At 72.8% G+C, this 115,343-nt stretch carries 96 protein-coding genes, 1 tRNA gene and 1 pseudogene; 68 read left to right on the top strand and 30 right to left on the bottom strand.

The window, feature by feature from the left end; all coding sequences use genetic code 11:
* Window positions 1–17 precede the first annotated feature (17 nt).
* Both RM540_RS00005 and RM540_RS00010 read right to left on the bottom strand, forming a co-directional pair.
* Complete coding sequence (locus tag RM540_RS00005) at window positions 18–425, bottom strand: hypothetical protein (protein WP_311661030.1); 408 nt, start codon at window positions 423–425, stop codon at window positions 18–20.
* 130 nt (window positions 426–555) lie between these two features.
* A complete protein-coding gene (locus RM540_RS00010; RefSeq protein WP_311661032.1) occupies window positions 556–3,003 on the bottom strand; it encodes a CehA/McbA family metallohydrolase in 2,448 nt (815 codons plus the stop codon).
* A 186-nt stretch (window positions 3,004–3,189) separates the two neighbouring features.
* Between RM540_RS00010 and RM540_RS00015 the strand changes: the two genes are divergently transcribed.
* Entirely contained in the window at window positions 3,190–4,758 is a 1,569-nt protein-coding gene (locus RM540_RS00015; RefSeq protein ID WP_311661034.1) for a 4-coumarate--CoA ligase family protein, read from the top strand.
* A gap of 92 nt (window positions 4,759–4,850) precedes the next feature.
* A complete protein-coding gene (locus RM540_RS00020) occupies window positions 4,851–5,486 on the top strand; it encodes a CIA30 family protein (protein WP_311661035.1) in 636 nt (211 codons plus the stop codon).
* Between the two features lie 157 nt (window positions 5,487–5,643).
* Here RM540_RS00020 and cysK read toward each other — a convergent pair whose 3' ends face one another.
* Window positions 5,644–6,588, bottom strand: coding sequence for a cysteine synthase A (gene cysK / locus RM540_RS00025; protein WP_311661037.1), 945 nt, complete (start codon window positions 6,586–6,588; stop codon window positions 5,644–5,646).
* A gap of 83 nt (window positions 6,589–6,671) precedes the next feature.
* A complete protein-coding gene (epsC, locus tag RM540_RS00030) occupies window positions 6,672–7,511 on the bottom strand; it encodes a serine O-acetyltransferase EpsC (RefSeq protein ID WP_311661038.1) in 840 nt (279 codons plus the stop codon).
* 260 nt (window positions 7,512–7,771) lie between these two features.
* On the opposite strand from epsC, the gene RM540_RS00035 reads away from it, so the two are divergent.
* Window positions 7,772–8,761: a hypothetical protein gene (locus RM540_RS00035; RefSeq protein ID WP_311661039.1), complete on the top strand. Its 990-nt coding sequence runs from the start codon at window positions 7,772–7,774 to the stop codon at window positions 8,759–8,761.
* Window positions 8,762–8,782: 21 nt separating this feature from the next.
* Here the strand turns inward: RM540_RS00035 and RM540_RS00040 are convergent, their stop codons facing one another.
* Both RM540_RS00040 and RM540_RS00045 read right to left on the bottom strand, forming a co-directional pair.
* Window positions 8,783–9,595: an SDR family oxidoreductase gene (locus RM540_RS00040; RefSeq protein WP_311661041.1), complete on the bottom strand. Its 813-nt coding sequence runs from the start codon at window positions 9,593–9,595 to the stop codon at window positions 8,783–8,785.
* 161 nt (window positions 9,596–9,756) lie between these two features.
* Window positions 9,757–10,293 (bottom strand): DUF1440 domain-containing protein, encoded by a 537-nt coding sequence (locus RM540_RS00045; protein WP_311661044.1) that lies wholly within the window; start codon window positions 10,291–10,293, stop codon window positions 9,757–9,759.
* Between the two features lie 274 nt (window positions 10,294–10,567).
* On the opposite strand from RM540_RS00045, the gene RM540_RS00050 reads away from it, so the two are divergent.
* The 21 genes and pseudogenes from RM540_RS00050 (at window position 10,568) to RM540_RS00140 (ending at window position 34,330) form a co-directional block, all read left to right on the top strand.
* Window positions 10,568–10,870: a nucleotidyltransferase family protein gene (locus tag RM540_RS00050; protein ID WP_311661046.1), complete on the top strand. Its 303-nt coding sequence runs from the start codon at window positions 10,568–10,570 to the stop codon at window positions 10,868–10,870.
* 41 nt (window positions 10,871–10,911) lie between these two features.
* Window positions 10,912–11,094: pseudogene (locus RM540_RS16455) on the top strand (HepT-like ribonuclease domain-containing protein); the annotation flags it as partial.
* 271 nt (window positions 11,095–11,365) lie between these two features.
* The gene (locus tag RM540_RS00055) at window positions 11,366–12,922 is read left to right on the top strand and encodes a catalase (RefSeq protein WP_311661047.1); all 1,557 of its coding nucleotides are present in this window, start codon (window positions 11,366–11,368) and stop codon (window positions 12,920–12,922) included.
* A gap of 255 nt (window positions 12,923–13,177) precedes the next feature.
* On the top strand, window positions 13,178–13,720 hold the full coding sequence (locus RM540_RS00060; protein WP_311661048.1) for an ankyrin repeat domain-containing protein: 543 nt from the start codon (window positions 13,178–13,180) through the stop codon (window positions 13,718–13,720).
* Window positions 13,721–13,900: 180 nt separating this feature from the next.
* Window positions 13,901–14,389: a GbsR/MarR family transcriptional regulator gene (locus tag RM540_RS00065; RefSeq protein ID WP_311661050.1), complete on the top strand. Its 489-nt coding sequence runs from the start codon at window positions 13,901–13,903 to the stop codon at window positions 14,387–14,389.
* A 52-nt stretch (window positions 14,390–14,441) separates the two neighbouring features.
* Window positions 14,442–16,886, top strand: coding sequence for a TonB-dependent receptor (locus RM540_RS00070; protein ID WP_311661052.1), 2,445 nt, complete (start codon window positions 14,442–14,444; stop codon window positions 16,884–16,886).
* Between the two features lie 106 nt (window positions 16,887–16,992).
* Window positions 16,993–17,724, top strand: coding sequence for a 3-oxoacyl-ACP reductase FabG (gene fabG / locus RM540_RS00075; RefSeq protein WP_311661054.1), 732 nt, complete (start codon window positions 16,993–16,995; stop codon window positions 17,722–17,724).
* 239 nt (window positions 17,725–17,963) lie between these two features.
* Window positions 17,964–19,001 (top strand): 3-oxoacyl-ACP synthase III family protein, encoded by a 1,038-nt coding sequence (locus RM540_RS00080; RefSeq protein ID WP_311661056.1) that lies wholly within the window; start codon window positions 17,964–17,966, stop codon window positions 18,999–19,001.
* A 69-nt stretch (window positions 19,002–19,070) separates the two neighbouring features.
* A complete protein-coding gene (locus RM540_RS00085) occupies window positions 19,071–20,585 on the top strand; it encodes a sodium:solute symporter family transporter (protein ID WP_311661057.1) in 1,515 nt (504 codons plus the stop codon).
* A gap of 23 nt (window positions 20,586–20,608) precedes the next feature.
* Window positions 20,609–22,117 (top strand): AMP-binding protein, encoded by a 1,509-nt coding sequence (locus RM540_RS00090; RefSeq protein ID WP_311661059.1) that lies wholly within the window; start codon window positions 20,609–20,611, stop codon window positions 22,115–22,117.
* 123 nt (window positions 22,118–22,240) lie between these two features.
* On the top strand, window positions 22,241–23,164 hold the full coding sequence (locus tag RM540_RS00095; RefSeq protein WP_311661060.1) for an alpha/beta fold hydrolase: 924 nt from the start codon (window positions 22,241–22,243) through the stop codon (window positions 23,162–23,164).
* Window positions 23,165–23,304: 140 nt separating this feature from the next.
* Window positions 23,305–25,344, top strand: a complete 2,040-nt coding sequence (locus RM540_RS00100) for a TonB-dependent receptor domain-containing protein (protein ID WP_311661061.1) — start codon at window positions 23,305–23,307, stop codon at window positions 25,342–25,344.
* Window positions 25,345–25,488: 144 nt separating this feature from the next.
* Complete coding sequence (locus RM540_RS16460; protein ID WP_409945955.1) at window positions 25,489–25,635, top strand: HNH endonuclease; 147 nt, start codon at window positions 25,489–25,491, stop codon at window positions 25,633–25,635.
* Window positions 25,618–25,706, top strand: a tRNA-Ser gene (locus tag RM540_RS00105). Before RM540_RS16460 ends, RM540_RS00105 begins: the two co-directional genes overlap by 18 nt.
* A 96-nt stretch (window positions 25,707–25,802) precedes the next feature.
* A complete protein-coding gene (locus RM540_RS00110; protein ID WP_311661062.1) occupies window positions 25,803–27,302 on the top strand; it encodes a TolC family protein in 1,500 nt (499 codons plus the stop codon).
* Between the two features lie 180 nt (window positions 27,303–27,482).
* Window positions 27,483–28,925 carry an HlyD family secretion protein gene (locus RM540_RS00115; RefSeq protein WP_311661064.1) on the top strand — a complete coding sequence of 481 codons (1,443 nt, stop codon included), beginning with the start codon at window positions 27,483–27,485 and terminating at the stop codon, window positions 28,923–28,925.
* Window positions 28,926–29,026: 101 nt separating this feature from the next.
* Window positions 29,027–29,767 carry an ABC transporter ATP-binding protein gene (locus RM540_RS00120; RefSeq protein ID WP_311661065.1) on the top strand — a complete coding sequence of 247 codons (741 nt, stop codon included), beginning with the start codon at window positions 29,027–29,029 and terminating at the stop codon, window positions 29,765–29,767.
* 264 nt (window positions 29,768–30,031) lie between these two features.
* Window positions 30,032–30,565, top strand: a complete 534-nt coding sequence (locus tag RM540_RS00125) for a DUF2306 domain-containing protein (protein ID WP_311661067.1) — start codon at window positions 30,032–30,034, stop codon at window positions 30,563–30,565.
* Window positions 30,566–31,000: 435 nt separating this feature from the next.
* Window positions 31,001–31,609 (top strand): orotate phosphoribosyltransferase, encoded by a 609-nt coding sequence (locus RM540_RS00130; RefSeq protein WP_311661069.1) that lies wholly within the window; start codon window positions 31,001–31,003, stop codon window positions 31,607–31,609.
* 7 nt (window positions 31,610–31,616) lie between these two features.
* Complete coding sequence (gene tatC / locus RM540_RS00135) at window positions 31,617–32,576, top strand: twin-arginine translocase subunit TatC (protein ID WP_311661070.1); 960 nt, start codon at window positions 31,617–31,619, stop codon at window positions 32,574–32,576.
* Between the two features lie 116 nt (window positions 32,577–32,692).
* Window positions 32,693–34,330, top strand: coding sequence for a S41 family peptidase (locus RM540_RS00140; protein ID WP_311661072.1), 1,638 nt, complete (start codon window positions 32,693–32,695; stop codon window positions 34,328–34,330).
* A gap of 22 nt (window positions 34,331–34,352) precedes the next feature.
* On the opposite strand, the gene RM540_RS00145 is transcribed toward RM540_RS00140, so the two are convergent.
* On the bottom strand, window positions 34,353–34,559 hold the full coding sequence (locus tag RM540_RS00145) for a DUF2283 domain-containing protein (protein ID WP_311661073.1): 207 nt from the start codon (window positions 34,557–34,559) through the stop codon (window positions 34,353–34,355).
* Between the two features lie 330 nt (window positions 34,560–34,889).
* Between RM540_RS00145 and RM540_RS00150 the strand changes: the two genes are divergently transcribed.
* Window positions 34,890–35,702 (top strand): sulfite exporter TauE/SafE family protein, encoded by an 813-nt coding sequence (locus RM540_RS00150; protein WP_311661074.1) that lies wholly within the window; start codon window positions 34,890–34,892, stop codon window positions 35,700–35,702.
* 56 nt (window positions 35,703–35,758) lie between these two features.
* Here the strand turns inward: RM540_RS00150 and RM540_RS00155 are convergent, their stop codons facing one another.
* Window positions 35,759–35,977: a dodecin family protein gene (locus RM540_RS00155; protein ID WP_311661075.1), complete on the bottom strand. Its 219-nt coding sequence runs from the start codon at window positions 35,975–35,977 to the stop codon at window positions 35,759–35,761.
* Window positions 35,978–35,990: 13 nt separating this feature from the next.
* Here RM540_RS00155 and RM540_RS00160 point away from each other — a divergent pair, with 13 nt between their 5' ends.
* Both RM540_RS00160 and RM540_RS00165 read left to right on the top strand, forming a co-directional pair.
* Complete coding sequence (locus RM540_RS00160; RefSeq protein WP_311661076.1) at window positions 35,991–36,695, top strand: class I SAM-dependent methyltransferase; 705 nt, start codon at window positions 35,991–35,993, stop codon at window positions 36,693–36,695.
* A 134-nt stretch (window positions 36,696–36,829) separates the two neighbouring features.
* Window positions 36,830–37,876 carry a methyltransferase domain-containing protein gene (locus RM540_RS00165; RefSeq protein ID WP_311661077.1) on the top strand — a complete coding sequence of 349 codons (1,047 nt, stop codon included), beginning with the start codon at window positions 36,830–36,832 and terminating at the stop codon, window positions 37,874–37,876.
* Between the two features lie 53 nt (window positions 37,877–37,929).
* Here the strand turns inward: RM540_RS00165 and gcvP are convergent, their stop codons facing one another.
* Both gcvP and rnc read right to left on the bottom strand, forming a co-directional pair.
* Complete coding sequence (gene gcvP, locus RM540_RS00170; protein WP_311661078.1) at window positions 37,930–40,857, bottom strand: aminomethyl-transferring glycine dehydrogenase; 2,928 nt, start codon at window positions 40,855–40,857, stop codon at window positions 37,930–37,932.
* Between the two features lie 314 nt (window positions 40,858–41,171).
* Window positions 41,172–41,996, bottom strand: coding sequence for a ribonuclease III (gene rnc / locus RM540_RS00175; RefSeq protein WP_311661080.1), 825 nt, complete (start codon window positions 41,994–41,996; stop codon window positions 41,172–41,174).
* 192 nt (window positions 41,997–42,188) lie between these two features.
* Here rnc and RM540_RS00180 point away from each other — a divergent pair, with 192 nt between their 5' ends.
* Together RM540_RS00180 and RM540_RS00185 are read left to right on the top strand one after the other, a co-directional pair.
* A complete protein-coding gene (locus RM540_RS00180; RefSeq protein WP_311661082.1) occupies window positions 42,189–43,568 on the top strand; it encodes an NAD-dependent succinate-semialdehyde dehydrogenase in 1,380 nt (459 codons plus the stop codon).
* Between the two features lie 274 nt (window positions 43,569–43,842).
* Window positions 43,843–44,187 carry a hypothetical protein gene (locus RM540_RS00185; RefSeq protein WP_311661083.1) on the top strand — a complete coding sequence of 115 codons (345 nt, stop codon included), beginning with the start codon at window positions 43,843–43,845 and terminating at the stop codon, window positions 44,185–44,187.
* Window positions 44,188–44,191: 4 nt separating this feature from the next.
* Here the strand turns inward: RM540_RS00185 and RM540_RS00190 are convergent, their stop codons facing one another.
* From RM540_RS00190 to RM540_RS00220, 7 genes are all read right to left on the bottom strand, one after another.
* Window positions 44,192–45,151, bottom strand: coding sequence for an alpha/beta hydrolase (locus RM540_RS00190; protein ID WP_311661085.1), 960 nt, complete (start codon window positions 45,149–45,151; stop codon window positions 44,192–44,194).
* Between the two features lie 148 nt (window positions 45,152–45,299).
* Window positions 45,300–46,874: a beta-N-acetylhexosaminidase gene (locus RM540_RS00195; protein WP_311661086.1), complete on the bottom strand. Its 1,575-nt coding sequence runs from the start codon at window positions 46,872–46,874 to the stop codon at window positions 45,300–45,302.
* A gap of 116 nt (window positions 46,875–46,990) precedes the next feature.
* Window positions 46,991–47,557 carry a hypothetical protein gene (locus tag RM540_RS00200; RefSeq protein WP_311661088.1) on the bottom strand — a complete coding sequence of 189 codons (567 nt, stop codon included), beginning with the start codon at window positions 47,555–47,557 and terminating at the stop codon, window positions 46,991–46,993.
* The gene (locus RM540_RS00205) at window positions 47,554–48,195 is read right to left on the bottom strand and encodes a MarC family protein (protein WP_311661089.1); all 642 of its coding nucleotides are present in this window, start codon (window positions 48,193–48,195) and stop codon (window positions 47,554–47,556) included. Before RM540_RS00205 ends, RM540_RS00200 begins: the two co-directional genes overlap by 4 nt.
* Window positions 48,196–48,632: 437 nt before the next feature.
* A complete protein-coding gene (gene glyA, locus RM540_RS00210; RefSeq protein ID WP_311661091.1) occupies window positions 48,633–49,967 on the bottom strand; it encodes a serine hydroxymethyltransferase in 1,335 nt (444 codons plus the stop codon).
* A gap of 314 nt (window positions 49,968–50,281) precedes the next feature.
* Window positions 50,282–50,644, bottom strand: coding sequence for a DUF4359 domain-containing protein (locus RM540_RS00215; RefSeq protein WP_311661093.1), 363 nt, complete (start codon window positions 50,642–50,644; stop codon window positions 50,282–50,284).
* Between the two features lie 136 nt (window positions 50,645–50,780).
* On the bottom strand, window positions 50,781–51,443 hold the full coding sequence (locus RM540_RS00220; protein WP_311661095.1) for a DUF4159 domain-containing protein: 663 nt from the start codon (window positions 51,441–51,443) through the stop codon (window positions 50,781–50,783).
* Window positions 51,444–51,602: 159 nt separating this feature from the next.
* Here RM540_RS00220 and RM540_RS00225 point away from each other — a divergent pair, with 159 nt between their 5' ends.
* The 4 genes from RM540_RS00225 to RM540_RS00240 all read left to right on the top strand — a co-directional run bounded on the left by RM540_RS00225 (window position 51,603) and on the right by RM540_RS00240 (window position 55,186).
* Entirely contained in the window at window positions 51,603–52,874 is a 1,272-nt protein-coding gene (locus RM540_RS00225) for a glucose-6-phosphate isomerase (protein WP_311661096.1), read from the top strand.
* Window positions 52,875–53,689: 815 nt separating this feature from the next.
* The gene (locus RM540_RS00230; RefSeq protein ID WP_311661097.1) at window positions 53,690–54,544 is read left to right on the top strand and encodes a universal stress protein; all 855 of its coding nucleotides are present in this window, start codon (window positions 53,690–53,692) and stop codon (window positions 54,542–54,544) included.
* 138 nt (window positions 54,545–54,682) lie between these two features.
* A complete protein-coding gene (locus RM540_RS00235; protein WP_311661099.1) occupies window positions 54,683–54,895 on the top strand; it encodes a hypothetical protein in 213 nt (70 codons plus the stop codon).
* A 6-nt stretch (window positions 54,896–54,901) separates the two neighbouring features.
* Window positions 54,902–55,186, top strand: a complete 285-nt coding sequence (locus RM540_RS00240) for a type II toxin-antitoxin system RelE/ParE family toxin (protein ID WP_311661101.1) — start codon at window positions 54,902–54,904, stop codon at window positions 55,184–55,186.
* A gap of 31 nt (window positions 55,187–55,217) precedes the next feature.
* On the opposite strand, the gene RM540_RS00245 is transcribed toward RM540_RS00240, so the two are convergent.
* Window positions 55,218–57,752 (bottom strand): DNA internalization-related competence protein ComEC/Rec2, encoded by a 2,535-nt coding sequence (locus RM540_RS00245; RefSeq protein ID WP_311661104.1) that lies wholly within the window; start codon window positions 57,750–57,752, stop codon window positions 55,218–55,220.
* Window positions 57,753–58,157: 405 nt separating this feature from the next.
* Between RM540_RS00245 and nusB the strand changes: the two genes are divergently transcribed.
* Together nusB and RM540_RS00255 are read left to right on the top strand one after the other, a co-directional pair.
* Complete coding sequence (gene nusB, locus RM540_RS00250; protein ID WP_311661106.1) at window positions 58,158–58,640, top strand: transcription antitermination factor NusB; 483 nt, start codon at window positions 58,158–58,160, stop codon at window positions 58,638–58,640.
* Window positions 58,641–59,336 carry a metallophosphoesterase family protein gene (locus RM540_RS00255; RefSeq protein WP_311661108.1) on the top strand — a complete coding sequence of 232 codons (696 nt, stop codon included), beginning with the start codon at window positions 58,641–58,643 and terminating at the stop codon, window positions 59,334–59,336.
* A gap of 183 nt (window positions 59,337–59,519) precedes the next feature.
* Here the strand turns inward: RM540_RS00255 and RM540_RS00260 are convergent, their stop codons facing one another.
* Entirely contained in the window at window positions 59,520–60,056 is a 537-nt protein-coding gene (locus RM540_RS00260; RefSeq protein ID WP_311661110.1) for a hypothetical protein, read from the bottom strand.
* A 241-nt stretch (window positions 60,057–60,297) separates the two neighbouring features.
* On the opposite strand from RM540_RS00260, the gene ychF reads away from it, so the two are divergent.
* The 5 genes from ychF (at window position 60,298) to RM540_RS00285 (ending at window position 63,964) form a co-directional block, all read left to right on the top strand.
* Window positions 60,298–61,392: a redox-regulated ATPase YchF gene (ychF, locus tag RM540_RS00265; RefSeq protein ID WP_311661111.1), complete on the top strand. Its 1,095-nt coding sequence runs from the start codon at window positions 60,298–60,300 to the stop codon at window positions 61,390–61,392.
* Between the two features lie 129 nt (window positions 61,393–61,521).
* Entirely contained in the window at window positions 61,522–61,740 is a 219-nt protein-coding gene (locus RM540_RS00270; RefSeq protein ID WP_311661113.1) for a hypothetical protein, read from the top strand.
* Window positions 61,741–61,872: 132 nt separating this feature from the next.
* Entirely contained in the window at window positions 61,873–62,814 is a 942-nt protein-coding gene (locus RM540_RS00275) for a hypothetical protein (protein WP_311661115.1), read from the top strand.
* On the top strand, window positions 62,811–63,017 hold the full coding sequence (locus RM540_RS00280; protein ID WP_311661116.1) for a hypothetical protein: 207 nt from the start codon (window positions 62,811–62,813) through the stop codon (window positions 63,015–63,017). Before RM540_RS00275 ends, RM540_RS00280 begins: the two co-directional genes overlap by 4 nt.
* A complete protein-coding gene (locus tag RM540_RS00285; protein ID WP_311661118.1) occupies window positions 63,011–63,964 on the top strand; it encodes an alpha/beta hydrolase in 954 nt (317 codons plus the stop codon). The genes RM540_RS00280 and RM540_RS00285 overlap by 7 nt, the downstream gene beginning before the upstream one ends.
* 29 nt (window positions 63,965–63,993) lie before the next feature.
* Here the strand turns inward: RM540_RS00285 and RM540_RS00290 are convergent, their stop codons facing one another.
* Complete coding sequence (locus RM540_RS00290; protein ID WP_311661120.1) at window positions 63,994–64,299, bottom strand: YhbY family RNA-binding protein; 306 nt, start codon at window positions 64,297–64,299, stop codon at window positions 63,994–63,996.
* A gap of 197 nt (window positions 64,300–64,496) precedes the next feature.
* Between RM540_RS00290 and RM540_RS00295 the strand changes: the two genes are divergently transcribed.
* The gene (locus RM540_RS00295) at window positions 64,497–67,625 is read left to right on the top strand and encodes a WD40/YVTN/BNR-like repeat-containing protein (protein ID WP_311661121.1); all 3,129 of its coding nucleotides are present in this window, start codon (window positions 64,497–64,499) and stop codon (window positions 67,623–67,625) included.
* Window positions 67,626–67,689: 64 nt separating this feature from the next.
* Window positions 67,690–68,133 (top strand): DoxX family protein, encoded by a 444-nt coding sequence (locus RM540_RS00300; RefSeq protein WP_311661122.1) that lies wholly within the window; start codon window positions 67,690–67,692, stop codon window positions 68,131–68,133.
* On the opposite strand, the gene mfd is transcribed toward RM540_RS00300, so the two are convergent.
* Both mfd and murQ read right to left on the bottom strand, forming a co-directional pair.
* Entirely contained in the window at window positions 68,124–71,522 is a 3,399-nt protein-coding gene (gene mfd, locus RM540_RS00305; protein ID WP_311661123.1) for a transcription-repair coupling factor, read from the bottom strand. The two genes, RM540_RS00300 and mfd, sit on opposite strands and share 10 nt — an antisense overlap.
* Window positions 71,523–71,814: 292 nt before the next feature.
* Window positions 71,815–72,765: an N-acetylmuramic acid 6-phosphate etherase gene (murQ, locus tag RM540_RS00310; RefSeq protein ID WP_311661124.1), complete on the bottom strand. Its 951-nt coding sequence runs from the start codon at window positions 72,763–72,765 to the stop codon at window positions 71,815–71,817.
* Between the two features lie 88 nt (window positions 72,766–72,853).
* On the opposite strand from murQ, the gene recF reads away from it, so the two are divergent.
* Window positions 72,854–74,011, top strand: a complete 1,158-nt coding sequence (gene recF, locus RM540_RS00315) for a DNA replication/repair protein RecF (RefSeq protein ID WP_311661125.1) — start codon at window positions 72,854–72,856, stop codon at window positions 74,009–74,011.
* A gap of 5 nt (window positions 74,012–74,016) precedes the next feature.
* Entirely contained in the window at window positions 74,017–75,504 is a 1,488-nt protein-coding gene (locus tag RM540_RS00320) for a M48 family metalloprotease (RefSeq protein WP_311661126.1), read from the top strand.
* 97 nt (window positions 75,505–75,601) lie between these two features.
* Here RM540_RS00320 and RM540_RS00325 read toward each other — a convergent pair whose 3' ends face one another.
* Complete coding sequence (locus tag RM540_RS00325) at window positions 75,602–76,015, bottom strand: MaoC family dehydratase (RefSeq protein WP_311661127.1); 414 nt, start codon at window positions 76,013–76,015, stop codon at window positions 75,602–75,604.
* A 94-nt stretch (window positions 76,016–76,109) separates the two neighbouring features.
* Between RM540_RS00325 and RM540_RS00330 the strand changes: the two genes are divergently transcribed.
* Entirely contained in the window at window positions 76,110–78,686 is a 2,577-nt protein-coding gene (locus RM540_RS00330; RefSeq protein WP_311661128.1) for an efflux RND transporter permease subunit, read from the top strand.
* A 52-nt stretch (window positions 78,687–78,738) separates the two neighbouring features.
* On the opposite strand, the gene RM540_RS00335 is transcribed toward RM540_RS00330, so the two are convergent.
* The 4 genes from RM540_RS00335 to RM540_RS00350 all read right to left on the bottom strand — a co-directional run bounded on the left by RM540_RS00335 (window position 78,739) and on the right by RM540_RS00350 (window position 84,789).
* Entirely contained in the window at window positions 78,739–79,908 is a 1,170-nt protein-coding gene (locus RM540_RS00335) for a glycosyltransferase (RefSeq protein ID WP_311661129.1), read from the bottom strand.
* Complete coding sequence (locus RM540_RS00340) at window positions 79,905–81,059, bottom strand: glycosyltransferase family 4 protein (protein ID WP_311661130.1); 1,155 nt, start codon at window positions 81,057–81,059, stop codon at window positions 79,905–79,907. Before RM540_RS00340 ends, RM540_RS00335 begins: the two co-directional genes overlap by 4 nt.
* A 55-nt stretch (window positions 81,060–81,114) precedes the next feature.
* Window positions 81,115–84,033: an excinuclease ABC subunit UvrA gene (gene uvrA, locus RM540_RS00345; protein ID WP_311661131.1), complete on the bottom strand. Its 2,919-nt coding sequence runs from the start codon at window positions 84,031–84,033 to the stop codon at window positions 81,115–81,117.
* A gap of 135 nt (window positions 84,034–84,168) precedes the next feature.
* Window positions 84,169–84,789 carry a Uma2 family endonuclease gene (locus RM540_RS00350; protein WP_311661133.1) on the bottom strand — a complete coding sequence of 207 codons (621 nt, stop codon included), beginning with the start codon at window positions 84,787–84,789 and terminating at the stop codon, window positions 84,169–84,171.
* A gap of 127 nt (window positions 84,790–84,916) precedes the next feature.
* Between RM540_RS00350 and RM540_RS00355 the strand changes: the two genes are divergently transcribed.
* From RM540_RS00355 to RM540_RS00400, 10 genes are all read left to right on the top strand, one after another.
* Window positions 84,917–86,989 carry a BatA and WFA domain-containing protein gene (locus RM540_RS00355; RefSeq protein WP_311661134.1) on the top strand — a complete coding sequence of 691 codons (2,073 nt, stop codon included), beginning with the start codon at window positions 84,917–84,919 and terminating at the stop codon, window positions 86,987–86,989.
* A gap of 204 nt (window positions 86,990–87,193) precedes the next feature.
* Window positions 87,194–88,594 carry a GTPase HflX gene (hflX, locus tag RM540_RS00360; RefSeq protein ID WP_311661135.1) on the top strand — a complete coding sequence of 467 codons (1,401 nt, stop codon included), beginning with the start codon at window positions 87,194–87,196 and terminating at the stop codon, window positions 88,592–88,594.
* Between the two features lie 188 nt (window positions 88,595–88,782).
* On the top strand, window positions 88,783–89,436 hold the full coding sequence (locus tag RM540_RS00365; protein WP_311661136.1) for a CBS domain-containing protein: 654 nt from the start codon (window positions 88,783–88,785) through the stop codon (window positions 89,434–89,436).
* A gap of 196 nt (window positions 89,437–89,632) precedes the next feature.
* On the top strand, window positions 89,633–90,094 hold the full coding sequence (locus tag RM540_RS00370) for a hypothetical protein (protein ID WP_311661137.1): 462 nt from the start codon (window positions 89,633–89,635) through the stop codon (window positions 90,092–90,094).
* A gap of 274 nt (window positions 90,095–90,368) precedes the next feature.
* Window positions 90,369–92,408 (top strand): DNA topoisomerase (ATP-hydrolyzing) subunit B, encoded by a 2,040-nt coding sequence (gene gyrB, locus RM540_RS00375; RefSeq protein ID WP_311661138.1) that lies wholly within the window; start codon window positions 90,369–90,371, stop codon window positions 92,406–92,408.
* An 11-nt stretch (window positions 92,409–92,419) separates the two neighbouring features.
* Window positions 92,420–92,974 (top strand): Uma2 family endonuclease, encoded by a 555-nt coding sequence (locus RM540_RS00380; RefSeq protein ID WP_311661140.1) that lies wholly within the window; start codon window positions 92,420–92,422, stop codon window positions 92,972–92,974.
* A 40-nt stretch (window positions 92,975–93,014) separates the two neighbouring features.
* The gene (locus RM540_RS00385; RefSeq protein WP_311661142.1) at window positions 93,015–94,028 is read left to right on the top strand and encodes a glycosyltransferase family 2 protein; all 1,014 of its coding nucleotides are present in this window, start codon (window positions 93,015–93,017) and stop codon (window positions 94,026–94,028) included.
* A gap of 74 nt (window positions 94,029–94,102) precedes the next feature.
* On the top strand, window positions 94,103–95,248 hold the full coding sequence (locus tag RM540_RS00390; protein ID WP_311661144.1) for a glycosyltransferase: 1,146 nt from the start codon (window positions 94,103–94,105) through the stop codon (window positions 95,246–95,248).
* Between the two features lie 109 nt (window positions 95,249–95,357).
* The gene (locus tag RM540_RS00395) at window positions 95,358–96,191 is read left to right on the top strand and encodes a class I SAM-dependent methyltransferase (RefSeq protein WP_311661146.1); all 834 of its coding nucleotides are present in this window, start codon (window positions 95,358–95,360) and stop codon (window positions 96,189–96,191) included.
* Between the two features lie 6 nt (window positions 96,192–96,197).
* Window positions 96,198–97,883 (top strand): hypothetical protein, encoded by a 1,686-nt coding sequence (locus tag RM540_RS00400; RefSeq protein ID WP_311661147.1) that lies wholly within the window; start codon window positions 96,198–96,200, stop codon window positions 97,881–97,883.
* Window positions 97,884–97,964: 81 nt separating this feature from the next.
* Here RM540_RS00400 and RM540_RS00405 read toward each other — a convergent pair whose 3' ends face one another.
* A complete protein-coding gene (locus RM540_RS00405; RefSeq protein ID WP_311661149.1) occupies window positions 97,965–98,288 on the bottom strand; it encodes a DUF5615 family PIN-like protein in 324 nt (107 codons plus the stop codon).
* The gene (locus RM540_RS00410; RefSeq protein ID WP_311661151.1) at window positions 98,288–98,500 is read right to left on the bottom strand and encodes a DUF433 domain-containing protein; all 213 of its coding nucleotides are present in this window, start codon (window positions 98,498–98,500) and stop codon (window positions 98,288–98,290) included. The genes RM540_RS00405 and RM540_RS00410 overlap by 1 nt, the downstream gene beginning before the upstream one ends.
* 408 nt (window positions 98,501–98,908) lie before the next feature.
* Between RM540_RS00410 and pyrG the strand changes: the two genes are divergently transcribed.
* The 6 genes from pyrG (at window position 98,909) to RM540_RS00440 (ending at window position 105,216) form a co-directional block, all read left to right on the top strand.
* The gene (gene pyrG / locus RM540_RS00415) at window positions 98,909–100,672 is read left to right on the top strand and encodes a CTP synthase (RefSeq protein ID WP_311661153.1); all 1,764 of its coding nucleotides are present in this window, start codon (window positions 98,909–98,911) and stop codon (window positions 100,670–100,672) included.
* Window positions 100,673–100,847: 175 nt separating this feature from the next.
* Window positions 100,848–101,375, top strand: coding sequence for an NUDIX domain-containing protein (locus RM540_RS00420; RefSeq protein ID WP_311661154.1), 528 nt, complete (start codon window positions 100,848–100,850; stop codon window positions 101,373–101,375).
* Window positions 101,372–102,598 carry a hypothetical protein gene (locus tag RM540_RS00425; protein ID WP_311661156.1) on the top strand — a complete coding sequence of 409 codons (1,227 nt, stop codon included), beginning with the start codon at window positions 101,372–101,374 and terminating at the stop codon, window positions 102,596–102,598. The genes RM540_RS00420 and RM540_RS00425 overlap by 4 nt, the downstream gene beginning before the upstream one ends.
* Window positions 102,585–103,298, top strand: coding sequence for an ATP-binding cassette domain-containing protein (locus tag RM540_RS00430; RefSeq protein ID WP_311661157.1), 714 nt, complete (start codon window positions 102,585–102,587; stop codon window positions 103,296–103,298). The genes RM540_RS00425 and RM540_RS00430 overlap by 14 nt, the downstream gene beginning before the upstream one ends.
* Before the next feature lie 49 nt (window positions 103,299–103,347).
* Window positions 103,348–103,968 (top strand): Uma2 family endonuclease, encoded by a 621-nt coding sequence (locus tag RM540_RS00435; RefSeq protein WP_311661159.1) that lies wholly within the window; start codon window positions 103,348–103,350, stop codon window positions 103,966–103,968.
* Window positions 103,969–104,016: 48 nt separating this feature from the next.
* Window positions 104,017–105,216: a DUF819 family protein gene (locus tag RM540_RS00440; RefSeq protein WP_311661160.1), complete on the top strand. Its 1,200-nt coding sequence runs from the start codon at window positions 104,017–104,019 to the stop codon at window positions 105,214–105,216.
* Window positions 105,217–105,363: 147 nt separating this feature from the next.
* Here the strand turns inward: RM540_RS00440 and RM540_RS00445 are convergent, their stop codons facing one another.
* Window positions 105,364–106,038, bottom strand: coding sequence for a LexA family protein (locus tag RM540_RS00445; RefSeq protein WP_311661162.1), 675 nt, complete (start codon window positions 106,036–106,038; stop codon window positions 105,364–105,366).
* 445 nt (window positions 106,039–106,483) lie between these two features.
* Between RM540_RS00445 and mraZ the strand changes: the two genes are divergently transcribed.
* From mraZ to RM540_RS00480, 7 genes are all read left to right on the top strand, one after another.
* Window positions 106,484–106,936: a division/cell wall cluster transcriptional repressor MraZ gene (gene mraZ, locus RM540_RS00450; RefSeq protein ID WP_311661164.1), complete on the top strand. Its 453-nt coding sequence runs from the start codon at window positions 106,484–106,486 to the stop codon at window positions 106,934–106,936.
* Between the two features lie 27 nt (window positions 106,937–106,963).
* Entirely contained in the window at window positions 106,964–108,070 is a 1,107-nt protein-coding gene (gene rsmH, locus RM540_RS00455; protein ID WP_311661165.1) for a 16S rRNA (cytosine(1402)-N(4))-methyltransferase RsmH, read from the top strand.
* 279 nt (window positions 108,071–108,349) lie between these two features.
* Window positions 108,350–108,844 (top strand): hypothetical protein, encoded by a 495-nt coding sequence (locus RM540_RS00460; protein ID WP_311661166.1) that lies wholly within the window; start codon window positions 108,350–108,352, stop codon window positions 108,842–108,844.
* Window positions 108,845–109,005: 161 nt separating this feature from the next.
* Entirely contained in the window at window positions 109,006–111,048 is a 2,043-nt protein-coding gene (locus RM540_RS00465; protein WP_311661167.1) for a penicillin-binding transpeptidase domain-containing protein, read from the top strand.
* Window positions 111,045–112,610 carry a UDP-N-acetylmuramoyl-L-alanyl-D-glutamate--2,6-diaminopimelate ligase gene (locus tag RM540_RS00470; RefSeq protein WP_311661168.1) on the top strand — a complete coding sequence of 522 codons (1,566 nt, stop codon included), beginning with the start codon at window positions 111,045–111,047 and terminating at the stop codon, window positions 112,608–112,610. The genes RM540_RS00465 and RM540_RS00470 overlap by 4 nt, the downstream gene beginning before the upstream one ends.
* Window positions 112,610–113,767 carry a phospho-N-acetylmuramoyl-pentapeptide-transferase gene (mraY, locus tag RM540_RS00475; protein ID WP_311661169.1) on the top strand — a complete coding sequence of 386 codons (1,158 nt, stop codon included), beginning with the start codon at window positions 112,610–112,612 and terminating at the stop codon, window positions 113,765–113,767. Before RM540_RS00470 ends, mraY begins: the two co-directional genes overlap by 1 nt.
* A complete protein-coding gene (locus tag RM540_RS00480) occupies window positions 113,764–115,320 on the top strand; it encodes a Mur ligase family protein (RefSeq protein ID WP_311661171.1) in 1,557 nt (518 codons plus the stop codon). Before mraY ends, RM540_RS00480 begins: the two co-directional genes overlap by 4 nt.
* The last annotated feature ends 23 nt before the right edge of the window (window positions 115,321–115,343 follow it).

Below are 115,343 nucleotides of genomic sequence, written 5' to 3' on the forward strand. Positions count from 1 at the left end.
GGTTCTGCGGCCCGGCGTTACGGACTGGTGGCGGACCACAGTAGCCGGACGAGCGCGGAGTCTACGACGGGCACCCCGTTTACCTCCGCTCCGAAGCGGCCGCCGACGCAGACGGTGTCGGTCTTGGCTCGGTCGTAGAAGTAGGCGACGAGCCGGGCGTCCATGACGTGAGCCGAGTCGGGGATCGGGGCTGCCTCCGACACCGCCAGCCGCAGTTCAGAGATTGCCGCTGGGTCCCAAACGTCGGCGGTGTCCGAGACGAACCCGAGCACGCCGCCGAACTCGTCGCACGCGACGGGGAGGTTGACCGACGAGGACCGCTCCGCATAGTGCAGCGCTACGGCAGGCGGGGGTTCATGAGGCGGGACACCCTCTGAGGCGCAGGCTGCAAGCGCGAGAGCGGCGGCTATTGGGAGGGACTTCACGTCGGGCAGAAGGGCCGTAGAACCAGAAGTTCAGCAGAGTCGTGATCCACCAGATCAGCAACCTGCTGACAAACATAGCGCCCCCCCAGACCACCACCCCGCCCGCGCTGCCGCGGGCGGGGCGGCCCGCCTACCGCCCCGCCCGGCGCTCCAGCTCCGCCCGCGCGCGGCGGAACCGCTCGCGGAGGCGCGGCGCGTCCTCGCCCGCGTAGGCCGTCTCGAACCGCGCTTCCGACACGTCGAGGACGCGGAGCAGGTCGTGCGCGGCCTCGCGCATGGCCGCGGGGTCGAGGTTGCCGCCGCCGCCGATCCACACCGGCGCCGTGTGCGCGAACGGGTACGCCGCCATCGACGGCCAGCCCTGCGGCTCGTCGCTCACGGCGCGGACGGCGACCCACCCCGCCTGGGGCAGCGTCACCGTCCCCCGGATCTCGCGGCGGCCGGGCGCCGCCAGCCCCGGCACCGTCTGGACCACGCGGCCGTTGACGACCACCTCGACGCGGTCGACCGGGACGGCCGAGGCGAGGTCCGCCGCCCACCGGACCTCCCCGCCGCTCACCACCCCGCCCGGCGCGGCGCCGTCGACCTCCACGTCGAGGAGCGGGCCGGTCGTGACAACGCTCTGGCCCGACATGAGGCCGTCGAGGTAGGCGTCGAAGCTCGCGTCGGCGCCGGCGCGGACGTAGGCGCGCGTGGTGCCCGGCGCCATCGTCCGGTAGAAGTTGCTCATCACGTCGCTGCCCGCCGTCGGCACGACGGTCTGGCCCAGGTTGAGGAGCCGGTACCAGACCTCGGCCGTGCCCAGGTCGTCGGTCCACAGGCACACGACCTCGATGGCGTCGAGGTCGCCCAGCACGCCGTCGGCCACCAGTTCGACCGGCACGGCGCCCTCGGCGCCGGGCTCGAACGGGTCGCGGACCGCGACGGGGTGGACGTAGGTGCCCATCCCGCCCTCGCTCCGGGCGTGGGCAATCGCCGTCGCGTTTTCGCGGTCGTCGTCGCCGAACACCTCGTAGCCCGGCCCCCAGATCCACGGGTCGAACAGCGTCTCGGTGCCGACGAGCGCGACGTGGCCGAAAAAGTGCGACCGGACTTCCTGCCCGAACGCGACGTACGGGAGCGCACGGGTCGAGCCGGCGCCCCAAAACTGGTCGTCCTCGTACCGCGTGTGGAGGTTGGCCACGAGCGGCGTCGCCACGTCGAGCGCCTCGCCGGCCAGGAGCGGCGCCAGGTCGTCCGGCGTCAGGGCGTACGGGCCGCCGTAGTTGAGGTGGAAGTGGTGGTCGCCCGAGAGCCAGCCGTCGGCGGCCGCGTCCCAGACCGGCTCCAGCGCGAGCGCGACCGTCTCCGCCCCGCCCGGCGCGACCGTCGCCGTTGCCGTCGCGGGCGGGGTGGCGAGCCCCTGCACCGCCACCACGCGGACCTCGCCGGCCGGCACCTCCAGCGTCACCTCGCCCGGTGAGTACTGGTAGACGACGCCGTTTTGGCCGTCGAACCACGCCTGACGGTCGGCCACGAGCGGGTGGCCCGCGGCGTCGGTCACGGCGAACCGGGCGGGCGCGGGCGCGCCGCCCACGGTCGTGCGGAGCGTGAGCGTGCCGGTCTCCGTGCCCCAGTCCCACGTACGCACGGGCACCTCCTCGGCCGCCCCGCCCTCGGCGGGCACGCGCATCAGGCGGAGGCGCTCGTCGGCGTCGGCCTGGGCGTAGTAGATCGCCGCGCCGTCCGGGCTCCACGCCGGCGCGAGCGGCGGGGCGTCGCCGGCGACGAGGCGGAGCGTCGGGCCGGGGCGGTCCACGTCGGCCAGGACCAGCTCCCAGCCGTCGTCGGTCGGGACGCTCAGCGCGACGGTCTGGCCGTCCGGCGCGAGGGCGGGGCGGGTCTGCGACAGGATGCGCCCGGCGTAGAGCACGCGCTCGTCGCCCGTCGCCAGGTCCCGGACGCGGACCTCCTCGGCCCCGCGCTTGGCGACGTAGACGACGCCCCGCCCGTCGGGGAGGACCGCCGGCGCGACGGCGAGGCCGGGCGCGTCGGTGACGACGGCGCGCTCGCCCGTGGCCAGGTCGATCCGGCGCAGGCCGACCCCGTTCTCGCCCGCCGCCGCGTAGACGAGCGCCGCCCCGTCCGGCGTCCACGCCGGGTCGAGCTCGAGGCCCGCCTCGGCGGCGACCACGCGCTCCGCCCCGCCCTCGACGTCGAGGACCACGATGGACGTCTCGCGGCCCGTGTCGCGGACGAACGCGAGGCGCCGGCCGTCGGGCGACCACGCCGGCCGGGCGTCGACCGCCCCGCCCGAGGTGAGGCGCCGGGCGACGCCGGTCTCCAAATCCAGCAGCCACAGCCACCCGCGCGAGGCGAGCGCGAGCGTGCGGCCGTCCGGCGACGGCGCCGGGTCGGTCACGCCGGCGCCCATCGTCGGCAGGTCGTAGCCCTCGAGGTAGACGTGGTGGCCGTAGCCCGGCACCTGGGGGTAGCGGTTCGTCCACTGCGCGAGCGCGGGCGGGGCGGCGAGCGCGGCGACGACGGCCAGGAGGAGGACCCGGAGCAGCAGGGCGCGGGCGGGCGGCGCAGTCAGCATGGGCGGGGCGGGCGGATGGTCGGGCGGCCTCGAAGGGCCGGCCTAAAGGGCGAGGGCCGGTCAACATAGGCCGCGCGGGACCGCCCCGCCCCGCGCGAGGCGAGGTCCTACCGGAGAACAGGGCGGAGCCGGACCGCCGCCGCCCCGCCCGCGTTCACCCGGCCTCCACGCCCCGCCCCACGCCTCATGGTCCACGGCCCCGACATCCTCGTCCCCGACGCCCCGCTCCCGCAGTTCGTGCTGAAGGAGGCGTACGCGCTCGGCGACAAGCCGGCCCTCATCGACGGGCCGACCGGCCGCGTGCTCACCTACGCCCAGCTCGCCGGCGGCGTCGAGCGCGTGGCGGCGGCGCTGGCCGCGCGCGGGTTCGGGGTCGGCGACGTGTTCGGGATCCTCAGCCCGAACCTCCCCGAGTTCCCCATCGCCTTCCACGGCGCGATCCGCGCGGGCGGGGTGGCGACGACGATGAACCCGCTGTCGTCGGCCAGCGAGCTGGCGCACCAGCTGGAGGACTCCGGCGCGCGCTACCTGCTCACGGTCCCGCCGTTCCTGGAGACGGCGCGCGAGGCCGCCGACGCGGCCGGCGTCGAGGAGGTGTTCGTGTTCGGCGAGGGCGAGGGCGCCACGCCGTTCGCGTCGCTCTTGCAAGAGACCGACGGGAGCACAAAACCGCCCGAGCTCCACGGGTTCGACCCGTCGACGGCGCTCGCCGCGCTCCCCTACTCGTCCGGCACGACGGGCCTGCCGAAGGGCGTCATGCTCACGCACCGGAACCTGGTCGCGAACGTGGTCCAGTTCGAGGCCGTCGACGACGGGACCCCGGACGACGTGCTGATCGCCATCCTGCCGTTTTTCCACATCTACGGCATGACGCTGCTCGTCAACTCCGCCATGCGCGCGGGCCAGACGGTCGTAACGATGCCGCGGTTCGACCTGGAGCAGTTCCTCCAGCTCATGCAGGACCACCGCGTGACCAAGGCGTTCCTCGTCCCGCCCATCCTGGTCGGCCTCGCCAAGCACCCGCTCGTCGACCAGTACGACCTGAGCGCGCTCGTGCGCATCGTGAGCGGGGCGGCCCCGCTGGGCACCGAGGTCGCGGCGGCCGTGGCCGACCGGCTGGGGTGCGAGGTCAAGCAGGGGTTCGGGATGACCGAGGCCAGCCCCGTCACGCACTTCGTGCCGGCGAGCCGGACGCCGTGGACCAAGTATGGCTCGGTCGGCCCGGTCGTCCCCGGCGTCGACGCGAAGCTGGCCGACGTGGACACGGGCGAGGAGGTCCCGGACGGCGAGCGCGGCGAGCTCCTCGTTCGCGGCCCGAACGTGATGAAGGGCTACCTGGGCAACGACGAGGCCACGGCCCGCACGCTCGACGCCGACGGCTGGCTCCACACGGGCGACGTGGCGGTCGTCGACGAGGACGGCGACTTCTTTATCGTCGACCGCGTCAAGGAGCTCATCAAGTACAAGGGCTACCAGGTGCCGCCGGCCGAGCTCGAGGCGCTCCTCCTGGGCCACGACGCGATCGGGGACGCCGCCGTGATCCCGGTGCTGGACGAGGAGGCCGGCGAGATCCCCAAAGCCTACGTCGTCCTCAAGCCCGACCACGACCTGAGCGCCGACGACGTAATGGCCTACGTGGCCGAGCGCGTGGCGCCGTACAAGAAGGTCCGCGAGGTCGCCTTCGTGGACGAGATCCCGAAGTCGTCGTCGGGCAAGATCCTCCGCCGCGTGCTCGTCGAGCAGGACCGGGCGTGAGGAGCGCGACGCGTGCCGCCCCGCCCCCGCGCTCCGGGCGGGGCGGGGTGGGCGCCTCCGCCCGCCGCTGGGGCGGGGCGGTGCCCGTCCACGTGTCCTCCACGGCTCGCCTCCTCGCCGGCTTGGTGGCATTCGCCGCGTGCGCTGCCCCGCCCGACGCCACCCCGCCCGCTCCCCCCGCGCCCACCGAGGGCGGGGCGGCGGCCGACACCGCCCCGCCCGCCATGCCCGACTCGACGCGCCCCCTCTTCTCCTTCGACGCCGACGCCGATCCCTGGACGGTCCAGAACGACGGCGTGATGGGCGGCGACTCACGGGGCTCCGTCTCCATCGAAGGCGGCGCGCTCGTGTTCACGGGCGACGTCGTGACCGAAGGCGGCGGGTTCACGTCGGTCCTCAAGGACAAGACCGTAGACCTCTCCGACGCCGCCGGCCTCGCGCTCCGCGTCCGCGGCGGTGGGCGGACGTTCGAGGTCGAGGTCGACGACGGCACGCGCGACGGCCGCGGCCGCCAGGTCTCGCGCCGTGCCCCGTTCGAGACGACAGACAAATGGCGGACGGTCCGCGTGCCGTGGGGCGCGTTCGAGTCCAGCGTGTTCGGCGAGCCCGTCGACGCCGCCCCGCTCGACCCGGCAGCGGTCCAGGCGTTCGGGCTCTACATCATCGACGGACAGGACGGCCCGTTCCGCCTGGAGGTCGACTGGATCGGGGCGTACGGGGAGAGATAGAGGGACGAGATGGATGAGCAGAAAACGCGCCGCCCCGCCCGGCGTGCTCGAACGCCCCGCCCCTGTCGGCGGGCGGGGCGGCCGGCTCTGCTGAGAGGCGAGGGCGGGGTGGCTCTCCCCCATCCCTCTCCCATCCCTCCGTCCCGCATCCCTCCCGCTACGGCAGCGCGTGCTCGCGGGGCTCGGGGAGCTCGAAGAGGCCCTCGACCGAGAGGTACCGCTCGCCCGTGTCGTAGCCGTACGTGAGGACGCGGGCGCCCGGCGCGAGGTCGGGGAGCGTCTTGGCGACGGCGGCCAGCGAGGCGCCCGACGAGATGCCGACGAGCAGGCCCTCCTCGCGGGCCGCCCGCCGCGCGTACGCCGTGGCCTCCTCGCCCGTCACGCGGACGGTGCCGTCGATCAAGTCCGTGTCCAGGTTGCCCGGGATGAACCCGGCGCCGACCCCCTGGATCGGGTGCGGGCCGGGCTCGCCGCCCGAGATCACTGGCGAGGCGTCGGGCTCGACGGCGAACACCTTCAGGCCAGACATCTTCGGCTTGAGCACGCGGGCGAGGCCCGTGATGTGGCCGCCCGTGCCGACGCCGGTGACGAGCGCGTCGAGGCCGTCGGGGAAGTCGTCGAGCACCTCCTGCGCGCTCGTCCGCTCGTGGACCTCGGGGTTGGCCGGGTTCTCGAACTGCTGCGGCATCCACGCCCCGTCGGTCTCGGCGACGATCTCGCCGGCGCGGTCGATGGCGCCTTTCATGCCGCCCGGGCCGGGCGTGAGCACGAACTCGGCGCCGTAGGCGGCCATCAGCTTCCGGCGCTCGACCGACATCGTCTCGGGCATGACGAGGACCACGCGGTAGCCCTTGGCCGCGCCCACCATCGCCAGCCCGACGCCCGTGTTGCCGGACGTGGGCTCGACGATCGTGCTGCCCGGCGCGAGCGCGCCGGACGCCTCGGCGGCCTCGACCATCGAGAGAGCGATGCGGTCCTTGATGGAGCCGCCGGGGTTCTGGCGCTCCAGCTTGATCCAGACGTTGGCGTCCGGCCCGAACAGCCGGTTGATCTTGACGTGCGGCGTGCGGCCGATGGCCTGGAGAATGGAGTCGTAGGGCATGGGGAGGAGGGTACGGAGTACGAGGTATAGGGTACGTGGGGCGGGGCGGCCGTCGGTGTCAAGGACCTCGTGCCCCGTGCCCCCTAGATGTGGTACTCGATGAGCGGCTCGGTGTGGCCGTCGCGCGTCTTGAGTTGGGCCACGTGCGTGACGACCGACCCCGGCGGGACCGACCGCGTCAGCCACACGTTGCCGCCGACGACGCTGCCGGCCCCGACGACGGTGTCGCCGCCGAGAACGGTCGCGTTCGCGTAGAGGACGACGCCGTCCTCGATCGTCGGGTGCCGCTTGACGCGCGCGAGCCCCTTGTCCACGCTGAGCGCGCCGAGCGTGACGCCCTGGAACACGCGGACGTCGTCGCCGACAACGGCCGTCTCGCCGACGACGACGCCGGTCCCGTGGTCGATGGTGAACCGCCGCCCGATCCGCGCGCCGGGGTGGACGTCCACACCCGTCTCGCGGTGGGCGACTTCGGTGAGCAGGCGCGGCACGAGCGGGACGCGTTCGCGGTAGAGCGTGTGGGCGAGCCGGTAGGCGGCCGTCGCGTAGAAGCCGGGGTACGCCAGCACGACCTCATCGACGCTCGCGGCGGCGGGGTCGCCGGCCCACGTCGCCTCGACGTCGTCGAGGAGCACGGCGTGGAGGGCGGGGAGGGCGCCGAGCGTGGCCTCGGCGAGCCGCCCCGCCCGGTCGGGCACGACGGGCGCGAGCAGGGCGCGGACGAGCCGCTCGAACCGCTCGGCCTCGGCGCGGACCGCCCCGCCCCCGGCCCCGCCGCAGAAGGCCGGGAACAGGAGCGCGAGCGCGGCGCCGACGACGGCCTCGGCCCCGGCCATCGACGGCGCGCGCGGCCCGTAGGCGGCGCGGGCGGCCTCGGCCGCGTCGAGGAAGGCGTCGAGGCGGGTGCGTACGTCCGTCGGCATGGGAGGAGCGGGGCGGGGCGGTCCAGAATCCCTGTTGCATCAAAAGGTTCTGCCGCCCCGCCCCGAAGCGCTTCCACGCCCGGGCGTCCCCGACGCCCCCCCGCGTACGCCAGGCATGGAGCCCGCCCCGCGCGTCCGCATCGGCCAGAGGGGGCGGACCCCGACCGCGCGCTCGCGTTCTGGCACGGCGCGAGTGAGGCGCTGTACCTCCGCGCCCCGAACGCAACTCCGTCTGGGGCGCCGTAGGGGGGCCAAACGACGTGACCGCCCCGCCCCGCCCTTCCCTTGGTGTGGGCGGGGCGGTAGCCTCCGGGATGCGGACGCTCGCGGCCCTCCTGATCGTTCTCGCCGCGGCGCCCGCGACCGCGCAGCCGCGCCCCGGCCGGGGCGGGGTGGACGAGCCGACGTTCCCGGAGCGCGAGCGGATCGCGCTCGCCAACGTGGGCCTCACGTCGCTGTTCACGGTCGCGCGCGGCGTGGTCGAGGGCCGCGTCCGGTCCGTCGGCGACGCGGCCGAGGCGGCGGCATGGGGCGCCGTCGCGGGCGCCGGGTTCTACGCGGCCAAGGACCAGGTTGGGCGCGGGCGGGGCGCGCTGGGGTTGGGCCTCGCCTTCGCGTCGGCGTCGCGGGCCGAGAACGCGGCGACGGGCGGCGGCCCGCTGGGGCACGTCCGCGTCGGGTTCGGCCCGCTCGACGTGAGGCTGCGGACGCCGCTCGCCACGCGGCCCGGCCCGGCCGTGGGCGTCGAGGTGGACCCGCTGGCGGCGGTCGCGCTCGTGGCCGTCCCGCTCTCGGGCGGCCGGCCCGTCGTGCGGGGCGGGGTGCTCATGTACGTCCACCCCGCCCTCAACCCGGAAGAGATCGGCGTGCAGTATGCGTCGGGCCGGGCGGTCGGCCGCGTCGTTCTGGTCCAGGAAGAGCCCGACGACGACACCATCCGGCACGAGGCGATCCATTTTCTGCAGATGGTGCAGGCCAGCGCCGTCACGCCGCGCGGGACGCTCGGGAGCGTCTGGCAAGGCGGCCGCCGCACCACGCGGGGCGGGGCGGTGCAGTGGGACGTGCGGACGGACTGGCTCGCGGCGGCGCTGGGCGGCCTCGACAAGCTCCTCGCGGACGGCTCCAAGGACGGGTGGGCGGAAGCAGAGGCGTACGAGCTTCAAAACCCGCCCACCCCGCCCTATGACGGCGGCTTCTTCCCCATGCCCTGCCCGCCGGACCTCCCGCCCGGCACGTTCTGCCCGTTCTGACGGCCGCCGCGGGCGGGGCGGCTACCGTCCCTGCTCGATGGCCCGCGCCGCGAGGCGGTCCACGAGCCCCGGCGCCACGAGCGAGAGCCACCGCCCCGCCCGGCCGCGCGCCGTCATCACGACCTGGCGCTTGCGGCCGTCGGCGGCCTCCAGGATGAGGCGCGCGCACGTCTCGGGGCTCATCACGCGGTCCTCCTGGACCGGGCTCTCGCCGAGCGGCTGCCCGTCCGGCCCGGTCGCGCGGCGGCGGACCCAGGTGTCGACGAAGCCGGGGTAGGCGACCGTCACGCTCACGCCCGTGCCCCGGAGCTCGATGCGGAGCGAGTCGAAAAAGCCCCGCATGGCGTGCTTCGACGCCGCGTAGGCCGTCCGCGTGGGGACGCCCGTGAGCCCGGTGAGGCTGGAGACGGCCACGAGCCGCCCGCGCGACGCTTCGAGGTGGCCGAGCGCGGCGTGCGTGCACCACACGCTCCCGAGGTAGTTCACGCGCATGAGCCGCTCGAACAGGCCCAGGTCCTCGATCTCGTCGAACCGCGCCCACATCGACACGCCCGCGTTGTTGACGAGCGCGTCGACGCGGCCCCAGCGCTCGACGGCGGCGTCGACGAACGCCCGGCACTCGACCTCGACACCCACGTCGGTCGGCACCGCGACCGCTTCGCCGCCCCGCCCGCGGCACGCCTCGGCCACGCGCTCCAGGTCGTCCGCCCCGCGCGCGGCGAGGGCCAGCCGGGCGCCGCGCGAGGCCAGCTGGAGCGCCAGCTGCTCACCGATCCCCGACGAGGCGCCGGTGATGAGGACGACGGAGCCGGTGCCGAGCGGGGCGGTGGACATGGGCGGGCGGGGCGGACTCGGAGGGCGGGGCGGCTAGGATAGGCCACCCCGCCCCCGAGGCGCAGGCGACGCCCGGAGGGCTGACCGGCGCTCGCGCTCACGGCGGCGCGGGCGGCACCCCGCCCCAGAGCGCGGGCGGGGCGGGTGGGCTCGTCGCCCCCCTACCCCAGCGCCTTGCGCACGCCGCGGCGGGCGAGCTCGACCGCGAGGCCGTAGACCAGGTGCGAGCCGCCCTCCCAGACCCACCACGCCGCCGGCATCTTCGCCGGGCTCGCCTGGAGGCCGAAGGCCGGCAGCGACGAACCGTGCGTGGCTGCGAAGAGCGCGAGCGAGGCCGGGACGCCGTAGCCGGCCTCGGCGCCGGTGACCTCGGCGAGCACGCCGTAGGCCACGCCCGCCGACGTCCCGAACGTCCAGTGGATGCCCTCGTTGGCCGTCAGCTTCTGGTCTCGGTCCAGCGTCACGCCGGCCACGTCGGTTACGGCCTGGGCCAGCTTCGCCGGCGGCATCCGCTCCGGGTGCCCTTTGACGTCGGCCCCGGGCAGCTCCTCCTGGCTCGGGGACGGCGGGAACCAGCGCTCGCCGAGGTCCTGCAGGGGCGGCTCGACCTGGCTCTTGACGAACGTGCCGACGAGGCCGCCGGCGAGGCCGGCGACGGCGCCTTTCCACAGCGAACGGCGGGGGGAGAAAATGGACATGGCGGGGTGGGAGAAGGGAGCCCGTGAGACGAGGGCGGGGCGGGGCGGGTCCGGCTCGACGGCCGCCCCGCCCCGACATCGGGCGCCCCCTCAGGGGCGCGCCCCACCTGCCCTTTCCGGCGTCCACCCCGCCCGCCGCCCACGCGGGCGCACCGGGCGGGGCGGTGGGCGCCCAGACGGAGGGGGTCTGCGGGTCGAGTCGGGACCCGTCCGCAGCACGTGCTTGCCCCGCGGCCGCGGCCGTGCGCGGGGCGGGGTGGCGTACACTCCTCCCATGCCCGCCCCGCCCACCACCGACGCCGTCCGCGCCCGGCTCGCCGCGCTCCTCCCCGAGCTCCGCGAGCGCTACGGCGTCCGCGCGCTCGCCATCTTCGGGTCGTACGCCCGCGGCGAGCAGACGGCCGAGAGCGACCTCGACGTGCTCGTCGAGTTCGACCGGACGCCGAGCCTCTACGCGTTCGTCGGCCTCGGGCTGGACATGGAGGAGGCGATGGGCCTGAAGGTCGACCTCGCGACGCGACCCGTCCGCGACGTCCGCTTCGAGTCGGCGGTCGAGCGGGACCTCGTGCGTGTATGACGCGGAGCACGAGGACCTACGTCGAGGACATCCTCGCTGAGATGGACCGGATCGAGCGGTTCGTCGGAGAGATGAGTCCCAGCGACCTCCAGGCCAGTGACCTCGTGTCCTACGCCGTCATCAGAGCGTTCGAGGTCATCGGCGAGGCGGCCAAACACCTCCCCGACGACGTCCGCGCCCGCTGCCCGGAGGTGATGTGGCGGGAGGCGGGGATGCGTGACCGGCTCGCGCACGCCTTGGGGGACCGAGATGAGCTTTGCCTGGGTCGCCATCTACGAGCGGTTCCCCATCGAGCGCGCCGCCCTCCGCCGTCTCCTCGACGACCTCTCCCGAGATCGCCCCGCTGGGTAAGCCCCGCTGGATAAGTCGGGCGGGGCGGTCGCCGCCCCGCCCCACCTGGGCGCGAGGCGCGGCAGAATTCCCGCGCGCGCCGGATCTCCCACCCCGCCCGCCGAGTCCGATCTTGCAGCGACTCCAGCATTCCCCCGACCCGCCATGGCTACCGAGCCCACCAAAAAGCAAGGCCCCCTCCTCACGACCGCGGACGGCGCCCCCATCGCCGACCAGGAAAACGCGCTGACGGCCGGCCCGCGCGGGCCGGTCCTCATGCAGGACGTGGCCCTCCAGGAGCAGATCCAGCGCTTCAACCGCGAGCGCGTGCCCGAGCGCGCCGTCCACGCCAAGGGCTCCGGCGCCTTCGGCACGTTCACCGTCACCGGCGACATCACCGAGTACACGCGGGCCTCGATGTTCTCGGAAGTCGGCAAGCAGACCGAGATGGCGGCCCGGTTCTCGACCGTCGCCGGCGAACGCGGCGCGGCCGACGCCGAGCGCGACCCGCGCGGGTTCTCGCTCAAGTTCTACACCGACGAGGGCAACTGGGATTTGGTGGGCAACAACACGCCCATCTTCTTTGTGCGCGACCCGTACAAATTCCAGATGTTCATCCACTCGCAAAAGCGGCACCCGCACACGAACCTGCGCGACGCCGACATGCAGTGGGATTTTTGGAGCCTCTGCCCCGAGTCGCTCCACCAGGTCACGTGGCTCTTCGGCGACCGCGGCATCCCCAAGACGTACCGCAACATGAACGGGTACGGGAGCCACACCTACTCGCTCGTCAACAAGGACGGCGTCCGCACCTGGGTCAAGTTCCACTTTAAGACGGACCAGGGCATCGAGAACCTCACCAACGAGGAGGCGACGGAGCTGATCGGCCAGGACCGCGAGAGCCACCAGCGCGACCTGTGGGAGGCCATCGACCAGGGCGACTTCCCGACGTGGACCTGCTACGTCCAGCTGATGACGCAGGAGCAGGCCGAGGAGGTCGACTACAACCCGTTCGACCTCACCAAGGTGTGGCCGCACGCCGACTTCCCGCTCATCGAGGTCGGGAAGATGGAGCTCAACCGGAACCCGCAGAACTACTTCCACGAGGTCGAGCAGGCGGCGTACAACCCGTCGTCGCTCGTGCCCGGGATCGGGCCGAGCCCGGACAAGATGCTCCAGGGCCGGCTGATGAGCTACCAGGACGCCCACCTCTACCGGATCGGCGTCAACTACCGCGCCCTCAAGGTGAACCGGCCGAAGACGCCCGTCCGCAACTACATGCGCGACGGCCAGTTCGGCGGGATGCTCGACGAGGGGACCGGCCACCCGAACTACTACCCGAACTCGGTCGAGGGCGCGCCCCGGCCGGACCCGTCCTACGCTGAGCCGGCGTGGCACCTGGGCGACGTGACCGTCGAGCGGTACAACAGCCGCGAGGACCACGACGACTTTAGCCAGGCCGCCGACCTCTACAACCTGATGTCGGAGGACGAGAAGGAGCGGCTGGTGACGAACCTGGCCGGCGCCCTCGGCGGCGTCGACCGCCAGGAGATCGTCGACCGCCAGCTCGCCCACTTCGACCAGGTCGACGAGGACTACGGCCGGCGCGTCCGCGAGGCCGTCTCCAAGGTTCGCCAGTCGAGCGGCGACGGGCAGGCCGGCGTCGAGGCCGCGATGTCTGTCAAGGACATGGTGCCCGAGGGCAAGGCCAAGCGCGGCTAACCCGCCCCGCCCCGCCCGCCCTCGCGGGCGGGGTGGTCGCCTGATCTGCGCGCCCCGGTGGCTTCGGCCGCCGGGGCGTTTTTGTGGTCGGGCGGGGCGGTCGGGCCGCCCCGCCTAACCGCCCCGCCCGTAGGGACACCACGCATGGTGTCCCTACCGACCGCCGACGTGCCGAGACGACACCGAAACCACCCCACCCGCGCGGGAGCGGGGCGGGGCGGTCCCGCGTACGACGCGCCTCACCCCCACACGCCGATGCCCGACGACCCGACCCCACCCCGCCCCGACGCCGAGGGCGGGGCGGCGCCCGTCGACCTCCAGAACGTCGACTTCCACGAGATCGCCCGGCGCGGCGATGCCGAAGTGCTCTCTGTTTTCCTCGACGCGGGTCTCGACCCGGACCTGACGAATGAGCGCGGCCACACGCTCCTCATGGTCGCCGCCTACAACGACCAGCGCGAGGCCGTCGACCTCCTCCTCGACCGCGGCGCCGACGTCGACGCGCCCGACCCGGCCGGCAACACGCCGCTCGCCGGCCTGTGCTTCAAGGGCTACACGTCGCTCGCGGAGCGGCTGATCGCGGGCGGGGCGGACGTCGAGGCGCGCAACGGCTCCGGCGCGACGCCGCTCCAGATGGCCGTCACGTTCGGGCCGCCCGACATGGTGGCGCTCCTCCTGGCGCACGGCGCCGACCCGGCCGCGACTGACGGGGCGGGGCGGTCGGCGCTCGACCTCGCGCGCGCCCACGGCCGCGCGGACGTGGTGGCGATGCTGGAGGCGGCGGGCGGGGCGGCATAGCTCGGCCCGCCCCGCCCGCGGGCAGATGTGGCAGCGGGCGGGGAGCCGCCCCGCCCCACGGGCCAGGCAGAGGCGGCACTGATCTTTGCAGAGCCTTGACAAGCCCTTCGACAATCCCTATTCTCGTCTCGAACGTTCGCAACGTTTCAAACGCGAAGCAGACGTTCTCCCGTTCCTTCCATGCCCTCCCCCCTCACCCCCTCCCAGCGCGACCTCGTCCACGAGTTCGGGTCGATCTACGAGCAGTACGGGTCTCAGCGGCTGAAGGGCCTCCTCGTGGGGCTCCTCCTGGTCCAGCCGGACCCGCTCTCGCTCGACGACATGGCCGAGCTCCTCGGCCGGAGCAAGGGGCCGATCTCGACGGCCGTCCGCGACCTCTCGGCGACCGGCCTCGTCCGCAAGGTCGACGGCGCGAACGCCCGGCGCGACTACTACGCGGCCCACCCCGACCTCTTCCTGAACAACTTCAAGCACAACATGGCCATCGTCCGGAAAAACCGGCGGACGGCCGAGCAGTTCTTGAACGAGATGGACGGGGACGACGCGCACGCCGAGGCGCTCCGCAACCTGGACCAGATGCGGGCCTTCTACACGCTCATGGAGTCCTTCTACGAGGACTTCGCCGAGCGGTGGGAGGCCGAGTCCGCCCGGCTGAACGGGCGCGGCTAGCGTCTGCACCTGGAAGCGCTTCGAGGGCGGGGCGGGCCACACCCCCACCCCCATGCCCCGTTTGCTCGCGAGCCTCCTCCTCGGCGCCCTCCTCACGGGCGCCGCCGCCGCCCAAGACGCCCGCTTCGAGGGCCGCGTGACGCAGGCCGGGAGCGGCGAGCCGCTCATCGGCGCGACGGTCGTCCTCGAAGGGACCGTCTACGGCGTGGCCACCGACACCGACGGCCGCTACGGGTTTTCCGCCCCGCCCGGCGCCTACGTGCTCACGGCGTCCTACGTGGGCTACGAGGGCGTGCGCCGCGAGGTCCGCCCCGCCCCCGGCGAGGTCGTGGCCGCGGACTTCGTGCTGGAGGAGGCGGCCTCGGCCGTGAGCGAGGTGGTCGTGACGGGCGCCAGCCGGCGGGCCGAGAAGCTGACCGACTCGCCAGCGACGGTCCAGGTGATCTCGGCGGCCGAGCTCGAGGCGTTCCCCGGGTTCTCGTACGAGCAGGCTCTGGCCCGGCTCAAGGGCGTCGACTTCGTGCGGACCGGGATCAGCGGCGTCGGCATCAATGCGCGCGGGTTCAACAGCGCGTTCAACTCGAAGATGCTCCTGCTCACCGACGGCCGGCGCTCGATCATCCCGGGCAACGGGCTCCCGCTCGGGAACATGAACACGGTGACGAAGGAGGACGTCGACCGCGTCGAGGTCATCCTCGGACCGTCGTCGGCGCTCTACGGGCCGAACGCGCACAACGGCATCATCAACGTGATCACGAAGGACCCGCGCAACACGCCCGGCCTCACGCTGACCGCCGAGGGCGGGGCGGGCGGGGCCGACGCCAGCGTCTACTCGGTCCGCGGCCGCTACGCGCAGGCGTTCGCCGACAAGCGGTTCGCGCTCAAGCTGACGGGCGAGTACACGGGCGGCACCGACTTCGCCTTCGACGACTCGGTCTACGTCGCGACGCCGGCCGGGACCGTGGCCGTCAACGAGGACCCCAGCCTCGACGTGAGCCACGCGCGGGGCGGGGCGGACCTGTTCTACAGCCCGGTGCCCGACGCCGACGTCGTCCTCTCGTACTCGGCCAGCCGGAACGACTACCTCGGCGTCACGAACCTGGGCCGCAACCAGATCGACGACTGGAGCGTCCAGGTCCTCCAGCTCCGGGCGACGACCCCGCGCTTTTTCGCGCAGGCGTACCAGACGTGGAGCAACTCGGGCCAGACGTTCGCGCTCCAGAACCGGGCGCCGCTCCTGCTCGCCGGCGTGGACGCGGACGAGGCCCGCGAGCGGGCCCGGTTCAAGGACCAGTCCTCGCGGTTCAACGCCGAGGCCCAGTTCAACGACACGCTCTACGGGTTCGGCATCGTCGCCGGGGCGGACTACGAGCGCGAGGAGGCCGTGAGCTCGGGGACCTACCTCAGCGACACGACGGGCACGGGCCTGGTCTTTAGCCGCTACGGCGTCGCGCTCCAGCTCGAGCGCCAGCTTGTCGGGACGCTCCGGGCGGTCGGGGCGGGGCGGTACGACTACCAGGAAAACTACGGGAGCCAGTTCTCGCCCAAGCTCGGGCTGGTCTACGGGCTCGGCGGGCAGCTCGGGTCGCTCCGCGTGACCTACGGGCAGGCGTTCCTCGCGCCGAGCGTGCTCCAGCAGGAGCTGTACATCCCGCTCGGGGCGACGGCCACCGGCGTCCCCATCGTGGCGCGGGGGAACGCGCAGGGCTACACCGTGCTGAACGCGCAGGGGCAGGCGGAGACGGTGGACCCGCTCGTGCCCGAGGTCGTCCGCACGGTCGAGGTTGGGTACAAGGGGCTCCCCTCCGGCCGCCTGTTCGTGGACGTGAACGCCTACTATTCGACCGAGGACAACTTCGTCTCGCCGCTCTCGGGGATCGGGTTCGCCACGGCGACGGGCACGGGCGACGACGCGTTCCAGCGGCAGGAGGTCGTGCTGACGTACCGCAACTTCGGCGAGGTCGCGTCCTACGGGGCGGACCTCGGGCTCACGTACTTCCTCAACGACCGGATCACGATCGGGGGCACGTACTCGTTTTTCGACTCGGACATCGACGAGGAGTCGTTCGACCTCAACAACGACGGCGTGGTCTCGCCCAACGAGATCTCGCTGAACACACCGGGCCACAAGGGCTCGCTGTCCTTCACGGCCCGCGACGTCGGAATGGCTGGGCTCTCGGCCGCGCTCACCGTCCGCGGCGTCTCGCAGTACTCGTTCGTCTCCGGCCGCCACTTCGCCTCGGACCAGCAGGAGGGCGAGCGCGTGGTCCTGACAACGCCGGGCGGGGCGGTCCCGTTCAACTACAACTACGGCCCGCTCGGCGGCTTCGTGACGGCCGACGTGAGCGCGGGCTACCAGTTCACGCCGACGCTCCAGGTCGGGGCCGCGGTGACGAACCTGTTCGGGGTCGAGCAGCGCGAGTTCGTCGGCTCGCCGCCGACGCCCACGTTCGTAACCGCCTCGCTCAAGACGACGCTCCCGGCGTTCGGCCGGTAAGGAATCGGGCGGGGCGGCTGATCGCTTTCCCACCCCGCCCCCGGCGGCACCACCCCGCCGGCTCATCACGGACACAGCAAGCCGTGTCCCTACTCCGCTCTCATCTATGACACTCGAAGGAAAAGTCGCCGTCGTCACCGGCGGCGCGCAGGGCATCGGCCGCGCCACGTGCGAGCGGTTCGTCCGCGACGGCGCGCGCGTCGTGATCGCCGATCTCGCCGAGGACGCGGGCCACGAGCTGGCCGACCGCCTGGGCGGGGCGGCCGTATTCGTCCGCACCGACGTCGCCGACGCGGAGAGCGCGGGCGGGGCGGTGCAGGCGGCCGTCGACGCGTTCGGCGGGCTCGACGTGCTCGTCAACAACGCCGGCATCACGCGCGACGCGACGCTGGGGAAGATGACGGGCGATCAGTTCGACGCCGTCGTGTCGGTGAACCTGAAGGGCGTCTACCTGTGCACGCAGGCGGCCCTCCCCCACCTCGACGCGCGCGGGGGCGGGGCGGTCCTCAACGCGGCGAGCGTCGTGGCCCACACCGGCAACTTCGGCCAGACCAACTACGTGGCGACGAAGGCCGGCGTGATCGGGATGACGAAGACGTGGGCGCGCGAACTGGGCCGTAAGGGGATCCGCGTGAACGCGGTCGCCCCAGGCTTCGTGGCGACGGAGATGGTCAAGACGGTGCCGGAGAAGGTGCTCGGGCCGCTCCGCGACAAGACTCCGCTCGGGCGGCTCGGCGAGCCCGAGGACGTCGCGGCGGCCTACGCCTTCCTCGCCTCCGACGACGCCCGCTTTATCACGGGCGCCGTGCTCAACGTGGACGGTGGGCTGGTTTTGTAGGGGGTACGGGGGGTGAGGTACGGGGTACAGGGTACGCGGTACGGCCGCCCCGCCCGGCCTCCCACTCCGCCCCGCCCGTCGGTTGGCTGCCCACCCCGCCCGCGTGCCGTCGCCGGCCCCACCGCCCCGCCCCCGCCGTTGCATGCGACGGCGCTACGACCTACCAGCCGCCCCGCCCGCGCCCCCCCCCCTCTGTACCCCGTACCTCGTACCCCGTACCTCGTACCCCGTCCCCCCCCATGCGCCGCGCCCAGATCCTCGGGACCGGACTCTACGCGCCCGAGCGCGTCGTCCCCAACAGCCACTTCGACGAGATGTACGGCGAGGACGTCTCGAGCTTTCTCGTCGAGCGCCGCAACATCCGCGAGCGGCGCTACGCCGCCGAGGGCGAGACGACGAGCGACTTGGTGGTCGGGGCCGCACGCGAGGCGCTCGCGGCGTCGGGCACGCACGCCGAGGACCTCGACCTTATCGTGGTCTCGACCGACACGCCGGACTACCTCTCGCCCTCGACGGCGGCCGTCGTGCAGCACAAGCTGGGCGCGACGGGCGCCGGCTCGTTCGACCTCAACACGGCGTGCGCCGGGTTCGTGACGGCGCTCGACGTGGCGAACAAGTACGTGGTCGCCGACGACCCGGAGCGGCCGCAGTACCGGCGCGTGCTCGTGGCCGGGGCTTACCTCATGAGCCGGTTTATCGACTACCGGCACAAGAACACAGCGACTCTCTTCGCCGACGGCGCCGGCGCCGTGGTCCTGGGGCCGACCGAAGGGCGGGGCGGCGTGCTCGCGAGCGAGCTCGAGACGCGCGGCGAGTTCGCCGAGCACATGGGGATCTACGTGGGCGGGGCGGCCGCGCCCGCGACGGCTGAGCGCGTGGCGGCGCAGGAGCACCTGCTCCAGTTCCGAGAGAAGTTCCCCCGCGAGTTCAATCGCGAGTCGTGGAGCGCCGTCGCCCGCCGCCTGACCGAGCGCGTCGGCGTGGACGTCGCGGACGTGGACCACTGGGTCTTTACCCAGATCAACGTCGAGAGCATCCGCGAGACGATGGCGCTCCTGGAGCAGCCGATGGATAAGGCTGTCCTCGTGATGGACCGCTACGGCTACACCGGCAGCGCGTGCGTCCCGATGGCGCTCGCGGACGCCGACCGCGAGGGCCGCTTCCGCGACGGCGACCTCGTCGTCCTGATCGCGTCCGGGGGCGGGGCAGCGATCGCCGGGCTCGCGCTCCGCTGGGGCGCGGGGGAACCGCCGGCACGTACGCAGGAACGCGTGTAGGCCCGAGACCAACCCCGCCCCGCCCTCTTCCCGCGCCGGCCCCGGCGCCGACCTGCCACCCCGCCCGCCATGACCGACACCGCCGTCTCCTGGGCCTTCTTCCTCGGCTACCTCGCGCTCGTGGGCGGGGCGGCGGCCGTGGGCATCCGCCGCGTGCAGGGGTTCGCGTCGTTCTCCGTCGGCGACCGGCGGACGAGCCCGGTGTGGGTCGGGCTCGCGCTGGCCGCCAACCTCACGAGCGCGGCGACCTTCGTCATCAACCCGGGGCTCATGTACCTCTACGGGCTCTCGGGGCTGTTGGGCTACGCCGTCGCCACCCCGCTCGGGATCTTTCTGGGGCTGGCGGTGCTGACCAAGGCGTTCCGCCGCGTGGGCGACAAGACGGCGGCGCTGACCGTCCCGCACTGGATCGCGGACCGCTACGGGAGCCGCGCGCTCCGGTTCTTTTTCGCCGGCCTCTCGCTCCTCCAGATCACGTTCTTGGTGCTCATCGTGGTCGGGCTCACGCTCGTGCTCTCGAACGTGCTCGGCGTGAGCCGCCCCGTTGCGATGGCCATGACGCTGGGGATCCCGCTCGTCTACGTGATGTGGGGCGGGGCGAGCGCGCACACGCTGACGAACTCGGTCCAGGCCGTGATCATGATCGTCGTGGCGGTGATCCTGATCGGGTCCGGGATCGGGCTCGTCGTCGGGGAGCCGGGGCTGCTGGCGCGGCTGGCGGCCATCGACCCCGTGCTCGCGGCGCCCGTCAACCCGGAGAGCCTGTTGTTCCGGAGCGTGTTCGAGGTGTTCGTCGCCAACTTCGCCGTCGGCGTGGCCGTGATCGTGCAGCCGCACGTGATGTCGAAGGCGCTCTACCTCCGCGACGAGCGCGACGTGAATGTGTACCTGGGCGTCGGCTTCGCGGCGCTCGTCCTCTTTTTCTCGGTCCTCGCCGTCGGCCTCTACGCCCGCGCGACGCTGGGCGGCGACCTCCTCCCGCCGGACCAGGTCGTGCCGACGTACCTCGTCGAGCGGTTCGGCGCCGTGACGCGGTCGGTCGTGACGGTCGGGCTCGTGGCCGCCGGGTTCTCGACGCTCGAAGGGCTGCTCGTGGCGCTCTCGACGATCTTCGCCAACGACGTCTACAAGCCGTTCGCGCGGCGGCGCGGCGTGTCCGAGGAGGAGGCCGACGGCCGGGCCATCCGGTTCTCGAAGGCGTTCCTCGTCGCGCTCGTGCCCGTCGTCGCGGTCCTCTCGTGGGGCCAGATCGTCGACCCCAACCTGTCGGTCGCGATCCTGGCGCAGAACGGGGTCTACGGCCTGTTCGCCGCGACCTTCGTGCCCATCCTGTTCGGCGTGTTCGTCCCCCGCGTGACGACGGGCGGGGTGGCGGCGGCGGCCGTCGCGGCGCTCCTCGTCCACTTCGGGATGTACTACGGCGAGGTCGGGCCGTACTGGAACAACCCGGCCGTGCCCGCGACGTTCGCGCTCGCCACGAGCGCGGCCGTGGCCGGGCTCTCGCTCCTCGTCGCCCGGCGCCCGCCGGACACCGAGCCCGCCGCGCTCGGCCGCGCCGCCGAGGCCGCCGCCCCGCTCTCGTGACCGGCCGCCCCGCCCCCACGCCCATGGACCCGACGCGGACCGACTGGCTGGAGCGCCAGGCCCTCTACCGCCCCGCCCGCCCGGCCGTCGTGTGGGACCCGACCGGCGAGACGCTGACGTACGGCGACCTCGACCGCCTCGGGGCCAGCCTTGCGCGCTCGCTCGCCGAGCGGTTCGGCGTCGGGCGGGGCGGGCGCGTGGCCGTGCTCGCCGAGAACAGCCTGGAGCACGTTCTTTTATTTGCGGCGTGCCAGAAGGCCGGCTTCGTGCTGGTGCCGCTGAACTACCGGCTGACTGCCCCCGAAGTCGCGCACCTCGTCGGCGACAGCGACCCGGCCGTCGTGTTCGTGTCTGAAGAGTGCCGGCCGCTCGTTCTAGACGGCGTGCCGGTCGCCCCGCTCGCCGACGTCCGCGCGCTCGCCGAGGGCGGGGCGGGAGACACGGGCGGGGCGGGAGACACGGGCGGGGCGGCCGTCGCGGGCGGGGCGGCGCTCGACGACGCCGTCCTCCTCCTCTACACGAGCGGGACGACCGGGCGGCCCAAGGGCGCGCTCTACACGCACCGGATGCTCGTCTGGAACGCCGTCAACACCGGCATCCGCCTGAGCCTGACCGACGCCGACGTCTCGTTCAACGCCGCCCCGCTCTACCACACGGGCGGCTGGAACGTGCTCCTCACCCCGTTCCTCCTCTACGGCGGGACGACCGTCCTGCTGGACCGCTTCGACCCCGACCGGCTCCTCCGGCTCTGCGACGAGCGGCGGCTGACGATCCTGTGGGGCGTCCCGACGATGCTGGCGATGCTGGCTGAGAGCCCGGCGTTCGAGGGCGCGAATCTGGCGAGCGTGCGCTACGCGATTGTCGGCGGCGAGCCCATGCCCGCCCCGCTCACGCGCGTGTGGCAGGCGAAGGGCATCCCCGTCCGGCAGGGGTTCGGGATGACCGAGGTCGGGCCGAACTGCTTCTCGCTCCCCGAGGCCGACGCCGTCCGCAAGATGGGCTCGATCGGCTTCCCCAACCTGTTCCTCGACGTTCGCGTGGTCGACGGGGCGGGGCGGGACGTGGCGGCCGGCGAGACGGGCGAGCTCGTGTTCCGCGGGCCGGTCGTGACGCCGGGCTACTGGCGGAACCCCGAAGCCACGGCCGCCGCGTTCTTCGACGACGGCTGGTTCCGCTCGGGCGACCTCGTGCGCCAGGACGCCGAGGGCTACACGTACGTCGTCGGGCGGCTCAAGGAGATGTACATCTCGGGCGGCGAGAACGTGTACCCGGCCGAGGTCGAGGCCGCGCTCCGCGAGCACCCGGCCGTCGCCGAGGCCGCCGTCGTCGGCGTGCCCGACGCGCGGTGGGGCGAGGCCGGGTGCGCGTTCGTGGTCCCCGCCGCCGCCCCGCCCGACGCGGCCGCCCTCCTCGACCACTGCCGCGCGCACCTCGCCCGGTACAAGGTGCCCCGCGAGGTCCGTTTCCTGGACGCCCTGCCCGTCGGCCACAGCGGGAAGGTGCAGAAGACGGAGCTGGCTGCTCTTGTTTGAGCTGTTTGTCATTGGTCACTTGTCATTGAACCCTCCTTGTCCTGCTCGCCGCCCCGCCCGAGCGCGAACTGTTCGTTGGCACCAAATGACCAGTGACAAAGGACGAGCGACACCTCCCCGCCCATGATCGCCCTCCTCCTCGCCCTCGCCGTGCCCCTCGCTGCGCCCGCCGACACGACCCTCCCACACTACCCCGGCCCGGTCGAGGCCGTCGAGGTCGGCGGCCGCGCGCTGGCCGTGTACGACACGGGCGGGGCGGGCGAGCCCGTCGTGCTGGTCCATGGGTTAGGCTCGAACCTCTCGTTCTGGCGCGCGACGATCCCGGCGCTCGAAGCCGCCGGCCGCCGCGTGGTCGCGCTCGACCTGCCCGGCTACGGCCTCTCCGACAAGGCCGACGTGTCGGGGACGATGGCCGACTTTGCCGACGCCGTCGCGGGTGTGATGGACGCGCGTGGTGTCGACCAGGCCGACCTCGTCGGCGTGTCGATGGGCGGGCAGATCGCGCTCACGCTCGCGCTCGACCGCCCCGCCCGCGTGCGGCGGCTGGCGCTGTTGTCGCCGGCCGGCATCGAGACGTTCACGGACGCCGAGGCGGCGATGCTGAAGGGGCTCATGACGCCGGCGGCCATCGCGGCCACCCCGCCCGCGCAGGCCGAGGCGAATGTCCGCGCCAACTACTCGGCCTACGACGCCGACCGCGACGGGTGGATTCTGGAGCAGCGCGCCGCCGTCACGGCCCGCGACGACGTCCCCGACTACGCCGCCGCGAACGCCGCGAGCGTGGCCGGCATGCTCGACGGCCCGGTGCACGCGCGCCTGGGCGGGGTGGCCGCGCCGACGCTCGTGGTCTTCGGCGCCGACGACGCGCTCATCCCGAACCGCTACCTCCACCCCGCCCTCTCGACGGCGGCCGTGGCCGAGGCCGCCCGCGCGATCCCGAACGCTGAGGTCCACCTCGTGAGCGGGGCGGGGCACCTCGTGATGCTGGAGCGGCCGGACACGGTGAACGCGCTCCTCGTCGGGTTCCTGGCCGAGCCGGCGGATTAGCGGGTACGGGGTACGGTGCGGAACGCCCCGTCGAGGGCGGGGGGATCGGCCTGAGCCTGCGGGGAATCCGCGGAGTGCGGGCGGGGCGGGCGCGTCTGAGGAACGTCCCGCGTTCCGCCCCGCCCACGCTCCCCGCTGCCGTGCGCCTCGCCATTCTGCTCGCCCTCGCCGCCGCCCTCGCCCACCCCGCCCGCGCGCAGGAGGCGCCGGCCGACACGCTCGGCAGCGTGCTCGTCGAGGCGGCCCCGTTCGCGCTCGCCCCGGCGCGGGCGCCGCTCGCCCTCACGGTCCGCACGCGGACGCCGGCGGAGGTGGCGACGGACCCGGCCGTCGGGCTCGGCGCCGTGCTCGCCGGGCTCCCCGGCGTCTGGGTGTCGGACCGCGAGAGCTACGCGCAGGGCGAGCGGCTGCTCGTCCGCGGGCTGGGGTGGCGGGCGGCGTTCGGCGTGCGCGGCACGCACGTGCTCCTCGACGGCGTCCCGCTCACGCTGGCCGATGGGCAGACGCAGTTGAACGTGGTCGACCCCGCCCTCATCCACCGCGCCGAGGTCGTCCGCGGGCCGGCGTCGACGTTCTGGGGGAGCGGGGCGGGCGGCGTTGTCGCGCTCTCGACCGAGGCCGGGCCGGGCGCGCCGCGGCTCCGGGCGCGGGCGTTGGGCGGGTCGTACGGACTGGCGTCCGCGAGCGTCGCCGTCCGCCCCGCCCTCGGCGCCGGGCGGCGGCTGGCGGCGTGGGGGTCGTACCTCGGCGAGAGCGGCTACCGCGACCACGGCGCCGTCCGCCAGGCGCGCGCCGGCGTCTCGGGCGGGGCGGACCTGGGCGCGGGCCGCGAGGTGTCGGTGGTAGGGCTCCTGGCCGTCGTGCCGCGGGCCGAGTCGCCGGGCGGGATCACGGCCGAGGCGTTCCGCGAGGACCCGCGCCAGACGCGGCCGATCACGGTCGAGCGGGACGCGAGCAAGGAGCTCGTGCAGGGCCACGCCGCCGTCTCCTACGCCCAGCCGCTGGGGTCCGTCCGCCTGCGGGCCACGGCGACGGGCGGCGTGCGGACGCTCGACAACCCGATCGTCCCCCGCTACATCCAGCTCGACCGGACGACCGCCGGCCTCCGCGTGACGGCCGAGGGCGGGGCGGCGCTCGCGTGGGGGCTGGGGCTGGAGGGCGAGCTCCAGCGCGACGACCGCCTCGAAACGTCGAACGCGGACGGCGATCCCGGCCCGGACGTGCTCACCGACCAGGTCGAGACCGTCCGCTCGGGCGCCGTGTTCGGCCGGCTCTCCGCCCCGCTCGGGCCGCTCACGGCGACCGCCGCGCTCCGCGCCGACCTCCTCGGCTACCGCGCCGACGTGGAGGGCGGGGCGGACGGCGGGGCCGAGACGCGCACGCTCGGGGCCGTCAGCCCGTCCGTCGGCCTCGCGGCGCCGTGGCGGGCGGGCGGCGTCGCGGGGACCGCCTACGCGAACGTGGCCGGCGCCCTCGACGCACCGACGACGACGGAGTTGGGCAACCGGCCGGGCGGCCTCGCCGGCTTCAACCCCGACCTCCGCCCGGAGCGGACGTGGGGCGCCGAGGCCGGCGCCCGCGCCACGGTGCCGGTCGGGGGCGGGGCGGTCGGGCTCGACGCGGCCGTCTTCGCGGCGGCCGTCCGCGACCTGCTCGTCCCGTTCGAGGAAGACGACGTCACGTTTTACCGCAACGAGGGCCGCACGCGGCACGTCGGCGTCGAGGTCGGCGTGCAGCCGCTCGGGCTCCCGCTCGGCCCCGGCCGCCTCGACGGCGCCGCGTCGTACGCCTGGACGCGCGCCCGCTTTACCGAGAGCGCGGGCGGCCTCGCCGTCGACGGCAACGCCGTGCCGGGCGTGCCCGATCACCTCGCAACAGGCACGCTCACCTGGACCGCCCCGCCCGTTGTGCTCGGCGCGAGCGGGGAGGCCGCGAGCGGCTACGTCGCCGACAGCCAGAACGAGCAGGCCGTCGACGGCTACCTCGTCGTCCACCTCCGGGCGGCGCTCGCCGGCCTCCGCGTGGGGCGCGGCGCAACGGTCAGCCCGTTCGTCGCCGTCCGCAACGTGGGCGGCGTGCGGTACGCGGGGTCGGTCGTGGTCAACGCCTTCGGCGGCCGCTACGTGGAGCCGGGGGCGGGGCGGCACGTCCAGGCCGGCGTGTCGGTGGCGCTGGACTGAGGGCGGAGCGGTGGAGGAGGAGAGGGAAGAGAAGACGAGGGCGCGGAGGGCCGGGGCCGTCGAGGCGCTGGCGACGGAGAGTCCTCCCCTCCTCTACGCCTGCTCTCTTCCACCCCGCCCGCGCTCTTTGCACCTCGCCTGCCGCTGCGAGCGGGCGGGGCGGGGCGGGGCGGCCGTAGCTTTCGGCCGCGCCCAGGCACGGACGCAATCAAGAACCTTATGCTCCTGTGCCCAAACTGCCACACGGAACAGCACGACGGGTACGGACGCTATGGAGGGTCAAGCCGATAGGTGACGGCAGCGGTCTTGAAAACCGTCGAGGCGCGGAAGCGCCCTTGAGGGTTCGATTCCCTCACCCTCCGCCGAGGCGGCCGCCCCGCCCATCGGGCGCGGCCGCAACCTGGGGTCGCTCCGCCCGTTGAGGGCGCCGTCTCCCCCACCGGGTCTGCCCGCCGCCGATGCGCCGTCTGCTCCTGCTCGCCGTCCTCACGGCGCTCGCCGCCCCGCCCGCGGCCGCCCAGTTCCTGGCCCCCGACACCGTCGGCACGCCGCTCACGCTGGCCGAGGCCATCCGCCTGGCCGTCGAGCAGAGCCCCGAGGTCCGGCGGTCCGAGCTCGCCGACCGCTCGCTGGGGTCGGCCGTGCGCGCGGCGCGGGCGGGGCGGCTGCCCACGCTCCAGGCCAGAGTGACGCCGCAGCAGAGCTACGGGCTCGCGTTCGACCAGACGACGGGGCAGGTCGCGTCGCAGACCGTCGAGCAGGCCGGGTTCAGCGTGTTCGGGCAACTCCCGATCTACGACGGCGGCCGGATCGGCGCGACCATTCGCCAGGTCGAGCTCGAGCGCGACGCCACGGCAGCCGGCCTCGAACGGACGCGGCAGGAGGTGGCGCTCGACGTGGCCCAGGGGTTCTTGCAGCTCCTGCTCGACCGCGAGATCGTCGAGATCCAGGCCGAGCAGCTCGCGGCCGCCGAGGGTCAGCTCGCGCGCGTGGCCGAGCTCGTCGAGGCCGGCGCCCGCCCGCGTGGCGATCTCATCGCCCAGCAGTCTGTCGTCGCCGAGCGCCAGACGGCGCTCGTCGAGGCGCGCGGAGCGGTCGCGCTCGACCGCGTGACGCTGGTCCAGGCGATCGGGCTGGACCCGGCCGGCGCCTACCGCTTTGTCGGCCCCGACGCCGAGGCGCTCGCCGTGACCGGCGCACTGGCCTACGCGCCCCGCCCCGCCCCGGCGCTCGTCGCCGCCGCCCGCGAGGGGCGGTCCGACCGCCGCGCGCAGCTCCTCCGCATCCAGGCCGCCGAGGCCGCCGTCGGCGTCGCGCGGGCGTCCGGGCGGCCGAGCCTCGCGCTCACGGGCCAGGTCGGGACCGGGTACTCCAGCCTCCAGCGCCAGCTCACCAACCCCGACGCCATCCAGCCGACCGTCCCCGTCACGCTCGCGGACGGGACCGAGGTGTTCGTCGGGGGCGCCCCGTTTACGGTCCCGACCGGCTCGCCGGCCCTGGAGCAGACGCCGTTTTTCGACCAGTTCGCCGACAACCGGAGCGGGTCGCTCGAGCTCTCGCTCACGGTCCCCATCTTCGACCGCTTCCAGACGCGGCGCGGCGTGACGGAGGCCCAGGTCGCCGTCGAGGACGCCCGGATCGCGCTCGAAACGCTGGACCGGGCCGTCGCCGCCGACGTGCTCCAGTCGGTCGTCCAGGCCGAGACGGCGCAGGCGCGGCTCGCCGCGGCGCGGGTCCAGGCCGAAGCCGCCGCCGCCGCCCTCCGCGTCGAGCGCGACCGCTACCTGTTCGGGGCCGGCACGCTCTACGACGTGGCCGAGGCGCAGGCCCGGCTCGCCGAGGCCGAAGGCGCCCGCGCCCAGGCCGCCTACACGCTCGTCTTCCGCGTCGCCCTCGTCCGCCTCGCCGTCGGCGACGTCGACGTGGCCGGCCTCGCCGACCAGATCACCGGCGAGTAGCGGGCGGGGCGGGGTGGGAATACGAGAAGAGGCACGGAGGGGGAAGAGGCGTCTCCGCCGCCAGCGCCGCGCCGATTCCGCCCTCTCCCTCCTCTTCGCGCCCCCTCCTCTTCTCCCCCCCGCCCCGCGCAACCTCCGCCCGCCCCGCCCGTCGAGGCTCCACCCCGCCCACCCCGCCCCATGAGCCCCACTAAGAAAATCCTGATCGGCCTCGGCGTCGCCGTCGTGCTCCTCGTCGTCGTGGCCGCCCTGCTCGGCGGGGGCGACGAGGGCCTGGCCGTCGAGACGTCCGAGGCCCGCGTCCGCTCGATCACTGAGACCGTGACGGCGGCGGGGACCGTCGCCTCCGAGGTCGAGGTCGTCGTGTCGTCCGACGTGTCGGGCGAGATCGTGCTCCTGGCGGTCCAGGAGGGCGACCGCGTCGAGGCGGGCCAGCTCCTGCTCCGCATCCGCCCCGACATCTACGCCTCGCAGGTCGAGCAGGCGCAGACCCAGGTGACGGCGGCCCAGAGCGGCGTCGGCGAGGCGCGCGGGTCGGTGGCCGAGGCCGAGCAGGCCGTGACGCAGGCGCGCGCCGACGTGGCCCAGGCGACGGCCGACCGCGAGCGGGCCGAGCGCGCCTACAAGCGCCAGCAGGACCTGTTCGAGCGCGACGTGGTCTCGGCCGCCGACCTCGAAGCGGCGCGCGGGACGTTTGAGGTGGCCCAGGCCGCCGAGCGGTCGGCGCGCGAGCGCGTGGGCGGGGCGGAGGCCCGCGTCGCCACGTCGCGGGGCCGCGTGCGGAGCGCGCAGGCCCAGGCGCAGGGCGCTCAGGCTCAGGCCCGCGAGGCCGGCCAGCAGCTGGCCAAGACCGCCATCTACGCCCCCATCACGGGCACCGTCACCCAGCTCAACGTCGAGCTCGGCGAGCGGATCGTGGGGACGGCCCAGATGACGGGGACCGAGCTCATGCGCATCGCCCGGCTGGACGCGATGACGATGGAGATCGACGTGAACGAGAACGACGTCGTCCGCGTCGCGACCGGCGACTCGGCCCGCGTCGAGGTCGACGCCTACCCCGACGACCCGCTGGGCGGGAGCGTCGTCGAGATCGCCAACTCGGCCCGGATCGAGAACGTGGGCACGACGCAGGCGACCACCAACTTCCCCGTCGTCGTCCGCCTCGCGGCCGTGGGCGCCGACGCGGGCGGGGCGGGCATCAACGAGCGCCCGCGCGCGCCCGGCCCCGCCCTCCGGCCGGGCATGAGCGGGACGGTCGACATCTACACGCGGACGGTCCCGAACGCCGTCGTGGTCCCCATCCAGGCCGTGACCGTCCGCGACTTTAACGAGGTCGAGCGCGAGCGGCGGCGCCAGGCCGAGGCCGCCGGCGAGGCCATCCCCGACGCGCCGGTCCCGGACGGCGAGGACCTCCGCCGCGTCGTGTTCGTGGTCGAGGACGGCACGGCTGTCTTGCGCGAGGTCGAGACCGGCATCTCCGACGACACCCACATCGAGGTCCGCAGCGGGCTGACCGGCGGCGAGACCGTGATCTCCGGCCCGTTCCGGCTCCTCCGCACCGAGATCTCCGACGCCGACGCCGTCCGCGAGAGCGACGGGGCCGTCGTGGAGGAGGACGAGTAGCAGGCGCCGCCCCCGCCCCGCCCCCGAGAGCGGCGGGCGGGGCGGCCCTCCTGAGCGCTCCGCCCGTTTCTCCTCCTCCCCGCCCTCCTCCCCCGCCCGCTATGCCCTCCGTCATCGAGATCGACGACGTCTGGAAAACCTACTCGATGGGGACCCAGGAGGTCCACGCGCTCCGCGGGTGCTCGCTGGACGTCGACGAGGGCGAGTACGTCGCCATCATGGGGCCGTCGGGGTCGGGGAAGTCGACGCTCATGAACGTGGTCGGCTGCCTCGACGTGCCGACGCGGGGGACGTACCGGCTGGGCGGCCGCGACGTCGGCCGGCTCTCCGACGACGAGCTCGCCGAGGTCCGCAACCGGCAGATCGGGTTCGTCTTCCAGACGTTCAACCTGCTCCCGCGGCAGGACTGCTTGCAGAACGTCGAGCTCCCGCTCGTCTACGCCGGCGTCGGTCGCCAGGAGCGGCGCGAGCGGGCGGCCGAGGCGCTCACGCAGGTCGGCCTGGGCGACCGGCTCGACCACAAGCCGAACGAGCTCTCCGGCGGCCAGCGCCAGCGCGTGGCGGTCGCGCGCGCGCTCGTGAACCGCCCCGCCATCCTCCTCGCCGACGAGCCGACGGGGAACCTGGACTCGGCGACGTCGGACGAGATCATGCGGCTGTTCGAGCTGCTGTACCGGCGCGGCAACACGCTCCTCGTGGTCACGCACGAGGACGACATCGCCGAGCACGCGCGGCGCGTGGTCCGCCTGCGCGACGGCGTCGTGGAGACGGACGTGGCCGTCGACCGCCCCGCCCTCGCCGAGCTGGGCGAGGCGGAGCTCTCGGCGGCCGAGCCGGTGTAGGGCGTTCGGGCGGGGCGGCGTCCGGGCGGCCGTTGAGGGCGGGGCGGCGGCTGAACCGTTTCTAACACAACGTGCAGGGAGGTACGGGGTACTCGGTACGAGGTACGCGAGCGCCGATGTCAGATCAGACCGTACCTCGTACCCGGTACCTCGTACCCACCCGAAGGGCGGGGCGGGCGGGGTGGAGGCAGCATGAACCCTGCGGGCGGGGCGGCCCGTAGCGCACCACCCCGCCCTTTGGGTCCGCCCGCTGCCCCCGCTGCCATGAGCGCCACCGCCGTTTTCCACACCGCGCTCGGAGCGCTCGCGCTCGTGACGGGCGCCGTCGTGCTGGCCCGGCCGAAGGGCGGGCCGTGGCACCGCGTCGTCGGCCGCGTCTACGTCGTCTCGATGGTCGTCCTGTGCCTCGCGTCGTTCGGGCTCCGCGACTCGACGCCGCTGTTCCGAGGGTTCGGCGGCTTCCACGTCGCCGCGATCGTCAGCCTCGTGACCGTCTCGGCCGGGGCGTGGTCGGCGTGGCGCGGCGGGCGGACCCAAAGGGCGGGGTGGCTCCCGTGGCACTACATGTGGATGGCGTGGTCGTACATCGGCCTCGTCATGGCGACGGGCGGCCACGTCGCGCGACCGATAGACCTCGCCTTCCGCGACGCAGGGCTGTCGGCGAACGTGGCCGTCTGGCTGTCGGTCGCCGTCGTGTGGGGGCTCCCGCCGCTCGTCGGGCGGTGGTGGATCGCGCGGCGGCTGGCGGCCTGGGACGCGCTCGGCGCGCGCCTCGCGCCAGGGTCGGTGCCGGCCTGACCGCCCCGCCCCCGCACGCCGAGGCGCGCCTACGGACGGGCTCGCCCCTCGACCGCCGGGACCTGCGCCGCCTCCAGCTTTTCCGTGCCGGCGTGGGCGGGGCGGGGTGGCCCGGGCGGCGCACCGGCTGCCCGGGCCAGCACGACGCGGCCTCAGAAGGGTTGCCACCTCCCCCACCCCACCGGCCGTAGCCGCTGGGCCGAGGACGAGGGCCGCCCCGCCCGAGGCCACGGCCCGGCTCGGGAATTCCCGGACGCCACCTGCAAACCAGCGCACCCGCCCCGCCCGTTCCCCGCCCCCGCCAGCGTGCGGAGGCAAGGCGGCCCGCAACCCGCCGCGCCCGCCGCGCGTCCACCGGCGGGCCGGCACGTGTCGCCGGCCGCCCCGTATGTTGCCCCGCCCCCGCGGCGCCCTCCGCCGCCCGAGACCCGATCGATGTCCAACGACTCCAGCACCGTCCCCGAGTCGGCCCTCGCCAAGCTAGGCCACACGCTCTACCAGCGGGCGCTCGTGCGGCGCGAGGACGAAACGATTACGGACCCCCGCGGCCAGCCCATCGGGTGGCTCCTGGACACGCGGACGCCCATGCTCGACGGCGAGGTGTTCGCCGAGGCCGGCACGGTGCTCGCTGACCGGCTCCGAGCGCGCGGGATCGAGCAGGTGGCCGGGTTCGGCTACGGGGCGTTCCCGCTCGTGACCGCCGTGCTCCCGCACGGGACGGGCGAGCAGCCGTTCGTCGGCGGCTTTATCCGCGAGCGGCGCAAGCCGTACGGGCGCCGCCGGCTCGTCGAGGGGCCGCTCGACCGGACCAAGCCGGTCGCCCTCATGGACGACATCCTCAACAGCGGGCGGAGCGCGGCCCGCGCCGTAGCGCTCCTCCGCAGCGACGGGTTCCAGGTGGCCGGCGTGATGACGCTGTTCAACTTTACCTGGAGCGGGGGGCGGGCGCGGCTCGAAGGCGACGGCCTGTGGGTCGAGTCGCTCCTCGAACTCAACCTCCGCGAGACGGCCCGGGCGGCGGTCCCGTCCGGCGACACCGCCTGAGCGCGCGATGGACGTCTGGCGCTCCCGGTCGTCGCGCTCCGCCGCCGAGACCGGCGACGGGGCCTCTGACCTCCCCGTCCCGGCTCACCGCGCCGGCGTCCGGCTCGACCAGACGCCGCCGCCGCCGCCGCCGGACGCGGTGACCGTCGCGGGCGGGGCGGGCGCGCTCCCGGACCCGATGGCGCCGCAGCCGGGCGAGATGCCGTTCCTCGACCACCTCGAGGAGCTCCGCTGGCGGATCTTCAAGGCGCTCGGCGGCATCGCCGTGTGCTCAGTCCTCTGCCTGTTCTTCGCCGGGTGGATCGTGGGCGACGTGCTGCTCGGCCCGACGAAGCCGTCGTTCTTCATGTACGACGTGCTCGGGCTGGACCCGGTCGAGGTGACGCTCCAGAACCGGACGATCACGGGCCAGTTTTTCGCCTACTTCGGGACCGTCCTCGCGACGGGCATCGTGCTGGGGTCGCCCATCGTGGTGTACCAGGTGTGGAAGTTTATCGAGCCCGGGCTGTACCCGCAGGAGCGGCAGGGGCTGAGGTTCGCGTCCGTGTTCGCGACCGGCTTCTTCGTGACCGGCATCGCGTTCGGGTACCTCGTGATCGCGCCGATCGCGCTCCAGTTTTTCGCCCAGTTCCAGGTGGCGGAGACGATCGTCAACGAGTTCGACATCTCGCGCTACTTCTCGATGCTCCTGACGTGGTCGTTCGGGGCCGGCGTCCTGTTCGAGCTCCCGGTCGTCGTCGTGGTCCTGACCAAGCTGGGCGTCGTCTCCTCGGAGCTCCTGCGGACCGGGCGGCGCTACGCGCTCGTCATCATCCTGGTCCTCTCGGCGTTCCTCACCCCGCCCGACCCGCTCAGCCAGGTCATCCTGGCGGTCCCGCTGCTCCTGCTCTACGAGCTCTCGATCCTGCTCGCCCGCGTGGTCGAGAAGCGCGACGCCGAGGCGCTCGCCGAGGGCGGGGCGGCGTAGGGGGCTCGGTGCGGTCGCCGCTGGGCACCGGCGGGTGCGCACTCCCACGGCCGCACGACCGCCCCGCCCGTCGCGTTCAGACCGCCCCGCCCGCCCCGCCCTTTGGGTCCGCCCGGATGACCGTTCGCCGCCTCACCCCGCTCCTCCTGCTCCTCGCGCTCGCGCCGCCGGCCGCGGCCCAGGCCGAGGGCGACCTGTTCGCGATCCGCAAGAGCTTCGGCCTGTTCGGGTCGATCTACGAGGCGCTCGCGTCCGAGTACGTCGACGCCGTCGACGCCGAGCGGCTGATGCGGACCGGGATCGGCGCCATGACGAACGCGCTCGACCCGTACACGGTCTACTACGACGAGGCGACGGCCGCGGCCAGCCGGCTCCAGCAGCAGGGCGAGGTGGGCGGGGTCGGCGTGGTGCTTGCCGAGCGGGGCGGCGGGCTCGTGGTCTCGTCCGTGCTCGACGGGTCGGACGCCGAGGCGCAGGGGCTCCGGCCCGGCGACGCCGTCGTCTCGGTTGCGGGGCAGCCGGGCGGGGCGGTCTCGGCCGAGCGCGCCAACGCGCTCCTCCGCGGCGACCCGGGCACGAGCGTGCCCATCGAGGTCGAGCGCGAGGGCGAGGCCGAGCCGCTCCGGTTCGTGCTCGTCCGCGCCGGCGAGGAGCGCTCGGACGTGACGTACTCGGGCTTCGTGGGCGACGTCGCAGAGGGCGTGGGCTACGTCCGCCTCGGGCGGTTTATGCAGGAGGCGGCGGGGCAGGTGACGGACGCCGTCGAGGCGCTCCAGGCGCAGGGCGAGCTCCGGGCGCTCGTCCTGGACCTGCGCGGCAACCCGGGCGGGCTGCTCGACCAGGCCGTCGCGCTGAGCGGCGTGTTCCTGCCTGAGGGCGCCGTCGTGACGGCTACGCAGGGCCGCTCGCGGGGCACGGACCGGACGTACACGACGGGCACCGCCCCGCTCCTGCCGGACCTGCCCGTGGCCGTGCTCGTGGACGGGGCGAGCGCGTCGGCGTCGGAGATCGTGGCCGGCGCGCTCCAGGACCACGACCGCGGCGTGGTCGTCGGCGAGACGACGTACGGGAAGGGGCTCGTCCAGGTCGTCCGCCCGATGCCGTACGGGACGGCGCTCAAGCTGACCGTCAGCCGCTACACGACGCCGGCGGGCCGCGAGATCCAGCGCTTGAGCTACGCGCAGGGCGAGCGGGCCGCGGCCGTCCCCGACTCGCTCCGGCGCGCGTTCCAGACGCGGGCGGGGCGGACCGTCCGCAGCGGCGGCGGCATCGAGCCGGACGTGCCGGTGTCGCTGGGCGCGGAGAGCGAGCTCGAGCGGGCGCTCGTGCGCTCGGCCGCGTTCCTCCGCTTTGCCAACCGCTACGCCGCGGACCACCCCGCCCTGCCCGACGACTTCCGCGTGGACGGCCCGGTCTACGACGCGTTCGAGGCGTTCGTCGAGTCCGAGGGCGTCGCCTATCGCACCGACGCTGAGCGCGCCGCCGACGCGCTCGCGGCCGACCTCGACGCGACGGGCTACAGCAGCGCCGAGCGCCCGCTCGCCGATCTCCGGCAGGCCATCGAGCGCGAAAAGGCCCGCGACTTCGAGCGCCACGCGCCGCGCCTCCAGGCGCAGCTCCGCCACGAGATCCTCTCGCGCTACCTCGGGCAGCGGGACCAAACGGTGGCCGAGCTGGGCCGGGACCCCGTCCTGGAGGCCGCCCGCCGCCTGCTTCTCGACCCGGCCGCCTACGCGCGAACGCTCGGCCGGTAGCCGCCCCGCCCGGGCGGGGCGGTCACGCGACCAGCGCCGGGATCTTCGTGACGGAGAACGACCCGAGGTCGGCCCGCTCGCTCGCGTGCTCGACGGTGATTCCGAGCACGTCCCCCGCCTCGTCGTAGTCCAGCACAACGTCGGGAGCCACTTCTGCAGCATCGGCGCCCGTCCCCGTGCGGAGCGCGATGTAGAGCGTGTCGGTATCGGGGTAATACTCGAACGTCACGGCGAGTCCGGTTTGAAGGAGCGGTCGGGGAAAGCGTTGTGGAGCGTCAGGCCGTCTGGCAACGTCACGACGCGGAGGTGCTTGCCTAGATCGTCAATGTATCGCCAGTGCCGGATGCGTCCGTCGGGCTGAACCTCAGTCGCTTCGGGATCGCGGACGGCGAGTTCACACCACTCGAGTCGGATGTAAGGGCGGCCCTCAAGGACTCGGCGGTCGAAGTACGCAGTCCGATCCATGTGGACAAGCTACTGCGGGAGCCCGATTCGCTCCGTCTACTGGGGCGGGGCGGCGGGTAGCTTGGGCCGCCCCGCCCCAGAACCACCCCGCCCCATGCTGTTCGTCCTCCTCCTCGTCGGCGCCGTGGGCGGGTTTGTCGCGGGGCTCGTCGGCGTCGGCGGCGGCGTCGTCTTCGGCCCCGCGTTGTTCTTCGCGTTCGGGGCCGCCGGCGTGGCGGACCCCGTGCTCACGCCGCTCACGCTGGGGACCAGCCTGCTCTGCACGTTCGCGGCCTCGGCGTCGGGGACCGTGGGGCAGTGGAAGCACGGGGCCATCGACCGGCGGACGGCGCTCGTGACGGGCGCGTTCGCGGCCGTCGCCGTCGTCCTCGTCGGGCGCTTCGTCTCGACGCAGCCGTGGTACGACAAGCAGACGTTCCAGGTGGTGCTCGGGCTCTCGCTCGTCGCCGTCGTCGCGCGCATGCTGACCGGCGGCGCCCGCGCCGACGCCTACACGGCCGCCGACGCGCGGACCGCCCCGCCCCGCCTGGCCGCCGTGGGCGGGGCGGCCGGGACCATCTCGGCGCTGGCTGGCATCGGGGGCGGGGTGGTGCTCGTGCCCGCGTTCGCCGGCCTCGTCCGCCTCCCGACGGCCGTCGCGTCGGGGACCTCGACGGCGGCCATCACGATCATCACGGCCGTCGGCGTGGCGACCTACGTGGTGCTGGGGTGGGACGCGCCCGTGCCGCCGGGCACGCTGGGCTACGTGGACTGGCGCGGGGCGGCGGCGCTCGCGCTCCCCGCCGTCGTGACGGCGCGTCTGGGCGTGTCGGCGGCCCACCGGATCGACGTCCGCTACGTCCGCTACAGCTTCGCCGCGTTCGCGGCCGTCGTCGCTGCCCGCCTGCTGTGGAAGGCGTTCTCCTAAACAGCGCGCCCCGCTCGGCGGGGCCGGCGGGGCGCGAACGTCGGGCGGGGCGGGGGCTACGCCAGGTCGCCTTGGTTCTCGACCGTGAACGTCACCTTGCAGTGGACGCGGTAGTTGCCGGCCTTGCCGTCGCCGGGCTCGTAGATGAAGTCGTTGACGTAGACGCTCTGGACGCCGCGGACGGTCTGCGAGACTTCCTTGTACGCCTGCTGGACGGCGTCGTCGAAGCTCTTGTCGGAGACGGCGGAGACTTCGATGATCTTGGCGAGGGCCATAGTGGGATGGGGAATGTGTGAGAAGGGAGCCGTTTCTACGCGGGCGGGGCGGGGTGGGGTCCTCCGCCGCGGCCTCCGCGCGCGCCTTTTCGCGTGGCAGCTCGCGCACGCGGCCGACGCGCAGGAGGCGCTTTACGCCGAGCGCAAGCGCGCCCTGTTCGCGGGACTCGCCACCCCGCCCGGTTGCGGCCCGCCCCGCACCGTCGTCGAGATCGGGGCCGGAGCCGGACCGAACGCCCGCTACCTCGCGCGGGGCACGCGCTGGGTCGTCGTCGAGCCGAACGCCTGGTTCCACCCGCACCTCCGCCGCGCGGCCGAGCGCCACGGGCTGGACCTCGACCTGAGGCCGGGCACGGCCGAGGCGCTGCCGGTCGAGGGCGGGGCGGCCGACGCGGTCGTGAGCACGCTCGTCCTGTGCTCGGTGGGCGACGTGGAGGCCGCGTTGTCCGAGGCCCGCCGCGTGCTCCGCCCCGGCGGGCGGTTCTACTTTGTCGAGCACGTCGCCGCCCCGCCCGGCTCGGGGCTGCGCGCGTGGCAGCGGGCGCTCCGCCGCCCGTGGGGCTGGGCCGCCGACGGCTGCCGCCCCGACCGCGAGACGGGCCGCCGGATCCGCGAGGCCGGCTTCGCGGACGTGCAGATGGAGGCGTTCACCGCCCCGCTCGGGCTGGCTGCCCCGCACGTCGCGGGCGTGGCGACGGTGGGAGGGATCGAGCGATAAGGGATGGAGGGATGGGCAGAGAGAGGATCTGCTCGTCCCTCTATGCCTCCCCATTCCTCGTCCCTCCGTAAGACCGGCCGTAAGACCGGGCGGGGCGGGGCGGGTCTATCCTGCCCGTCCACCCCGCCCCCGACATGGAGACCCTCACGCACACCCAGGTCCGCGACTACTACGGCACGACGCTCCAGTCGGCGGGCGACCTCAAGACGTCGGCGTGCTGCCCGAGCGAGTCCGTCCCCGAGCACCACCGGCCGATCCTGTCGCTCCTCCCCGACGAGGTGCTGGCGAAGTTCTACGGCTGCGGCTCGCCGATCCCGGCCGCCCTGGACGGGGCGACGGTCCTCGACCTGGGCTGCGGAACGGGCCGCGACGCTTTCGTCGCCGCCGCGCTCGCCGGGCCGGCCGGGCGCGTGATCGGCGTGGACATGACGCCGGAGCAGGTCGAGGTCGCCAAGCGCCACCGCGAGGCCGTCGCGGACGCCCTGGGCCACCCCGCTCCGACGACCGAATTTCGGCTGGGACTGATCGAGGACCTGGGCGCGCTGGGCGTCGAGGACGAGAGCGTCGACGTCGTGATCTCGAACTGCGTCCTCAACCTGGCCCCGGACAAGGAGCCCGTGTTCCGCGAGATCTGGCGCGTGCTGAAGCCCGGCGGCGAGCTCTACGCGTCCGACGTGTTCGCCGACCGCCGTCTGCCCGAGGCCATCCGCCGGGACCCCGTGCTCGTGGGCGAATGTCTCGGCGGCGCGCTCTACACCGAGGACTTCCGCCGCCTCATGGCCCGTCTCGGCTGGGCCGACGTGCGGACCGTCGCCGAGAGTCCGATTACGGTCGAGGACCCCGCCCTCCGCGACGCGCTGGGCGCCGCCCGCTTCGTCTCGCGGACGGCCCGTGCCTTCAAGCTCCCGGGCCTCGTCGAGGACGCGTGCGAGGACTACGGCCAGATGGCGACCTACCGGGGCGGGGTGGAGGGTCAGCGCCACGCCTTCGTCCTGGACGACCACCACACGTTCGAGGCCGGCCGCCCCGCCCTCGTGTGCGGCAACACGGCGGCCATGCTCCAGGAGACGCGGTTCGCGCCGTTCTTCGACGTGACCGGCGACCGCTCGACGCACTTCGGCTTGTTCGACTGCGCGCCGGCGCCAGTCGGGGGCGGGGCGGCGACGGAGTCCTGCTGCTGACGCTGCCCGCCCCCACGTAGAGCCGCGCGGGCGGGGTGGCCGCCCCGGCCCCGTCAGGCGTACGCCTCCATCGGCGGGCACGAGCACACGAGGTTCCGGTCGCCGAAGGCGTTGTCCACGCGGCCCGTCGTCGGCCAGAACTTGGCGTCGCGGCTCCACGGCGCCGGCCACGCCGCCTGCTCGCGCGAGTACGGATGCGTCCACTCGGTCGCCGTGGTCTCGACGACCGTGTGCGGGGCCATCTTGAGCACGTTGTCGTCGGCGTCGGCGGTGCCCAGCTCGATCTCCTGGATCTCGGTGCGGATCGCGATCATGGCGTCGCAGAAGCGGTCGAGCTCCGCCTTCGACTCGCTCTCGGTCGGCTCCACCATGAGCGTGCCCGTCACGGGCCACGACATGGTCGGCGCGTGGAAGCCGTAGTCGATGAGGCGCTTGGCGATGTCCTCGGCCGAGACGCCGGCCTTCTGGAACGGGCGCACGTCGAGGATGAACTCGTGGGCGCTCAGTCCGTTCGGCCCGCGGTAGAGGACGTCGTAGTGGCCCTCCAGCCGCTTCGCCATGTAGTTGGCGTTGAGGATGGCGACCTGCGAGGCCCGCCGGAGTCCGTCGGCGCCCATCATGGCGATGTAGGCCCACGAGATCAGGAGCACGAGCGCGCTCCCGTAGGGCGCCGACGCGACCGGCCCGATGCCCTCCTCCCCGCCCGTCGGGACGACCGGGTGGCGCGGCAGGAACGGCTCCAGCTTCTCGACGACCCCGATCGGCCCCATGCCCGGCCCGCCGCCGCCGTGCGGAATCGCGAACGTCTTGTGCAGGTTGAGGTGGCACACGTCCATCCCGAAGTCGCCCGGCCGGCACAGGCCGACCATCGCGTTGAGGTTGGCGCCGTCCATGTACACCAACCCGCCCGCGTCGTGGACGACGTCGGCCATCTCGCGGATCGTCGTCTCGAAGACGCCGTGCGTGCTCGGGTAGGTGATCATGAGCGCCGCGAGCCGGTCGGCGTGCTTTTCCGCCTTGGCGCGGAGGTCGTCCATGTCGACCTCGCCCGCGTCGTCCACCTTGACCGCGACCACGTCCATGCCGGCCATGACCGCGCTCGCGGGGTTCGTGCCGTGCGCGCTCGTCGGGATGAGGCAGACGGTCCGCTGGTCGTCCCCGCGCGAGCGGTGGTAGGCGCGGATCGTGAGGAGCCCGGTGTACTCGCCCTGCGCGCCCGAGTTGGGCATGAGCGAGACGGCGTCGAACCCGGTGATCTCGGCCAGCCACTCTTCCAGCGTGTCGACGACCTCCTCGTAGCCCTCGGTCTGGGCGTCCGGCGCGAACGGGTGGACGTTCGCGAAGCCGGGGAACGTGATCGGCATCATCTCGGCCGTCGCGTTCAGCTTCATCGTGCACGACCCGAGCGGGATCATCGAGTGCACGAGCGAGAGGTCCCGGTTCTCCAGCTTTTTCAGGTACCGGAGCATCTCGGTCTCGCTCCGGTAGGCATGGAACGTCGGGTGCTCCAGGAACGGCGTCTCGCGCGCCATCACCCCGCCGTACGCCGCCCCGCCCCCGCCGCTTTCGTCCGCGTCGGGCGGGGCGGGGAGGACGGACCCGCCGAAGGCGTCGACGAGGTCTTCGAGGTCGGCGTCGGTGACGGTCTCGTCGAGGGCGACGCCGACCGTGCCGTCGTCGTAGAGGCGGAGGTTGACGGCGTGCTCCTCCAGGGCGATCGCGACCACGTCCGCCCCGCTCAGGCCACTCGGGCGGACGCGGAGCGTGTCGAAGTAGTCCGAGTGGACGACCTCGTGGCCCGCCGCGCGGAGCGCCTCGGCCAGCCGCTGCGTCTGCCCGTGGACGAACTCGGCGATGGCTTTGAGGCCGTCCGGCCCGTGGTAGACGGCGTAGAACCCGGCCATGTTGGCGAGGAGCACCTGGGCCGTGCAGATGTTGGACGTCGCCTTTTCGCGGCGGATGTGCTGCTCACGCGTCTGGAGCGCCATGCGGAGCGCCGGCTCGCCGTGGCGGTCCTGGCTGACGCCGATGATGCGGCCCGGAATCTTGCGCGCGAACTGGTCCGTCGTGGCGAAGAAGGCGGCGTGCGGGCCGCCGTAGCCCATCGGCACGCCGAACCGCTGGCTGTTGCCCACGGCGGCGTCGGCGCCCCACGCGCCCGGCGCCTCGAGGAGCGTGAGCGCCAGGAGGTCCGCCGCCACGGCGAGGTAGGCGCCGGCGTCGTGCAGCCGGTCCGCGAACGCGGCGTAGTCGACCACCTCGCCGTCGGTCGTCGGGTACTGGACGAGCGCGCCGATCGTGTCGTCGGTCACCTCCGCCCCGCCCCAGTCGCCGACCACGACGTCGATGCCGACCGGCTCGGCCCGCATCTTGACGACCGCGACCGTCTGCGGGTGGCACCGCGCGTCGACGAGGAACGTCGAGCGCTTGCCGCGGTGGGCGCCGGCGAAGAGCGACATGGCCTCGGCCGCCGCCGTGCCCTCGTCCAAGAGCGACGCGTTCGCGATGGGCAGCCCCGTCAGGTCCGACACGACCGTCTGGAAGTTGAGGAGCGCCTCCAGGCGGCCCTGCGCGATCTCGGCCTGGTACGGCGTGTACTGCGTGTACCACCCCGGATTCTCCAGCACGTTGCGCTGGATGACGGGCGGGGTGAACGTACCGTGGTAGCCCATCCCGATGTACGACCGCGTCGCCTCGTTGGCCTCGGAGAGCGCGCGGAGGTCGGCCAGGAGCTCCTGCTCGCCGAGCGGGTCGGGCAGGTCGAGCGCCCGCCCGAGTTGGATCGCGTCGGGGACGGCCGCGCGGCTCAGCGCGTCGAGCGAGTCGTAGCCGAGCGCGTCGAGCATCTCGCGCTCCTCGGCCGGCGACGGCCCGATGTGGCGGTTGGCGAAGCGGTCGGGGTGGCTGACGCCGTCCCTGGCGGGGTGGCTGGCGCCATCCTGGGCGGGGCGGCCGGTGCGGGTGTCCGTGGCGGTCTCCATGCGGGCGGGTCGGGGGTGTGAGGCTGGAAGGCGGCGCCCCGGAAGCGGTTCCCCACCGCCCCGCCCTGGGCGGGGAGGATCGGGGAAACAGAGGCGAAGGGCGGGGCGGCCGCGCCTCGTCCAGACGCGGGAGCGGCGGCCGTTCGTGTGGGCGGGGTGGCCCCGGGCGGGCGGCACGCCGCCCCGCAGCGTTTCCACCGCCCCGCCCACAGCGGACACGGCACGCCGTGTCCCTACCACCCCGCCCCCGCGCGTTGCGGGCGGGGCGGGCATCTTCCGCTCGCTGCTCGCTGCTCGCTGCTCGCTGCTCGCCGCTACGCGGCTTGCTGGCGGAGCGCCGCGAGCGCCTCGCGCGCGGCCACCTGCTCGGCGGCCTTTTTGGACCGGGCCGAGCCCTGGCCCACGTGCTCGCCGTCGACGACGGCGGCGACCGTGAACGTGCGGTCGTGGCTCGGCCCCTCTTCGGAGATCGTCTCGTAGGTCGGCTGCGCGAGCCCGAGGCCCTGGACGTGCTCCAGGAGCAGGCTCTTGTAGTTGCTCCGGTCGGCCGCCGCCACGCCCAGGTCCACGCACTGCTCCAGGACGGCGTTGATGAACCGGCGCGCGGCGGCGAACCCGAGGTCGAGGTAGACGGCGCCGACGACGGCCTCGAAGGCGTCGGCGAGGATCGTCCGGTTGGTCCGCCCCGCGGACGCCTCCATGTTGTCGCTCATCAGGATGAGCGCGTCCAGGCCGATGGCCTCGGCGTAGCCGGCGAGCGCCTTCCCGTTGACGAGCGTGGCCCGCGTGCGCGTGAGGAACCCCTCGGACCGCTCCGGGAACGTCCGGTAGAGGACCTCGGCGGTGACCGCCCCGAGCACGGCGTCGCCCAGGAACTCCAGGCGCTCGTTCGACTCGGTCCCGTCGCTCACGTGGCCGCGGAACAGCGAGCGGTGGCGGAGCGCGTGGTCGTAGAGCCCGAGGTCGCCGACCGGCGTCCCCACGACGGCCTCGACGGCGCGGCGCGAGACGCCCCGCTCGCTGACCTCGTCGTCCCCCCCGTTCTCGCCCCACGGGCCGTCTGGGGGCGGGGCGGCGGCGTCGCCGAGCCACGACCGCACGAGGCGGGAGCTGCGGCGGAGGAGTCCAGACGAGTCCATGTACAGAGCGGGCGGGTGTGGAATGTCCTCAGATTGTACGCCGAGGGCAACCGGCGCTCCGGTATTCACCCCGCCCTCCCGCTCCTCCGCCCCAGATCGGCCTCCGCCGCGCCCTGCCCCGCCCTCGGGCTGCGAACGGGCGGGGCGGAGCGGCGTTGGGAGAGCACACCGCCCCGCCCGCCGACTCCGCCCATGCCGCCCCGCCCCGACTCCGTCACGACCCGCAACCCGGCCACGGGCGAGACGCTCGACACCTACCGCCGCCTGACGGACGACGAGACCGACGCCGCGCTCGACCGGGCCGCCGAGGCGTTCGAGGCGCACCGCCAGACGCCGTTCGCCGTGCGGGCCGAGGCCATGCGCCGCGCGGCCGACCTCCTGGACGAGGGCGCCGAGGTCCACGGCGCCCTCATGACGCGCGAGATGGGGAAGCCGCTCGACCAAGCCGTCGCCGAGGCCCGCAAGTGCGCGTGGGTCTGCCGCTACTACGCCGAGCACGCCGAGGGCTTTTTGCAGGACGAGCCGCGCGAGACCGACGCCACGCGGAGCTTCGTGGCCTACGAGCCGCTCGGCCCGGTCCTCGCCGTCATGCCGTGGAACTTCCCCTACTGGCAGACCCTCCGCTTCGCCGCGCCGACGATCATGGCGGGCGGGGTGGGGCTCTTGAAGCACGCCGACAACGTCCTGGGCTGCGCCGAGGCCATGGTCGATGTGTTCCGCCAGGCCGGGTTCGACGACGGCGTGTTCCAGTGGCTCAACCTCGACCACGAGGCGACCGCCCGCGTCATCGCCGACGACCGCGTCCGCGCCGTCACGCTGACCGGGAGCAGCCGGGCGGGGCGGAGCGTCGGGAGCCAGGCGGGCCAGGCGCTCAAGCCGTCGCTCCTCGAACTCGGCGGGTCGGACGCCTTCGTGGTCCTGGCCGACGCCGACCTGGACCGGGCCGTCGAGGTGGGCGTCGCGGCGCGGACGCAGAACAACGGCCAGTCGTGCATCGCGGCCAAGCGGTTCATCCTGGAGGCCCCGATCGCGGACGAGTACACGGCCCGGTTCGTCGAGCGCATGGAGGCGCTCACGGTCGGCGACCCGACCGACCCGGACACCGACCTCGGCCCGCTCGCCCGCGAGGACCTCCGCGCCGGCGTCCACGACCAAGTCGAGCGCGCGGCCGCCGAGGGCGCGCGCGTCCTGTGCGGCGGAACGGTCCCTGACGGCCCCGGCGCCTACTACCCGCCGACGGTCCTGGGCGGGGTGGGCGAGGGGACGGTCGCGTTCGAGGAGGAGATCTTCGGCCCGGTCGCGTCGCTGACCGTCGCCCAGGACCAGGACGACGCGGTCCGCCTGGCGAACGCGACCCGGTTCGGGCTCGGCGGCAGCGTGTGGACCCGGAGCCGCGAGCGGGGCGAGCGCGTCGCCCGCCGGATCCGCTCGGGCGCCGTGTTCGTGAACGAGATGACGAAGAGCCACCCGAACCTCCCGTTCGGCGGCGTCGGCGACTCGGGCTACGGCCGCGAACTGGGCCGCCCCGGCATCCGCGCCTTCGTGAACGAGAAGACGGTCTGGGTGGAGTGACGGACGGGGAACGAGGAAAGAGGAACTGGGAATGGGCAGAGGGACCGCCCCGCCCGCCCCGCCCGGGCCGTTCGAGCCGGGCGGGGTGGTAGGGACACCCTGCATGGTGTCCAGCCATCGGGCGGGGTGGCGATCCCGGACCCGACCACCCCGCCCACGCCCCGACGACCGTGGGCGGGGTGGTGTCAGACCTGCCACCCCGCCCGCAACCTCGGGCGGGGTGGCCCGTCTCGCGGTGTACGTTGTCTCAACCTCCAACGCCGCCCCGCCCGCCATGGTGATCGTCGCCGTTATGCTGTTCCTCGTCGCCATCGTGGCGACCGTGGGTGGGATCTACTACGAGGTTCAGATGACGAAGTCTAAGACGGCCGCCAAGCTCGGTCGCGCCACGGGGCACCTCGAGGACGAGCTCGCCGACGCGAAGGCCGACCGCGACCGGCTCCTCCGCCGCGTCGAGGCGCTCGAAGCCATCGTCACGAGCGAGGGCTACGACCTGGAGCGCGAGGCCCGCGCCGCCGGCCTCGCCCCGGGGCGCATCGACGCCGGCCTCCTGGACGACTCCGCCCCGCCCGAGCCGTCAGAGCCCGAGCCCGTCGTTCAGCGCCAGCGCACGCGGTAGGCCGTCATGTGCACGCCCGACCGCGGACGAACGCCAGCGCGGCCGGGCCGACCACACGGTCGTCGCGGCTCAGGTTGGGGACGCCCAGCGCGTGGCTCCGCGCCGGCATGACGACGACCTCGCTGGGCACGCCGGCCGCGTCCAGCGCGGCGTCCAGCACCTCCACCTGGCGCTCGAACACCGGCCCCTCGCCGTCGGCGTAGACGATGAGGAACGGCGGGTCGCCGGCCGAGGCGTACGTCGCCGGCGACGCCTCGCGCTCCCACGCGAGCGGCTCGGGCGGGGCGGTCTCGACCGGCTCGCCGGACGGTGAGAACCGGCGGGCGTAGTACGCGAAGTCGGCCCCGGCCTCGGTGTAGGTCGGCCGGTCGGCGATGTCGAGAGCCGCCCCGCTCACCGCGACTACGCCGCACACGACGCTCTGCGAGGCTCCCGCGCGCTGGAGCGGGGCGGGGTCGAGCGCCACGCGCGCCGCCAGCTGCGCGCCGGCCGAGTGGCCCATGAGGAACAGCGCGTCCGGGTCGCCGCCGTAGGCCCCGATCTCGCGGTGGACGTACGCGACCGCGTCGGCCATGTCCTCGACCTGCGCCGGGTACCGGACGCCCGGCTGGAGCCGGTAGCTGATGACGGCGGCGCCGATGCCGTGCCGCGCCAAAAACCGGCCCACGTTGTTGTACAGGTCCTCGCCGCCGTACGTGAAGTCGCGGTCGCCCGAGTCCCACCCGCCCCCGTGGACGAACACGACCGTCGGCCACGGCTCGCGGCGGACCGAGTCGGCGAGGGGCATGAACAGGTTGAGCCGGTGCTTCGGGTCGCCGTCGTCGAGGTAGGCGAGGTCGCGGCGCACGTTCTCGGCCGGGAGCGGGACCCTCTCGTAGAACAGGTCGACGCCGACGGACTTGACGAGGCCGCACCCGCCGGCGACGAGCAGGAGGACCGGGGCGAGCAGGAGGCGGAGGCGCACGGGCGGGGCGGAGATGCGGGCGGAGCCGCGTCCAACCCGCCCCGCCCGCTCGGGTGCCCTGGACCGCCGCCCCGCCCCGCTCAAGCGTTTCGGGCGGGGTGGGCCGGCTCACCGTCCCACTGACGCACCGACGGACTGACCCACCGCCTTACCGCTCCCACGGCACCTCGGCCGAGCGGTCGAACGTGACCCCGAGCGCCGTCCACCGCGGCGCCTGCGCGGCGAGCCGCCGGCGGACGCCCGGCCACGACCGCACGGCCTGCGGCGACCACGCGAGCTCGGCGACGGCCGCCAGGCGCGGGAACGCCATGAGCGTCACGTCTGAAAGCGTCCCCAGCGTCTCGGACCACAGCGGCGCCTCGATGCCCAGAACCGACGCCTCGGGGACGCCCGGGAGCAGCGCGGCGGGGTCCCAGTCGTAGCTGTCGCGGACCCCGTTCAGCCCGGCCCACGTGAGCCCGAGCACGGCGGCCGAGTCCGGCTTCATGTCGAGGTAGATGCGGTCCGACGGCGAGAGCACGACGGCCGCCCCGCCCGCGACGGCCTCGGCCACCGACGCCGCGACCGCCGGCGCCTGCGGCCGCCACACCTGGACGACCGCGCCGGGCTGGAGCGGCACCTCCGCCACCTCGTCCCACCCGACAAAGCGCTTGCCGTGGGCGGCCACGATCTGCTGCGCGCGCGCCATGAACGCCGCGTACTGCTCCGCCGAGAGCGTTTTGACCTCGTCGCCGCCCAGGTGGAGGTACGGGCCGGGCGTGGCCCGGGCGAGCGCGCCCACGACGTCGTCCAGGAACGCGTACGTCTCCTCCTTCTCGACGCACACGGCGCTGAACCCGACGCGGATGCCCGTGTACGGGGCCGGGGCGACGCCGTCGCAGGTCAGCTCGGGGAGCGACGCGAGGGCCGCGTTCGTGTGCCCCGGCACGTCAATCTCGGGGACGACCACGACGAACCGCTCGGCCGCGTACCGGACGATCTCGGCGTAGTCCGCGACCGTGTAGTACCCGCCCTGCCCGTCGCCCACCTCGGTCCGCCCGCCGACGTCGGTGAGGGCGGGGCGGCCCGGGATCTCGACGCGCCAGCCCTGGTCGTCGGACAGGTGGAGGTGGAGCCGGTTCAGCTTGTAGAGCGCCATCAGGTCGACGAACCGCTTCACGTCGTCGACGCTGAAAAAGTGGCGGGCCACGTCAAGCATGGCGCCGCGCCACGCGAACCGCGGGCGGTCGACCACGCGCCCGAGCGGGACGGGGAGCGGGCGCGGGAGGGCGGCCGTGAACTCGACGTGGGGCGGCATGAGGTGCCGGAGCGTCTGGGCGCCGTAGAACAGCCCGGCCGCCTCGGGCGCCGTGATCGTGACGCCGCGGTCGGTCACCTCCAGCTCGTAGCCCTCGGCGCCGAGGTCCGTTCGGTCCGGCCGCCGGTCGAGCACGATGGCGCCCACCGCCCCGCCCGCGTCGACCGCCGGCGCGCCGTCGACGGCCGGGCCGATCAGCTCGTCCAGGAGCTGCCCGACGCGCGCGGCCTCGGCGTCGCCCGGCGGGACCACGATGGGCGTCTCGGTGGTCACCACGAACGAGCCGGCCGAGAACGCGGCCTCGACCGGAGCGGGGAGAATCGCCGGCTGCGCGACCGCCCCGCCCGCGGCCAGGAGCAGGCACAGGACGACGCCGAGCGGGAACGCTAGGGCGGGGCGGAACTGGGCAATCGGCGGAGTCGGCATCGGGCGGGGCGGGGTGGTGGGGCGCCACCAGAATAGAGCACCCCCGCACGGATCAGGGCCGGGGCGGGCCGTCTTGGCTGCGTACCCGGTACCTCGTACCCCGTACCACCGCACGCCTACGCTCCGACGTGGGCGAGCCACGCCGGGTAGCCCTGGGCCGCTTCGGGGCGCAGCGCCGGCGCGTCGTCGCGGTCCAGCCACAGCGCGGCCGCGTGCGCGAGCGCCGCGCGGCGGGCGTCCGCGCTCGGTCCGGCCGCCTCCAGGCAGACGCTCCACCAGACCGCCCCGCCCGCCTCGACGCGCGAGAGCTCGACGGCGCACGCGCCGCCGGCGGCCTCGACGCGCCGCTGCCGCCGCCGCTTGCGGACCTCGACCCACCCGGGCGGGGCGGGGTCGCCCTCGACCGGGAACAGCCACTTGGCCCACGCCGCGGCCGGGGCGCCGTGCACCCGCCCCGCCCCGCCCGTGCGCTGCTTGGCCTCGACGCGCCCCTCGCGGACCTTCAGGCCGAGCTCGGCGCCGGTGCCTCCGAGGTAGCGGTCGGTCCGCACGCCCTCCTCGACCGGCGGCCCGAGCGCGTCGAACCACGCGGCGACGGCGGCCGGCACCTCGCCGGGCAGAAACCAGCGGACCTCAACGGTCCGGTACGGCCCGGGCGCGGGCGGGGCGGCGGGCTCGCTCACGACGACGCGGCGGCGATCATGGCCGTGATGCCACCCCGGATCATGGCGACCGAGATGGCCGCGAGGAACAGGCTGGCCACCTTCGCGACGGCCTTCGACGTGCCCGGCCCGAACAGCCGGAGCAGCGACGGCCCAAAGGTGAACGCGACGAACACGAGCACCATGTTGAGCGCGATCGAGAGCAACGTAAGCTCCCACCCGACCTGTCCGTCGGCGATCAGGATCGTCGTGATGGCGCCCGGCCCGATGATGAGCGGGATGCCCAGCGGGACGACCGGGAGGTCGATGGGCTCGTCGGCCTCGGCGATCTCCTCCTGCGCCTCCTTGCTCCCGGCCCGTCGGTCCTTCGTGTCCCCGAAGGCGAGGTCGGTGATGGCGATGACGAGCAGGATGAGCCCGCCGCCCACGCGGAGGTCGTCGACCGTGATGCCGAGCGTGCGGAAGATGACCCCGCCCGCGAACAGCATGAGCACGGCGAGCACGAGGGCCGCGGCGAGCGCGCGCACAAGGAGCGCCCGCCGGTCGTCGGCCGTGAACGACTCGGTCATCCCCACGTAGAGCGGGAGGATGCCCGGGATGTTGATGGCGACGAACAGCGGGAGGAACGCCGCGATGAGGGAGGCGAGCAGGTCGGGCACGGGCGGGGCGGCCTCCGGCGGTGGAGGCAGAGCGGGCGGGGCGGCGCAGTATCGGCCGGCCACCCCGCCCCGCCCGTGACGTCTCGGTGTCGGCGGCCGAACTCACCGGCCGTTCACCGGGCGGGGCGGTCGCTCCCGTGGGCGCAGAGCGGCTGCGCGGTCCCAGACCGGAGCCCAGGACGACGAGTCCGTGGGGCGCGCCTCAGAAGCTGTCTGGTAGAGGTTCTCCCTCTCCCACCGGGGCAGGGCCGGACCCAAAGGGCGGGGTGGGAGACGGACGTCGAGCGGGCGTCTCGGGCGGGGTGGCCGCCCGAGGTCCCCCCGCCCAACCTCCCCCCGCTGGGGGGAGGAGACTGAAATCGGCTCCCAAACAGTTGCTTAGCGGGAAGGCATTCCGCGCCTGCGACCGAACCGCTCCCCCACCGCAAACACGCCCGTCACTGCGCGACGGCGGCGCGGACGGGCTCGGTCCCCAGCGAGGGCACGTCGTAGAGCGGGAACGCGTCGCACAGCGCGCGGACCTCGGAGCGCACGGCCTCGGCGTCGCCGCCCCGGCTCGCCAGCACGCGATCCATGAGCGCGACGACGGTGCGGAACTCGTCCTCGCCGAACCCGCGCGTGGTCAGCGCCGGCGTGCCGACGCGGATGCCCGACGTCACGAACGGGCTCTCGGGGTCGCCCGGGACCATGTTCTTGTTGACCGTGATCTCGGCCTCGCCCAGCCACGCCTCGGCCTCCTTGCCCGTGACGCCCTTGGAGCGGAGGTCGACGAGCGCGAGGTGGTTGTCGGTCCCGCCGGAGACGACGGCGTAGCCGCGCTCGACGAACGCCGCGGCGAGCGCGCGGGCGTTGGCGACCGTCTGCCGCTGGTACTCAGCGAACTCCGGCCGGAGCGCCTCGCCAAAGGCGACGGCCTTGGCGGCGATCGAGTGCATGAGCGGGCCGCCGATGGCGCCGGGGAACATGGCCGAGTCGAGGACCTGCCCGGTCGACTTCGGGTTGCCGCTCTTTTTCCACGTCTCGCCCGTCGGCGAGGGCGCGTCGCGGCCGACGAGGAGCATCCCGCCGCGCGGGCCGCGGAGCGTCTTGTGCGTCGTCGTCGAGACGACGTGGGCGTGGGGGAGCGGGTCGTTGAGCAGGCCGGCGGCGATGAGGCCCGCCGTGTGCGCCATGTCCACCCAGAGCAGCGCGTCGACCTCGTCGGCGATCTCGCGGAGCGCGACGTAGTTGAAGTCGCGGCTGTAGGCGCTGGCCCCGACCGAGAGCATCGTCGGCCGCACCTCGCGGGCCGCCTCGCGCACCTTGTCCAGGTCGACGTAGCCCGCCCGCTCGCCGTCCTCGTCGACGCCGTAGAAGTGGGCGTCGTAGAGCTTGCCCGAGAAGTTGACCGGGCTGCCGTGCGTGAGGTGGCCGCCGTGGGCGAGGTCGAGCCCGAGGAGCCGGTCGCCGGGCTCCATAAAGGCGAGGTAGATGGCCAGGTTGGCCGTCGCGCCCGAGTGCGGCTGGACGTTGACCCACTCGGCCCCGAACAGCTCTTTGGCCCGGTCGCGGGCGAGGTCCTCGATCTGGTCGACGACTTCGCAGCCGCCGTAGTACCGCTTGCCGGGCAGGCCCTCGGCGTACTTGTTGGTGAGCGGGCTCCCGAGCGCCTGGAGCACAGCCGGGCTCACAAAGTTCTCGGACGCGATGAGCTCGAGCCCGTCGTTCTGCCGCTCGACCTCGGCACGGACGAGGTCGAACACGGCGGGGTCGGTTTCCTGGAGGGCGGACATGGGTCGGGGCGGGGTGGGGACGGGGGTCCATACGCCGCCGCCCCGCCCGGGTGCCGCGGGGAGAGCCGGGGAGAGCGGGGAGAGCGGGGAGAGCGGGGAGAGCGGGGAGAGCGGGGAGAGCGGGGAGAGCGGAAGGTGACGGCACGGGCGGGGCGGGGCAGTCTTTTTCCGCCACCCCGCCCTTTTTCAGGAGCGGGCCGGGGTGGAAGGAGCCCGTGCGCCGCCCCGCCCCCTTTCCGACGAGCGGGGCGGGGTGGTCTCGCTCTACCTGCTCTTGCGCTCTACCTGCTCTCCCCGATCCGCTCCGCCCCGCCCTACAGCTCGGGCGCCTCGATCGGGAAAAACTGATTCGCGATCCCGAGGAACGCCCACTCCCCGCCCGGCCGGCGGCCGTTGATGTCGACGCGGTAGACGCTGGCGACGTAGTAGTCCTCGCGCTCGAACGCCTCCGAGGCGAGCGCGCCGGCCTCGCGCCCGAGGCGCCTGGCGATCACGCCGGCCACGCGGCCGCCGGACGAGCCGCCGACCTCCTCGCCCGCGTCTCGCGCCCGCTGCTCGGCCTGCGCGGCGAGTTCCTCGGTCAGAAACCGCCGGAACGCCTCCGGCCCTGGATTGAGGACGTACAGGAGGCCGGCGATCAGGAGCAGCCCGACGAGGAGGACGCGGAAAGGGGTCATGTCCGGGAGAGTCGGTGAGTTGGTGAGCCGGAAGATGCCCGCCCCGCCCGCGCGGCGCCAGGGGCGGGACGGCGCGTCAGTCCAATCCTTGCCCACCCCGCCCTACTGACCCACTGATCGTCCTGACCTACCGATGCTACTGGACCGCCCCGCCCTGCGTCGTCGCGTAGACCAGGAGGTTCACGCCCATCCGCAGCGCCGCCTCGCGCGCCTCGGGCGGGTCGGCGTGGACGCCCTCCGGCTCCCAGCCGTCGGCGAGGTCGCTCTCGTGGGCGTAGAACACGACGAGGCGGCCCTCGTGGAACAGCCCGTAGCCCCGCGCCGGCTCGCCGTCGTGCTCGTGGATCTTGGGGAGCCCGTCGGGAAAGTCGAAGTGGGCGTGGTAGACCGGGTGGCTCGCCGGGAGCGGCTGGAGCTCCTGCTCGGGGTACACCTTTTTGAGCTCGCGGCGAACCGACTCGTCCAGCCCGTAGTCGTCGTTGACGATGAGGAAGCCGCCGCCGTCGAGGTAGCGCCGGAGCCGCCCCGCCTCGTCGTCGGTGAGGGCGACGTTGCCGTGGCCGTTGAGGAACAGCAGGGGCACCGCGAACAGCCGGTCGCTCCCCAGCTCGACCGTGACCGGCTCCGGGTCGAGGTCCAGGAGCGTGTGCTGCCGCGCGTAGGCGAGGAGCGTCGGGAGCGGGTCGCCCGAGTACCAGTCGCCGCCGCCGCCGTACTGGACGCGCGCGACCTGCACCCCGCCCTGAGCACACGCCGCCGACGCGGCAAACAGGAGGACAGCAGCGAGAACGGCGCGCATGGGCGGACTCAGAGGGCGGGGAGGACGGGCGCCCGGCCAACGCTCCGCCCCGCCCCGTTCGCGTGGCGGCACCCGAGCGGGGCGGTAGCGGAAGCCAGGGCGGGGCGGCGGCACCGCGAGCGGGGCGGGACGTTCCACCCCTCCACCTCTCCCACACCCATGCCCCTCACCCTCGACCGCTCGCACGTCCTCCCCTTCCTCGACGACCGCCCCGCCCTCGACGACCGCGTGGCGCAGGCCCACCGCCGCGTGCTCGACGGCGAGACCGAGATGCCCGAGATGCTCGGGTGGCGTCGGATGCTGCTCGACCCCGACGACGCGCTCCTGGAGTCGGTCGCCGAGACGGCCGCCGAGATCCGCGACCGTGCCGACGTCCTCCTTTGTATTGGGATCGGCGGGTCGTACCTGGGCGCCGAGGCCGTCATGCAGGCGCTCGACACGCCGTTCTCGGACGACGGCCCCGAGATCCTCTTTGCCGGCCACCACCTCGGGCCGGAGTACCACGAGCGGCTGTTCCAGTACCTCGACGGCAAGAGCGTCTACGTCAACGTGATCTCGAAGTCGGGGACGACGCTCGAGCCGGCCCTCGCCTTCCGCTTTGCGCGCCGGTTCGTGGAGCGGCACTTCGACGACGCCGACCGCCGCATCATCGCCACGACCGACGCCGACCGCGGCGCGCTCCACGACCTCGCCGTCGACAAGGGCTACCGCCGCTACGTGGTCCCGAACGGCGTCGGCGGCCGGTTTTCTGTGCTCACGCCCGTGGGCCTCCTGCCGATCGCCGCGTCGGGCGTCGACACGCGCTCCTTGTTCTACGGCGCCGTCGCCGGCGCGCGCGAGGTGACGGACGCCGACGCCGGCCACCCCGCCCTCCAGTACGCCGGCGACCGCTACGCGCTGGGCGAGCAGGGCTACAAGACCGAGGTCATGGCCGTCATGGACCCGGCGCTGCGCGGGATCGGCGCGTGGTGGCAGCAGCTGTTCGGCGAGAGCGAGGGGAAGGACGGCAAGGGCCTGTTCCCGGTCGTGCTCCAGTACACGACCGACCTCCACTCGGTCGGCCAGTACGTCCAGCAGGGGCAGCGGACGCTCGTCGAGAGCTTCCTCCGCATCGACGACGCCGGCGAAGGGCTCGAGGTCGCGGAGCAGGACGACAACGGCGACGGCCTGAACTACCTCGCGGGCAAGACCTACGGCGAGATCAACGAGAAGGCGTACGCGGCGACAGCCGAGGCCCACGCCGAGGGTGGCGTCCCCAACTGGACCGTCACGCTCCCGCGCCTGGACGCCGAGAACGTGGGTCGCCTCATCCACTTCTACGAGCACGCCGTTTCAGTTAGCGGGAAGCTCCTCGGCGTCAACCCGTTCAACCAGCCGGGCGTCGAGAACTACAAGCAGAAGATGTTCTCGCTGCTCGGGAAGCCCAGCTAAGGCGGAACGGCTCCTCCCCAGAGGCTCCACCGCCCCTCTCGACCGCCCCGCCCTCGCCAGGGGGCGGGGCGGTTCTGCATGCGCGCCCGCCGCTTCGAGCCGCCGCTGTGCGGCCGTCGCTCAGCCGGCCGGCAGCGGCGGGACGCTTCGATCAGCCCCTTAAGTCGACGCTCGTCTCGCCGATTCCCTGAGGGCGGGGCGGTCCTCCGTTGCGTGCCCGCTCGGGCGCACGAGGTGACCTCCCGACCGTCGATTCTGCACTGGAAACCGCTATCCACACCGTGGAGAACGGTGTGGATAACCACCCCGCCCTCGGGGACGCCTGTGGACGGCGCGGGGCATGGGGAAGGGACGCCCTCCGTCAACCCCCACCTGTCCACGGGGCATCCCGAGGGTTGTCCACCAGGCGTTGTCCACCCCGCCGTCCGGGCTAGAGCCCCCGCCCTCGTGTGGAGACGTGTGGACTTGTGGACGGCCGGGGCGAGATCGGCGCTGGCGCCCGCCCCAGCGACCTCCGCACGGGCGGGCGGGGTGGACGGGAGTGTGGATAGCGCGTGGACGACGGCCGGGTTGTCCACGAGGGCGGGGCGGCCCGGAGTTGTCCACGCTGTCCACAGACCTAGTACTACCTCTGCATTACTTAACTTTCTAAAGAGAAATACAGAGGGGTGTGGAGAACCCGGAGCGAGGCCCGAACGCGAGCAGACCACGTGGTACACGAGGGTATACCACCTGATACGAGCGTCTTACGCTCCCCTCCAGCCCCGCCTGCTCCCGCACGCGTAGCTTTTGGCCTGCCCCTCTCTCCGCCTCCCATGACCCGCCGCATCCTCGTCGCCCTCGACCCCGACTCCGACACGCCCGCCGCGATCCAGACGGCGATCGACATCGCCAAACGCCACGACGCCGAAGTGACCGGCTTGGCCTTCGTGGACCGCGAGGCCATCCAGCGCGACACGGCCGGCGGCGGCATCGGGTCGATGTACTTCGCCGAGAGGCTCCGCAACGAGCTGGCCGAGGAGACCAAGCAGAAGGCGGTCGCGCTGGCCCAGTCGTTCGGCGAGCAGATCGAGGCCGCCGGCGTCCGCCACACGCCCGACGCCATCCGCGAGGAGGGGCTCGTTCAGAGCATCGTCGACGAGATGCGGGTCCACGACCTTCTCATCGCAGGACGCGAGAGCCACTTCTACTACGCCAACCCGACGCAGCGGACGCACACGCTGGCCAAGGTCCTCGAGCAGTCGGCGGCCGCCACGCTCATCGTGGGCACCGAGACGCCCGACGTGCGCCGCGTCGCAGTCGCCTACGACGGGAGCGCGGCGGCGGCCCGGACGCTCCAGAAGTTTGCCCACCTCGCCCCGTTCGGGACGGACGTGGACGTCGAGGTCGTCCACGTCCACGGCAGCTCCGGCGAGGACCGCCGGGCGAGCGGCCAGCTCCTCGAAGGGGCCGCGTCGTACCTCCGCGCGTACGGGTTCGACCGGGTCGAGACGACGGGCGTCGAGAGCGGCGACCCTGCCGACGTCATCCTCGGCTACGCCACGGGCGAGCGGGCCAACCTCGTGGTGTCGGGGGCGTACGCGAAGACCGGCCTCCGGCGGCTCGTGTTCGGGTCGTCGGCCACGCGGCTGCTCGACGAGGCCCGCGTCCCGCTGTTCCTGTACCACTGAGGACGGGGAGGCACCCACCCCGCCCTCGCGGGCGGGGCGGCGCCATCCCGCGCGACTCGCTCGCAACATGCGACTCGGCGGAGCCGGGGCACCTCCAGAGGCCGACGCGGGTATCATGCCCGCCCCGCCCTCGCCGTCATGCCCACCGTAAGCCCGAAACAAGTAGCCCGTCGCTTGATCGACCGGCTCGACGACGACGCCTCGTTCGAGGACATCCAGTACGAGCTCTACGTCGTCCAGCAGGTCGAGCGGGGGCTCCGGGAGGTGGAGGAGGGCCAGAGCGTCACGCACGAGGAGGCACGGACCCGGTTGAGCCGCTGGCTCGGAAGCACGCCCCGAAGCGATGGCTAGCGTCGGGTGGCTCCTGGAGCGCTCGACGACCTGGACGGCATCGGCGAATACTTCGAGCGTGCGTCGCAGCAGTACGCACGGTCGGTCGTGGCGCGTCTCTACGCGGCCCCCGAGGCGCTGGCGGACCACCCGCAACTCGGACGTGTGGTACCAGAGTTCGGAGTCGACCACATCCGGGAGCTCGTGCGGGAGGGTTACCGGATCGTCTACGTCGTGTCCCGAGACACGGTCGACGTTCTCGCGGTGCTCCACGGCCGACAAGATCTCGGCCGGAAGCTCCGGCGGGAGTGACCACCCCGCCCGCGAGGGCGGGGCGGCCCCGTCAGCGCCACGCGACGCGCCACACGCGCTCGCCGTCGGACCGGAGCCAGACGGCGCCCTCGGCGGACGTGAGGAGGGTCTGAGCGCCCGTCTGCCCCCACCGCGCAATCGGCTCCTCGTCCGGGAGCCCGTAGCGGTTGCGCCGCGCGACCGACACGACGGCGAACGCCGGCCGCCCCGCCGCCGCCACGAGCGCCGGCGTCGAGCTCGTCCGCGAGCCGTGGTGGCCCACCTTGACCACGTCCGAGGCCAGGAGCGGCCCGTAGCGCGCGACGACGGCGGCCTCCCCGCCCCGCTCGGCGTCGCCGGTGAGGAGCCACCGCGTCCGCCCGTACTCGACGCGCAGGACGACCGACGCCTCGTTGGCTGACGCCGGCCGTTGGCTGCCCGCGCCGCTGCCCGGGCGGGGCGGAGCGGACCGCAAGCCGGCGGGACCGAGCACGCGGAGCCGCACCGCCGGGTCGAGCGCGAGCGTGTCGCCGGCCGCCGCCACCTGCACCGGGACCCCCAGCGAGTCGGCCGTGCGCACGACCTTGGCCCACAGGTCCGTCTCGCCGCCCCGCCCGTTCACGACGAGGCGATCCACACGGACGCCCCGCATCACGGCCGCCGCTCCGCCGATGTGGTCCGCGTCGGCGTGCGTGAGCACGAGGGCGTCGACGCGGTCGATCCCGTAGCGGGCGAGGTGGGGGAGCACGGTCCGCTCGCCCTCGTCGACGTAGGGCGAGCGGAGGCCGGCGTCGACCAGCACGTGGCGGCCGTTCGGGAGCGCGAGGAGCGTCGCGTCGCCCTGCCCCACGTCGAGGAACACGGCGTCCAGGTGCGGGCGGGCCTCGGCGCTCAGCGCGTGCGCCCAGGCCGCCCCGCCCAGGCACGCGGCGGCCGTGAGCGCGAGACGCAGGCGGAGGGCGGGGCGGCGCCACACGGCCAGCGCCGCGGCGCCGAGTGCGAGCGCGGCGAGCACGAGCGGGCTCTCGACGTAGACGTCGAGCGCGGCCCAGTCCAGCCACCCCGCCCCGACGCGGCTCGTGAGCAGGAGCGCGCGGGCGCTCAGGTCGGCGAGCGCGCCGAACGCGGCGGCGGCCGGCGCGAGCCACCCCGACGTGGCGACGGCCGCGAGCCCGCTCCCCAGCGTGAGCCCGGTGAGCGGGATGGCGGGGAGGTTGAGGACGAGCGCGCCCAGCGGGAGCCGCCCAAAGTGCGCCAGGAGCACCGGCGCCGTCCCCACGGTCGCCGCCAGCGACACGGCGACGGAGCCCACGACCGCCCCGCCCACGGTCCGCTCACGGACGCGCGCCGAGACCGCCGCCGTCAGGAGCGGCGTCAGCGTGACGATCGCGGCGACGGCGGCGAACGAGAGCTGGAAGCCCACGTCGAAGAGCGCCGTCGGCCGCGAGACCAGGAGCACGAGCGCCGCCGCCCCCAGCGTGTTCAGCGTGTCCGACGGCCGCTCGAGTGCCCGCCCCGCCAGCACGAGCGCCACCATCACGAACGCACGGACGACCGACACCGACCCGCCCGTGACGAGCACGTAGACGGCCAGCACGGCGAGCGTGACGGCCGCGCGGAGCGCCTCGACTGTCCGGTGGCGCAGCCCCAGCCGCCCGAGGAGTGGCTTGAGGAGCCCGTAGAGCGCGAGCCCTACGAGCCCGACGTGGAGCCCCGAAACGGCCAGCAGGTGCATGAGCCCGGTCTGCCGGAACGCGTCGAGCGCCTCGCCGTCGACGCGGCTCCGGTCGGCCAGGAGGAGCGCGAGCAGCACGCCGCGCGCCTCGGCGCTCGGGACCGTCCGCGCCAGCGCCACGCGGACGTGCCGCTGCACGGCGACGGCGACGCGGTCGGCCCACCGCGCGCTCGGGGCGAGAAAGGCCGCGCCCGTTTCGTCGTCCACGCGGAGCGTGGCCCAGATGCCCTGGCCGCGGAGGTAGGCGCCGTAGTCCATCTGCGCCGGGTTGCGCGGGCGGGGCGGGGTGGCGAGGCGGCCCGACAGCCGCACACGGTCGCCCAGGCGGAGGGCGGGGTAGACGGGGCGCCGGTCGTCGGGCGTCAGGAGCGACACCTGGACCGGTCCCGCGACGGGCCGCGCCGCCCCGCCCCGCGCGGCCGAGTCCGGGCGGAGCCGGAACCGGACGCTCCACCCCGAGCCCGTGGGCACGCTGTCGACCGTGCCCCAGAGCGTGACGGGCGCGCGGTCGTCCCGGTCGAGGTCCGCGTAGTCCGCGGCTTGGGCGAGGTGCGCGACGTGGTCCGCCGGCAGCGCGCGCCACGCTGCGAGGCGCGCTGCGCCGACGCCGACCGCCCCGCCCGCGACGGCCAGGGCGAGCACGAGCCCGCGCAGCGTGACGAGGCGGCCCCGCGTGGCCCACGCGTAGGCGCCGGCCGCGAGCGCGAGCGCGGCCGCCCCGCCCGCCCACGCCGCCACGCCGACGGGCGGGGCGGCATGGGCGAGGGCGATCCCACACCCGAACGCGACGGCGGCGACGAGGAGAGGGCGCCCGGACGGTCGGAGCGGGGGCGGAGGCGGGGCGAGCGGCACAGGCGGTAGACCCGGACGCGCGCCCGATCCAACCCGGCCGGAGCCTTCGCCGAGGGCGGGGCGGTCTCCTGCGTGATCGGCGTTCGGACCGAGCGGGGCGGGGTGAGACGAATCCCCCTCCTGGACACCGCGCAGCATCGGCGCAGCCAGGAGGGGCTAGGACCCAAAGGGCGGGGTGGTTGTTGGGCGAGGGCCCTCACGGATCGCCGCGCACGAGACCTCTTGCCGCTGCAATGGGGCGGGGTGGGTCTTTGCGCGGCGAGTGGGGCGTGGCGGGTGCCTGTTCCTCCACCCCGCGCGGAGCGCGTATCTCTCCATCCCTCCCCCCGCTTCGCCTCCTTTTGACCGCTCCCGCCCCGCCCCGCCCGGTATCTTCGTCGGCCCGCTCTCTGACCCCGCCGTCCCGTGTCGCAGCCGCCCCGCCTCAGCAAACGCCGTCAGGTGCGCGAGCGCGTTCTGCAAGCGATCTACGCGTATGAGGCCAGCGAAGACACCGTCGAGCACGTGATCGACACGCTTATCCGGCCCACGTTCGGCGAGGAGAAGACGTACCTCCGCTTTGCCGAGCGCCTGTTCCTCAAGAGCGCCGACGCGCGCGCCGAGGCCGACGTCCTCATCGACCGGCACATCGAGAACTGGGACCTCAACCGCCTCGCGCGGACCGACCGCTACGTGCTGTGGATCGCGATCGCGGAGCTCCTCTACTTCGAGGACATCCCGCCCAAGGTGACGCTGAACGAGGCCGTCGAGGTGGCCCGCGTGTTCGGGACCGACAAGAGCCCGGCGTTCGTCAACGGCGTCCTCGACGCCGTCCTGCGCGAGCTCGAAGGGACGGACCGGATGAAGAAGACGGGCCGCGGCCTCGTCAACACGAGCACGAAGGGCTAAGTGGACCGCCTCTACGCCATCGGCGACGTCCACGGCTGCGCGCGCACGCTCGACGCCCTGCTCGCCGCCCTCGACGCCGACGCCGGCGGCGCGCTCGGACCCGGCGACACGCTCGTCTTCGTGGGCGACTACGTGGACCGCGGGCCGGACAGCCCGGGCGTCATCGACCGCCTCCTCGCGCTGGAGGCGCAGGAGGGCGGGGCGGAGTACGTGTTCCTCCGCGGCAACCACGACCAGATGATGCTCGACTACGTCGACGGCGCCGGCGACGTCGAGCTGTGGTGGGCCAACGGCGGGCGGACCACGCTCGCGGCCTACGAGCGCCGCGGCGACTTCGCCATTCCCTCCGAGCACGTTGACTTCCTGCGCCGGACCGAGTTGGCCGTCGAGCGGGGCGGGTTCGCCTTCGTCCACGCCGGGCTCGACACGCGGAAGTCGGTCGCCGAGAACCTCGCCGACCCCAACCCGGCCATCCTGCTCTGGACGCGGAAGCACCTCGACGCCAACCTCGCGGCGTGGGAGATGCCGGTCGTCTGCGGCCACACTCCCGTCACCGAGCCGCTCGACACGCCGCGGCTGATCGGGATCGACACGGGCGCCGTGTTCCCCAACCGCCCGGGCCTGGGTCGCCTTACGGGCGTCTCGCTCCCCGAGCGCCGGTTCCTGTCGGTGGAGACCGCCGAACTGGCCGTGTGAGGGCGGGGCGGTGGAGGGACCACCCCACCCCTTTCCAGGCATCCACCCGTAGGACCACCCCGCACGGCGTCCGTGTGGAGGGCGGGGTGGCCGCCCCGCTCGCGTTCAGGCACCCGTAGGGACACCATGCATGGTGTCCGCTTGGGCGACCGCCCCGCCTTGGACGACCGCCCCGCCCAGGCGCTACCGCCCCGCCCCCAGCGCCGTCGACAGCCCGACCCGGAGCGACGGGCTCTGCGCTCCCAGCTCAGCGAACACGACGCGGCCCGACGGCAGGCGCAGTGTGCCCCGCGCGAACGGGTCGAGCATGACGCTAAAGGCGCGCGACCGGCTCTCGGCCGACTGCTCGAAAAAGGCCGTGTAGAACGACGGCCCGATGCGGAGCCCGAGGTCGAGGTCGAGCGGCCCCGGGTCGCTGTCTCGGACGATCTCGACGATCCGCAGCGCGCGGACCGCCCCGCCCAGCCCGACGGCCGTCTCCAGCCGCCCCGCCCCGCCCGTCACGCGCGGGACGTAGTCGGCGTAGAGGACGAGCTCGCGTGTGAACACGTCGACGACCGGGGCCGTCCCGAAGGCCACGACGCCTACGCCCGGCAGCGCGCCCACGCCGACGTAGAGCCGCGGCGCGCTCCCGAGCGGGGCGGCGCCCGGCGCGGCGTCCTGCGCCGACGCCGGCAGGGCGCACCAGACGAGGGCGAGGGCGGGGAGGAGGCGGCGCATGGCGGAAGGTAGCAGGAGGGGTGGAGGAATACGGGACGGAGGGATGGGCAGAGGCGAGGGCGGGGTGGGAACCGCGGGCGGGGCGGCACGAGCAACGGGCGGGGTGGCGGAACGGGCGATCACGGGGCCACCCCGCCCCCGGTGCGCCGTTGCTCCGCATTTCGCGCTGACTCCCCCGCCCCGCCCCGCCCCGCTCGCTAGTCTCCGACCCGTCACCCGTGACCCATCACCCGTTACTCGCATGGCCCTCCGCGTCGGCATCGTCGGGCTCCCCAACGTCGGGAAGAGCACCCTGTTCAACGCGCTCTCCGAGGCGGGCGCCGAGGCGGCGAACTACCCGTTCTGCACGATCGAGCCCAACGTGGGCGTCGTGCCGGTGCCGGACACTCGGCTCGACCGGCTCGCCGAACTCGCGGGCTCGGCGCAGACGCTCCCGGCCGTCATCGAGTTCGTCGACATCGCGGGTCTCGTGGCGGGCGCGTCGAAGGGGGAGGGGCTGGGCAACCAGTTTCTCGCCCACATCCGCGAGGTCGACGCCGTCGTCCACGTCGTGCGGTGCTTCGAGGACCCCAACGTGGTCCACGTCGAGGGCTCGGTCGACCCGCTCCGCGACATCGAGACGATCGAGACCGAGCTGCTCCTGAAGGACCTCGACACGGTCTCGAAGCGGCGCGAGCGCGTGGCGAAGTCGGTCAAGACCGGCGACAAGGGCGCCAAGCTGGAGGCCGACTTCCTGGAGCGCCTCGAAGAGCACCTCGGCGACGGCCGCCCCGCCCGCACCGTCGAGGTGTCGGACGCCGAGGCGCCCGTCCTCCGCGAGCAGTTCCTGCTGACCGCCAAGCCCGTCCTCTACGCCGCGAACGTGGGCGAGGGCGACCTCCCCGACGGCAACGCCTACGTCGACCAGGTCCGCGAGCGGGCGGCCGAGGAGGGCGCGGGCGTCGTGGTCGTCTCGGCCGAGTTCGAGGCCCAGCTCGCCGACCTCCCCGACGAGGACCGCGCCGAGTTCCTGGAGGCCGCCGGCGTCGAGGAGTCCGGGCTCGACCGGCTCGCGCAGGCGGCGTACGAGCTGCTCGGGCTCATCACCTACTTCACGGCCGGCCCGAAGGAGTCGCGCGCGTGGCAGATCTCGCGCGGCACGAAGGCGCCCCAGGCGGCCGGCGTCATCCACACGGACTTCGAGAAGGGCTTTATCCGCGCCGAGACCATCAAGTTCGCCGACTACGACCGGCTGGGGTCGGAGGCGTCCGCCCGCGAGGCCGGCGCCATGCGGAGCGAAGGGAAAGAGTACGTGGTCGCCGACGGCGACGTGATGCTGTTCCGGTTCAACGTGTAGCGCAGAGACCGCCCCGCCTGCGAGACACGCGAGGGTGGGGTGGGGAGAGTAGGAGCCGCCCCGCCCCGCCGGACCTCTCCGGGCGGGGCGGCCGTACAACGCGCCGCCCTACACCATCCCGCCCCGCCCGTGGAAGCCCTCGACTCCCCGTCCGTTACGCAGACTGTTCTGTACCACCTCGCCCGCATCCCCGGCGCCGTCCACCGCGACACGCTCGCCGAGGCGGCCGGGACCACGCCCGATTACGCGGGGCGCATCCTGGGGCAGCTGGTAAAGCGGGGACGGGTGGCGCGCGTCGGGCGCGGGCTCTATAAGCTGTCGGTCAACGTGCGGGACGAGGAGGCGTAGGGGCGGGGCGGCGCGCGCGGAGACCGGCAGGCACGGCCCGCTCCGATATGCGCCGTTTTAGAGGTTTATAGTGCCGATTGGTGAGACTGGACCGGAATGAGCAGGGTGGGGAGGCTCCACCCCGCTCGTCCCGTGCCTCGTCTGCCCACCTGTTCGCTCTACGGCCTCCGCGTCGGCACCGAGTTGCCGCTCGGGGGGGCGCCCTCGGCGGACGGCGAGCCCGACGTCGTGGTCCGGTTTGGTCCCGCGCGTTCGCTCGCCACGCGGCCGCCCCGCCCCGGCTGCTTCGAGGCGTCGCCGGGCCACGTGTTTCTCGGGACGCTCGGGGGCGGGGTGGTCCTGGCTCGGCATGGGCGGGAGATCCTGGTCGACGGCGACGACCGCGAGGCGTTGACCTCGCTCGTGCTCGGGCAAGGGCTCGCAACCATCCTCCACCAGCGCGGCGTCCTGACGCTCCACGCGAGTGCCGTCGCCGTCGAGGGCGGGGCGGTCGCGTTCCTGGGCGATCAGGGCGCCGGCAAGTCGACGACGGCGGCGGCGCTCGTCGAGCGGGGCGGACGACTCATCACGGACGACGTGCTGCCGGTGCGCAACCTCGACGCAGCAGCTCCGAGCGTCGCGGGCGGCTATCCGTTCCTCAAGGTGACGCAGGACACGGCACAGGCGCTGGACGACGACCTGAACGCCCTCCGCCCCGCCTATTCGGCTGTCGCCAAGTGGAGAAAGACCGTCTCAACGGTGTCCACGGCGTGCCCCCTGCGCGCGGTCTACGTACTCGAGCCCGGACTAACTCTCCACACCGAACGGCTCTCCATTCTCGACGCGTTCCAGCAGGTCGCTCATCATGCGTTTACCGGCGCCATTGCGCGCTCGACCGGATCCGGCGACCGCTGCCTTCGCAGTTACGCCGCGCTCGCCCGGTACGTCCCACTGTTTCGGCTGACGGTGCCCCGCTCACTCGACGAGTTGCCCCGGCTAGCCGACTCTGTCGTCACGCACGCCCGCAGCGTGGCCACTCCCTCCAACGCGGGCTTTCCCTTTCACCACCCCGCCCTTTCGGGCGCTTCGCTATGACCTCCCGCACCCCCTCCGAGACGACACCCGCCGCGGCACCGCGCGCGTACGAGTCCCCATCGCTCATCGACCTCGGCCTGATCCACGACCGAACGGCGACCAACTGCGACATCCATCCCGGTGGGCCGGGCGGGCCGGGATCAGACTCCGGCGTCGTGGCCAACCCCGACTTCGACGACCGCTTCCCCCAGAAGCCATGCTGAGGGCGCTCGCTTCCCGTGCCCTCGACCCCATCGGCGTCCGGCTCTACCGCCGGTTCGTGTTCCGCCCCGCCCAGACGCCCCAGGCGCGCCCCGAGGGCGGGGCGGCGTCCAGGGCGTGGGAGTCCGTCTGGTGCTCCCGGTCCGACGGGCACGGCGTGGCCGGGCTCTGGGGACGAGCCGAGGGCGGAGCGCGCGGCGTCGCCGTCTGCGCGCACCCGTTCAAGCGGAGCGGGAAAGGGTTCTTTCTGGAGCACGGCCATGCCGCCATGCTCCGCCGGGCGGGGTACCACGTCCTCCTGTTCGACTTCGGCGGGTTTGGCGAGACCCCGCAGCAGAGCGTCCTCTTCCCCCGCGACGTGCTCGCAGCCGGTGAGGAGGCGGAGCGACGGGCGCCGGGGCTGCCGGTCGGCTTCCTCGGCGTGTGCTTCGGGGCCGTCTACGGCGCCTGCGCCTTCGCGACGCCAGGCCACCCGTTCCAGGCCGCCGTCCTCGACGCGCCGTACGCGAACGAGGTCGATGCGCTCCATGCCATGTCGAACAGCGACGCGCCGTCGCGCGCGCGCCGCGTGCAGAGCGCGGTCGTGCGGTGGGGACGGCCGCTGTTCCCAACTCTCAACCCGCTCCGCCAAGCGTCTCGGGCCACCGGCCTACGCGGCGTGCTGATGATCGCGGGCGGGGCGGACGACCTCTCGCCCCCGGCCGGCGTCCGCCGCTACGTGCCGGCGTTCGCGCGGGCCGGCATCCGCTGCGAGCGGTGGACGGTCGCTGTCGCCGAGCACCTCGACGCGTTCAAGACGGCGCCGGAGGCGTACGCCGAGCGGGTCGTCTCGTTTTTCGACCGGCACCTGGCCCCGCCCGCCGAGTGCTCGGCCCCGGTACGCACTGACCGCCCCGCCCGCACGTCTCGGTCGGGGTGGACCGCCCCGCTCGTTCCTGCTAGGCGGTAAACGACCGTTTCAGTCCCCACCCCGCCCATTCAGCGCGTAGGAAGCCGAATCGTCGGGTCGTCGGGGTCCGGGCGGTAGAGCGTCGCGTTGCGGCCGACCGTCTGCACGACGGCTGCGCCGTCGATCTTCTGAGCGAGCGCCTGCGCTGTCGTGCGGGCGTCATCGGGCGCCGCCTCCAGCACGCGGACCTTGACCACCTCGTGCGTCGCGAACGTCTGGCGGAGCGCGTCGACCGCCGCCTCCGTCACGCCCTCCTTGCCGATGTGGGCGACGGGCTTGAGGCTGTGGGCGAGGCCGCGGAGGTGGGCGCGTTGCTTCGAGGTCAGGTCGGGCACGGGGCGAGTCTGGGGCGGGGTGGGGGCGGCTCGGATCAACCCGCCCCGCCCCCGGCCGTTCCGTCGGAGCGGGGTGGCCTCCGCTGAAGGCCGCCCCGCCCGCGCGTCTGGGAGCAGCATGGGGCGGGGCGGAGCATGAGCGGCGTGTGAAGGGCGTAGACTTCCGCCCGTCCACCCTGCCCCCTGCGTTCGTTCCCATGCGCCTCTTGCTCCTCAGTCTCACTGGACTCCTGCTCGGCGCGGTCGGTCCCCGTGCCCAACCCGCCCCCGTCGACTCGGCGCTGTTCTCGTCGCTCGAGTACCGGCTCGTCGGCCCGTTCCGGGGTGGGCGCGCGTCGGGCGTCGCCGGCATCGCGGGCGACCCGCTGACCTACTACCAGGCCGCGACCGGCGGCGGCGTGTGGCGGACGACCGACGCCGGCGGCACGTGGGAGAACATCTCCGACGGCTCCTTCGGCGGCTCGATCGGGAGCGTGGCCGTCGCGCCCAGTGACCCCAACGTGATCTATGTCGGGGGCGGGGAAAAGTCGCTCCGCGGCAACGTGTCGCCGGGCTGGGGGATGTGGAAAAGCGAGGACGCGGGCCGTTCGTGGCGGAGCCTCGGGTTCGAGGGCGGCCAGCACATCCCGCGCATGGTGGTCCACCCCCGGGACGAGGACGTGGTCTACGCGGCCGTCCTCGGCCACGCGTTCGGCCCGAACGCGGACCGCGGCGTCTTCCGCTCGACGGACGGCGGCGACACGTGGGAGCACGTCCTGTTCGTCAACGAGGACGCGGGCGCCTTCGAGCTCGAAATGGACCCGACCAACCCGCGCATCCTCTACGCCAGCATCTGGCGCGTCCGCCGCACGCCGTACAGCTTCTCGTCGGGCGGGGAGGGCTCGTCGATCTGGAAGTCGACCGACGGCGGCGACACGTGGACCGACATCTCGAATCGTGAGGGGCTCCCCGACGGCATCTGGGGCATCAGCGCCGTCTCGATCTCGCCGGCCGACCCCGACCGCGTCTACGCGCTCGTCGAGAACGAGGACGGCGGCCTCTTCCGGTCCGACGACGCCGGCGAGACCTGGACGCGCGTCTCGACCGACCGCAACCTGCGCCAGCGCGCCTGGTACTTCACGCGCCTCGGCGCCGACCCGCAAGACCCCGACAAGGTCTGGGTCCTCAACGTCCAGCTCTGGGTGAGCACCGACGGCGGCAAGACGTTCGAGAGCGTGGATACGCCGCACGCCGACCACCACGACATCTGGATCGCGCCCGAAGACGGCGACCGGATCGTGATCGCCGACGACGGCGGCGCCCAGGTCACGTTCGACGGCGGGCGGACGTGGAGCACCTACATGAACCAGCCGACGGCTCAGTTCTACCGCGTCACGACGGACACCCACTTCCCGTACCGCATCTACGGCGGCCAGCAGGACAACTCGACCATCCGCATCGCCCACCGGAGCGCCGGCGGCACGATCACCGAGCGCGACTGGGAGCCCTCGGCCGGCGGCGAGTCGGGCTGGCTCGCCCCGCACCCCGAGGACCCGGACATCGTATTCGGTGGCTCCTACGGCGGCTTCCTCCAGATGGTCAACCACCGGACGGGCGAGAGCCGGATCGTCAACGTGTGGCCGGAGAACCCGATCGGGGCGCCGGCGAAAGACCTGAAGATCCGGTTTCAGTGGAACTTCCCGCTCCTGTTCTCGCAGTACCGAGACGAGGCAACAGGCGATTACCCGCTCTACGCGGCTGGAAACCACCTCTACCGCTCGCTTAACCTAGGCCAATCGTGGGAGCGCATCTCACCTGACCTCACGCGCGCCGATCCTGAAACGCTGGGCTCGTCGGGCGGCCCGATCACGCAGGACAACACGAGCGTCGAGTACTACGGGACGATCTTCGCGCTCGCCGAGAGCCCGCACGAGCCCGGCGTCCTGTGGGTCGGCAGCGACGACGGCCTGCTCCACGTGACACGCGACGGGGGCGGGGCGTGGACCGACGCCACCCCGCCCGTGCGCCTTCTGCCCGAGGGCTCGATGATCAACTCGGTTGAGCCCGATCCCCGGCGCCCCGGCGGCCTCTACGTCGCCGCCACGCGCTATAAGGTCGACGACTTCCGCCCGTTCCTGCTCCACACGGACGACTACGGCCAGTCCTGGCGCCGCATCGATGAGGGCATCCCCGACGGCGCCTTTACGCGCGTGATCCGTGCGGACCCCGCCCGCCCGGGGCTCCTCTACACTGGCACAGAGCAAGGCATGTACGTCTCGTTCAGCGACGGGGCGGGGTGGCAGCCGTTCCAGCTGAACCTGCCCGTTGTCCCCATCACCGACCTTGCCGTGCGGCAGGGCGAACTCGTCGTCGCCACGCAGGGGCGGAGCTTTTGGGTGCTCGACGACCTGACGCCGCTCTACCAGATCAACTCGGCCGTCGCTGAGGCCGACGTGTGGCTGTTCCAGCCCAAGTCGACCTACCGCGTCGACGGCTACCGCTCGACGGACACGCGCGCGGCGGGGACGAACCCGGAGCCCGGCGTGACGATCCACTACCGCCTCGCCGAGGCGCCTGACAGCACGGAAACGGTGGCTCTCCGCATCCTCGACCGCGACGGCGAGACGGTCCAGACGTTCACGTCGGATGCCGAGGACGACGGCCTCCAGATGCCCACGAAGGTTGGCATGAACCGCGTCGTCTGGGGCCGCCGCTACCCGGACGCGGCCCGGTTCGACGGCATGATCTTCTGGGGCGGCGGCCTGAGCGGGCCGGAAGCCGTGCCCGGCACCTACACCGCGCGCCTCATCGTGGGCGAGGACAGTCTGGAGCGCCCGTTCGAGATCCGCCTCGACCCCCGCTCGTCGGCCACGCCGGCGGACTTGGAGGCGCAGTTCGTGTTTCTCCGCGAGGTCCGCGACAAGGTGACCGAGGTGAATGAGTCCGTCGGCCGCGTCCGCGACCTGCGCAATCAAGTCAACGCGTACCTCGAGCGCCTCCCCGTCCAGGCAACGGGTGCCGACACGGTCCGCGCGGCGGGGGAGAGCCTGGTGGAGCGGATGACGGCCGTCGAAGAGGCGCTGTACGAGACGCGGAGCCAGAGCCGACAGGACCCGCTGAACTACGGGATCAACCTGGGCAACGAGCTCTCGGCACTGGGCGGGACCGTCGCCGCCGGCGACTTCCGGCCGACGGACCAGGCCTACGCCTACCGCGACGAGGTGATGGCAGAGATCGAGGCCGAACTCGTCACGCTCCGCCAGATCCTCGACCGCGACGTGCCCGCGTTCAACGCGCTCGTCCGCGAGCAGGCGCTGCCCGTCATCGTACCCACGGACGCCGACTGACCGCCCCGCCCGCGCGAACCGGCGGGGCGGGGCGGCGTAGGGAGCGCGTGCACCGCCCCGCCCTATGACGTTCCGCTCCCTCCTGTTCGGCACCGGCACCACGTCGCGCCTGACCGACCTCGGCCTCCTGCTGATCCGGCTCGGGTTCGGCCTCACGCTCGCGTTCGCGCACGGCCTGGGGAAGCTCCCGCCCTCCCCAGGGTTCGTAGACGGCGTCGCCGCGATCGGCTTTCCGCTCCCGACCCTGTTCGCATGGGCGGCGGGCCTGGCCGAGTTCGTCGGCGGCCTCTTGCTTGCCGTCGGCCTCCTTACGCGGCCCGCTGGGCTCTTCGTCGCCTTCACGCTCGGCGTCGCCGCGTTCGGACGGCACGCGGGGGACGCGTTCACGGACCGCGAACTCGCCCTCCTCTATCTCGTCGTCGGCCTCGCGTTCGCCGTCATGGGGGCGGGGCGGTACGCGGTCGACACGGCGATCCGCCGGCGGAACCCGAGCTACACCTACACCTGAGCTGGCTCGGGCGGGGCGGTGGCCTCGACAGCTGCGGCCAACGTCTCCAGCACCTCGCGTGCGTCGGCGAGCGTTGACACGTCCTGGACGATTGCGCGGAGCTTGCCCGAGCGGCTGTCCTTCATGGCGTAGCGCCGGCCCAGGCCGTTGAGGGCCTGGAGGAAACGGTCGAACACCTTCGTGTGGAAGTACGGGTCGTCTTTCGGCTCCGGGACCGTCAGGAACAGGCGCTCGTTTTTCCACACCACGCGCGGCAGCCGCAGCCGCATGGCGAGCGGGCGCATGGCGGCCAGCCCCAGCAGCGTGCCAACCTCGGGCGGGGCGGGGCCGAAGCGGTCTTCGAGCTCGGCCTTGAACTCAGCGACCGCTTCGTCCGTCTCGACGTCGGCGATTCGGCGGTACAGGTTGAGCCGCTCGACCGGGTTCGTGACGTAGTCTTGGGGGATGAACACGTCGTCGTCCACATCGACCGTGGGCTCGGGCGGGGGCGGGGCAGTGTCCTGATCGGCGAAGACCTCGGCGAACTCGTCGGCGCGAAGCTCCTGCACGGCCTCGTCCAGGATTTTGTGGTACGTCTCGAAGCCGACGTCCTCGATAAACCCTGACTGCTCGGCGCCGAGCATGTTGCCGGCCCCGCGGATGTCGAGGTCGCGCATGGACAGGTTGAACCCAGCGCCCAGGTCCGAAAACTCCTCGACGGCCTGGAGCCGCTGCCGCGCCTCTTTGGTCAGGCTGTGGACGCTGGGGACGAGCAGGTAGCAGAACGCCCGCTGGTCGTTGCGGCCAACCCGCCCGCGCAGCTGGTGGAGGTCGGCCAGCCCGTGGCGCTCGGCGTGGTCGATGATGATGGTGTTGGCGTTCGACACGTCGAGCCCGCTCTCGACGATGTTGGTGCAGACGAGGACGTCGTACTCGCGGTCCATGAACCCGAGCATGGCCTTTTCGAGCTCCGACGGCGACATCTGCCCGTGCGCCGTCCGAATGCGTACGTCGGGGACGAGCGAGCGGATGATGGCCGCCATCTCGTCGATCGTCTGCACGCGGTTGTGGATAAAGAACACCTGACCACCCCGCCCGACCTCGTAGAGGACGGCGTCGCGGATGAGGTCGCGGTTGAACGTGTGGATCTCAGTCGTGACCGGCTGCCGGTTCTGCGGCGGCGTCTGGATGAGCGACAGGTCGCGGGCGCCGAGCAGCGAGAACTGGAGCGTGCGCGGGATCGGCGTGGCGGTCAGCGTGAGCGTGTCGACGTTGGGGCGGAGCTTGCGGAGCTTTTCCTTGGAGCCCACGCCGAACCGCTGCTCCTCGTCCACGACGAGCAGGCCGAGGTCCTTGAACTCGATGTCTTTCGAGAGCACCCGCTGCGTACCGATCACAACGTCGACCTCGCCCGTCTTTAGCTTGGCGACCACCTCCTTCTGCTCGGCCGGCGTGACGAACCGGCTCAGTTGGGCGATGCGGATAGGGAAGCGGCCCATGCGCTTCGTGAACGTCTCGGTGTGCTGCCTCGCGAGGACCGTCGTCGGCACCACGACGGCCACCTGCTTCCCCTCCTGGACCGCCTTGAACGCGGCGCGGACGGCCACCTCGGTCTTGCCGAACCCGACGTCGCCGCAGACGAGGCGGTCCATCGGGATCGGCTGCTGCATGTCCTCCTTGATCGCGTCAATGGCCGCTGCCTGGTCGGGCGTCTCGTCGAACTCGAAGGCGGCTTCGAGCTCGCGCTGCCAGATCGTGTCGCCCTTGAAGGCGAAGCCCTGCGAGGCGCGCCGCTTCGCGTAGATCTTGATGAGGTCGCGGGCGATGTCCTTGACGCGCTTCTTGGTCCGCGCCTTGAGGCGGTCCCAGGCGCCCGTTCCCAGCTTGGTCAGCTTGGGCTGGTGGCCTTCCTTGCCGGTGTACTTGTGCAGCTTGTGGAGCGCCGCCACGTTGACGAAGAGCTCGTCGCCGCCTTTGAAGAGGAGCCGGACCGCCTCCTGCTTCTGCTCTCGCACCGTGATCGTCTGCATCCCCGCGAACTTGCCGATCCCGTAGTCCACGTGGACCACGAAGTCGCCGGGGCGGAGCGCCTTGACCTCGCGGAGCGACAGACCACCCCGCGCCTTCGCCTTTTTCCGCGACGTGGGCCGGTGGTAGCGGTTGAACAGCTGGTGGTCGGTGTAGACGGCTAGGCCGGCCGCGGGCACCTCAAACCCCTCGTGAAGCGACTCGACCAGGAGATCCGCCTTGGGCGGCTTGCCCGTTTCCAGATCGCCGCCGAGCAGCTCCCACAGCCGGTTTTTCTGTGATGCGCTGTCGCAGAGCACGACATAATCCGTTCCGCCCCGCCCGTCGATGTCGTCGCGGAGGCGGCCGAGGTCGCCGTTGTACGACGGCTGCGGCGTCGCCGCGAGCTCCAGCGTCCGGTCGCCTTCGCCCGAGAACGTGCCGAAGAGGAGGGCGGGGCGGGTTGTGATGAGCGCCGAGAGCGCCCCGCCCGCGAGATACTGCGTCTCGGGCGGGGTGGGCGGCTCCTCGTCCTCGTCGAGCGCGTCGACGCGTTCGGTGTACGCTTCGGCCGCCGCGTCGTACAGCTCCTGCGCCTTCTCGACGAGCCGCTGCGCGTCGAACAGCGCCAGCGGCGTCTGGGCGGGGAGGTAGTCGAGCGGCGTGACGTGGCCCGCTTCGGCGTACCGCTCGGCGTCCAGGTTGGGCACGAGCCGCGTCGACTCCAGCCGCGTGATCGACCGCTGCGACTGCGGGTCGAACTCGCGGATCTGGTCGACCTCGTCGCCGAAAAACTCCAGGCGCACCGGGTAGCCGCCGGCGAACGGGTACACGTCGAGGATGCCGCCGCGGAGCGCCAGCTCGCCGGGCTCGCTCACGAACTCGACGGGCTGGAAGCCCTGCCCGCTCAGGCGGTCCATGAGCTCCTCGGGCGGGGCGGTGTCGCCCACGCGGATCGTCAGCGTCTCGTCGGAGACGGTCTCGGGGAGCGGCACGAGCTCGGAGATGGCCTCGACGCTCGTGACCAGAAGGCCGTCGAAGCCGTCGCGGAGGCGGCCGAGCGCGTCGGCGCGCTGGACGAGCGGGAGCGTGTCGCTGAGCTGCTCGGGGTCGTACGGGTCCTGCCCGGTCGGCGGGAGGAACAGGACGCGCTCCACCCCGCCCAACAGCTGCTCCAGGTCGGAGCGGAGGTAGTCCGCGCTCTCGCTCTCGGCGAGCAGGGCGACGACCGGGCCGCCGGTCTCGTCCAGCAGGTCGGCCAGGACGAAGGCGGGCAGCGAGCCGACTGTCCCCTTGAGGCGGAGCGAGTCGCCCGGCGTGAGGCCGTCAACCTCGTCGCGGACGCGCTCGAAAAAGGGGAGGGCCGAGAGCCGGGCGCGGAGGTCGGTGAGCGTCGTGGGCATGCGGTCGGCCCGGCACGCGTGGCGCCCGGGCGGGGTGGAGGAGGGGAGACAACCGCCCCGCCCGCGCTCTGGTTCGTGCGCCCGGCTGAGTCTGCACGAAAAGGGGAGGGGCCGCCCCGCCCCGCCCGCCGAGCGAGGGCGGGGCGGTGGCGCGGCTCCCCCCGTCACGCGTGAGGGGGACAGCGTTCTTCCCCTGAGCGGAGCGATGGGAAGAACGCGGGGGGAGCGCCAGGCGGGGCGGTTCATGGCGCTGCCCACCCCGCCCGTCCAGCAGGGGCGGGGCGGGGTGGCCTCACGCCCCGCTCTCCGCCGCCTCGTCTGCGATGGCGTGGCGCACGAACCCGCCGCCCCGCTCGATCCGGTCGCGTGCCTCGTCCGCGTCCACGTCGGCGAGGAGCATGACGAGGGCGGTTTTCACGTGGCCGTCTGCGGCGCCGAGCGCTTCGGCCGCCTCGTCGTAGCCGACGCCGGTTGCCGCCATCACGATCTTTTTGGAGCGCTCGACGAGCTTCTGGTTGGTCATCTGGAGATCGACCATCATGTTCTCGTAGACCTTCCCCAGACGGATCATGGTAGCCGTCGAGAGCATGTTGAGGACCAGCTTCGTCGCCGTCCCGCTCTTCATGCGCGTCGAGCCCATGATGGGCTCCGGGCCGACGTCGGGGCAGATGGCGACGTCCACGTCGAGCGTGAACTGGCTGCGGGGGTTGCACGTGACGAACAGCGTCCGCGCGCCGATCTCGCGCGCCCGGGCGACGGCGCCGACCACGTAGGGCGTCCGCCGGCTCGCGGCGATGCCGCAGACCACGTCGCGGCTCGTCACGCCGGCAGCGTCTACCGCCTCGGCGCCGTTCTCTTCTTTGTCTTCGGCGCCCTCCTGCGCTTCGAACATCGCCTCGCGCCCGCCGGCGATCAGGCCCTGCACGAGCTCGGGCGGGGTCCCGAACGTGGGCGGGCACTCGGCGGCGTCGAGTACGCCGAGCCGCCCGCTCGTCCCGGCGCCGACGTAGAACAGGCGCCCGCCCGAGCGGAACGCCTCTTCGACGATCTCGACCGCCTGCGCCACGTAGGGCAGCTCGGGCGTCACGGCGTCGACGGCCCGCTGGTCCTCCTCGTGGAGCATCTGGAGCACGTCGGCGAGCGGAGCGGTGTCGATCCCGAAGGTGCGCGGGTTTCGTTTCTCGGTCGTGAGGCTTTTGAGTTGGTCGAACAGCGCCTGTCCGGTGGCGGGCGGGGTGGGCATGAGCGGGGCGGGGTGGGGGAGAGGGGCGGCCTACGCCGTCGAACCGCGTTCTGATCTGTCGGTACGACGGGTGCCCCGCCCCGCCCCCGTGCACCTTACGCGCCTTCGACTCGCCGACTTCCGCGCCCACGCGCAGACCGAGCTCCACCCCGCCCCCGGCGTCAACCTGATCGTCGGGCCGAACGGGGCGGGAAAGACCAACCTGCTCGAGGCGATCAGCTACCTCTGCCTGGGGAAGAGCTTCCTCGCCGCTCGTGACGCGCACGTCGTGCGGCGGGGCGCCGCTCACTTCGACGTCGAGGCCGACATCGAGGGAGACGTCCGCTCTGGGTTCCACGCCCGGGTCGCGGTCGTCCCCGGCGAGGGCAAGCGCGCGTTCATCAACAAGGCGCCGCTCGACCGCCTCGTCGACCTCGTCGGACGGACGCCCGTCGTGATCCTGTCGCCGGCGGACCACGAGCTGACGGCGGGTGGACCGTCCGAGCGGCGCCGGTTCCTTGACGCTACGCTCAGCCAGGCGTATCCGGTCTACCTCGACGACCTCGTCCGCTACCGACGAGCGCTCCGGCAGCGGAACGCGTTGCTCCAGCAGGTCCGCCGCGGCCGCGCGCTCCCGCCGGGCACGCTCGACGCGTGGGACGAGGAGATCGCCGTGTCGGGCGGGCGGATCGTGTCGCGCCGCTCCGCCTTCGTGCAGGAGTTCGAGCGCTACCTCGCCGACGCTTACGCGCGCCTCGGGGAGCCGGGCGAGCCTCTCACCATGACGTACGTGCCGTCGGTCGCGCCGGACGAGGGCGGGGCGGAGGAATCGGGCGGGGCGGAGGACGCGTTGCGCCGGGCGCTGAACCGGACGCGGGCGCGGAGCCGCGAGACGGGCCGCACGACCGTTGGCCCACATCTTGATGAGGTCGACTTCCGCGTCGGAGGCCACGACCTCCGCGCGTTCGGATCGCACGGCCAGCACCGGACGTTCGCCCTCGCCGTCCGTGTCGGCCAGGCGTTGTACCTCCACGAGGCGTCCGACGAACGCCCGCTCCTCCTCCTTGACGACGTGTTCGGCCCGCTCGACCCCGACCGCACACGGCTCGTCCTCGACCTTCTCGCGTCGGGGGACGTGGGGCAGTCGTTCATTACAGCAGCGTCCCTCGACCCCTTCGAGTCCCTGCTCTCATTCGAAACGGACGCGCACGCGCTGTTTCACGTGGAACAGGGCTCCGTCTACTCTACCCTCGCTCCCTCGCCTTGACTCTTATGCGCCCTTCCCGACTCCGCCGGTTGCCCCGCCCCGCCCTCCTCCTTCTCGTCCTTCTCGCGGGGTGCGGGACGGCCAACACCAACTACGTGACGGGCGAGTCCCAACGGGGCGCCTACACCTGGGAGCAGGAGGTCGAGTTGGGGCGGCAGTCGGACCAGCAGATCACGGCCCAGTTCGGCCTCTACGACAACCCCGCCCTGAACGCCTACGTCGAGCGGATTGGACAGGAGGTGCTCCAGACGAGCGCGTACACGGACGCCAACACACCGGTCGAAGTCCGCAACACGCCGTTCCACTTCCGGGTGCTCGACTCGCCCGTCGTCAACGCCTTCGCGCTCCCCGGCGGGTACATCTACGTGACGCGCGGGCTCCTGTCGCACCTCGAGAACGAGGCGCAGCTGGCCGTCGTTCTCGGACACGAGATCGGTCACGTGCTGGCGCGGCACTCGTCCGAACAGGCGGCGCGGTCCCAGCTCAACCAGCTCGGACTGCTCGGCGCCGCCGTCGTGGGCGGGGTGGTCGGTGGCGGGGACATCGCCGAAGGCATCCTCAACTACGGCAGCCAGGCGACGCAGCTCCTGACGCTCAAGTACGGGCGGGGCGCTGAGCGCGAGGCGGACCGTGCGGGCGTCGCCTACGCCGAGTACGCGGGGTACGACGCGACGCAGGCGGCGGGCTTTTTCCGTGCGCTCCAGCGTCTGGGCGAGCAGTCGGGGGGCGCGCTGCCCAACTTCCTCTCTACGCACCCGAACCCGGGCGAGCGGGCGCAGACGATCCCCGAACTGGCCGCCCAGTACGACCCGCAGGGGACGACAGTCGACGCGGTGCCGTACCTCCGGGAGATCGAGGGGATCGTCGTCGGCGAAGACCCGCGGCAGGGGTTCGTCGAGGGAAACACGTTCTACCACCCGGACCTCCGGTTTCAGCTTTCATTCCCGAGCGGGTGGCAGACGCAGAACTCGCCGGCCGCCTTCCTAATTGGCGAGCCGAACGGGCAGGCGTTGATCCAGCTCTCACTCGCGCAGGAGCCGTCTGCGCGAGCGGCGGCCGAAGCGTTTGCGCGCCAGCAAGGCGTTCAGGTGTCGGGGAGCGGGCCGGTGTCCGTAGGCGCGGGACAGGCGTTCCGTGTCGAAGGGCAAGCCCAGCAGCAGCAGGGTGCCGTCGGGTTTTCAGCGACGTTCGTAGAGTTTGGTGGGAACGTGTATCAGATCCTGGGAATCACGTCGCCCGACGGGCTACGCCAGTACGCGCGGACGTTCCGGTCCGTCGCAGACAGCTTCGAGCGGCTGACCAACCAGCGGTACCTGAACCGCCAGCCCTCCCGCTTGGAGGTCACGACGGTCCAGCGCCCGACGACGCTGCGGTCGATGCTCCGGGGCCGGACGCTCCCCCCGGGGTTCACCGCGGAGGAGGTGGCCATTATGAACCAGGTGACGCTGGACGAGACGATCCCCAGCGGCCGCTCCGTCAAGCTCCCGTCCTAGTGAATGCCCCCACCCCGCCCGAGCGACAGGGGCGGGGTGGGGGCAACTCGGCCGCAGCGTGCGATCCCCGCCCCGCCCCACGTCGTGGGCGGGGCGGTCACGCGTCGGGCGGGATCACGACGGCCTCCCCGCCCAGGCACATCTCGCCGCCGACGTAGGCGTAGAGCCGGATGCGGACGTGGCGGTGGCGCTCGATCTTTTCCGCCACTTTGACTTCGATCGTGACCTCGGCGCCAACGGGGACGGGGCGGAGAAACTTGGCGGACAGCGAGACCGCGATCGAGCCCGGCCCAGGAAAGTCACGGCCGAGCACCTTCGACGCCAGTCCCAGGACGTAGACGCCGTGCACGACGGGCTGTCCAAACCGGCTGGCTTTTCCAGCCTCCTCGTCGATGTGGATCGGGTTGTCGTCGCCGGTCACGTCTGCAAACGTCTGCACGTCTTGCATCGTGACGGTGCGGGACCACGAAAAGGTGTCGCCGACCGTTAGCGAGTCGTATGTGTTGGGCATCAGGGGGACGAAAGAGGTTTGGTTTCACGTGAAACGGCCCGCCGCCGTCTGTTCCTAGACTACGCTTGCTCCTCCCCCCCACGCCCCCGCAGCGTTGAACGAGAGACTCCGCATCATTCCCCGATGGATCGTACGGCACCCGCTGACGGTCTTGGTCGTCGCGTTTGCGTTTGTCGCCCTGGGCGTGAGTCAGGCGGTCAAGCTGCGGATTGATACGAACATTGCGACGCTGCTGCCGCCGGACTTTGACAGCGTCCAGGCGCTGAACAAGCTGCAGCAGGCGGTGGGTGCCGAGACGACCGTCGACGTGGCGATCACGAGCCCAGACTTCGAGGCGAACCTGGCGTTCGCCGAAGACTTTATCCCCCGAATGATGGAGCTCCAGGGGGTATCTGGAGACCCCTACTTCTCGCGGTACGACTTCCGCCGAGACGTGCGGTTCGTGACGGAGAACGCGCTGTACTTCGCCACCTTCGATGAGCTCGACCGCCTCGAAGACTTCCTCCGCCAGACGGCGTCCCAGGTACGGTCTACCACGGATCCGCTGCGGATGGACCTGTTTGGTGACGAGGCAGACGCCTTTCAGCAACAGCGTCAACAAGAGCAGGACGAGCTTCGGGCTGACCTCGCGCAACTCGCGCTGACGGAGTACACGATGAGCCCGGACTCGACGACGCTCGTCGTCCGGTTCTACCCGACGGGCTCGAAGACGGACATCGGGTTCGTCGAGCAACTCTACGCCGACGTAGACGAACTCGTCATCCGCATGCAGCCGGGGCGGTACCACCCGGAGATGGTGGTGACGCCGGCGGGGCAGATCCTGAAGCAGGCGGTCGAGGTCCGGTCGATCACGTCGGACGTCCAGAACTCGTTCGGCGGCGGCGTGCTCGCGGTGGTTCTAACGGTCGTCCTGTATTTCCTCTACAAATCGGTTCAAGCGCGGACGGGGGGGAGGCTCGTATGGCGCGTCGTCGCGGTCGAGCTGCTGCGGACGCCGGTCACGGCGCTCCTCCTCACGGTTCCCTTGCTGATCAGCCTGAGCTGGACGGCGGGCGTGGCGGGGGCTGCGTTCGGGACGCTCAACCTGATGACGTCGACGCTCGGGTTGGTCTTGTTCGGGCTCGGGATCGACTATGGCATCCACTTTTACGCTCGGTATGCCGAAGAGCGTGGGGCGGGGCGGGGTGTCTCGGACGCCGTCGAGGAGACGTTCGTGAGCACGGGGCAGGGCATCGCTGTTTCGGCCTTTACGACGGCGTTTGCCCTGTTCGTGCTCCAAATCGCGGACTTCCGGGGGTTCAGCGAGTTCGGGCTCATCGGGGGCATGGGCATCGTGTTCGCGCTGATCTCGATGCTCTTCGTCCTCCCCGCCCTCCTCAGCATCGCCGAGCGTGTGGGGGCTCTCAACCTGCGCTCGCGGGGCGAGGCGTCGGCATACGAGCCCGACGTCCGGTTCCCCTTTTCCCGGACGGTTGTCTCGGTGTGTCTAGGCATTACGGCTCTTTGCGTACTGGCGGTGCCCGACGTGCGGTTCGAGTACAACTTCTCGAACCTGGAGCCGGAGTACCCCGACTACGAGCGGCGAGCCCAGGCCTTGACGCCGGCACTTGGGCAGAGCGAGCGCCGGAACCCAGCGTATATCCTCCTCGATGACCCGCAGGACGTCCGCTCCGTAACGGCGGCGCTCAAGCGGCTCGCAGAGCGCGACTCGATGATCCTGGCCGTCGAGAGCCTCCAGGAGCGGTTCCCCACCGACCCTGAGACGACACGGCGGAAGCTGGACCGGCTGGCAGAAGTCCGGGAGGTCCTTCAGGACCCGTTCCTCGCGGCCGACACGACGGGGCAGATCCAGCGGCTTCGTGAAGCGGCTTCGGCCACCACGCCCATTCCGCTCGACAGCGTCCCCGCGTTTATCACGCGGCCGTTTATGACGCGAGAGGGGACGGTGGGCAACTTCGTCATCGTGTTCCCCCGAGGAAAGCTGTCGGACGGCCGGCGGTCGATCCGCTTTGGCGAACTGATTGGCCAGGTGACGACGCCCGACGGCGGGGAGTTTTTCGCGGCGTCGACGCAGCTGGTCGCGGCCGACATGTTGAAGCTGATGCAGGAGGAGAGCCAGCTGATGGTGGGCGTGACCTTCGTGCTCGTCTTCGTGCTCGTCTTCGTGTCGTTCCGGTCGCTGCGGTGGACGCTCGTCGCTGTCACCCCGCTCGCGGTGGGGCTGGTGTGGATGCTGGGCGCGATGGTCTTGCTCGACGTGCAGCTCACGTTCTACAACCTCGTCGTCCTGCCCACGGTACTCGGGATCGGGAACGACGGCGGGGTCCACCTGACGCACCGCTACCGCGAGGAGGGGCGGGGCTCGATCCGCCGCGTGCTCCGCTCGACGGGCGAGCACGTGACGATGGGGGCGCTTACAAACCTGATCGGCTTCGGTGGGCTCCTCGTCTCGAACCACCCCGGCCTCCGGTCGATCGGCGTCCTCGCTGTCGTCGGGATCGGGACGACGCTCGTAGCGACGCTCGCCTTTTTCCCCGCCCTGCTCCAGGTCGCCGAGGACAACCGCTGGCTCGAGCCCCGCCCGCGCCGGAAGCGACACGACGTGGGCGACCCCGACGCGCTCCGCCACCCCGTGTTCAAGCTTCACGCCCCCTCGGAGAGCACGAAGTAAAGCTGCCACCCCGCCCGCGAGGCGCTACGAGGGCGGGGCGGCGCTTGGCCCCTTAAGCGGGCGGGGCGGGGCGACCGAGCGCCTCTCGGTACAGCGCGAACAGCGTCTCGAACGAGGCGGCCCACGAGAACTGCTCCTCGACATGGCGGCGGGCGGCGGGTCCGAGCGCGTCGCGTCGGGCAGCTACCCAGAGCAGGTTCGCCGCCATGGCCGCGGCGTCGTCCACGGGGCCGAGCCGCCCGACGGTGGGGGGGACGCGCTCGACGAGCGCGCCGGCCTCGACGCCGACGACGGGCAAGCCGCACGCCTGCGCCTCGACGACCGACAGGCCGAACGTCTCATGCGGTCCGGCCGTGAGGTAGACGTCGGCGGAGGCGAGGAGGCGCGCGAGCTGGTCGCGGTTGTCCTGGTACGGGAGGACGCGGATGGCGGCGCCCTCGGCCTGGGCTTCTTCGAGGGCGGGGCGGTGGGGGCCGTTGCCGGCGAGGACGAGGACGACCGGCGCCGTCTCGTTCGCCAGGCGGACCGCCTCGACCATCGTCGCCGTCCGCTTTTCCGAGTCGAGGCGGCCGACGTAGACCGCGAAGACCGCCCCGCCCGGCACGCTCAGGTCGGCGCGCACTGTGTTGGAGGCGCGGGCGGGGTGGAACGTCTCCAGGTCCACGCCGGGAACGACGATGTGAACGTCCTCGACGCCGATCCGCGTGAGCCGCTCGGCCTGGGCAGGAGACGGAGCGCAGACGAGGTTGCAGTGGTCGAATGTGGAGCGGACATAGCGCTCGGCCCACCGCTCGGCGTGCCCCGCCGCCCATTGCCCCGCTACGGCCTCGGCGGCGGGGCGGACGTAGGCACTCGGGAGGTCGGTGAAGTAGTACCCAGAGACGACCGCACCCGGGTGGCGCCGCCGGTACTCGAACGCGGCCGATGGCTCGCGGTACAGGCTGTTCAGCTCGACGACGTCGGGGCGAGCGGCCCCCAGCGCCTCAACCATGGCGCCGCGACGCAGCAAGAAGCGGTACGGCGCCGCGCCGGGGATGAGGGGGCTCTTGATCCAGTAGGTCGCCCACCGCTCGCCCCGCTCCACCCGGTCCTCGCTCCCCGGGACCACGAGGACGTGCGTGTGGTCCGTGTTCTCCAGCACGTACCGGCGCTTGGCATCGATGTAGGTGCGGATGCCCCCGCTCGTCTCGTGGTAGGCGTGGGTCAGGTCGCAAACGGTCATCGAGACGTGGAGGCGAGCACGCCTCGGTAATAGTCCTCCATCGTCGCGAGGACCGTGGGCCAGCTGTAGTCGCCGGCGGCGTCTCGCGCCGCCCCGCCCAAATCAGCGCGGAGGGCGGGGCGGTCGAGGAGGCGGCGGACGGCGGCCTCGAACGCGTCCGCGTTACGGGGCGGGCACAGGAGGCCCGTCACGCCGTCGGTCACTAGGCTCCGGCTGCCCGCCGCGTCCGCGCAGACGACGGCGAGGCCGGACGCCATCGCTTCCAGCGTCACGTTCCCGAACGTTTCGGTCTCGCTGGGGAAGAGGAACACGTCGGACGAGGCGTAAGCCGTCGCTAGCTCCACCCCGCCCAGGTGCCCGGTGAACACGGCGCCCGGCAGGCGGGCTTCGAGCGATGCGCGCTCCGGGCCATCCCCGACGACGAGCGCGCGCACCGGCGCGCCGCTCGCTTGCAATCGGCGGACGACCTCGACGTACACGTCGATTCCTTTTTCCTTGACCAGACGGCTGACGAACGAAACGACCACATCCGACGGCTCAAACCCCCGCCCCGCCCGCCACGCATCGGATCGGTAAGCTGGCGAAAAGCGGTCGAGTTCGATCCCCCGCGGCCACAGGCGGAACGTCGTCTGGATGCCGTGCGACCGCAGCTCCTCGAGCAACGTCGGCGTCGGGACGTAGACCTCGTTGCAGCGGCCGTAAAACCCACGGGCGACGGCCCACGAGACCGGCTCCAGCCACGTCGGTCCCCAGTAGCCCAGGTACGCGGGGAAGTGCGTGTGGTACGTCGAAACGACGGGGAGCCCGTGCTTCCGCCCCCACGTCACCGCACGGTGACCCAGCACATCCGGCGACGCGACGTGAACAAGGTCTGGCCTGAAGGCTTCGACGCGGGCGCGGAGAGAACGCGGAAATCCCGTCGCCAGCCGGTACTCGGCCCGGTTGAAAAACGGCACCGACGGCGCCTCCACAAACTCCCCCGGCTGCGTCAGGGGCGGATCTGGGACCGTCGGCCCGACCACGAGGACCGAGTGCCCCTGCTCCTCCAGGTACCCGACGAGCCGCCCGAGCGTCCGCGAGACGCCGTCCTCGATGTGGTTGTAGTTGCCCGTGAACAGGGCGACCCGGAGGGGATCGGGCGGGGTGGGCACGGACGCGAGGGCGGGGTGGGGGAGGGGGCTACGAAAGAAACGCCACCCCGCCCGCTTACGCACGCGCGAGTGCGTCGCGGAGGAACGGGGCCGTGTGGCTGGCCTCGACGTCTGCGACCTGCTCCGGCGTCCCCTCGGCCACGACGAACCCGCCGCGCCGGCCGCCCTCGGGGCCGATATCGATGACCCAGTCGGCCGCCTTGATCACGTCCAGGTTGTGCTCGATAAGGACGACCGAGTGGCCCGCATCCACGAGTGCGTTGAAGGCGCCGAGCAGCGTCTTGATGTCGTCGAAGTGGAGGCCCGTCGTGGGCTCGTCGAACAGGTAGAGCGTGTGGCCGGCGTGCTGCTTCGAGAGGTGCGACGCCAGCTTGACCCGCTGCGCCTCCCCGCCCGAGAGCGTGTTCGACGGCTGCCCCAGCGTGAGGTAGCCCAGCCCGACATCCTGGAGCGACTGGAGCTTGTTGAGGACCCGCTTCTGCCCCTCGAAAAACGTGACGGCCTCGTCGACCGTGAGGTCGAGGATCTCGGCCACGTTTTTCCCCTTGTAGCGGATCTCGAGCACGTCCTGCTTGAACCGTCTGCCGTGGCACGCCTCGCACTCGAGGTACAGGTCGGCCAGGAACTGCATCTCGACCTGCACCACGCCCTCGCCCTGGCACACTTCGCACCGGCCGCCGGGCACGTTGAACGAGAACGTGCCAGCGCGGTAGCCGCGGATCTTGGCCTGATGCGTGCTCGCGAGCAGGTCGCGGATGGCGTCGAACGCCTTGACGTAGGTGACGGGGTTCGACCGCGGCGACTTTCCAATCGGCGTCTGGTCGATCATCTCGACGTTCTCGATCAGCTCGGAGCCGTGGACGGCATCGTGGGCGCCCACCTTGCCCTCGAAGTCGCGGCCCTTGAGGCGCTGGAGCGCCGTGTAGAGCGTCGCGTTCACGAGCGTCGACTTGCCGCTGCCCGACACGCCGGTGACGACGGTGATCCGGTCGAGCGGGAACGAGACCGTCAGCCGCTTGAGGTTGTGCTCGCGCGCGCCCTCGACCGTGATCACGCGGTTCGGGTCGAGCGGCCGGCGCTCCGCCGGAACAGGGATCGACTGGCGGCCCGAGAGGTAGGCGCCCGTGAGCGAGTCGTCGCTGTCGAGGGCTTGGTCGTACGTGCCCTGGAACATGACCTCCCCGCCCAGCGCGCCCGAGCCGGGGCCGACATCGACGAGTTGGTCGGCGCGGCGCATCATCTGCTCGTCGTGCTCGACCACGAGGACCGTGTTGCCGATGTCGCGGAGCCCTTCGAGGATCGTGATGAGCCGGTCGTTGTCGCGCGGGTGGAGCCCGATCGTCGGCTCGTCGAGGACGTAGAGGCTGCCGACGAGCGACGAGCCCAGCGACGTGGCGAGGTTGATCCGCTGCGTCTCCCCGCCCGAGAGCGCCATGGCGAGGCGGTCGAGCGTGAGGTAGTCCAGGCCGACTTCGACGAGGTAGCCCAGGCGCTTGCGGATCTCGGTCAGGATCCGCCCCGCCACCTCCTCGTCGTGGTCCGACAGCTCGACGGACTCGAAAAACGTCTGCGCGTCGGCCGTCGTGAGCTCGGCGAGCTCGCCGATGTGCGTCCACCGGGTCGTGTCGCCGTCGGTGCCCAGCGCCGGGCCGCATAGTTTCACGTGCAACGCTTGGGGCCGGAGCCGGTAGCCGTCGCACGCGGGGCAGCGCGTGTAGCCGCGGAAGCGGGCCGAGTAGATGCGGTAGTGCATCTTGTACTGCTTCTTCTGGAGGTAGTCGAAGAAGCCCTTGACGCCGACGTAGTCGCCCCGCCCCGCCCACACGAGATCCTTGTGCTCCTGCGGGAGGAGCGTGTACGGCGCGTCCAGGTCGACGCTCTCCTTGGCCGCCACGCGGAGCAGCGTCCGCTGGTGCTTCGACCACTGCTCGGTGCGGAACGGGGCGACGGCGCCCTGCCGAATGGAGAGCTCGGGGTTGGGGACGACGAGGTCGGGGTCGACGCCGGGCACGCGGCCGAAGCCCTGGCAGGCGGGGCAGGCGCCGAGCGGCGAGTTGAACGAGAACAGCTGGGCTGTCGGCTCCTCGAACGTCATCCCGTCGCGCTCGAAAAGGGCCGAGAACGTCAGCGTCTCGAACGGCTCGCCACCCGACGACGGGGGCGGGGCGGTGACCACGACGGCCCGCTCGCCGCCCTCGCGGAACGCCTGCTCGACCGAGTCCGCGATCCGGTTCGTCGTCGCGTCGTCGCCGGGCTTGGTGGCGAGGCGGTCGACGAGCACCAGGAGCCGCTTCGTGGGCGTCTTGACGTCGGCGGGCGGGGTGGTGTTGAGGTCGAGGACCTCGGGCGCCTTGCCCTTTTCGGCCTGCTTCTCGGTCGGCAGGGCGACGAGGCGGAAAAAGCCGCGCGCGAGGAGCGCTTCGAGCTCCTCCACCTTTTTGGCGCCCTTGTGGTCGGGGAAGGGGAAGCAGAGGTAGAACCGCGTCTTCGCCGACAGCGCCTCCTGGATGGCCTCGGCCGTCGAGCGCGGGCTGTCGCGGGTGACCACCTCCCCGCTCACCGGCGAGACCGTCGTGCCGACGCGGGCGTAGAGCAGGCGGAGGTAGTCGTACACCTCGGTCTGCGTGGCGACCGTCGAGCGCGGGTTCTTGGTGCCCGTCTGCTGCTCGATCGCGATCGCCGGCGCTAGGCCCGTGATGAGGTCCACGTCCGGCTTGTCCATCCGGTCGAGAAACTGGCGCGCGTAGGCGCTCAGGCTCTCGACGTAGCGGCGCTGGCCCTCAGCGTAGATCGTGTCGAACACGAGCGACGACTTGCCCGACCCGCTCGGCCCGGTCACGACGACGAGCTGCCGCTTGGGGATCGTCAGGTCGACGCCCTTCAGGTTGTGCTGGCGTGCGCCTTTGACGACGAGGTCGCGCCCGACAAAGCGGTTTTTGGCGCGGGCAGCGGGCGGGGCGGTCGTCTCGGGCATCGGGGGCGGACCCAAAGGGCGGGGTGGGGGAGGAGAAAACGCGCCCCGCGCGCCCAAGGTGCCAGGGCGGGGTGAAGCCGCCGTGTCATCCGCTCCGCCCTGCGCCACCCCGCCCCGCCCGCTCGGGCGGGACGGTCACGCTAGGAGCGCGCGGAGGACGTCGAGGTTGGCGGCGTCGTCGCACACGGCGCGGACGGGGATGACGAACCCGTCGACGGCGCGCGACGCGATCTCGCCCGTGTTCGCCTTGATCGCCAGCTGGTACACGTCGTCGTGCAGGAGGTACTGCTCGACCGTCTCGTGCTCGGCGTCTACGATCCAATACTCGTCGACGCCGTGCGCGGCGTAGTCGTCGTGCTTGACGCCACGGTCGCGGGCGGCGGTATTCGGCGACAGGACCTCAACTGCGAGGTCGGGGGCGGGGAACAGGAGTGTCGTCGGCGTGATGGTCTCAGCCTTTTCCTGGCCGAAGAAGCAGAGGCTGGGCCGGTAGTCGTTCCGGGTCAACCCCACGAGCGTTCTGCCCGTACCGATCCACCCGAGCGCGTTGATCTGGACGTAGGTGCTCAGAAGGACGCAGAGGCGGCCCGCAGCCGAGATGTCGCGGGCGGGGCGGGGCGGGTGAACGATCACCTCGCCATCGATGAACTCCGCCGTTCCCTCTGGCAGAGGGCGGTCCCGGAAGGCGAACCGGCGTTTTGCCTCCGCCGGGAAGAGTTGCTGAAGCCGCGCGGAGAGGGCGGAGCGGTCAGTCATGGCGGACCTGGGGCGGGGCGGAGTCCAGAGTGCAACGCGCCACCCCGCCCTCGCATGCGGGCGCGTATGTGCAGGCGCGAGCGGGGCGGGGCGTGCGTTGGGGGCGGGGCAGCCGTAGCCTCCGCCCGTGACGTTCCTGAACCCCCTGCTCCTCGCCGGCCTCGCGGCGGTGGCGATCCCCATCGCCATCCACCTGTTCAACTTTCGGCGGCCGCAGCGCATTGACTTCTCGACGCTCCGGTTCCTGCGCGAGATCGAGGCGACGGCGATGCGGCGCGTCCGCATCCGGCAGTGGCTGCTGCTCGCGCTCCGCGCGCTCGCCGTCGTGTTCCTGGTCCTCGCGTTCGCGCGGCCGGTGCCAACGGCCGACGCTGGCGCGTTCGAGGCGGGCGCCGCGAGAAGCCTCGTCGTCGTTCTCGACAACAGCCGCTCGATGACGCTCCGCGACGCGCAGGGTGCGCTCCTGGATCAAGCCAAGACGACCGCCGCCGCCCTCATCGACGCGACCGGGCGGGGCGACGAGCGGACCGTGCTCCCGACCGCCCCGCCCGCGGGGTACCGGCCGGTCCCGTTCACGACGCCCGGGCCGGCGCTCGACGGCGTGGCGGCGACCGAGGCGCTGGCGGGCGCCGAGCCGCTCACGGCCGCGGTCGCGCGGGCGGGGAGCGTGCTGGACGGCGCCCTCCACCCGCGCCGCGAGGTGGTCGTCCTGAGCGATCTCCAGGCGGCCACGTTTACCGACTCCGTCAGCGCAGCGCTCCCGCCGGACGTGGACGTGACGCTGATCCCGTTCGGCGGGCGCCGGCAGGTCAACACGGCCGTAACCGACGTGCGCGTCGTCAGCCGGATCATCGAGCCGGGGCGGCCGGTCCAGGTCGAGGCGACGGTCGCGCGCTACGGCGGGCGCCCCGGCACCGTCGGCGCGTCGCTGAGCCTGGACGGGCAGCGCGTGGCTGAAACGGCCGTTGACGTGGTCCCCGGCACGCCGACCACGGCGCGATTTACCGTCACCCCGCCCGCGCGCGGCTGGCTGGGCGGGGAGGTCCGCATCGAGGCCGACGCGGCGGAGTGGGACGACGCGCGCTCCTTTGCGCTCCGCGTGCCGCCGCCGCCCCGCGTCCTGATCGTCCGCGGCGACGGGCAGCGGGCGGACCTCGTCACACTCGCGCTCGGCGTCACGGCCGAAGGGGGCGGGGTGGCGCTCAACGAGATCGACGAGGGCGCGCTGCCGGGCGCTGACCTCGACCGCTACGACGCCGTCGTTCTGGTTGGCCCCCGCGACGTGGGCGCGTCGGCGGGGCGGCTCGAAGCGTTCGTGGCGAATGGCGGCGGCGTCCTCGCGTTTCCAGGTGACCAGCCTGAGGCTCTCAACCCGCTCCTCCAGGCCGTCGGCGGCGGCCGCATCGACGGCGTCATGGGCGAGCGGGGCGGCGCTCCGATCGGGACGACGACTGACGCCGACCTGGAGCACCCGCTTTTCGCCGGCGTGTTCGATGCGTCCCGCCCCGCCCTCGAACAGGTCGACGTGGCGCAGGCGGCGCGGTACCGCCCGGGCGGGGGCGACGAGTCGACGCTGATCGGGCTCCAGGCGGGGCCGCCGTTCCTCCAGGAGATCCGGCGGGGTGAGGGGAGCGTGCTCCTGGTCGCCGTCGCGCCGGACCTCGCGTGGAGCGACCTCCCGCAGCGCGGCCTGTTCGTCCCGCTCCTCTACCGCGCCGCGGCCTACCTCGCTGCCGGCTCGGTCGTGGGCGAGACGGGCGGGGCGGACGGAACGGTCCGCGTCGAGGGCGTGGACGCAGGCCAGCCGCTCCGCCTCGTCGGCCCCGACGGCATCACCACGACGCCGCTCCAGCGGACGGTTCCGGGAGCCGTCGTCCTGGACCTCGACGACGCCACGGCGCGCGCCGGCCTCTACCGCGTCGTCCAGGGCGAGCGGACGCTCCGCGTGGTCGCCGTCAACGAGGACGCGCGCGAGTCGGACCCAGCGGCCCTCGACCCGGCCGTCGCCGCGGAGCGGCTCGAAGCCGTCACCGGCCGGCCGGTCCGCGTGCTCGACGCCGCGCCCGCGGCGCTCTCGGCGGGCGGGGCGGCCGGGACGCCGCTGTGGACCGTCTCCCTCGCGCTCGCGCTCGCGTGCCTGCTCGCCGAAACGGCGCTGACGACGCGTTGGAAAAAGGCCGCCGCCCCGCCCGCGGGCTAGCCCGCGCGCTCTGGGGGCGGGGCGGTCAGGCGCCGTCGGTGGCCCGTCTGCCGCCGCGGGGGCGGGGCGGCCAGAGCGGTTTCCAGACCGCCCCGCCCGTGCAGACCCGCGCGCCAGAGCGGCTCAGCGCATACCGATTTAGCTTCCCCCGCGTTATCTCCTGCCGGCTCCGCCGGTCCCCACCCCGCCCGCCCCGCCCGCCTTTTGACGCCCCGCCCCGCCCGCCGCCGCGAGACCGCCATCCTCGTCGGCGTCCAGACGCCCGACACCACGAAGGACGACCTCCGCGACGGCCTCGACGAGCTCGAACTCCTCGCCGACACGGCCGGCGCCGACACGGCTCACCGGCTCACGCAGTCGCTCCCCCGCATCCACTCCGCCACGTTTATCGGCAAGGGGAAGGTCGAGGAGCTCCGCCAGGCCGCCGAAAAGCACAAGGCCGACCTCGTCGTGTTCGACGACGACCTCACGCCGGTCCAGGTCCGCAACCTCGAAAAGGCGCTCAAGTCCGAGGACACCGAGGTCAAGCTCGTCGACCGCTCGGGCCTCATCCTGGACATCTTCGCCGAGCGCGCTCGGTCGTCGCAGGCCAAGGCCCAGGTCGAGCTCGCCCAGCTCGAGTACCTCCGCAGCCGCCTCACGCGCGCCTGGACGCACCTCGAACGCCAGAAGGGCGGCATCGGGATGCGCGGGCCGGGCGAGACCCAGATCGAGACCGACCGCCGCCTGATCGGCAAGCGGATCGCGGTCCTCAAGGACCAGCTCGACACCATCGACCGCCAGCGGACGACCCAGCGCAAGGGCCGCGCCGACGAAACGCGCGTGGCCCTCGTGGGCTACACGAACGCCGGCAAGAGCACGCTCATGAACGCGCTCGCCGACGAGTCGGTGTTCGCCGAGAACCGCCTGTTCGCGACCCTAGACGCGACCACGCGTCAGGTCGAGCTCGACACGAACAAGTCGGTCCTGCTCGCCGACACAGTCGGCTTTATCCGCAAGCTCCCGCACGCGCTCGTCGAGAGCTTTAAGAGCACGCTGGACGAGACCCGCGAGGCCGACCTGTTGCTCCACGTCGTCGACGTGACGCACCCGAACGCCGAGGACCACGTCCGCGTCGTGAACGAGACGCTCAAGGAGCTCGGCGCGCTCGACAAGCCGACGCTCATGGTGTTCAACAAGGTGGACGCGCTGGAAGACCGCGGCCTGCTCGACGCTCTCCGCGCTCAGTACGACGACGCCGTGTTCATCTCGGCCGCCCGCGGCATCGGCCTCGACGACCTCCGCGAGCGGACGCTCGCGCTCGTCGAGTCCGACTACGTCGACCGCACGGCCATCCTGCCCGTCACCGAGGCCAAGGCCCGCGCCCACGTCCACCGGGTGGCCGAGGTGACCGACGAGGAGGTCGGTTACGCCGAGGACGCATTCGACGCGAGCGCCGGCCGCGTGCCCGTGGTCCGCCTTTGGTTTAGGGCTTCGCGCAAGAACGCGCCCGACCTCGACCGGATGCTCGAGCGCTACGGCAGCCTCCGCTGGGACGAGGCCATTGCCGACCCCGCCGGCGACGGTGCCGAGACCCCTGCCACCCTGGCGGATCGGGCGGAGTAACCCGCCACGGCGCCGCCCCGCCCTCGCAGCGAGGGCGGGGTGAGGGGCGAATTCCCCCAGCGGACCAAGGAGGATCCCGAATGGTCGGATTCTCCGCCCCGCCCGCGTCATATGGAACGTGGCTTGTACGTCTAGGGGGAGCCGCCCCGCGGTAGCTTTCCCATTACCGGGTCGTCCCCCCTCCGACCATGACTGTTGCCACCCTGCTCAGCGACCTCGACGCGCTCTCGACAGACGACACCGTCGCCGAAGCCTTGCTCGCGCTCGCAGAGGACCACGTCTCGCACCTCCCGGTGCTCGACTCCGACGGCCGCCTTGACTCGATCGTGATCGAGGAGGCGCTCCGGGCGCACCCGGATTCCGAGGCTCCGCTCGGGTCGCTCATGGCCGGCGAGCCGGTCTCGATCGGCCTCGACACGCACGTGTTCGACGCCGCCCACGTGATGCGGCAGCACGGGCTGAGCGTCGTCCCCGTCCTCGCGGGCGAGGGTGAGTACGCAGGTTTGGTCGTGCGCCAGGACGTGTTCGGGCAGCTGGCCCACATGCTCGCGACCGAGGAGCCGGGCGCGATCATGGTCCTCGACGCCGCCCGCCAGGACTTTTCGCTGGGTCAGGTGGCCCAGATCGTCGAGCAGAACGGGGTCCGCATCCTGTCGGTCTCGACCGAGGACGATCCCGGTGAGGGCCGCGTGCGCGTGACGCTCAAGCTGAACGTGACCGACACGGCCCGCGTCCGCCACATCATGACGCACTACGGGTACCACGTCGTCGGCTCGTTCGACGAGGCCGAGGGCGACCTGGAGGAGCGGGCCGCCGCCTTCCTCCGCTACCTCGAGGTGTAAGACACCCTCCGGGCGGGTACAGAATACGGGGTACGAGGTACAACCTAGGGTTGGCGCCCCGTGGCCTTGCCACCAACCGCCCCTGCGGGCGGGGCGGAAAAGTCCCAGCCAACGCGCCGCCCCGCCCTTGACTTTGGGGGCGGGGCGGCCCTCATCTCCCCGTACCCCGTACCCCGTACCCCGTACCCCGTACCCGATGCCCACCGCCTTCCACGCCATGACGCTCGTCGCCACCATCCGCGCGGCGTACGGCGCGTCGCGGTCGGTCGCCGACCGCCGGGCGGGGCGGGAGCCGTCGGCGCAGGAGTCCGAGGACGTGGCGCGGCTCGACCTCGACGCGCTCCGCGCCGACCTCCGCGCGCTTGTCGTGCAGCTCCGCCTCCGAGCGGTCGCGGACGCTCCCGACTCCGAGGCCGCCGCGCTCGCCCAGGCCTTCGAGGACCACGTGCTCGTGGACGACCTGGGCGGGGCGGTCCGCCGGGCGCACCAGAAGCTCCTGAGCCTGTACCCCGCCGTGCCCGAGGGCGTGGTCGAGGAGGCCCGCCGCCTTGCCACGGCGGCGGCCGAGGAGATCGACGCCGACCGCCCCGCCCTCGGCGACCTCGCGCGTCGAGTGGCCGACTGGCTGGACGCCCTCGCGGACGTTCTGGACGCGTAGGCCGCCAACGCCGCCCCGCCCCACTGGCCGCCTGCCGACCTCTGCGCGGGCGGGGCGGGGTGGGCCGTCGTCCGCGGCGTCTACAGGCGGCGCAGACCGCTCTGGGCGGGGCGGCCTAGCCAATAACCGCGAGCGGTTTGCGTTGACTTAGTCGGCCTATCGGCTCTAAAACCCCGGCTTTTGAGGCCGTCCAGCCTTAAATTGTCCCGATCCGGCCAGGCGCGCTGTCGCGCCCGCCCCGCCCCTTGAGGGCCGTCCCCCCGCCCCCCGACCGATGTCTGAGAACGCCCCGTACGAGAACCTCCCCGCTGGCGACGAGACGCCGACCACCCCGCCCAACGCGCTGCCCACGCCCGACGCCGGGGGCGACGGGGCCGCCCCGCTCGCCGCGCGCGGCGACTACGGCGCGTCGAACATCCAGGTTCTCGAAGGCCTGGAGGCCGTGCGCAAGCGGCCGGCCATGTACATCGGTGACGTCGGCGTGCGCGGGCTGCACCACCTCGTTTACGAGGTCGTCGACAACTCGATCGACGAGGCGCTCGCCGGCTACTGCGACACCATCTCGGTTACGATCCACGAGGACAACTCGATTACCGTCTCCGACGACGGGCGCGGCATCCCGGTCGAGATGCACGCCGGTGAGGGGAAGCCGGCCGTCGAGGTGGTCATGACCGTGCTCCACGCGGGCGGCAAGTTCGACAAGGACACCTACAAGGTGTCGGGCGGTCTCCACGGCGTCGGCGTGTCGTGCGTGAACGCGCTCTCGGGCCGGCTCGAGGTGACGGTCCGCCGCGACGGCGGCGTGTTCGAGATGGCCTTCGAGCGCGGCCACACGGTCGACCCGCTCCAGCGCGTCCGCGACATGGAGCCGGGCGAAGAGACGGGGACGACCGTCCACTTTAAGCCCGACACCACCATCTTCTTCGACCCGGTCTACCGCTTCGACACGCTCGCGGGGCGGATGCGCGAGCTGGCCTACCTCAACAAGGGCGTCACGATCACGCTCCAAGACCTCCGCGAGGAGGACGAGGAGCTGGGGCAGGAGGTTTACCACTCCGAGGGCGGGCTGGAGGAGTTCGTGGCCTACCTCGACGAGACGCGCGAGCCGCTCTTCGACGGCGCCGTCACTCTCGACGACGAGAGCGGCGACGTGCCGGTCGAGCTCGCGCTCCGCTACAACACGGGGTATCAGGAGAACGTGCTCTCGTTCGTCAACAACATCAACACGCACGAGGGCGGCACGCACGTCTCTGGCTTCCGCCGGGCGCTCACGCGCGTGCTCAAGGGCTACGCCGAGAAGAACGACCTGCTCAAAAAGGCCAAGGTCACGCTCTCCGGCGACGACTTCCGCGAGGGCATGACGGCCGTCCTGTCGGTGAAGGTGCAGGAGCCGCAGTTCGAGGGCCAGACCAAGACCAAGCTGGGCAACAGCGACGTCCAGGGCGCCGTCGAGAGCCTCGTGGCGCAGAAGCTGGGCGAGTGGCTCGAAGACCACCCGCGCGAGGCCAAGACGATCGTCCAGAAGGTGATCCTGAGCGCTCAGGCGCGAACGGCGGCCCGTCGTGCCCGCGAGCTCGTCCAGCGCAAGAGCGCGTTCGGCGGCGGCGGCCTTCCGGGCAAGCTGGCCGACTGCGCGAGCAAGGACGCGACCGAGTCCGAGCTGTACCTCGTCGAGGGCGACTCGGCGGGCGGGAGCGCCAAGCAGGCGCGCGACCGGCACTTCCAAGCCATCCTCCCGCTCCGCGGCAAGATCCTGAACGTCGAGAAGGCGCGCCTCGATAAGATCCTCGACAACGAGGAAATCAAGAACATGGTGACGGCTCTGGGCGTGCAGATCGCCGCCGGCGCCGACGAGTTCTCCGACGAGCGGCTCCGCTACCACAAAATCGTCCTGATGACGGACGCCGACGTGGACGGCGCGCACATCCGCACGCTGCTGCTCACGTTCATCTACCGCTACCTCCGCCCGCTCCTCGAAGCCGGCTACATCTACATCGCGCTGCCCCCGCTGTACCGCGCTAAAAAGGGTTCGAAGGAGATCTACTGCTGGAACGACCAGCAGCTCCAGGAGGCGATCTCCGAGTTGGGCGGGCCGAAGGGCGTCGGTGTGCAGCGCTACAAGGGCCTCGGCGAGATGAACCCCGAGCAGCTCTGGAGCACGACGATGGACCCCGACACGCGGATGCTCCAGATCGTGACCGTCGAGGACGCCGCGGCGGCCGACAAGACGTTCTCGACGCTCATGGGCGACGCCGTCGAGCCCCGGCGCAAGTTTATCGAGCGGAACGCGAAGTACGCGACGATCGACACCTAGCCGCCCCGCCCATGTCCGCGACTGCCACCCCGCCCCGCCCCGCGCCGCTCGACTCGCCCCGCGAGGGCGGGGCGGGGCGGCCGGATGGTCCGATGACGTGGGAGGACGTGTGTGCCCATCCGGCGCTCCAGGATCTGCCGTTCAAGGTTGAGCAGGACCGCTACGGCCGCATCGTTATGAGTCCCCCGTTCGCACGGCACGCCCGCCTCCAGTACAAGATTGCCCGGATGCTGGAAGACGCACTGGGAGGAGTCCCAGCGACAGAGGCCCCAGTCGAAACGAGGGACGGCGTTAAGGTGCCAGACGTGGTCTGGATGTCCGACGAGTTCGCCGCTGAGCACGCCGAGGCGACGGTGTATCGAGTGGCACCGGACGTCTGCGTTGAGGTCATGTCCCGGTCGAACTCGTGGGCGGAGATGAGCGAGAAGGTCACGCTCTACCTCGCGCGCGGCGCGCAGGAGGTGTGGGTCTGTGAGGCAGACGGCCGCCTCCGTTTCTTTGGCCATGAAGGCGAGCGCGAGCGGTCTGTGCTCGCCCCAGACGCGCCGGTCACAGTCACGCTCTAGAGCGGGGCGGGGTGGCCCGCCGGTCGCTAGGTTGACCCCTATGTCCGAGGTCCCACCCCGCCCTGACCTTTCGGTCGTCGTTCCCGTGTACGACGAGGCCGAGAGCCTCCCCGCCCTCGCCGACGAGATCCGCGCGGCGCTTGGCGGGCTCACCTTCGAGGTGTGGCTCGTGGACGACGGCTCGACCGATGAGTCCTGGGCAGTCATCGAGCGGCTACAAGCCGAAGACATCCGGTTCGGCGGCGTCCGCTTCCGGCGGAACTACGGCAAGAGCGCGGCGCTGGCCGCCGGCTTCGCGCGGTGCCAGGGCCGCTTTATCGCGACGCTCGACGCCGACCTCCAGGACGACCCCGCCGAGCTTCCCGAAATGGTGGCGCGCCTGGAGGGCGGGGCGGACCTCGTGAGCGGGTGGAAGCGAGAGCGGAACGACCCGTGGGAAAAACGCCTGCCGAGCAAGTTCTTTAACTGGGTCACGCGCGTCGTGTCGGGCATCCCGCTTCACGACTTCAACAGCGGCATCAAGGCGTACCGCGCCGAGGTGGTCCAGAGCGTCCGCGTGTACGGCGAGCTCCACCGCTACATCCCGCTCCTGGCCAAGTGGGAGGGCTACACGCGGATCGAGGAGCAGAAGGTGAACCACCGGCCGCGCGTCCACGGGCGGACCAAGTTTGGGATCGAGCGTTACCTCCGCGGCTTCCTCGACCTCATCACAGTCGTCTTTATCACGCGGTTCGCGCGGCGCCCGATGATGTTTTTTGGCGGGGCAGGGACGGTGGCGTTCCTCGTCGGCTTCCTGATGCTGGCCTACCTCACCGTCCTCAAAGTGGCGTTTGGCGAGCCCATCGGAGGTCGCCCGCTGCTGACCTTCGGCGTGCTCCTCATCTTGCTCGGCGCGCAGTCGTTTCTAGCCGGCTTCCTGGGCGAGATGATCGTGCGCCCCGAGATGGAGCGGGCGGACCGCTACGACGTGCGCGAGGAGACCGCCCCGCCCACCGCCGGGCGGGGCGGGGTGGAGCACGCGACCGCCCCGCCCCGCGCGGTCCCCGTCGCGTGAGGCCATAGACCAAGCCGCCCCGCCCTCTGCGCGAATGCACGGGCGGGGTGAGGAGCGGGGCCGCATCTTGCGGCATGGCTCGCATCACGCTTCTCGGTCCGTTCTGGCCCTACCGCGGCGGCATCGCCCACTTTGGCGCCGGCCTCGCCCGGTCGCTCGCGGCGCGCGGCCACGACGTCCGCACGGTCACGTTCCGGCGGCAGTACCCAGACCGGCTGTTCCCCGGCGCCACGCAGTTCGAGACCGGTCCCGCCCCGCCCGGCGTGCCGCGCGCGCCGGTAGAACTCGACACGCTCGCCCCCCGCACCTGGACGCGCACGGCCGACCGCATCGCAGACGAGGGCGGGGAGGTCGCCGTCATCCCGTACTGGACGCCGCTGTTGGCGCCGATGTGGGGCGTCGTCACGCGCCGGCTCCGGCGACGAGGCGTGACGGTTCTGGCCCTCGTCCACAACGCGATCCCGCACGAGCGGCGGCCGGGCGATCTCTTGCTGGGCCGCTTCGCCCTGGGCGGGGCGGACGGGCTGCTGGCCCTCAGCGACCGCGTCGCTGCCGACGTGCGGCGGCTCGGCGTGACGGCGCCCGTTCGTACGGTGCCGCACCCGGTCTACGACGGGTTCGGCGCCGCCCCGCCCCGCGCCGAGGCGCGGCAGGCGCTCGGCCTCCCCGCCCACGCGCCGGTGTTCTTGTTCTTCGGATTCGTTCGCCCGTACAAAGGTCTCCACGTTCTGCTCGACGCGTGGGGCGGGGTGGTGCAGCGCGTGCCCGACGCGCGCCTCGTCGTCGCCGGCGAGTTTTACGCGGATGAGGACGCTCTGCGCGCCCAGGCGGCACCGTTTGGAGCGCCCGTCCGCTTCGACGCCGGGTACATCTCGGACAGCCGCGTCGGCCTCTACTTCAGCGCAGCGAGCGCGGTCGTGCAGCCGTACGTGACGGCAACGCAGAGCGGGGTGGCGCAGATCGCGTTCCACTACGGTCGCCCGGTGATTACGACGGACGTAGGCGGACTGGCCGAGGCCGTCCCCGACGGTGAGGCTGGTCTTGTAGTCCCGCCAGACGATCCGGCCGCGCTGGCGGCGGCGCTCGTTCGGTTCGTTGAGGAGGACCTGGAAGAGACGCTCGAAGCCGGCGTCCGCCGCGTCCGCGACGCCGCGTCGTGGGGCCGCGTCGCCGAAGCTGTCGAACATCTCGCCGGCACCACCCCGCCCCGACAGGAGTAACCGGGTACCGGGTACGAGGTACAGGGTACGGGGTGCAGGAGGTCACCTCAGCCTCGTACCCCGTACCGAGTGCTCCGTACCCTGCCCCCACACCCGACCGCCCCGCCCCGTGGACTACGACCCCGTCAAAGACCGCCTCGGCCGGTTTTTTTGGACTACCCCGACCCGCACCAAGGCGTTCTACCGTACGCTCGACGCCGTCTTTCTGCGGTCGTGGTACGTCCGCCGCACGCTCCGGCGCCTCGTGGGCGCTCGGGCGGGGCGGCCCGTTCGCGTGCTGGACGCCGGGACCGGGTTCGGGCAGTACGCCTACTGGCTCGTCCGCACGTTCCCGAACGTCGAGGTCGTGGCCGCCGACGTCAAGGACGACTACCTGAGGCGGGCCGAGGCGTTCGTGGCGCAGACGCCGTACGCCGGCCGCGTCACGTTCGAGCGGGCCGACCTGACGCAGCCGCTGCCGCACGAGGAGGCGTTCGACCTCGCGCTGTCCGTCGACGTGATGGAGCACATCGAGGACGACCGCGCCGTGTTCCGCAACGTCCGCGACGCGCTCGTGCCGGGCGGGCACCTCGTCGTCAACACGCCGAGCGACCAGGGCGGGAGCGGGGTGAGCGGGGCGGGGGAGGAGAGCTTTATCGGCGAGCACGTCCGCGACGGGTACGCGGTCGATGACCTCGTCGAGAAGCTGGAAACGGCCGGCCTCCGCGTGACGGACACCGACTACACGTATGGCCCGGTCGGCTCGGCCGCGTGGCGGCTCCTCGTCAAGTGGCCGATCACGATGCTAAATCGGAGCCCGCTCCTCACCCCGCTCGTGGGCGCCTACTACCTCGGCGCCGGGCCGGTCGGGCTGGCGCTCAACGCCGTCGACCTGCGCCGCGACAACGACACCGGAACCGGGCTGCTCGTCACAGCGCAGAAGCCGCCCCGCCCTACACGCTAGCGCGACATGGAAACCGCCCCACCCCCCGGCCTCGTCTGGATCGACGTGGCCGTCGACCGCTGCCCGTTCACGGGCGACCGCATCCAGATCGTCGAGGCCGAACTCGAGGTGACGGGAATCGACATCCCGCCGGACGTCTGGGAGCTCGGGTGGAGCGAGGGCGCGCAGTGCCATTTCGCGCTCCTCGAAGACCTGTTCGGCCTGTCCGACGAAGCGGGCGCGCCACCGTACGGTGCCCGGGGCTTCCGGCTCGACGGCGACGACGTCTCGGCGGCGGTCCACCTGACCGGACCCGGCGCGACCGTGCCGTGGCCCGTGTTCTCCGAGCGGCTGGAGGAGGTCGCCCGCCGGTCCGAGCGCCCGACGCCGACGCCGACCGAGGTCCGGCGCCTCCCGAAGCTGGACGAGACGTGGGAGCTGTCGGTGCGCGAGACCGACGTGGCCGAAGTCGACGGGCGGTTCGTCCCGATCTACCTGGTCGTCGTGACCGACGCGGGCGGGGAGGTCCGCGGCACGGCGCTCCACCCGGGCGCGCTCGCCCCGCCCGTGCTCGCGGACGCCGTGTTCGAGGCCACGCACGCGCGCCCCGAGGCCGGGCTGACGGCGGGCCGCCCCGCCCGCATCCGCTTTGCCGACGCGGACCTGGGGCGGGGCGGTCTGAAGGCGCTCCTCAAAAAGGCCCACGTCGGCCTGGAGACCGGCCCGACGCCGGACGCCGACGCCGCGAGCGAGGCCCTGTTCATGATGGGACCCGGCGGCAACCGGCTCGATGTGGCGCTCCTGACGGAGACGAGCGACGACGACCTGAGCGCGCTCCTCGACGCCGCCCGGGGGTTCTACGAGTCCGCCCCGTGGTCGCGCCTGCGCGGCGACCGCTACCTCGCCCTCCGCCTCGACGACGGCCCCTGGCTCTACGCCAACGTGATGGGGCAGGCCGGCGAGCAACCGGGGCTCGCGCTGTTCAGCGACTGGCTCGCGCTGTGCCGGTTCGTCTACGCCGCCCCGCCCTTGGAAGGTCAGGGGCTGGAGGCGCTCGACGAAGTTGGCCCGGCCGAGGGACTCACGCTCTACCCGGCCGCGATGCTCGCCGAGGCCGACGCCGAGCGCCTCCGCGCACTCGGCCCGCCCGTCTGGGACGGGGGCTACCCGGTCGCGGCCCGGTTCACGCCGGGCGGGGCGGCGCCGAGCGGCTGGCCGCCCGAGATCTACGCGGCCCTCCTGCGCGCCCTCCCTGAGGTCGTCGCCAAGCGCCGCGCGGCCACGATCACGAGCATCAAAGCCGGCATAGACACGCCTGAGGGGCGCCTCACGCTCCGCTACCCCGCGAACGGGACCGAGGCGCTGAGCGGGCAGGAGCCGGCTGTCGAGATCGTCGTCGAGCCGGCCGCGAGCCGCATGACGCCGCTGGACGAGGGGCAGGGAGCGCTCCGCATCGTCGGCCCCGCCGCCACGCGGCTGCCGCAGGCGGACGCCGCCGCGCGCAAGGCGCTCCGTTGGGGCCACTTCCGCGCCGTCGAGCTCGACGGCCGCGTCCTCTGGTACGGCGACGCCTACGCCGACGACCCGGCCCCGTCGCTGGACGACCTAGCGGGCGCCCGGTCAGTCCGCGTGCAGCTGGGGGCCGAGATGCACGAGGCCCGCGTGCGGCGCGTCGAGGGCGGGGTGGAGGAGGTTCGGGCGGAGGTCGGGTAGCCGCCCCGCCCCCGATGACGGTGGGTGATCCACCCCGCCCCGCCTTGTCGAACGCGCGGGCGGGGCGGTCCGGCGTGGTCGCTACGCCGCGATGACGTAGAGCCGACCCGGCTCCACCGTAAGGAGCACCCGGTTCACGTTCGGCATCGCCGGTTCGATCGCGCTCCGTTTGTTGCTCCGGGCGGTGATGAGGACGACAGCGAGGTCGTACGCAGGGAGGTTCTGCTGGTGCTGCATGCTCTTGTCGAGCGTCACCATGACGTCGAACTCGGCCTCGGCCGAGCGGAGCAGGTCACCGTTCTTTTTTCCGCTCCACCCGTGCTCGCGCACGGTCACGACCTCGTGCTGGGGGTCGAAAGAGCGCTTTAGCTTCCGGTCCACGTTCTCGTCCAGCAGCACGTGCATCAGGCCGCGTCGAGGAGGGCGTCCTTCGCCATCTCCAGGAACGCGACGGCTTGCTCCCGGCTCACACCTGGAAACCCGTCGAGGAACTCGTCGAGGGTCTCGCCTCCTTCGAGATAGTCGAGAAGGGTTTGGACGGGGACGCGAGTGCCCTGGAAGACAGGAGTGCCTCCCATGATCTCAGGGTCGGAGTGGTAGACCTCATGGCGCTCCATAATTCTACGTGCTGGTTCGGCTCCGTGTAGAACGTCCCTTTCGCCCTTCCGGTCCGAGTGTGACGCAGTTGCAGCATGGCGAGGACTCGTGGCATCCCGAGACGTGGCCACCGCGCTTGCCAGAAGGGGTGGACAACCTGCCGTAGTCCTTACGGCTCAAGGCGGGTCGGCCGCTCCGCCCGAGAGGGACGAACGCGCACCACCCCGCCCACGGAGTCCGCCGCCCCGCCCCCTTCCGGCGGGGCGGGGTGGAGACGGCGCCGCTCCGAGCCCGCCCGCCCCCGACGCTTCGGAAGCGCGGGCGGGGCGGTCGTGTGAAAGCGCGGGCGGGGCGGAGAACTCACAGTTCCGCCCCGCCTCGCCCTTTGGGTCGGCCCGTACCTTTTCGGGCGAGCCACCGCCCCGCCCATGCCCGCAGGCCCCGCCGACCGCCCGGTCAAGTTCCTCTTCGTGACCGGCGGCGTGACGTCGTCGCTGGGCAAGGGGATCGTCTCGGCCAGCCTCGGGCGCCTGCTCGAAGCGCGCGGGCTCCAGGTGACGATCCAGAAGTTCGACCCGTACATCAACGTCGACGCGGGGACGATGAACCCGTACGAGCACGGCGAGGTGTACGTGACCGACGACGGGGCCGAGACCGACCTCGACCTGGGCCACTACGAGCGCTACCTCGGCGTGCCCATGTCGCAGGCCAACAACGTGACGACCGGCCGCGTCTACTCGGGCGTGATCGCGAAGGAGCGGGCCGGCGCCTACCTGGGCAAGACGGTCCAGGTCGTGCCCCACGTGATCGACGAGATCAAGGGGTGGATGCGGCGGCTCGCCGAGACCGGCGACTACGACGTCATCATCACCGAGATCGGGGGGACGGCCGGCGACATCGAGAGCCTGCCCTACCTCGAAGCCATCCGCCAGCTCGTGCTCGAAGAGGGGCGGGCCAACACGGCGCTCGTCCACCTCACGCTCGTCCCGTACCTCGCCGCCGCCGGCGAGCTCAAGACGAAGCCGACCCAACACTCGGTCAAGACGCTCCAGTCGTACGGGCTCCAGCCCGATGTGCTCGTTGCGCGGACCGAGCACCCGCTGCCGGACGACGTCCGCCGCAAGATCGGCCTGTTCTGCAACGTCGAGCCCGAGGCCGTCATCGAGTCGCTCGATGCCGAGTCGATCTACGAGGTCCCGCTCCTGCTCCGCGAGCAGCGCCTCGACGAGGTCGTCTTACGGCGGCTCCAGCTGGCCGCCCCGCTCGACGTCGATCCGGGGCCGGACCTCGAAAACTGGGTCGCGTTCCTGCGCGGACTCAAGAGCCCCGACGAGAAGGTGACGGTCGCCCTCGTGGGCAAGTACGTCGAGCACCAGGACGCCTACAAGTCGATTTCCGAGAGCTTCCTGCTCGCCGGCGCCCACCGCGGCGTCCAGGTCGAGGTGCGGAGCGTGCTCTCGGACGACCTCACGGACGAGAACGTGGCCGAGCGGCTGGACGGCGTCTCCGGCGTCCTCGTCGCACCCGGCTTCGGCGACCGCGGCGTCGACGGCAAGATCGAAGCGGTCCGCTGGGCGCGCGAGGGCGGCGTCCCGTTCCTGGGCATCTGCCTCGGGATGCAGGTGGCGACGATCGAGTTCGCGCGCAACGTGTGCGGGCTGGAGGGCGCGCACTCGACCGAGTTCGAGCCCGACGCCCCGTTCCCGGTCATCTCGATGATGGCCGAGCAGAAGACGGTGACGGACAAGGGCGGTACGATGCGGCTCGGCGCCTACACCTGCGCGCTCGCGCCGGGCTCGCTCGCGGCCGAAGTCTACGGCGGCACCGAGACGGTCCGCGAGCGGCACCGCCACCGCTACGAGGTCAACAACGACCTGCGGTACCGGCTCCGCGAGGGCGGGTTGGTCTTCTCAGGCATGAACCCCGACCGCGACCTCGTCGAAATCATTGAGCTGCCCCGCCCCGCCCAGGGCGACGGCCAGGCGGAGGGGCCGACGCACCCGTGGTTCGTCGGCGTCCAGTTCCACCCCGAATACCGGACGACGGTCCGCGCGCCGCACCCGCTGTTCGCCTCCTTCGTCGGCGCGGCCGCCGATTACGCGCGCGCCGCCGGCCAACTCGGCGAGCCGCAAGCGCCGAGCCGCACGCGGCGCGTCCGCCGCGCGACGGCGCGCGTCCTCTCCGACGGATGAACAGGGGGACTGGGGACTGGGGACCGGGAACTGGGGAAGAGCCGCTGAGCGGGGCGGGGCGGCCTGCGTTGGGACGTGCTCGCACGGACGCCACCCCGCCCGACACAACAGCCACGCCTGGTGGAGGTGAACACGCTCGGCGGGCGGGGCGGGGCGGCTCCGGCGGGACGGGACGGTGAGCAGCACGGGCACGTCCTCCGGCGGCCACGTCCCGGACCGGCTCGCGGGGCACGTCCGGGTCCGCGTCGGCGCGCTCGTGTTCGACGACCCCGACGCACCGACGGCCCTTCTCCTCGCCGAGCATTCGGGCCTGTGGTCGGACGAGCCGTTCTGGACGCCGCCCGGGGGCGGGGTGGAGTTCGGTGAGGGGCTAGCCGAAGCCCTCGCCCGCGAGGTGAAGGAGGAAACAGGTGTTGACGTCGAGGTCGGAGCCGTGCGCTACGCGCTCGACTTTGTGCGCCCGCCGCTCCACGCTGTCTCGTTCTACGTCGAGTGCCGCGCCAGCCGCCCCGCCCTCGCCGCCGCGCGCCTGGGGACGGACCCCGAGCTAGGCGACGACCAAATTCTGCGCCGCCTCCGCCTCGTCCCCTTCGACGAGCTGGAGTCGATCACGCTCTACCCCGAGCCGTTCGCAGACCGCCTCGCCCGCGACGCCCGCGCCGGTTTTCCCGAAGGCACCGTCTACCTCGGCACGTTCCGATGAGCAGCGTCCTGCCCGGGTCGCAGAGCCGCCCCGCCCGCTGGATGCGGGGCGGGGCGGGCGTAGCCGCGGCTCTCGCCCTCGGCGCGCTCGCGTCAACAACCGCTGACGGTTTGGATGCTACCGGACGCGGTACGCTCGTCCGCTATCTGGGCATCTTGATCTCGGGCGCCCTTGCGATCGGCACACCACACCTCCTGTACCCCGATCCGGCGGCGGGGCGGCTCCAGCTGTCGAATCCGTGGGCGGGGCGGCTCCTCCGGCACCAGATCGAGCGCGTGGCGCCGATCCTCGCTGTGCTGTCCCTCCCCGCCCTCGCGGTTTCGTGGGGAGCGGGGCAGTGGTTCTTGGGCGTCGAGGGAGCGCTCGCCGTGTGGACAGTCGGGCTGTACGCGCTTGGGCGGTACGCCTCGCTCGGCCTGCGCGTCCAGGCGTGGGAGCAGAACGGGGCGAGCGGACGGCGCCGCGTCCTCACGTGGGCCACGACGGGCGCACGGTCGCCAGAGGCCGACGCGTTCACCGCGCCGTCCCTCCTCACCACGGCGGAGGTGTTTCTTGTCGGCTCCGTGCTCGCCATTCTCGGGCAGGCGCTCGGGGCGGGGTGGGGCATCGGGGGGCCAGTCGCGGCGTTGGGGCTCGCGGGGGTCGTCCTCTTGCGCCGCGCCGAAACGTACGACCGCTCGTTTTGGACCACGAACGGCGTCTGGGCCGACGCCTTCCAATCGACGGGGACCGAGGAGGACGGGCGGGAGGCGCTCGCCTACGACGCCGTGTACTGGGCGCCGCCGGCCCTCCGCCCCGCCGTCTGGGCTGGACTCCTGAGCCTCGACCGGCGGCTGCCGCTGGGTCGGCTCGCGCTCGGTGGCCTCGCGCTCGTCGCCATCGTCGCGTTCGCGGGCGTGCCCGAAGGCGTTTTCGCCGGAGCTGTCCTGCTGTGGATCGCGGCCGTCAACGGAGCGGTCGCGTTCACGGCCCGCCCCGCCCTCATTCCCTCGGCTCTGGCGTACCGGCTCCACGGCGGGGCGGGGTGGGCGGCGGCCCGGTTCCTGATGAACGTCCGCTGGCTGCCACTGCTGATCGCTGTGCTGGCGCTACTCGCGTGGCTGACAGATGTCGAGGCCCGCTCAATCCTCATGTGGTCACTCGTTTACCTCGCTACCGCCGCCGTCAGCTCCCTCGCGGTGACGATCGTTGAACGTTTTGCTTTCCGCCGTGCTCTCGCTTAGCCTCGCCCCGCTCCTAACCGTCGCGCCTGAGCGCCGTCGGCCGCTCGTGGTCGACGGCGTGACCAAAAAGTACGTGGGCGGCCCGTTCGTCCTCCGCGACCTGTCGCACACGTTCGCGCCGGGCACGGCAACGGGCTTGGTCGGCCCGAATGGATCTGGCAAGTCGACGCTGCTCCGCATTCTCTCGGCACTCAGCGTGCCCACGGCCGGCCGCGTGCTGCTGGGCGGGGTGGGCGGGGTGGACGCGCACGCGGCGCCGCACCGCTACCTCGCGTCGGTCGGCGTGGTCCACGACCAGCCCGACCTGCCGGGCTTCCTTTCGGCCGTCGAGACGCTGGAGTGGATCGCCCGCGAGCGCGGGACGTGGAACGATGCCGCCCCGCCCCGCCACGAGGCGCTCTTGGACGCGGTGCTCCTGGACGAGCGCCGCGCGCAGCGGACGGGCACCTACTCGGCAGGGATGACGCGGAAGGCGCAGCTCGCCGCGGCATTCGTCGGCGCCCCGTCGGTCCTGCTTCTGGACGAGCCCTTCCGCGGCCTAGACACGGCGGCGACCGAGGCGGCGCTCGGCCTGCTCGAAGCATTCCGCGACGGGGGCGGGGTGGTGGTGCTGTCGAGCCACCGCGCGGACTTGCTGGAGCGGGTGTGCGACGGCGTGTTGAACCTGGGGCGCTCCGCCCCACCCGAGCCGCCGGTGTGAGCGGGGCGGGGAGGAGGCCTACCTTGCCCCAAGCCCTCCCGCCCCGCCCATGTCTACCGTTGTCCGCCCCGCCCTGTCGGCCTCCGAGTTTTTCGAGTGGGAGGCCGGGCAGCTCGACAAGCACGAGTTCTACCACGGCGAGGTGTTCTCGATGGCCGGGGGGACGCCGGAGCACGCCCGTCTGGCGATCCGAGCCGCGTTTCAACTCGAACGCGCGCTAGCAGGCGGTCCTTGCCAGACGTTCTCTTCGGACCTCGCCGTCGAGCTAGAGCCGGGCGGGCACTACTGCTACCCTGACCTCACAGTCGTCTGCGGCCCGGTCGAACGGAGCGAGCACGGGCCAGCGGCCACGAATCCTACCGTGGTTGTCGAGGTGCTGAGTCCGAGTACGGCCCGCTGGGACCGCGGCGGCAAGGCCGAAGTGTACCGCCGCGTCCCGTCACTCCAGGCGATCGTGTTCGTGGCGACCGACCGGCAGAGCGTCGAAGGGCTCGCGCGCGACGGCGAGCGGTGGGTCCTGATCGAGCCCGACGCCGACCGGCAGTTTCTGCTCGACGCGCTCGGCGTCTCCCTCGATGTCGAGGCGCTGTACGACGGGATGGGCCTGAGCGCCGACATCCCGTTCCCGGAGAGCGACCGGGACTGGCCCGGCGCAGGCAGCGGCCGGTGAGGGCGGGGCGGTCCTCCTATCTTCGCGCCGCCCCACCCGCCCCGCCCCATGGAGCCCGACGTCACCGCCGCCCTCGTCACCGACCCGACCCAGGTCGCGGCGCTGCTCGCCGCTGTCCTGGGCGCCGTGTTCGCGCTGTCGCGGGTGCCGGCGCTGGACAAGCTGTTCCGCGTGATCCCGCCGGTGATCTGGGCCTACTTCGTGCCCATGCTGCTGACGACGGCGGGCGTGACGCCGGCGCAGAACGCGGCCTACGACTGGTTCGGCTACGTCCTGCTCCCGTTCGCGCTGTTCCTGCTCATGATCACGATCGACCTGCGGGCGATCCTGAGCCTGGGGCGGCTCGCGCTCCTCATGATGGTCGTCGGCACGCTCGGGATCGTGATCGGCGGACCCGTGGCCTACCTCGCCGTCGGGCAGTTTTTGGGCGGGGCGGAAGCGTGGCAGGGCATGGCGGCCCTCGCCGGGAGCTGGATCGGGGGGACCGCCAACATGGTCGCGCTCCAAGAGTCGGTCGGGCTGAGCGACGCCGGGCTCGCCCCGATCATCGTCGTCGACACGGTCGTCGGGTACGGGTGGCTGGCCGTGCTCCTGTTCCTCTCGGGCTACCAGGAGCGGTTCGACCGCTGGGTCGGGGCGGACACCAAGGCGCTCGACCGCGTCAACGCGACGCTCCGCGAGATCGACCAGACGCGGCAGCCGTCCACGACGGCGACCGTCGCCATGATCGTCGGGCTGGGCGTCGGGGCGGCCGTGCTGTCGCGCGTGCTCGGCGGGCTCCTCCCCGCCCTCGGCGACCCGACGATCATCTCGGGCGGGACGTGGGCCGTGCTCATCGCCGTCACGGCCGGGCTCGCGCTGTCGTTCACGCCGGTCCGCACGCTGGAGCGCGACGGGGCCAGCCAGATCGGATTCGCCGGCCTCTACCTCCTCCTCACCTCGATCGGCGCCACGGCCGACCTCGCCGCCGTGCTCCAGGCGCCGGCCTACCTGCTGATGGGCGTCGTGTGGCTGTCGGTCCACATCGCGCTCCTGTTCCTGGCGGCCAAGCTCCTCCGCGCCCCGCTCTTTTTCGTCGCCACGGGGAGCATGGCGAACGTGGGCGGGGCGGCGAGCGCGCCGATCGTGGCCGGCGTCTACCTCCCGGCGATGGCGCCCGTCGGCCTGCTGATGGCGGTGGCCGGGTACGTGCTGGGGATCTACGCCGCGCTGGGCTGCGCCTGGATGCTGGGGCAGCTGGCGGGATGAGGTTCGGGGTTGGCTGGTTCGGGGTTCAGGGTTGAAAGGCCGGCCGCCCTGCCCTCACGCACTCGCTTCGGAGACCGCCCCGCCCGCCGCAGCAGGGCGAGGTGGAAGACACGAACCCTGAACCTCTGAACCCTGAACCCCCAAACCCTATAACCTCCTCACGAGCGCCAGCGCCCGGCCGACGACGAAAAACTCCCGGTCGTCCGGCCGCGCCGACTCGTCGGCGTAGGTCCGGTCGGCGGCGCGGAACTGGAGGCGCTCGTTGACGAACGCGAACCGGCGGACGACGAGGCGGTCGTAGAACAGGACGGCCACGAGCGCGTCGTCGGCGAGGTCGCGCCAGTCGGCCTCCTCGACCACAACCGTGTCGCCCTTGCGGACGCCGGCGCCGTTCATGCCGTCGTCGCCGGCCGTGACCGCGAGGCAGTCGTCGAGGTCGGTGTCGTCGGGGAGCAGCGACGGGTCGAGGACGAGCGAGCGCCGCGAGCGGGGGAGGGGGGGGGCCGCGTTCTCCGACGTGAGCAGCCGCGCCCGCCGCCCCGCCCCCTCCTTCTGGCGGAGCAGGAAGACGGCCGGCGGCTCGTCGTCGGACGCGTAGAGGTCGGCGTCGTCGACGACCGAGAGGCCGCGCGCCTCGTGCGGCGTCCGCTCCACATAGCCCTTGGTCTCCAGCGCGACCAGCATCTTGTGGACCCCGTTCGTGGACCGGATGCCGAGGCTCTGCCCGACCTCCTTGATCGTCGGCGGCTTCCCGTTCCGGCGGATGTAGTCGCGGAGGAACTCGTATACCTGGTTCTGTCGCTCGGTCAGGCGCGGGCGCATCGGGCAGAGGGGTCGGGCGGGGTGTGGAGGCTCGGAGTTGTCACGTCCCCCCGCCCGCAGATCGCCGCGAGCGGGGCGGGAGAGAAGGGGAGGCACCGCCCCGCCCGCCGAGTCCGCCGGAGGGGGCGGTGGGGCGGGGTGGGGAATGGGGGCGCCGCGGGCCGCCCCGCCCCCGTTTGGAGCGCGTGGGGCGGGGTGGCGACCGAAAGCTAGGGGGTGAAATCATTTTCACCCACCCGAAATAGAGGGTGAACGGATTTTCACTTTGGGGGGTCGGAGCCCCGGATCGCCTACCAAACGGGCCGCGGAAGGGGGCACTTATCCACAAAAAGCGGCCTTCCCGGGGGTTTTTCGGCCGGTGGGGTATGTTGGAAGGGCAGTGGGGAAAAGTGGGGAATCGTCCCCGCAGCCTGGCGGCCCCCCTGATCACCACCCCCTCCCGGCCGTGGCCGGCTTCAAAGGACAAGCGGAGAACTCCCTCGACAGCAAGGGCCGACTGCCCGTGCCGGCGAAGATGCGTCGTGCCCTGAGCCCGGACGCCAAGGAGACGTTTGTCGCCACGCGAGGGGAGGAGCAGTGCGTCGTGCTCTACCCGCTCGACTACTGGGAGGGCGAGATCGAGCCCCGCATGCGCGGGCTCAACATGTTCAACCAGGAGGACCGCGTGTTCGTCCGCCAGCTCAACCGCTGGGCCGACGAGGTGACGATGGACGGGCAGGGCCGCATCGCCGTGCCCAAGCCGCTCGTCGAGTTCGCCGGCCTCCAGCCCGGCGAGAAGGCGCTCGTCATCGGCGCCTTCGACCGCCTCGAAGTGTGGGACCCCACCGTCTTCGAGTCCCACATCAACGACCAACCCGACTACGAATCGCTCGCGGAGCGAGTGATGGGCGGGATCTAACCCCCCGGAGATCCTGCCCAGTTGTCCATGACCGCCCCCCCCTCCATGCCCCGCCCCGACCGACCACGCCGCGCCGACCGCGCCGACGCCCCCCACCCCGGGGCCGGCGCTGGCTCCGGCGTGTCCGATCGGGGCGCGCAGGGGGGGGGCGGGGTGGACCCGCTCCGCTATGCCACGGCCTACCACGCGCCGGTCCTCGCGGCCGAGACCGTCCACTCCCTGGTAACCGACACCGCCGGCCTCTACGTCGACGGCACGCTCGGCGGCGGCGGCCACTCGGCCGCCCTCCTCGACGCCCTCGGCCCGAACGCCCTCGTTGTGGGCATCGACCGCGACCCCGAAGCCATCGCCACCGCCCGCGAGCGCCTCGCCGAGGCGGAGCGGGCGGGGCGGTTCCTCGCGCTCCAGGGCGAGTTCGCGGACGTCGACGGCCTGCTCGGCCGGAACGACCTCGGCCCGCGCCACGGCCGCCCCGCCCAGGGCGTGCTGCTGGACCTGGGCGTGTCGAGCCATCAGATCGACGCCGACGCGCGCGGCTTTGCGTTCTCGGCCGACGGCCCGCTCGACATGCGGATGAGCGGGCGGGGCGAGACGGCCGCCGAGCTCGTCGCCCGCCTCGACGCCGACGACCTGGCCGACGTGATCTACGCCTACGGCGAGGAGCGCCGCTCGCGCCGCATCGCCCGCGCCATCAAGGAGGCGCGGCCCGAGACCACGACGGCCCTCGCCGACGCCGTCCGCTCGGCGTCGCCGACGCGCGACGAGACGAAGACGCTGGCCCGCGTCTTCCAGGCCCTCCGCATCGCCGTCAACGGCGAGCTCGACCAGCTCGAGGCCGCGCTGCCGGCCGCGCTCGGCGTGCTCGGGCGGGGCGGCCGCCTCGCCGTCATCGCCTACCACAGCCTGGAGGACCGCCGGGCCAAGCAGTTCCTCCGCACCGGCACCTTCTCGCGCGACGTCCCGAAGGACCTCTACGGCAACCCGCTCACGCCGTGGAAGGCCGTCACGCGCAAGCCAGTCACGGCCGGCGAGGCCGAGGTCGAGCAGAACCCGCGCTCGCGGAGCGCGCGCCTCCGCGTCGCTGAGAAGGCGGCCGACATCGGCAGCCCGCCCATGCAGCCCTCCGACCTCTAGACCGCCCCGCCCTCGTGCCTACAATGACGCTTCTGACCAACCACCCCGCCTCCGCAGAAGGCGGGCAGGGCACTCTCCCCCCCCCACCGGGGGAGGGGCGGGGTGGGGGACAGACGTCGACGGGACCGCTGACGCCTCGCCTCGCTTCCGGGCGCTCAGTCCATCGCCCAAGCCGCACGGGCGGGGTGGCGCTCCGCCCGGTCCACCACCCCTAGCCCCTCCTGTCCAGGAGGGGGACTGCTCCTGCCGCCCCGCCCCACCCCGCCCGTTCGTCCACCGATGGCTACCCAGACCGCACCCCGCCCGAAGAAGAAGGCCCCGGCTCGCCGGGCGCGCTCGGCGTCGGCCAAGACGGGCCGGCGCGGCGCGGGCCTGCCGGCCTGGGGCGACCTCAAGACGGTCCAGCCCAGTCCGCTCGCGAAGCGGGCGGGGCGGGCCACGGCCGGCGCCAAGCAGGCGACGAAGCGCGCGGCCAAGCGGGCGGGGCGGGCGCGCCCGCTCGACGCCGTCCCCAGCCTCCGGTTCGGGCTGCTCGTGCTCCTCGGCTGCCTCGTCGCGACGCTGTTTGTGAGCCACGTCTACGCCACGCGCGCCACGCTGGGCGACCTCCAGGACGCGCGCCGCGAGAACGAGCGGCTGCGCCTGACGCACCAGCGCCTCCAGGGCGAGGTCGACCAGATGGTCGGCCCGAGCGTGGTCATGCGCCGCGCCGCCGCGCTCGGGCTCGAAGAGGGCGTCGCCTACGGGCCGCCGATCAAGATGAGTGACGAGTAACGAGTGACGGGTGATGAGCAAGAGGCCTCCCCCGCCCCGCTCATCACCCCGCCCTCCCGCATTGCCCATCACTCGTCACCCATCACCCTTTACCCACCCCTCCCATCGCCGCTCGCGACTCCATCCTCACCCGACTCTACGTCGTCCTCGGCGCGCTGCTCGTGCTGCCCGGGCTCGTCGTGGCCCAGATGGTCCGCATCCACGTGGGCGAAGGGGCCGAGCTGCGCGCGCGCGGGGAGCAGCAGGCGGAGAGCATGATCGAGCTGGCGGCGCAGCGCGGGGCCATCCTCGACCGGCGCGGGCGGGCGCTCGCCGTCAACACGGCGCGGTACGAGGTCGCGGCGGACCCGACGGTGCCGGGCTTCGACGACCACGCCAGCGAGCTGTACGCGATCCTGGGCGAGGCGACCGGGCGGGGCGGCGACCACTTCCGCCGGCTCGTGCGCGACCGGGCGAGCCGCCAGTACGTGGTGCTCGTGCGCGACCTGGGCGAGGCGGCCAAGGACCGGCTCGACGCGGCCGGCATCGACGGGCTCATCGTGCGCGGCTCGTACCGCCGCCGCTACAACTACGGCACGCTCGCGTCGCACGTGCTCGGCCACGTCACGCGCGACATGGACGGCGTGGCCGGCATCGAGATGCTGCTCGACCAAGACCTCCAGGGGACGCCCGGCCGGCAGGCCGTCCAGCGCGACCGGCGCGGCGTGGTCAAGGCCGTCGTCGGCGGGACGCGCGTGGAGCCGGAGCACGGCGAGAACGTGGTCCTGACGATCGACCTCGTCCGCCAGGCGATCCTGGAGGAGGAGCTGGCGCGCGGCGTCGAGGCGGCCGGCGCGCAGTGGGGGACGGCCGTCGCGCTCGACCCCAAGACGGGCGCCATCCTGGCGCTCGCGAACGTGCCCACGTTCGACCCCAACCGGCCCGGCGCCTTCTCGAACGCGGCCCGCCGCAACCACGCCGTCGTCGACCGGCTCGAGCCCGGCTCGACGTTCAAGCTCGTGACGGCCGTCGCGGCGCTCGAGAGCGGGGCGGCGACGACCCAGACCGTCTTCGACACGGGCCAGGGCTGGCACGTCTTCCACGGGCGGACCATGAAGGACAGCCACGGCTACGGCCGCATCGCGTTCGGCGACGCGATCCAGAAGTCGTCGAACATCGCGATGGCGCTCGCGGCCGAGAAGATGGGCCGCGGCCCGCTCTACCGCGCCGCCCGCGACCTCGGCTTCGGCCAGCCCACGACGGTCGACCTGCCGGGCGAGATCGGCGGCTCGCTCCGCAAGCCCGAGGACTGGGGCACGCTCACGCTGCCCTGGATGTCGACCGGCTACTCGGTCGAGGTCACGCCGCTCCAGATCGCCGTCGCCTACGCCGCGCTCGCGAACGGCGGCCTTTTGGTTCGCCCGCACGTCGTCGCCGAGCGCCGGAACGCCGCGACCGGCGAGACGGTGTGGTCCGCCCCGCCCGACTCGGTCCGCCGCGCGTTCAGCCGCGAGACCGCCGCGGCGCTGCTCCCGCACTTCGAGGCCGTCGTGGGCAAAGGCGGGACCGCCCCGCTCGCGGCCGTCGAGGGGTTGCGCGTAGCCGGCAAGACGGGCACGGCGCAGCGGGCGACCGGCGGCGGCTACGCCAAGAGCTACCGGTCGTCGTTCGCCGGCCTGTTCCCGGTCGAGGACCCCGAGGTCGTGCTCGTGGTCGTGCTCGACGGGGCGACGAACGGGTTCTACGGCGGCCAGGTGGCGGCGCCCATCTTCGGCGCGACGGCGCGGCGCTGGGTGGGCACGTTCCCGCGCGTGGCCGAGCGCGTGGCGCCGGCCGGCGAGGTGCCCCCGCGCGAGGCCATCCGCCTGCCGCGCGTGACCGGCCTGCCGACCACACTCGCCGCCCACCGCCTCCAGGCCGAGGGCCTGACGGTGAAGGCGGACCGCGACCAGACGTGGGCGCCGGCCGTGACCCGCCCCGCTCCGGGCGACACGGTGCGGCTGAGCCAGACGGTCCGCCTGGACGCCGCCCCGCCCACGGAGACGAGCGCGGGCGGGGCGGTCATGCCCGACCTGAGAGGCCGGAGCGTCCGCGAGGCGGTCGCGTGGCTGCGCGCGCTGGGCGTCGAGCCCCGCGTCGTCGGGCGCGGCGTCGTGCGCCAGCAGTCGGCGCGGGCGGGCGGGGCGGTCCCGCGCCAGGTCACCGTCACGGGGGCGAGCCGATGAGCCTCCAGGCCACCCCGCCCGCCGTCCAGGCCGCGCCCCGCGCGCTGGCCGACCTCGTCGCGCCGCTCCAGGCGGGCGGGGCGGTGGGCCGCGTCGTCGGCGACGCCGACGTGCTCGTGACGGACGTCCAGATCGACAGCCGGGCCGTGACGCCGGGCGCCCTGTTCGGCGCCGTCACCCCGGACACGCACCACGGCCGCGACGGCCACGACTTCGTCGACGACGCGCTCGCGCGCGGCGCCGTCGCCGCCCTCGTCTCGGACGAGTGGCTGGCCGACCGCCCCGCCCCGTCGTCGGCACCGGCGCCCTTGGGGAAGGGTAAGCGCCTCTCCAGCGCGGCCTTCGTTCCGGCAACGGACACGAGGGCTGCGCTCGGGGAGGTCGCGGCGGCGTTCTACGGACGCCCCGGCGATGCGCTCACCACCCTCGGCGTGACCGGCACGAACGGCAAGACCACGACGGTCTTCCTGATTCATCACCTGCTGACCGCCCTCGGTGTGACGGCTGGGCTCGTGGGGACGGTCGAGAACCGGATCGGGAGCACGCGCTACGCCACGGCCTTCACGACACCCGAGGCGCCGGCGCTCCAGCGCTTTCTGCGCGCGTGCGTCGACGGCGGCTGCACGGCGGCGGCGATGGAGGTGTCGAGCCACGGGCTCGCGCTGGACCGCGTGGGCGGGGTGGCGTTCGACGTGGCCGTCTTTACCAACCTGAGCCAGGACCACCTCGACTACCACCGGACGTTCGAGGAGTACCGCGACGCCAAAAAGCGCCTGTTCGACGGGCTCGGCCCGGACGCCACGGCCGTCGTCAACGGCGACGACGATAACTGGAAGGCGATGGTCGCCGACTCGGCGGCGCGCGTCGTCACGTTCGGGACGAGCGAGGGCGTCGATGTCCGCGTCGAGGTCCTGGACAACAGCCTCGACGGCCTGCGGCTCCGCCTGGGCGGGGAGGAGCGGCCGTTCCAGATGGCCGGCCGGTTCAACGCGCTCAACCTCGCCGCCGCGTACGCCTGCGGCGTCGCGCTGGGCTACGAGGGCGGGGCGGTGCTCGACGCGCTCGCCGCGGCGCCCGGCGTGCCGGGCCGCTTCGAGACCGTCCGCGCGGGCGGCGTCGTCGGCGTCGTCGACTACGCGCACACGCCGGACGCGCTCGACAACGTGCTGCGGACGGCCCGCGAGATCGTCCCCGAGGGGAACGCGCTGTGGGCCGTGTTCGGCGCCGGCGGCGACCGCGACGCCGGCAAGCGCCCGCTCATGGCGCGCGTGGCCGAAACGGTCGCCGACCGCGTGGTCCTCACCAGCGACAACCCGCGGACCGAAGACCCCGAGGCCATCCTCAACGACGTCGCCGCCGGGCTCGACCGCCCCGCCCGCGCCGAGCGCGTGGCCGACCGCGCCGACGCCATCCGGTTCGCCGCGGGCGGGGCGGCTCCGGGCGACGTGGTCGTGGTCGCCGGCAAGGGGCACGAGACCTACCAGATCGTCGGCGACGAGCGCCGCGACTTCGACGACCGCGCCGTCCTCCGCGACGCCCTCACGAGCCGCCCCGCCCGCTAGTGCTGTACCTCCTCGCCGAGTGGATCGAGCAGACCTACGCCCCGCCCGGGTTCCAGGTCTTCCAGTTCTCGACCGTCCGCGCTGGCCTCGCGGCTGGGACGGCGCTCCTGGTCGCGCTCTTCGCCGGCAAGCGGATCATCATCGCGCTCCGCCGCCGCCAGCTGGGCGAGACCGTCCGCGAGGGCGAGGACGCCGGCGCCGTCAGCCACGCGCACAAGGCCGGCACGCCGACCATGGGCGGGGTGGTCCTGCTGCTCGCGCTCGCGTCGGGCGTCCTGCTCTGGGCCGACTTGCGCAACCCGTTCGTCTGGGTCGCGCTCGTGGCCACGTTCTGGATGGGCGCCTTCGGGTTCGCCGACGACTACATCAAGGTGGTCCGCAAGCGGAAGGAGGGGATCGCGCCGCGCGTGAAGATCGCCGGGCAGCTCTCGTTGGGCGTGGTCGTCGCCGTGTGCGTCCTGTTTTTCCTGCCCCGCGTCGACGGGACGACCACGTTCACGTCGCTCCCGCTCGTGACCGACGGCGGCATCGACTACGACTTTCTGAGCCCGCTGCTCGGCGTCGAGGTCGGGTGGCTGGTCTACATCGTCGTCGTGACGTTCATCCTGACCGGCGTCTCGAACGCCGTCAACCTGACGGACGGGCTGGACGGGCTGACGGCGGGGACGGCGGCGTTCTCCATGCTCGCGATCGTCGCGATGACGTACGTGACGGGGAATGCGAACCTGGCCGAGTTCGTGAACGACGTGTTCCTCCCGGGCACGAGCGAGCTCGTCATCTTCGGGGCCGCGCTCGCGGCGGCGTGCTTCGGGTTCCTGTGGTACAACGGCTACCCCGCCCAGGTCTTCATGGGCGACACGGGGAGCCTCGCGCTGGGCGCCGCGATCGGGACGCTGGCGATCCTGATCAAGAAGGAGCTGTACCTGCCGGTCGTGGGCGCCGTGTTCTTCGCCGAGACGGTCTCGGTGATCGTGCAGACCGGCTACTTCAAGTACACGAAGCGGAAGTACGGCGAGGGCCGGCGCGTTTTCCGCATGGCGCCCCTGCACCACCACTACGAGGCGATGGGCGTCCACGAGTCGAAGATTGTGATCCGGTTCTGGATCGTGACGGCGCTGCTGTCCATCCTGACCCTCTTCCTGTTCCGCATCCGATGACGCGCGCCGGCCTCTTCGCCCCGCCCGTCGTGCCCGAGACGCCCGTCTCGGCCGAGGCCCTGCGCGCGTCCGTTCCGGGCGCCCGCGTGACCGTCGTGGGCGGCGCCCGGAGCGGGCAGGCCGCGGCCCGGCTCCTCGCGCGCCGCGGCGCGACCGTGTTCCTCACCGACGCCGGCCCCGACGCGGGCGGGGTGGCGGAGACCTTGAAGCGGGGCGGGGTGGAGAGCGAGTTCGGCGGCCACTCGGCGCGCGCGCTCGACGCCGACTGGCTGGTCGTGAGCCCGGGCGTGCCGACGACCTCGAAGCTGGTGCAGTCGGCGCTCCGGCAGAAGCGGCCGGTTTTTTCCGAGATCGAGGTGGCGTCGTGGTTCTGCGACGGGCCGATCATCGCGGTCACGGGCTCGAACGGCAAGACGACCACGACGACGCTCATCGCGCACGTGCTCAGGACGGCGGGGCGGAAGCACGTGGTCGCCGGCAACATCGGGCTCGCCTTCGCGGACTACGTCGACGACGTGGACGCCGAGACGGCGGTCGTCCTCGAGGTCTCCAGCTTCCAGCTCGACCACGTCGCCACGTTCCGGCCGCACGTGGCCGTGCTCCTCAACGTGACGCCGGACCACCTCGACCGCTACGGCGGCGACCTGGCCTCCTACGCCGCGGCCAAGTTCCGCCTGTTCGACAACCTGACGGCCGCCGACTGGCTGGTCTACAACGCCGACGACGCGCTCGTCCGCGAGCGCGCCCTGTCCGTCGCCGCCGCGCGCGGCCTGACGCCCTACGCGGTCGCCATCGACGACGCCGCCCCGCCCGAGCCCGCCACCCCGCCCACCGGCGAGGGCGGGGCGGCCACCCCGCCCAACGCTGCCCTTGCGGGCGGGGTGGAGCGCGGCGCGTTCGCGCGCGGCGGCGAGGTGGTGCTGGCGCTGCCGCCCCCCGGTTCTGGACCCGATTCCCCCCCCACCGTGATCCACGACGACCCCCTCATGCCGACCTCCGACCTCGCGCTCCGCGGGCGCCACAACCTGTACAACTCGCTCGCGTCGGCCGTCGTCGCGCGGGCGATGGAGATCCGCAGCGACGTGGTCCGCGAGAGCCTGACGTCGTTCGAGGGCGTCCCGCACCGGCTGGAGACCGTCCGCACGGTCGACGGCGTCCGGTTCGTGAACGACTCGAAGGCGACGAACGTGAACGCCGTGTGGTACGCGCTCGAGTCGGTCCCGGCCCACGACGACGGCTCGCCGTCGGTCGTGCTCGTCGCCGGCGGCCGCGACAAGGGCAACGACTACGAGCCGCTGGAGCGCCTCGTCGCCGAAAAGGTCAAGGGCATCGTGGCGATCGGCGAGGGCGCCGAGGCCGTCGAGCGCGAGCTCGGCCCGCACACGGCGCTCGTCGCGCGCGCGGCGTCGATGGAGGAGGCCATCGGGGCCGCCCGGCGCCTCGCCGCGCCCGGCGACACCGTCCTCCTCAGCCCGGCCTGCGCCTCGTTCGACATGTTCGAGGACTACGAAGACCGGGGCGACACCTTCAAGCGGCTCGTCCGCGCCCTGTGAGCGTGACGAGTAATCAGCCCCGC

It is taken from the genome of Rubrivirga litoralis, from assembly GCF_031846415.1.
Taxonomy (GTDB): domain Bacteria; phylum Bacteroidota; class Rhodothermia; order Rhodothermales; family Rubricoccaceae; genus Rubrivirga; species Rubrivirga litoralis.

What these genes read in the sequence shown, in the direction of transcription:
- RM540_RS00010 (WP_311661032.1), bottom strand. Translation starts at nt 3,003, where the DNA reads ATGCTGACTGCGCCGCCCGCCCGCGCCCTGCTGCTCCGGGTCCTCCTC.
- RM540_RS00370 (WP_311661137.1), top strand. Translation starts at nt 89,633, where the DNA reads ATGCCCACCGCCTTCCACGCCATGACGCTCGTCGCCACCATCCGCGCG.
- RM540_RS00125 (WP_311661067.1), top strand. Translation starts at nt 30,032, where the DNA reads ATGAGCGCCACCGCCGTTTTCCACACCGCGCTCGGAGCGCTCGCGCTC.
- cysK (WP_311661037.1), bottom strand. Translation starts at nt 6,588, where the DNA reads ATGCCCTACGACTCCATTCTCCAGGCCATCGGCCGCACGCCGCACGTC.
- RM540_RS00425 (WP_311661156.1), top strand. Translation starts at nt 101,372, where the DNA reads ATGAGCAGCGTCCTGCCCGGGTCGCAGAGCCGCCCCGCCCGCTGGATG.
- fabG (WP_311661054.1), top strand. Translation starts at nt 16,993, where the DNA reads ATGACACTCGAAGGAAAAGTCGCCGTCGTCACCGGCGGCGCGCAGGGC.
- epsC (WP_311661038.1), bottom strand. Translation starts at nt 7,511, where the DNA reads ATGCCGACGGACGTACGCACCCGCCTCGACGCCTTCCTCGACGCGGCC.
- RM540_RS00480 (WP_311661171.1), top strand. Translation starts at nt 113,764, where the DNA reads ATGACGCGCGCCGGCCTCTTCGCCCCGCCCGTCGTGCCCGAGACGCCC.
- RM540_RS00280 (WP_311661116.1), top strand. Translation starts at nt 62,811, where the DNA reads ATGACCTCCCGCACCCCCTCCGAGACGACACCCGCCGCGGCACCGCGC.
- RM540_RS00085 (WP_311661057.1), top strand. Translation starts at nt 19,071, where the DNA reads ATGACCGACACCGCCGTCTCCTGGGCCTTCTTCCTCGGCTACCTCGCG.
- glyA (WP_311661091.1), bottom strand. Translation starts at nt 49,967, where the DNA reads ATGTCCGCCCTCCAGGAAACCGACCCCGCCGTGTTCGACCTCGTCCGT.
- RM540_RS00080 (WP_311661056.1), top strand. Translation starts at nt 17,964, where the DNA reads ATGCGCCGCGCCCAGATCCTCGGGACCGGACTCTACGCGCCCGAGCGC.
- gcvP (WP_311661078.1), bottom strand. Translation starts at nt 40,857, where the DNA reads ATGGAGACCGCCACGGACACCCGCACCGGCCGCCCCGCCCAGGATGGC.
- RM540_RS00260 (WP_311661110.1), bottom strand. Translation starts at nt 60,056, where the DNA reads ATGCGCCGCCTCCTCCCCGCCCTCGCCCTCGTCTGGTGCGCCCTGCCG.
- RM540_RS00015 (WP_311661034.1), top strand. Translation starts at nt 3,190, where the DNA reads ATGGTCCACGGCCCCGACATCCTCGTCCCCGACGCCCCGCTCCCGCAG.
- RM540_RS00165 (WP_311661077.1), top strand. Translation starts at nt 36,830, where the DNA reads ATGGAGACCCTCACGCACACCCAGGTCCGCGACTACTACGGCACGACG.
- RM540_RS00180 (WP_311661082.1), top strand. Translation starts at nt 42,189, where the DNA reads ATGCCGCCCCGCCCCGACTCCGTCACGACCCGCAACCCGGCCACGGGC.
- RM540_RS00055 (WP_311661047.1), top strand. Translation starts at nt 11,366, where the DNA reads ATGGCTACCGAGCCCACCAAAAAGCAAGGCCCCCTCCTCACGACCGCG.
- RM540_RS00160 (WP_311661076.1), top strand. Translation starts at nt 35,991, where the DNA reads ATGTGTGAGAAGGGAGCCGTTTCTACGCGGGCGGGGCGGGGTGGGGTC.
- RM540_RS00045 (WP_311661044.1), bottom strand. Translation starts at nt 10,293, where the DNA reads ATGTCCATTTTCTCCCCCCGCCGTTCGCTGTGGAAAGGCGCCGTCGCC.
- RM540_RS00110 (WP_311661062.1), top strand. Translation starts at nt 25,803, where the DNA reads ATGCGCCGTCTGCTCCTGCTCGCCGTCCTCACGGCGCTCGCCGCCCCG.
- rsmH (WP_311661165.1), top strand. Translation starts at nt 106,964, where the DNA reads ATGACCGCCCCCCCCTCCATGCCCCGCCCCGACCGACCACGCCGCGCC.
- RM540_RS00410 (WP_311661151.1), bottom strand. Translation starts at nt 98,500, where the DNA reads ATGGAGCGCCATGAGGTCTACCACTCCGACCCTGAGATCATGGGAGGC.
- RM540_RS00065 (WP_311661050.1), top strand. Translation starts at nt 13,901, where the DNA reads ATGCCCTCCCCCCTCACCCCCTCCCAGCGCGACCTCGTCCACGAGTTC.
- RM540_RS00215 (WP_311661093.1), bottom strand. Translation starts at nt 50,644, where the DNA reads ATGACCCCTTTCCGCGTCCTCCTCGTCGGGCTGCTCCTGATCGCCGGC.
- tatC (WP_311661070.1), top strand. Translation starts at nt 31,617, where the DNA reads ATGGACGTCTGGCGCTCCCGGTCGTCGCGCTCCGCCGCCGAGACCGGC.
- uvrA (WP_311661131.1), bottom strand. Translation starts at nt 84,033, where the DNA reads ATGCCCGAGACGACCGCCCCGCCCGCTGCCCGCGCCAAAAACCGCTTT.
- RM540_RS00195 (WP_311661086.1), bottom strand. Translation starts at nt 46,874, where the DNA reads ATGCCGACTCCGCCGATTGCCCAGTTCCGCCCCGCCCTAGCGTTCCCG.
- RM540_RS00320 (WP_311661126.1), top strand. Translation starts at nt 74,017, where the DNA reads ATGCGCCCTTCCCGACTCCGCCGGTTGCCCCGCCCCGCCCTCCTCCTT.
- RM540_RS00050 (WP_311661046.1), top strand. Translation starts at nt 10,568, where the DNA reads ATGCCCGCCCCGCCCACCACCGACGCCGTCCGCGCCCGGCTCGCCGCG.
- RM540_RS00390 (WP_311661144.1), top strand. Translation starts at nt 94,103, where the DNA reads ATGGCTCGCATCACGCTTCTCGGTCCGTTCTGGCCCTACCGCGGCGGC.
- RM540_RS00300 (WP_311661122.1), top strand. Translation starts at nt 67,690, where the DNA reads ATGACGTTCCGCTCCCTCCTGTTCGGCACCGGCACCACGTCGCGCCTG.
- RM540_RS00090 (WP_311661059.1), top strand. Translation starts at nt 20,609, where the DNA reads ATGGACCCGACGCGGACCGACTGGCTGGAGCGCCAGGCCCTCTACCGC.
- RM540_RS00385 (WP_311661142.1), top strand. Translation starts at nt 93,015, where the DNA reads ATGTCCGAGGTCCCACCCCGCCCTGACCTTTCGGTCGTCGTTCCCGTG.
- RM540_RS00040 (WP_311661041.1), bottom strand. Translation starts at nt 9,595, where the DNA reads ATGTCCACCGCCCCGCTCGGCACCGGCTCCGTCGTCCTCATCACCGGC.
- RM540_RS00095 (WP_311661060.1), top strand. Translation starts at nt 22,241, where the DNA reads ATGATCGCCCTCCTCCTCGCCCTCGCCGTGCCCCTCGCTGCGCCCGCC.
- RM540_RS00285 (WP_311661118.1), top strand. Translation starts at nt 63,011, where the DNA reads ATGCTGAGGGCGCTCGCTTCCCGTGCCCTCGACCCCATCGGCGTCCGG.
- mfd (WP_311661123.1), bottom strand. Translation starts at nt 71,522, where the DNA reads ATGCCCACGACGCTCACCGACCTCCGCGCCCGGCTCTCGGCCCTCCCC.
- RM540_RS00120 (WP_311661065.1), top strand. Translation starts at nt 29,027, where the DNA reads ATGCCCTCCGTCATCGAGATCGACGACGTCTGGAAAACCTACTCGATG.
- RM540_RS00230 (WP_311661097.1), top strand. Translation starts at nt 53,690, where the DNA reads ATGACCCGCCGCATCCTCGTCGCCCTCGACCCCGACTCCGACACGCCC.
- RM540_RS00295 (WP_311661121.1), top strand. Translation starts at nt 64,497, where the DNA reads ATGCGCCTCTTGCTCCTCAGTCTCACTGGACTCCTGCTCGGCGCGGTC.
- RM540_RS00460 (WP_311661166.1), top strand. Translation starts at nt 108,350, where the DNA reads ATGGCTACCCAGACCGCACCCCGCCCGAAGAAGAAGGCCCCGGCTCGC.
- RM540_RS00130 (WP_311661069.1), top strand. Translation starts at nt 31,001, where the DNA reads ATGTCCAACGACTCCAGCACCGTCCCCGAGTCGGCCCTCGCCAAGCTA.
- murQ (WP_311661124.1), bottom strand. Translation starts at nt 72,765, where the DNA reads ATGCCCACCCCGCCCGCCACCGGACAGGCGCTGTTCGACCAACTCAAA.
- RM540_RS00405 (WP_311661149.1), bottom strand. Translation starts at nt 98,288, where the DNA reads ATGCACGTGCTGCTGGACGAGAACGTGGACCGGAAGCTAAAGCGCTCT.
- RM540_RS00185 (WP_311661083.1), top strand. Translation starts at nt 43,843, where the DNA reads ATGGTGATCGTCGCCGTTATGCTGTTCCTCGTCGCCATCGTGGCGACC.
- RM540_RS00155 (WP_311661075.1), bottom strand. Translation starts at nt 35,977, where the DNA reads ATGGCCCTCGCCAAGATCATCGAAGTCTCCGCCGTCTCCGACAAGAGC.
- RM540_RS00140 (WP_311661072.1), top strand. Translation starts at nt 32,693, where the DNA reads ATGACCGTTCGCCGCCTCACCCCGCTCCTCCTGCTCCTCGCGCTCGCG.
- RM540_RS00350 (WP_311661133.1), bottom strand. Translation starts at nt 84,789, where the DNA reads ATGACTGACCGCTCCGCCCTCTCCGCGCGGCTTCAGCAACTCTTCCCG.
- gyrB (WP_311661138.1), top strand. Translation starts at nt 90,369, where the DNA reads ATGTCTGAGAACGCCCCGTACGAGAACCTCCCCGCTGGCGACGAGACG.
- RM540_RS00400 (WP_311661147.1), top strand. Translation starts at nt 96,198, where the DNA reads ATGGAAACCGCCCCACCCCCCGGCCTCGTCTGGATCGACGTGGCCGTC.
- RM540_RS00335 (WP_311661129.1), bottom strand. Translation starts at nt 79,908, where the DNA reads ATGACCGTTTGCGACCTGACCCACGCCTACCACGAGACGAGCGGGGGC.
- RM540_RS00070 (WP_311661052.1), top strand. Translation starts at nt 14,442, where the DNA reads ATGCCCCGTTTGCTCGCGAGCCTCCTCCTCGGCGCCCTCCTCACGGGC.
- RM540_RS00435 (WP_311661159.1), top strand. Translation starts at nt 103,348, where the DNA reads ATGTCTACCGTTGTCCGCCCCGCCCTGTCGGCCTCCGAGTTTTTCGAG.
- RM540_RS00115 (WP_311661064.1), top strand. Translation starts at nt 27,483, where the DNA reads ATGAGCCCCACTAAGAAAATCCTGATCGGCCTCGGCGTCGCCGTCGTG.
- RM540_RS00150 (WP_311661074.1), top strand. Translation starts at nt 34,890, where the DNA reads ATGCTGTTCGTCCTCCTCCTCGTCGGCGCCGTGGGCGGGTTTGTCGCG.
- pyrG (WP_311661153.1), top strand. Translation starts at nt 98,909, where the DNA reads ATGCCCGCAGGCCCCGCCGACCGCCCGGTCAAGTTCCTCTTCGTGACC.
- RM540_RS00470 (WP_311661168.1), top strand. Translation starts at nt 111,045, where the DNA reads ATGAGCCTCCAGGCCACCCCGCCCGCCGTCCAGGCCGCGCCCCGCGCG.
- RM540_RS00225 (WP_311661096.1), top strand. Translation starts at nt 51,603, where the DNA reads ATGCCCCTCACCCTCGACCGCTCGCACGTCCTCCCCTTCCTCGACGAC.
- RM540_RS00380 (WP_311661140.1), top strand. Translation starts at nt 92,420, where the DNA reads ATGTCCGCGACTGCCACCCCGCCCCGCCCCGCGCCGCTCGACTCGCCC.
- rnc (WP_311661080.1), bottom strand. Translation starts at nt 41,996, where the DNA reads ATGGACTCGTCTGGACTCCTCCGCCGCAGCTCCCGCCTCGTGCGGTCG.
- RM540_RS00365 (WP_311661136.1), top strand. Translation starts at nt 88,783, where the DNA reads ATGACTGTTGCCACCCTGCTCAGCGACCTCGACGCGCTCTCGACAGAC.
- RM540_RS00235 (WP_311661099.1), top strand. Translation starts at nt 54,683, where the DNA reads ATGCCCACCGTAAGCCCGAAACAAGTAGCCCGTCGCTTGATCGACCGG.
- RM540_RS00440 (WP_311661160.1), top strand. Translation starts at nt 104,017, where the DNA reads ATGGAGCCCGACGTCACCGCCGCCCTCGTCACCGACCCGACCCAGGTC.
- RM540_RS00325 (WP_311661127.1), bottom strand. Translation starts at nt 76,015, where the DNA reads ATGCCCAACACATACGACTCGCTAACGGTCGGCGACACCTTTTCGTGG.
- RM540_RS00445 (WP_311661162.1), bottom strand. Translation starts at nt 106,038, where the DNA reads ATGCGCCCGCGCCTGACCGAGCGACAGAACCAGGTATACGAGTTCCTC.
- RM540_RS00220 (WP_311661095.1), bottom strand. Translation starts at nt 51,443, where the DNA reads ATGCGCGCCGTTCTCGCTGCTGTCCTCCTGTTTGCCGCGTCGGCGGCG.
- ychF (WP_311661111.1), top strand. Translation starts at nt 60,298, where the DNA reads ATGGCCCTCCGCGTCGGCATCGTCGGGCTCCCCAACGTCGGGAAGAGC.
- RM540_RS00060 (WP_311661048.1), top strand. Translation starts at nt 13,178, where the DNA reads ATGCCCGACGACCCGACCCCACCCCGCCCCGACGCCGAGGGCGGGGCG.